Genomic DNA, 113,715 nt, shown 5'->3' on the forward strand with positions numbered 1-113,715 from the left:
AGCCGGAGACGGTGCAGGCGCTTCAAAACCAGCAACTGCAGCCGCTGGCGGCCAGCGTGCCGGGCGGTCCGCTGGGCCTTCTGGGTCAAAGCCATTGCCATTGCGACGATGTCCAGGTGGGACTGCTGCTGGCCGATGGCAGCACGGTCACCGATTCGTCCTGGTCCGCGGTGACGCCGTTGGACGACACCGACCGCGGCTACGACGCCGGGCTCACGGCAGACCAGTTGCGCTATGCGGCGGAAACTGCGGACGGCATGGTGCTGCTGGATGCGCGCGGCAAGCCTATCGACCTGCCCGCGCAGCAGCACATCGGCATGTACCACCATGGCTACGCGCAGGTGTATGGCGACGGTGTGGTGCGGATGATCGACCGCGCGGGCAAGACGTTCGAGCTGCCCGAGAATTTCGACACGCAGGTCGTCGCGCCGGGCGTGGTGCGCTTTATCAAGACGGCGGCCGACGGCGCGCCGTGGGGCTTGTACGATTTCGTGGCCGGCAAGGAGCTGGCCCCGCCGGCTTTCCGCAGCATCGGTGAATTCCAGAACGGTCAGGCAATCGCTTCGCTGGGCGCGGGCCGTGTCGGCGTCATCGACGTGCAAGGGCGGTGGATCCTGCCGGCCAGCCATCTAGGCGCGGAACGCGTGAACGACACGCTGTGGCGCGTGACGCAGCCGGGCAAGCAAGAGAACGAATACGAGCGTCCCGCCGCAGTCTTCAATACCCAGGGCAAGGCGCTGACCGCGTTCATGCGCGGGTTGCAGGTGGGCGATTTTGGAGACGGCTCCGTCAGCGCGGGCAATAGCGAGCGCCGCTGGATCATCTCGCCGGACGGCGCGGACGCGCTGGACATGAAGGACGCCGACTACGTCCGCCTGGGCGACTGGATGGAGATCCGCCGTGCCGACCGTCAGGGTTATCTGAACGCCAGCGGCGTCTGGCAGATCGCGCCCTCGTCCCGCATCGGCACCGCGTTCCAAGGCACGCCGGCGCGCGCGCTGGCGGCGGACGCCGCGGGCACGCACGTGATGGACGCCAACGGCAAGATCCTGGCGACACTGCGTCAGGGCGAATGGAGCTGGCCGCCGCGTTCCGACCTGCTGATCCGCCATTACACGGCGGACCGCGGAACCATGACGGACTACACCGACCTCTCGGGCAAGACCCGGCTGACAGTCGAAGGCATGGGGTCGGCATTCTCGGAAGGACGCGCCGTGACGCAGCTGTCCGGCGGCGGTGTGCGTTGGGTGGATGCCAAGGGCGCGCTGACGGGTCCGGCCTTCGACGCGCTGGGTCCAATGCGCGAAGGCCTGGCGCCCGCCAGCGAAGACCGCAGCTACGGCTACGTGAACGGCCAGGGCCAGTTCGCCATTCCGGCCCAGTTCCAGGCCTTGTCGGGCTTCACAAACCAGCGCGCGGTGGTGACCACGGAAGAGGACTCGCGCATCATCGACCCCGCCGGCCACATGCTGGCGCAGGTGAAGATGCAATGCGGCATCCGCACGCTGTACGGCGCCGCCGGCCAGCGGCTGTGGCCGCTGCGCATGCCGCACGGCTGCAAGCGCACGGCGGCGTCGCGCGCCTACTGAGCGTCCAGCGCCAGATAGCGGCGGGTCTGCACGATCTCTTCGCGCTCCTTGAAGCTGGTCAGGCGGTCCGCCAGCGCGCTGCTGTCGCCCGTCTGCCGGATGGCCTGGAGCGTGGCCTGCATCGCGTGGATTGCCGCGCGCTGCAGGTCAGAAGGGATGATCGCCAGGCGATAGCCCATCGCGGCAAGATCCGGCAGCGGCACCAGCGGCGTCTTGCCGCCGTAGAACATATTGATGAGCTTGAGCCCCGGCAGCCGCTTGGCAATGGCGTGAATCTGCGCGAGCGTCTCGGGCGCCTCGACGAAGATCATGTCCGCGCCGGCCTTCAGGTAAAGCTCGGCGCGCGCGATGGCGGCGTCAAAGCCTTCGACCGCGATGGCGTCCGTGCGCGCGATGACCAGCGTGTCCGCGTCTGCAAGCGTCTGGCGCGCGATGTGGACCTTGCGGGCCATCTCGGCGGCGTCCACCAGCGTCTTGTCGTCCAGGTGGCCGCAGCGCTTGGGAAAGGACTGGTCTTCGATATGGAACGCGGCCACGCCGGCGCGTTCCATGGTGCGCACCGTTCGCTCCACATTGGCCGATCCGCCAAATCCGGTGTCCGCGTCCGCCACCACGGGCAGGCCGCTGGCCTCGACGATCTTTTCCACGCGGTCCATGACTTCGGTGAAGCTGAGCAGGCCGATGTCCGGATAGCCGGCGGCGCGCGCAATGGCGCCGCCGCTGGCGTACACCGCTGAAAATCCGGCCGCGGCGACCAGGCGGGCCGACAGGCCGTCGTACGCGCCGGGCGCCACCACAATGCTGTCGGAAAGATGTTGGCGCAGTCGCGCGCCGGGGGATGGCGTGGCAGTCATGATGGGCATTCCTTCAATGCGGCGTTCTGATGCCCGCATGATCCGCGCTCGCAATTAGAATGTCCAATATATGGAAAATTGTTAATTGGTACGTTTTGGATATCAAAATGGAACTGCGTCATCTCCGCTATTTCGTCGTCACCGCCGAGGCCCAGCATTTCACGCGCGCGGCCGAATTGCTGAACATGGCGCAGCCGCCGCTCAGCCAGCAGATCCGCCAGCTTGAACAGGAAGTAGGCACGCCGCTGTTTGACCGCACCGGCCGCGGCGTGGCGCTGAACGACGCGGGACGCGCATTCCTGGCGTGCGCGCAGGACATCCTGCAACGCGCGGACGCCGCGGTGCGCACGGCCCAACGCGCCGCGCGCGGCGAGGTCGGTGAATTGACGTTGGGATTTACCGAGTCGGCGTCCTTCAATGGCGTGGTGACCGAGCTGATCCGGCAATACCGCGAGCGCTACCCGGAGGTCGAAATGACGCTGTCGCAAGGGGACAGCGAAACGCTCGTGGCGCAGTTGCGCGACGGTACGATCGACGCCGCGTTCGTGCGTCCGCCCTTCGCGCTGGATGGCGGGCTGGCGTTCACGCAATTGGTGGAAGAACCGCTGGTGGTGGCGCTGCCGCTGGGCCATGCGTTGACGCGCCGCAAGCGCCTCGCCCCCGCCGACCTGCAGCACGAGACCTTCATTCTGTATTCGCGCAAATCAGGCTATGGGCTTAGCGCGGACATCATGGCGGCGTGCCGTCAGCACGGCCTGAATCCGCGTATCGGGCAACAGGCGCCGCAGTTGTCGTCGGCCGTGAACCTGGTGGCGGCGGGCATGGGTGTGGCGATCGTGCCGGCGTCGCTGCGCCATCTGCGGCCGGACGGCGTGGTTTATCGACCGTTCGCGCTTCAATGGCCGCGCGCGGTGCTGGGTTTGGCCTTGCGCGACGCGCCGGGCGGACGAGCCGCGAATCTGCTGGCGCTGGCGCGGGCCTCCGGCAAGCGCTGACGCGTCCATATCGGGGCGTCCGTATCGAGGCGTCCTTATCGTGGCGCGCAGATTTCCATCCGCTCAATCGTCGTGCGATTCATGCACGGCGACCGCGCCGCGCTTCCAGTAGCTGGCCGCGCGAATGCGGCTCTTGTCGATGCCGTGCTGCGCCACCATGATTTCGCGGACCGCTTTTGCCGTGGCCGATTCTGCCGCCACCCACACATAACCTTCGCCAGACGGCAGCGCCAGTTCGCGCGCGGCTTGCAGCAGCAGCGTGCTGTAGCCCGGCGCGGTGCCGTTGCGATGCAACCAGCGCACCGACAACGTCGCGGCCGTTTGCAGCGGGATCTCGTTGGACGCCGCCGGCACTTCGATCAACACCAGCGCCTGTGCCGAGGCGGGCAGTTCTTCCAGCCGCCGCGCAATGGCGGGCAGCGCGGTCTCGTCGCCGATCAGCACATGCCAATCGAACGCCGTCGGCACCACGAACGAACCGCGCGGCCCGCCGATGCCCAGCTGCTGCCCGGGCGCGGCCTGTTCCGCCCACGTCGAGGCGGGGCCGTCCCCGTGCAGCACGAATTCGATTTCCAACTCCTGGCGCGCCGTATCGAAGCGGCGCGGCGTGTAGTCGCGCGCCGCGGGCCGGGGCACACCATCAGGAAACTTGATGCCGTCGGGTCCAGCCGTGGGAAGCACGGGAGGTTGCGAGGAATCGGCGGGAAAGAAGATCTTGACGTGGTCGTCGAAAGACGCGGACACGAAGTCCTGCAGGTCTTCGCCGGTGAAGGTGATGCGCGCAAGCAAGCCGGCAACGCGCTCCACGCGCGCCACAGTTAGCGTGCGCATCTTCAGGGTGTGGCGCACGCGCGCCACCGTGAGGTCGCTTTGAGTCATGGAAACTCCAGTTGGATAAGACAGGATCACGCGCCGGACTTGCCGGTGATCTCGTCGGTCGCACGCGCCAGGATGGCCGCGATGCGTCGTTGTTCGGCGGGCGAGGCGTCGGTGCGGTCCAGGAGCGCGCGCTTGAGCGCCTGGCGCGCCTCCACGAACTCGGGCAGCCAGCCGGTGCGGGCGTCTTCGCCCTCGGGTCCGGTGTTCCGGGGCTGACCGCTCCAGGCCTGGCGCATGTAGTCCATCTTGCGCGCCACATGCTTGAGCTTGTTGAACATCAGCGTCAGGCGGTCGCGATTGGCGTCCAGATGAGCCTTGCCCGGGTCCGCCAGGTGATAGCGCTTCTTGGCGCCCTCGGGTTCAACGGTGGCGTAGCCCAGCTCTTCCAGATAGGTCAGTGCGGGGTAGACCATGCCGGGGCTGGGCGTATAGAAGCCATTGCTGAGCGCGCCCAGCGCCTTGATGAGTTCGTAGCCGTGGCTGGGATTCTGTTCCAGCAAGCCGAGCAGCATCAGTTGCAGGTCGTCGCTGGATACTTTGCGGCTGCGGGTGAAACCCCGGCCGTCGCCGCCGAACCCGTCCGCATCCCCGCGTCCATCGGATGAACCGGAAAACCAATCGCCGCCCGCGCTGGCGTAGCGCGGGTGATGGTGACCGTGATGGGGATGATGCGGATGGTGGGGGTGATGGGGATGATGATGGCGATGGGCCGCGGTCATCGAATGGAATTGGCGCATGAGTAGATCTTAAGATATGTTTTACGATAGGTCGTACGATATACCTCACACGCCGGACTCGTCAACTCCGCCATCCCCCCTCGCTGCCCCGAAGACCCACGACGCGGCTATTCCGTGGAGCCGCGCGGCGCGCCCGCGTTGGCCTGCACCCATCGCGCAAAGTCCGCGGCACGGGGCTCGTCCGGCGCGGGCGCATAAATCACGAGCCGCAGGTGGCGTCTTTCATCAACGCTCAAGGTGGCGTGCTCGAACGCGATCTCGCCCAGCGATTCCACGTGCAGCGTGCGCAGGCCCATACACGTGCCGTGCACATCGTGCTCGCGCCACCACGACTGGAATTCGGGCGACACGTGCTCCAATTCGTCGACCAGCTCGGCGATGTCGGACACGCCGGCGGCGCTGGCGAAATCGCGCCGGAACGAGGACAGCATCCGCGGCGCTTGCGCCGTCCAGTCCACAAAGCGTTCGCGCATTGCAGGATCCACAAACAGCATCCAGAGCAGGTTGCGCCGGCCCGGCGCCTGTCCGGAAAAATTGAACACCTTGTCCGCCGCGGCGTTCCACACCACTACGTCCCAACGCAGATTCAGGATGTAGGCGGGGCGCGCGGGCAGGTCATCCATCAGGCGGCGGACCTGCGCGGGAACGGTGCACCACGTGCGGCCGGTCTCGGCCGGTGGGCGCTGGTGCGCAAGCAGATACAGATGGCGGCGCTCGGCGTCGTCCAGCCGCAGCACGCGGGCCAGGTTCTCCAGAAAGGCGGCCGACACGCTGATGTTGCGGCCCTGTTCAAACCACGTGTACCAGGCCAGTCCAACGCCGGCCAGCGCTGCCACTTCCTCGCGGCGCAGCCCGGGCGTGCGTCGGCGGCGTCCGGGCGGCAGCCCAAGGTCGGCGGGGCTGAGCCGTTCGCGGCGCAGCCGCAGGAAGTCGGACAGATCGGCGCGTGTGCGCTCCAGACGGCTGGCGATGGCGGGTTCAGTCATGACGCTGTTGCAGGAAGTAATAGCATAAACAGCTAAATTGTATAAGGCTAAAGGTCTGCCCAGAATAGCGCCGATCCTGACTTTTCGGACGCTTTCATGTCGACCACTACCCTTCCCGCCACACCTTCGGCCGCCCCTGCCGACCCCACTTCCCCACGACTCGGCAAGCTCGGCCTGGCGGTGCTGCTATCCGGCGGCTTCATCACCATCTTCGACCTCTTCGTCGTAAACGTGGCCATCCCCAGCATGCAGGCCACGCTGTCAGCCAGCTTCGCGCAGATCAACTTCATCATCGTCGCCTACGAACTGGCGTACGGCGTGCTGCTCATTGCGGGCAGCCGATTGGGCGACCGCCATGGCAGGCGCCGCTTGTTCATGCTGGGCATGGCGGGCTTCGCGCTGGCGTCGGCGCTGTGCGGCGTGGCGCCCACGCCGCACACGCTGATCGCCGCGCGCATCCTGCAGGGCGCGACGGCGGCCCTGCTGTTTCCACAGGTTTACACGCTGATCCGCGTCGGCTTCGAGGGGCATGCGCGGCAGCGGGCGTTCGGGCTGCTGGGCATGACGCTGGGCCTGGCGGCCATCGCCGGGCAGGTGCTGGGCGGATGGATCGTCCATGCGGATCTGTTCGGATTGGCGTGGCGCGCCATCTTTCTGATCAATCTGCCGCTGGGGCTGCTGGCATGCTGGCTCGCCCGGCACATGCCGGAGTCCGTCGAGCCCTCGGGCGCGGCAATGGACTGGCCCGGCGCCGCGCTTGTGGGTCTGGGGTTGGCGTTGCTGCTGCTGGCCCTGATCGAAGGCCCCGCACAGCAGTGGCCCGCCTGGACGCTGGCCTGCTCCGCAGCCTCGGTGATTGCGCTGGCGGCTTTCGTGCGGCTGCAGCGCCGGATTGCCGCGCGCGGCGGCGTGCCGCTGGTGGAGATGGCCTTGCTGGCGCAGCCGCGCTTTGCGGCGGGGTGCCTCGTCGTGATGCTGGTGTTCTCAACGGCCAGCGCCATGTTTCTTTGCTACGCCTTGCTGGTGCAGACGGGCTTCGGACGGGATGCGCTGACGGCAGGCTTGATCTTCGCGCCTGCCAGCGTCGGATTCGTGGCCGGGTCGATGGTGGCGCCAAGGTTGGTCGCCCGGTATGGCACGCGCGCGATCGCGCTGGCCGCGCTGCTGTACGGCGGGGCGACGGCGGCACTGATGATGCAGACCGGCATCGCCGGCGCCAGCCTGTCACCGTGGACATTGCTGCCTGCGCTGGTGTGGCTGGGCGCGGCGCAAGGCGCGGTCAACACGCCGCTGGTCAACCTGGCAATGGGGCTGGTCGAGGACCGCCAGGCCGGCATGGCGGCGGGCGTGGTGTCGACCTTGCAGCAGGTGGGCGCGGCGCTGGGCGTGTCGGCGGCCGGCATGCTGTATGGCGGCGCGTTGGAGACTTACGCGGATGCCAGCGCAGCAGAGCGCCATGCGCAGGCGTTCGCGTCGGCCATGCAGTTCAATGTCGCGGCCATCCTGGTGGCGGCCACCTTGTTATGGCGGCTGGGCCGTCATCGCTGACGGCCCGTCGTCCCGTTGCGCGGGGCCATTACCCCGCTGACAACTCACGCGCGCGTTGCTGCGCCTTGTGCACGGCCTCGGTGATGGCCTGGGCCACGCCAGCCTGCTGCATGTGCGACAGCGCGGCGTAAGTCGTGCCGCCCTTGGACGTGACACGCTCCTGCAATTCGGTCAGCGGAATGTCTTCGCTCGCGGCGAGTTCCGCCGCGCCGCGGAAGGCGGCCACGGCCAGCCGGCGCGCGTCGGCGGGCGCGAAGCCCAGTTCGACGGCGCCCTTTTCCAGCGCCGCCATGAAATGGAACACGTAGCCCGGGCCGCTGCCCGTCACGGCGGTGACGGCGTCGATCATGGCTTCGGTATCGGTCCAGATGCGTTCGCCGACGGCCGCGAACAGCGCGTCGACCTGATCGCGCTGCGCCTGTTCGCAAGCCGGCGTGGCAAAGAGGCCAGTCATGCCCAAGCCCACCTTGGCCGGCGTGTTGGGCATGGCGCGCACGATGCGCGCGTGGCCGCCCAGCCATTCCGACAACGCGGCCAGCTCGACGCCCGCCGCGATGCTGACCACGGTGGCTTCTGCCGGCAGATGCTGCCGGACCTGGCCGCAGGCTTCGCGCAGCACTTGCGGCTTTGTGGCCAGCACGCACAGGGCGGCATCGCCGATATCGGCGCTGACGCTTTCCTGGCAGGGAAGCCCGCGTGCGACCAGCGCCTCGCGCGTCGGCGCATAGGGTTCGATCACCAGAAAATCGGTCAGCGCCCGGCCCTGGCCGAGCAGTCCGTCGATGATGGCGGAGGCCATATTGCCGCCGCCGATGAAGACAATTTTTTCACGCATGTTGCTTCAGTTCCGAAGTAGGGATTGCGGACCGGACCGGCATGGGTGAGATGCCGGCGCGCGGATCATTGATGCGACAGTCTACGGGCATTGCGGAGGGTCACGACCCCGCCAGCGGCACGCCCGCCTGCGACGACGACCGCGTGCCGGGCAGCGGATAGCAGGATTCGGGGTGATACGTATGGACCACCGACAGCTTCACGCGGTCGCTGCTGTTGCCCTGCGCGGCGTGCAAGGTGCGGCAATGAAAGAACACCACGTCGCCGGCTTGCAGTTCCGGACAGACGGCGCGCGCGATCCACTCGGCGTTCTGCGGCACGTCCTCGCGGAAGAATTTCTTGTCGTCGAACTGGTCCGGCGTGTACGCCGCCGCGTGCGAGCCCGGAATGAACGACAGGCCGCCATTGGCACGCGTCTCCGGCCCCAGGGCCAGCCAACAGGACACCAGGTCCGTGTCCGAGAACGACCAATAGCGGATGTCCTGATGCCAGCCCGTCAGGCTGCCGTACGCCGGATGCTTGGTCATCACGCAGTTGTGGTGCACGGTGGACAGCACCGGCGTTTCGTTGAAATAACGCGTCAACCACTGGCCGGTGCGCGGATCGGTGGCCCATTGGGCGAACAGCGGATCGCGCGCGTAGGCGTTGAGCAGGCGACGCACGGTCAGTCCGCCTTCTGCCGCGCGGGATTGCGGCGCGCCGGGATAGCGCAGGTCAGCTTCGTATTCGATGGGTGCGACGTGATCGCGCAAATGGCGTTCGGCCAGCGCGCGCAGCGCGGCAACCTGTTCCTGGCTGGCGAACTGGCGCGCCACCACGAAGCCCTGCTCGCGCAGGACGGCTATCTGATCATCAGGCAATAACCCGGACATCTCGATCCTCACAGCCCGCGGCGTAGGCGGCGCGTCTGCGGGCGGGCAGGCGCGCACCGGGCAAGGCGCCGGTCACGCGGGATGGCTAGATTACCAAATGGCAAGGCCGCCGGGCGGCTCCCGCGTCCTCAACCCGCGGGCGTCTTCTCGGGGCGGACGGGCGGCGGCGTGAGCCGGGCGGCGTCGCGTTCCTGGACCTCGTGGTGGACCCATTCGCGCCAGACGGCCACCAGCAGCGCCATCAGCACCGGGCCGACGAACAATCCCACGATGCCCATGGTCTTCACGCCGCCCACCAGCCCGAAGAAGGTCGGCAGGAAAGGCAGCTTGACCGGGCCGCCCACCAGGCGCGGGCGCAACGTCTTGTCGACGATGAAGAGTTCGACGCTGCCCCAGACCATCAGCGCGATGCCGGCGACCACATGGCCGGAGCCGACGAGATACAGGGACACCAGCGTGAACGACAACGGCGCACCGCCCGGGATCAAGGCCATGAAGCCGGTAACCACGCCCAGCAGCACGGGCGACGGCACCCCCGCCACCCAATACGCGATGCCCAGCACCACGCCTTCGCCCAGCGCGATCAGGCCCATGCCGGTGACGGTGGAATTGATGGTGGCCGGGACAACGCGCGAAAATCGCTGCCAGCGCGCGGGCAGGATGCGTTCGCCCAGGACGTCGAGCTGCGCAACCATGCGGATGCCGTCCTTGTAGACGAAGAACAGCGTGATCAGCATGAAAAGAACGGTCAGCAGCAACTGGAACACGTTGCCGGTGGCGGCCAGCGCCATGCGGTAGATGTTGCCCAGGTGTTCGCCGCTGACGGCTTCGACCAGCGCGCCCAGCGCGTGGGGCTGGCCGATATAGGATTGCCAGTACTGTCCCAGGCGATCGCCCACCACCGGCAGAGAGGATATCCACGCGGGCACGTCAACGCCGTGACGGTTGGCCGCGATGGCCCAGGCGACAAAAGCGCTGGCTTCCTTGATGGCGTAGGACAGCGCCAGCGACAACGGGACGATCAGCACCACGACGACGACCAGCAGCGCCAGCGATGCGGCAACTGCCGTGCGGCCGCCGCAACGGACGACGAGGCGTTGGTACAGGGGCCAGCTGGCCAGGCCGATGATCAGCGCCGCCAGGGCCGGAACCAGGAATCCGCTAAGAAAGTAAACCCCCGCCAACAGCACAAGCAGCAACAGCCAACGGGCGATCAGGTAAGCGGGTAGAACAGGCTGCATAGCGGATCGACTGTAAGGGCGTTGTAGGCTTTGACTGTCGGACTATACAGACGTTTCATGCGATTCGAGGGACGCAAGGGCTGTATTTACTACGGGGTTTCCCGTGCTTAACGCAGATGGCGGACCCGAGGGTCCGCCATGTCGTCATGCAACCAGCGCGTATTTACAGCAGGTATTCGGCGGCTTCTTCGCGCGCGGTGCGGCGGCGCGGCGCCATGTCTGCCAGCGCGGGGATCGCCGGCACGGGGGGCTGCGCCGAGGCGGTCTGTCCCTGGTTGCGCTGATAGACGGCGCAGGACGCGGCGGCCGGATCGGTCTCGTCGCGCCCGCTGAGCAGCGGGCATCCGGCAAACAATTCGGCCACCCAGTCGGTGAAGGCCCGCACCTTGGGCGACAACTGCCGGCTCTGCGGATACAGCACCGAAATCGCCGTGGAGCTGGGCTTCCACTGGGGCAGGATCTCGATCAGCTCGCCCGATTGCAGGTACGGCAGCGCCATGTAGCGCGCGGTCTGGATGAGGCCAAAGCCCTTCAGCCCGCAATCCAGATAGGCGCCCGCTTCGTTCACGGCCACCGTGCCCTTCATGTCGACTTCCTGGTGCTTGCCGTCCACTTTGAAGTCCCACGCGCAATTGCGGCCGGTGCGGCTGGAGAAATAATGCACCGCGTGGTGGTCGCGGAGCGATTCGATCGTCTGCGGCATACCGTGGCGCGCCACGTAGGTGGGCGACGCGCAGGTCACCGTCTGCAGGGTGCCGATGCGGCGCGCGACCAAGCTGGAATCCTCGAGGTCGCCGGCACGGATGACGCAGTCCACGGCCTCCTGGACCATGTCGACCGGACGGTCGCCCAGGCCCAGCACCAGCTCGACGTCAGGGTATTTGTCGTGAAAATCACACAATGAGGGAATCAGGATCAGCCGGCCGATGCAGGTCGGCACGTCGATGCGCAGGCGGCCCTTGAGCCGCAGGGCCGCTTCCTGGAAGCAGGCCTCGGTCTCTTCCACGTCGGCCAGGATGCGCACGCAATGCTGGTAATAGCCCGCACCGTCGGGCGTCAAGCCGATCCGGCGCGTGGTGCGATTCAACAGGCGAACGCCCAGGAGGCGTTCCAGATTCTGAATGATGGTGGTGACGGTGGTGCGCGGAAGCGATAGGCTGTCGGCCGCCCGGGTGAAGCTATTGGCGTCCACGACGCGCACAAACACCTGCATAGCCTGAAAGCGGTCCATGGCAAGGGTGTCCTTAGGCAAATAAGTCGGGGTGGACGGAGCATAACCCGATTTCGCCCCTGATTAGTCATTTCTCACGAACAGTGTTGCCGGGATAGATAGGTTTATCCGCCCGGACAAAACACTCAGAATGCAAACCATCTTGAAGTGCCCTTGCCGCCCGGCGCAAGAAAAGGGCATGTCAATCCTCAGATTCCGCACCCGCAGCGACCGCCCTGATCAGGCGCCCGCCGCCTCTGGATAAGCGACCCCGGTCGATGCTGCGCCGCAGCATATCCATATAGCCCTGGATTCTTAGGAATGGCATCCCCGCCCCGCCGACTCCTCGTCTCCTCATCCCGGGCAAGCGCGCTTCCGCCTCTAGAAAACCACTCAAGGAAACACCATGGTTTCGCGTAAACGTATTGCTGTGCTCGTCGTATTTGCAGCCGTGCTGGCGGCGGGCGGCGGCTACGCCCTCACCCGCGGCCCCGCGGGCGGCAATGTCGCGATGGCGCAGGGCGCCCCCGCCGCGCCGCCCGTCGAGGTTGCGGAAGTCGTCAACAAGACCATCGTCGACTGGCAGCGCTACTCCGGCCGCCTCGAAGCGATCGACCGCGTCGATATCCGCCCATTGGTGTCCGGCACGCTGACCGCCGTGCATTTCCGGGACGGCAGCATCGTCAAGAAGGGCGACGTGCTCTTCACCATCGACCCGCGCCCCTACGCGGCCGAGGTGGACCGCGCCGCCGCGGCGCTGACCGCCGCCAAGGCGCGCGCCGCCTACACGGCCTCGGAACTGGCCCGCGGCCAGCGCCTGCTGACCGACAACGCAATCGCCCGCCGCGACTTCGAGGAAAAGCAGAACGCCGCACGCGAAGCCGCCGCCAACTTGCAGGGCGCTCAGGCCGCGCTGGACTACGCCAAGCTCAACCTGGGCTACACGCGCATCGAAGCCCCCGTCGACGGCCGCGTGTCGCGCGCCGAGGTCACCGTGGGCAACGTGGTCGCCGCCGGCGCCGCATCAGTGCCGCTGACCACGCTGGTGTCGGTGTCCAAGATGTACGCATCGTTCGACGTGGACGAACAAACGTTCCTGCGCTACGTGAACCCCACCCGCAACGGCCGCAATGGCGCGGTACCGGTGGAACTGGGCCTGGCCAATGAAGACGGTTACTCGCGCACCGGCACCGTGCAATCGGTGGACAACCGCCTGGACGCCACCTCCGGCACCATCCGCGTGCGTGCCGAGTTCGACAACGCCGACGGCACCCTGCTGCCGGGCCTTTACGCCCGCATCCGTCTGGGCGGCAGCGAGCCCCGCGAGGCCGTGCTGATCGACGAACGCGCCATCGGCACCGACCAGGACAAGCGCTTCGTGCTGGTGCTGGACGACAAGAACCACGCCGTCTATCGCCAGGTGAAGCTGGGCGCCAATCAGGAAGGTCTGCGCGTGGTCGATACCGGCCTCGCTGCCGGCGAGCGCATCGTCGTCAACGGCCTGCAGCGCATCCGACCCGGCGACGCCGTGACCCCGACCGTTGTCCCCATGGTTGCCGCCAAGCGCAACCCGGTCCAGACCGCCTCGGCGCAGAACTGAGCCGACGCGTCGAACGAGAACGTTTATGAATATCTCGAAATTCTTCATCGACCGGCCGATCTTCGCCGGCGTGCTGTCGATCCTGGTGCTGCTGGCGGGCCTGTTGGCCATGTTCCAGCTGCCCATCTCCGAATACCCCGAAGTCGTGCCGCCGTCCGTGGTGGTGCGCGCGCAGTATCCGGGCGCCAACCCCAAGGTCATCGCCGAAACCGTCGCCTCGCCGCTGGAAGAATCCATCAACGGCGTCGAGAACATGCTGTACATGCAGTCGCAAGCCAACAGCGACGGCAACCTGACGCTGACGGTGAACTTCAAGCTGGGCGTGGATCCTGACAAGGCGCAGCAGCTCGTGCAGAACCGCGTGTCGCAGGCGCTGCCGCGCCTGCCGCCGGACGTGCAGCGCCTGGGCGTGACCACGGTCAAGAGCTCGCCCACGCTGACGCTCGTCGTGCACCTGATCTCCCCCAACGACCGCTACGACATCACCTACCTGCGCAACTATGCGATCCTGAACGTCAAGGACCGCCTGTCGCGCATCACAGGTGTTGGCGAAGTGACGGTGTGGGGATCGGGCAACTACTCCATGCGCGTGTGGCTCGATCCGCAAAAGGTCGCGCAGCGCGGCATGACCGCCTCCGAAGTCGTCAACGCGATCCGCGAACAGAACGTGCAGGTCGCCGCCGGCGTGATCGGCGCCTCGCCCACGCAGGGCGACGTGCCGCTGCAATTGAACGTGAACGCGCGCGGGCGCCTGCAAACCGAGGAAGAATTCCGCGACATCATCCTGAAGACCTCGCCGGACGGCGCCGTGACGCACCTGTCCGACGTCGCCCGCGTGGAACTGGACGCCCAGGAATACGGCCTGCGTTCGCTCTTGAACAACAAGCAGGCGGTCGGCATGGGCATCATGCAGTCGCCAGGCGCCAACGCGCTGGACGTGTCCAGCCAGGTGCGCGCCGCCATGACCGAGCTGGCGCAGGACTTCCCGCCGGGCGTCGAATACCGCATCGAATACGACCCCACGCAGTTCGTGCGCTCCAGTATCGAAGCCGTCGTGCACACCCTGCTCGAAGCCATCGCGCTGGTCGTGCTGGTCGTGATTCTGTTCCTGCAGACCTGGCGCGCGTCCATCATCCCGCTGCTCGCGGTGCCCGTGTCCATCGTCGGCACGTTCGCACTGCTGCTGATGTTCGGCTACTCCATCAACGCGCTGTCGCTGTTCGGCATGGTGCTGGCCATCGGGATCGTGGTGGACGACGCCATCGTGGTCGTCGAAAACGTCGAGCGCAACATCGCGGCGGGCTTGAGTCCACGCGATGCGACCTATCGCGCCATGCGCGAAGTCAGCGGCCCCATCATCGCCATCGCGCTGACGCTGTGCGCCGTGTTCGTGCCGCTTGCCTTCATGACGGGCCTGACCGGCCAGTTCTACAAGCAGTTCGCCATGACCATCGCCATCTCGACGGTGATCTCGTCCTTCAACTCGCTGACCCTGTCGCCCGCCCTCTCGGCCCTGCTGCTCAAGAGCCACCACGACAAGCCCGACTGGCTGACCCGCGGCATGAACCGCGTCTTCGGCCGCTTCTTCAACTGGTTCAACAACATGTTCGGCCGCGCGTCCGAGTCCTACGGCACGGGCGTGGCCAGCGTCATCCGCCGCAAGGCCGGCGCGATGGGCGTCTATGCCGTGCTGGTCGCCGCCACCATCGGCGTGTCGTACCTCGTGCCCGGCGGCTTTGTGCCCGCGCAGGACAAGCAGTACCTGATCGGCTTCACGCAACTGCCCAACGGCGCCTCGCTGGACCGCACCGAAGACGTGATCCGCCGCATGAGCGACATCGCCCTGAAGGAACCTGGCGTGCAATCCGCCATCGCCTTCCCCGGCCTATCCATCAACGGCTTCACCAACAGCTCCAGCGCCGGCATCGTGTTCGTCACGCTCAAGCCCTTTGGCGAACGCAACAACGCCGAGCTGTCCGGCAACGCCATTGCCGCCTCGCTGAACCAGAAGTTCGCGGCCATCCAGGACTCGTTCATTGCCGTGTTCCCGCCCCCGCCCGTCATGGGCCTGGGCACGCTCGGTGGATTCAAGCTCCAGCTCGAAGACCGCTCGGCCCTTGGCTATGCAGAACTGGACAAGGCCAAGCAGGCCTTCCTGGAAAAGGCGCGCCAGACGCCGGAACTGGGCCCCGCGTTCTCCAGCTACGAGATCAACGTCCCGCAGCTCGACGTCGACCTGGACCGCGTCAAGGCCAAGCAGCTTGGCGTGCCGGTGACCGAAGTCTTCGACACCATGCAGATCTATCTGGGCTCCATGTATGTCAACGACTTCAACCGCTTCGGCCGCGTGTTCCAGGTGCGTGCTCAGGCTGACGCGCCCTTCCGCGCGCACGCCGACGACATCCTGCAACTGAAGACCCGCAACGCCGCCGGCGACATGGTGCCGCTGTCCTCGCTGGTCACCGTCAAGCAGACGTTCGGCCCCGAAATGGTCGTGCGCTACAACGGCTACACCGCCGCCGACATCAACGGCGGCCCGGCCCCCGGCTACTCGTCCGACCAGGCGCAAGCCGCTGCCGAGCGCGTTGCCGCCGAAACCCTGCCGCGTGGCGTCAAGTTCGAATGGACCGACCTCACTTACCAGCAGATCCTCGCGGGCAACGCCGGCCTGTGGGTGTTCCCCATCAGCGTCCTGCTCGTCTTCCTGGTGCTGGCCGCGCTGTACGAAAGCCTGACCCTGCCGCTCGCCGTGATCCTCATCGTGCCGATGAGCATCCTGGCCGCGCTGACCGGCGTCTACCTTACCGGCAACGACAACAACATCTTCACGCAGATTGGCCTCATGGTGCTGGTGGGACTGTCCGCGAAGAACGCGATCCTGATCGTTGAATTTGCCAGAGAGCTCGAAATGAACGGCCGCACGCCGCTCGAAGCCGCCATCGAAGCCAGCCGCCTGCGCCTGCGTCCCATCCTGATGACGTCCATCGCGTTCATCATGGGCGTGGTGCCGCTGGTGCTGTCCTCCGGCGCCGGTTCCGAGATGCGCCACGCCATGGGTGTCGCCGTGTTCTTCGGCATGCTCGGCGTGACCCTGTTCGGCCTGTTCCTCACGCCGGTGTTCTACGTCCTGCTGCGCTCGCTCGGCGGCAAGAAGCTGCACTCGGCCGCGCCGCATGAAGCGCCCGTCTGCGTGCCTCACATCGACCCGAACGCGCCGCCCGCTCCGCAACACCACGCGTAAGCCGACAGAAAAAAGAGTAGCCAGCGCGTCCCGTCCGTGATCGAACGGGACGCGCGCCAAAGAGAAACGTCATCATGATCAAAAGACTGACCCGAGGATCCGCCCTGCTCGCCATGCTGCTCGTGCTGGCCGGCTGCGCGGTGGGTCCCACCTACCAGCGTCCCACGGCCGACACGCCCGCCGCCTTCAAGGAAGCCGCACTGCCCGCCTCCGAAGCCGGCACCTGGAAGCCCGCCGAACCCTCCGAAGACGCCCTGCGCGGCGCGTGGTGGAAGGTCTTCAACGACGAAGGTCTGAACCAGCTTGAAGAAGAAGCCCAGCGCGCCAACCAGGACCTGCAGGCCGCCGCCGCCCGCTTGAACCAGGCCCGCGCCCTGCAACGCGAAGCGCGATCCGGCTTCTTCCCCAGCCTGGACGCCGGTTTCGGCCCCAACCGCCAACGCCCCTCGGCCGTGTCCCAAGGCCTGCCCGACGGCACGTCCACCTCGGCCGTCACGACTTGGCGCGCGCAAGGCGCCGTCTCATACGAAGCCGACCTCTTCGGCCGCGTCGCCTCCACCGTCGACGCCGCCACCGCCGACGCCCAGCAAAGCGAAGCGCTCTACCGCTCCGTCCTGCTCGCCCTGCAAGCCGACGTCGCCACCACCTACTTCCTGGTGCGCGAGCAGGACGCCGAATCGCGCCTCTACCACCAGACCGTCAAGCTGCGCACCGACACGCTGCAGCTCATCCAGCGCCGCTACGACGCTGGCGACATCAGCGAACTCGACCTGGCGCGCGCCAAGGCCGAACTCGCCTCCGCGCAATCCGAGGCCCTCGGCATCGACCGCCGCCGCGCCACCGCCGAACACGCACTGGCCGTGCTGCTCGGCCGCGCTCCGTCGGAATTCACCATGCCGCCGCAGCCCATCGAAAAGATCGCGCTGACCATCCCCGCCGGCCTGCCGTCCACGCTGCTCGAACGCCGCCCCGACATCGCCGCCGCCGAACGCGCCATGGCCGCCGCCAACGCCCGCGTCGGCGCCGCCAAGTCCGCGTTCTTCCCGCGCCTGGACATCACCGGCGCGTTCGGCTACGAGTCCTCGGAACTGGGCAACCTCTTCCAATGGTCCAGCCGCACGTTCCTCCTCGGCCCCCTGGTCGGCGCCGCCCTGTCCATGCCGATCTTCGACGGCGGCCGCCGCCAAGCCGGCCTGGACCGCGCCCGCTCCGTCTACGAGGAAGACGTCGCCGTCTACCGGCAGACCGTCCTGAACGCGTTCCGCGAGGTGGAAGACAACCTGGCCAACCTGCGCATTCTTGCCGACCAGACCAAGGCCCAAAACGAGGCGGTGGAAGCGGCTACGCGCGCCGCGAAGCTCTCGCACACGCAGTATCGCGAAGGCTCCATCAGCTATCTGGACGTGATCGAAGCCGACCGCAGCGTTCTCTTGCAGCAACGCGTGTCGGTGCAGCTGACTGCCGAACAAGCCCGGTCGACGGTGGGATTGATCCGCGCCATCGGCGGCGGCTGGGATAACCCGGTCCCGCCGGAGCAGGTCGCGACGAAGTAAAGGCGGAGCAGGCTGGTGTCTGACACCGGAGGGGTTCTTAACCCGGTGTCAGACACCCCGCATAGGTCGGCTTCACTCGTTACGGGTGCGCCTCAGGGGTGTCAGACACCTGGCGCCGCGCCAACCAACACAGCACCGCCAAAACCCACCCCAGCGCCAGCGCGCAGCGTCCTCACCACGACGCAAGACATCGAGTAAGCCCCACCAGGCCGCCCGCGCGGCCGACGTGGGGCGGGCCCCGCAAGACGCTTCAAACCACAACGAGCGTCCAAAAAAACTCAAGAACCCCACCCGCCCCAGCGTCATGCCGAAGTCACTCCACCGCAGCCCGGCGTGGCGGTGGCCTGGGTGCGCGGGGCGTGTAGATGCGCCCGAGGGAATCCGAAGGCAGACGCCGCAGGCGGCAACGAGGATGACGACGGGGCAGTCCGGAGCGAAGGCTCCGGACCGCAATCGTAGCCCCGCGCACCCAGGCCGCCGCCGCGCCGGGCGTCTAAAGAACCCACCCCGCACCAACGCACGCCCCCCCCCTCGCACCCTGCTCCTGTTGTCAGCCAAAAACAACGACCGGGCCAACTCTGACCCACCCGAGCCAATTCCGACCCGCCATTTTCCGCTTTGTTTTTAAAGACTTAAAAAACCCCGAGCCACAACTGACCCGAATCCCCGCAGAAAAAATCACTTTCCCGTTTGTCGAGCAATCCGTAATCAGCGAACAGCACGAAAGCCGCCAAACAAGTCATTGATAAAAAAGAGGAAACCGGCATTCAAACAAAACCTGGCACGGACTTTGCAATTAAGCAGAAGTCATCCCAGATGGCGCACCGGCCCATAAGGCCACTTCGCAAACCAAACCAGGAAACAGCAAATGCCGACTCCCGCCTATATCAGCATCCAGGGCAAGAGCCAGGGCAACATCACGCAAGGCGCATTCACTGCCGACTCCGTCGGCAACGTCTATCAGGAAGGTCATGAGGACCAGATCCTGGTCCAGGAAATCGAACACCTGATCGCCACGCCCACCGACCCGCAAAGCGGCCAGCCTTCGGGTCAGCGCGTCCACAAGCCCTTCGTCTTCACCGCGCCCCTGAACAAGGCCACCCCCCTCATGTACCAGGCCCTCGCCTCCGGCGAAATGCTGCCTGAAGTCGAAGTGAAGTGGTATCGCACCTCCACCGAAGGCAAGCAAGAGCACTTCTTCACCACCAAGCTCGAAGACGCCACCATCGTCAACATCAACACCGTGCTGCCGCACGCCCAGGATCCCAGCAAGGCCGAGTACACCCAGTTGGTCAAGGTTGCAATGGCCTACCGCAAGATCACCTGGACCCACGCCATCGCCGGCACCGAAGCTTCCGACGACTGGCGAAAGCCGCAAGAAGCCTGATCCCAGGTTTCCCAACAACAAGGCCGGCGCATCACGCGCCGGCCTTGCCGGTTCTGATCTGACTTTGTTCCAAACGGGGCCCTTCAAGAGCCCCTCACGTCAGGAAGCCAAACATGAAACCCATCGTTCTAGTAGGCCATCGCCATAGCTGCCCCATCCATGGCAACGGGACCGTCGTCACTGGCGCAAGCGAAGCCATCGTGAACGGCCGCGCCATCGCCCGCATCGGCGACCGCATCAGTTGCGGCGCGATCATTCAGACCGGCTCACCCGGCACCATCATCGAAGGACAACCCGTTGCGCGCCAAGGCGACAAAACCTCCCATGGCGGCACCCTGGTCGAAGGAGAGGCCGGTTGGCTGGTTGAATGATCCATCCAGCCATGGCAGCGCTACCGCGTTGCCACGCTTCCCCCCGCATCATTGCCCCGCACGCCATCTTCCAGAAGCGTCTGCGGCAGCGCAAACCCCTTGAACAATGGCTGCGTAAACGGATTGTTCGCCTTCTCCGTACTGATGCGGTAACGCATGCCGCCGTCCGGTGCGGCAAAGCTGATGTCAACGCTCGTGCTGGTCGCGCCATTCAGACGGGCTTGGCTAAGCAACCGGTACAGCGACCACGGGCCGCGATAGGCCAGTCCGCTGCTACTGCCCCCCGCATGCACCAGCGTCATGCGGCTTTCATTGCTCGACGCCAGCGTGTTCGGCCAGATCAGCGCCGTGCTCGTCGCCGGACCGTGGTTGTACGTCACCAACTGCCCTTCCACGCTAAGCGAGCTGCTGCGTTTGCTCGGCGCCATCCCCAGCGGCTCAACATGGAACTGCACACCCAACGTGCCGCGGCTATTGAAAAACGCGTCCCGGATCTTCTCGGCCGCCTCAAGCTGCGTCAACACATCCGCGCGTACCAGATAGCCGCCCAACCGCTCCGAATACAACGCCTCCAGGTTGTCCTCGATGAACAGATTCAGATACTTGTCGCGGAACTGCTGCAAACGTCCCTGCGGGCCGAAAAACGCCGTGAAATCGTCCAGCGCCACTTCCTCGCGGCTGGCCGGGTTGAACGGATAACGGTTTGCCAACCGCTCGCGGTAAAAGCGATACACGTCGATGTCCCAACGACGCTCGAGCTCACGCAGTGCCTCAACCAGAATCACCCGCGACGACTCGTCCGCCAGCTTGCCCACCTGACGATTCAACGGTTCGGGCAACCCGGCAGCAATGCGCTGCAGATTGCTGATCGGGTCCGGGCCCTTCAGCCCAAAGCGCTCCAGCACCACGCCAAGCGCCGTCTTGCCGCGGTCCGGGCTGTCGTGCACCGTGCGCACCTTGTCCTGCACGCTGCCGATCGCCACCAACGTCTCATCCAGGTACGACGCCCGATCGCCCTTCGCCTGCAGCAGTTGGCCCATGGGTGCAAACGCCCGCGCAATTCCGAACACCGCGCCCGTTTCGTCCTGACCGGCCGCCACCTTTTCGGCCACGCCTGAGGCCCGCGCAACCACCGCGCCCTTCCCGTCGACCGCACCCGGGACCGCCGTGGGATCCGCGCCAAGTTCACTGTTGTCCCGCACAGTCTCCACCAGCCGGCGCAACGGCGCTGCCGGGCTGGTCACCGTGCCCAGGACATTGACCGCCTCGGCGATGTCATGAAAATCACGAACTTCGAGCTGATTCAGGTTCCGCTGCCAGGTGTCGATGTAATCACGGCCGTAGATGGCCTGGATGCGCTCGGCCAGCGCACGCTTGTCGGCCTCGGAATAATCGATATTTCGCCGCTCGCCCAGCGCCCACTGATCGATCATCGCCAGTTCGGTCAGATCCTGGCTGTGCGGCGCGAAATAGCTATGAAACCCTTTGGCCGTCAACAGCGCGTCGATCCGGCCATCGGAAGCAAGTCGCTCTGCTTCCCCTTTACCTGCAGCCGAAGGCGGATAGACCACATCAAACGCCGGGCCGATCTCATTACGCAGGTCCAGCGGCGCCCTCAAGTACTCGCCCGCTTGCCGGCGCATCGTCATGTAAACGCGCTGCGGCAACGGGATCTGCCGGAGGTCGCGCTGCACGACGGACACGCGCTGCTGAAACTGAGGCAGCAGCGTATCGGCGTACTTCATCGCGTAGTCCAGGTGCCGCATCAACGCGCGCTGCACCTGGTCTTCGCCGGGGAACGCCCGCGCCCACTGCTGCCGCATCCAACGCTCCACCACGGGCGGCCGGCGATTGGGACGGTCTTCGATCATGCGGTACACGCGCAATGCCTCAAGCTGTGCGTCGCTGTCCACCGAGGTGCCGTCAAGATGCGCCATCACCCCGTTGGCCAGCGCAGGCAGAAAGCGCTGGGACAGCAGCGTCAGATACGCCTGATCGACCTTCGGACCGATCTGCCATCCCTGATACAGGCCCATGTCCGCCACAAGCGGCCACGCCTCGCGATAATCGCCATACACCGCCACCGCGCTGCTGATCTGATCCAGCGGCTGAAGCAGGTTGCGGCCGGTTGTGTCCAGCTTGCCGTCGATGGCGTGGGCGCTGTAAGCGCGGCTGCGCTCCAGCACACTCATGGCCTTGTCCCGGTTTACCGCGTAGTAGTGATACCAGCCGCCGACAATGACCGCGCTGCCCAACGACGCCACACCGAAGCGCAGGGCCAGCGCGCGCCGCTTTTCAGCCCGCACGCGCGGGTTGTCGCCCGCCAGGCCTGACTCGGGATAGATGACGCGCTGAAATAGCTGCTGGGCAAAATAGACCATCGCGCGGCCGCTGGGATGCGTGGCCGGCACGGGCTCGCGGATATCGTAATTCTGCGACGCAGAAGCCACGAAGGCGTTGGTCAACACACCCTGCTGATAGACCGACGACAAAAAGACGCCACGCGGCAACGCCGGCGTAATGTATCGATCGCTGCCCAGTACATCGGTCAGAAACTCCATCAAGAGCGGCCGCATGCCGGTCAGTTGCCGAACCAGGGAATACAGGGCTTCGCGTTGGCTCAGTTCGCGGACATCGGCCAGCGCATCGAATACCTGCTCGTTCAGGCGCGTCAGGAACTCGTCGTATCGCGCGCCCAGTTCGTCCCGCCACGCGTCATAACGCTGCACGGAGTCCAGCGTAAAGGTGAAGCCAAAGATATCCTCGCGCGCAGACTTGGGTAGCCGGGCGAACAGCGGTTCGAAGCCTTCAAGCAAGTCGAACTTGCTCAAGACGACGTACAGCGGCGGACGCGTCCCAAGCTGACGGCTCAGTTCGGCCAACCTGGCGCGCAGCAACGAGGCCAACGCCTTGCGGTCGCTGGGCTGCTGATTCAGCAACGTGACCAGGCTGACCATCAGCACGACGCCATTCAGCGGACGACGGCTGCGATTGCGCCCCAGCCATCCCACAAAGCTATCCCACAGGCGGGAATGGAACTCCTGCGGCAAGAGCGCGGGTCCCGCAGCGTCTCCCGGTTGCAGCGGTTCCGTGTTTCCTGAAGCGGCAGACTGTTCAAGTTCTGCCGTCATCCGAGGCTGGCTGATCAGCTCTCCCGGCGGGTCGATAAGCACCGCGTCATCGCCAATCCACCAGTCAATGCGATAGATCCTGTCGGGATCGTCTTGCAGGCGCTGGCTGCCGGCCTTGACTTCGCCCGTCAGCGAGAACGTCTGGCTGGACCGGTTGACGAAGCTGGTCTTGCCCGCGTTCTCCTGACCCAGCACCAGATACCAAGGCAGTTGGTAAAGCGCGTTGCGGCCCTTCAGATTGGCGTGGAGAACGCCCAGGCTCTTGTCCAGATCCCGCTCCTGCGCCTGCACGTAGCGCAGGCAGGGATCGTCCTGCTGTTTCTGCGATTTCGCGCGCTCGGCTTCCAGCGTCAGATTGCGGTTGCGCAGCCCGATGGCCCAGATCAGCAAGGGCAGCGCAATCAGCACGACCGTGGCCAGCACGCGCGCGGTGATACTTGCCAGCGGGTGATGTTCCTCCCATGTCCACATCGGCCCCAGCCACCAGATGGCGGCCAAGGCGAGCGCCAGCATCAGCAGCAACGCCACTGGCATGCCCTGCTTTGCCCATTTCAGTAGGGGCTGGCCATAGCGTTTTACTTCCGACCAAATCTTAAACATGGGGTTGCTCCTGTTTCTTGTATTCGATTGCGGCGTTCACCTGCCGCTCAAGCAGGTCGAACAGACTCGGCTCCCATTGCGCAGCGCGAGCGCCCTGCATGATGTGATGCGCCCGGGCGTACAAGCCATCCGCCAGCCACGCCAAGCCACGCGCGCCAAGCAGTTCGGCGGCGATCGTGATGACATGACAGCCATGACGCGGATCCGCCGACGCCTTCTGGATGGTTTCCAGCCGCTTGAGCATCGATTCCACCCCCGTGGCTTCCAGCGCCTCGCGCAGCTCTTCGCGCAACGCGGGGTACTCGTGTCCGGCGCCCAGCTTCGCGGTGACCGCATCCGCGCCGCTGATCCACGACTGCGTTTCGCCATCGACGAACGCGCGGCCATCGGCAAACTGCAACTTCACCAGCGCTGGCAGCTTTGCCACAAAGCGCCCGGTGGATTGGCGGATGGCCTCGGCGACGTTCTGCATTTCCAGCCGGCGCGCGATACCGGCAGCCAGGAAGCTGCCACGCAGCCAGTACGGTGACGAGGTAATGCTTCTTTCAACGCGCTGCAACAGCGCGGGATCGACCGCATTGGCTTTCAGCGCATCCCAATACGCCTCGGCGGTTTCGGCGGGAACCGCCATCAGCTCGGTGCGCATCGTGTCTTTGCGCGTCGACGGCGCAATGCTCAGATGCGCCCACAAGGCAAAGCGGCGCAGCAGGTAGCCCGTCGGGTCATAGGCGTCTTGCTGGTTGATGAGATCGGCCACGGCCAATAACGAACGGCGCGTTTCACGTTCGTTGCCGGGCGCCATGGCCACGGGCGTAAAGAAAGCCTCGGTAATCCCGGACGGCTGCGCCGCCAGCTCGAGTTGCGCATCGGCGAGCTCGGGCGCGCGTGCCGCCTCGGCCTTCAGCCGTAGCTGCGCCTCCAGGCGGGTCAGCGCCGGCACGTCCAACCTGGTTTCGTTCGCGCAGGCCTGTAGCTTGTCCAACGCATGTTGGCCGGATTTGTAGAATTCGTCGGCGTACCCCTTGCCGTCAAGTTTTGACAGCGCCTCTTCCAGGCGCTCCAGTTGCTGAGAAAGCAGACGCCGCTTGGCCATCAACCCCGCCGCGCCCGGTTTTGGGTGGCTTGTGCTCCAGTACTGGCTGGTTATGCCAGCCAACACGCCTGCCGCCTCGGCCCACCCGCGCCAGCCGCCTGAGCGCATGCGGGCCGTTGCCAATTGCGCGGCAATGCGCAGGTGCTTGCACTGCGACTGCAGATACTGGCGCGACGCCGTATCGACATAACCCCAATCTATGGTCGCCTCTTGGAGCCCGCCCAGCTTCATCATTTCGCTTTCGATGCCCTGGTAGGCGTTGTCTTCGTCGTCGAAATCGCCGGCCGGCTGTTGCGGCGATATGGGTGACAGGATGGCGTCGAGATCCAGCGCGGAAAACGTGCTCACCAATGACAAGCCTCGCGTTGTTGCACCATCAGCGCATCGAGCGCCGCCGTGTCGAACGACAGTCCGTCGAACGACGCGTGGTCGCTTTCAAGCTGAATCTGCTGGGATGCACGAGTCAAATGGCGAAGCTGTTCGATGGCGACCAGACCACGGCCTGCATCCGTTACCGTGCCGTCGTCCAGGACCTGCCAGGGCCGGCGGCCCGAAATCGGCCGTCCGTCCAGCAACACGCGGATGCTCACGCGGCTGACATCCAGCGGCTCGGCGGTAATCAGCTGCAAGCGCGAAATGTTTTGCAGGCAACTGATCGCCAGCAGCGGCCGCGGCTCGCTACCGGCCAGGGCCGGCGCGGAGATCACGACCTTGTCCTGGCCCGGTATCGCGTCGCCGACGCGCAGCAGCAGCACGCCCGCGTCATCTGCCTTGCGGCGGGACTCATTGCGTTGCACGAGCCCGACAATATCCGGCACCCGAACCAGCTCGAATGGTGCGGCGGCCGCCGCGGCACCGGCCGCCGCGGCATCGGCCGCCGCGGCATCGGCCGCAGATGCCGAAGATTCCGCGGTGGCTGTCGGCGGCGTGCCCGCCTCGGCGTCAAAACAGGCCAGCCGCTCGATTGCCGACACGATGGTCGTGCAACGACGGCCCGCCGCTACCGCATCCGTGGCTGCGTAGCCGGCCGCAAGCACGGCGGCAACGAGCAGGAGCGCCCAGAATGGCTTCATATTGCTTCCTCTCCAGTCAGATTCAGATCGAGGCACTTGCGCGCCAAGGTGCGTTTGGGGATGCCCAGACTTTGCGCGGCCACCCGGCGCGACCCCGCGGCCTGGCGCAAGCGGTCTTCCAACAGCAAGCGCTCGAACGCCGCCAGCGCTTCGGGCAGGCTTTCGGTACGCCACAAGCGCTGCAGGCTGGCTTGGCCGGTCTCATCGTTCATGGGCTTATGCGTGCCGCTTGCCAGCTCGACCAGCCGGTTGGTCTGGATGCGCTTGCCCGGCGGCGTTCGCTCTGCCGCCGCAAGCACCAGACTGCGCAGTTCCCTGACGTTGCCGGGGAACCGATGGCGTTGGAGCTGTGCAATGGCGTTGTCGGAGATGCCGGCGACGCGGCCGGGAAATGACCGGTTGTGCTCGAGCAGAATGTGCGCCACCAGGGCGGGAACGTCTTCAAGACGTTCCCGCAGCGGGGCAATGTGCAGCGTCAGTTGGCAAATGCGGAAGTACAGGTCTTCGCGGAACTGGCCGTCACGCACCAGCTCAAGCAACGGCCGATGGGTTGCGCAGACCAGCCGAAAATCGGACGGCAACTCTCGCGTCGCGCCCACCGGCCTGTATTTTTTTTCGTTGAGCAGGCGCAGCAGCGCGCCCTGCAGGCCCAACGGCATATCCCCGATTTCATCCAGGAACAACGTGCCGCCGTCGGCTTCCGCGACCAGGCCTGCCCGCGCCTGCACGGCCCCGGTATAGGCGCCGCGGGTCGCGCCGAAAAGTTCTGCTTCGATCAGGTCTTTGGGAATGGCCGCGCAGTTGACCGGCACGAACTTGCCCTTGCGCGCGGACGCCTGATGGATAAGCCAGGCGGCATGGTCCTTGCCCGAGCCCGTCTCTCCGGTCACGAGCAACGACAGGGAAGAGTCGGCGAAGCGCAGCATGTCTTCGCGCAGCCGCCGTGCGGTCGGTCCTGTGCCGACAAAACCGGTGGACAGCAAACGCCGGCGTCCACGCGTCTCGGATTGCTCGTCCAGCATCGTCTGGCGCGTCTGCGTCAGCGCCTCTGAGCCGAACCGTTCAAGCAGGCCATTCAAGACAGCGTCGTACAGCCTGCAGAGCTCCTGCCACGCGGGGTCGGCCGTCCAGGCTCTGAGCCCGGGTTCAGTCCCGGCCAGAAACAACACCGCCACGGCATTCTGGCGCTTATCAAACAGCGGCGTCACCAGCCACGCATCCGCCGCCGCCAGCCGTTCGCGAAGTTCCTCGTACCCCCCGGCGACGCCGAACAAGCTGTCCAGGCGAGCCACGTGGCGTGCCTGGCCGGTGGTCAAGCAATAAACGATGGGGTTGTCGAGATCGTGCAAGGGGCAGGCGGGAAGCAGGTCCAGCGCGACGCCATGACTGGCGATCGGCCGGATGCTGTCCCCCGCCGCCTCGCGCCAGTAGCAGACCCCGTAACGTATCCCGGGCACCGAACAAACGGCTTTGAGGAACCGGTCGGCCAGGGACGCAATGCCGGTGGCCAGGACCAAGGTCCGTGCGAGCGCTGCGGCGCCTTGGGCACTCAAAGACATTGCGCTTACTCCACCACGGCGTCGAAGGCAGCACCGTTCCATCTGATGGTGGAACGCCGGAATCGCTGCCCGCTGGCCAGACACTTCAGCACCGCAAGCGACAACGGCGGCAGCATGTCGCCGTCAATGCTGGCATCCAGCAACCGCGCGCCGTTCTGATGACGCAGGCAACGTGCGCGCAATTCATCTCGCGCAGACGCCTCGATCGTCAATGGCGCGTTGTAGCGGTCGCTAAACTGCCTTTCGATGCGCTGCAGACGGCTATCGACGATCTCGGCAAGCGTGGCCTCATCGAGATAGCAGAACGGCACGACCTGCATGCGCGCCAATAGCGCCGGCTTGAAAAATTTAGCGAGATGTTCGCGCAGCGCCTCGCTGCCGAGGTCGGTAAGCGGACCGCCGTCTTGATCGAAGCCCAGATTGGACGTCAGGAAGAACAGCACGTTCTGGCAGTCGATGCGGCGCCCTTCGCCGTCGGCAAGCTCGCCTTTGTCGAAGGCCTGATAGAAGATGTTCAGCACCTCGGGATGCGCTTTCTCGACTTCGTCCAGCAGCACCACGGAGTACGGCCTTTTACGAATGGCCTCGGTCAGTACACCGCCTTCTCCGTATCCGACATATCCGGGCGGGGCGCCCAGCAACCGCGATACGGTGTGCTTCTCTTGGTATTCCGACATATTGATGGTGGTCAGAAACTGCTCGCCGCCAAAAAGCGCGTCTGCGACGGCCAAGCCCGTCTCTGTTTTTCCCACCCCGCTCGGCCCCACCAGCAGGAACGCGCCCATGGGAGTGCCGGGCCGCCGCAGATCGGCCATGGCTGTCAGCAACCGGCGATGCACCGTGTCGATCGCGGCGTTCTGTCCCTTGACGCGGAGCCTTAGCGTCTCGGGCAGCTTGTCCAGCCGATGGAACTGATCGCTGCTGAGGGTGGCGGCGGGAATCCCGGTCCAGTCCGCAATTACCTGCGCAATCTGCTGGGCGCCCACGTCCGCGTGCAACAGGGCGCCGTTGCGTTGAAGGTCAGCCAATTGCGCGACCAGCGCTTCCAGCCGCAGCGACGTGTCTTCCTGGGCCTCGCCCGCGCGTAGCAAGATGATCTGGTCTATCAGCGCCTTCTGCTGCTGCCAGGCGGCCTGCACCTGTTCGATGGAATCCCGAATCTGCTGCCGCGTCACGTCCAGCGCGGCCAGCCTGGCGGTTTCCGGCGGTCGTCCGGCACGAGCATCCCGCCATAGCTGGTCGGCCTCGGCATCAACCTGCCGCAGTTCGTTTTCCAGCGACGCGAGGCTTCGCGGTGACTCGGCCAGCGCCGTTGCAACCCGGGCGCAGGCGGTGTCCAGAACGTCGATCGCTTTGTCCGGCAATTGCCGGCCCGACAGGTAACGTGCCGACAGCGCTGCAGCAGCCTTCAGGGCATCATCGGCGATGTAGACCTGATGAGCGTCTTCATAAACGCCGCGCAGGCCGCGCAGGATGTGCACGGCCTGCTCCACGCTGGGCGCATCCAGTTTCACCAGTTGAAAGCGCCGTGTCAGCGCGGGATCTTTCTCGAAATACTTTTTGTATTCGGACCAGGTCGTGGCGGCGATCGTGCGTAGCTCGCCGCGCGCAAGAGCAGGCTTCAAGAGGTTCGCCGCGTCGCTACCGCCTGCCGCGTTGCCGGCCCCGATCAAGGTGTGCGCCTCGTCGATGAACAGGATGATCGGCTTGGCCGCGTGCTTGACCTCGTCGATGACCGCCTTCAGGCGCTTCTCGAATTCCCCTTTGACAGAGGCGCCGGCTTGCAGGGCGCCTAGATCCAGCCCCCACAACGTCACATCGCGCAGCGGCTCGGGAACGCGTTGCTCGACGATGCGCCGTGCCAGACCCTCGACAACGGCACTTTTTCCCACGCCTGCTTCACCCACCACAATCGGGTTGTTTTTGCGGCGGCGCGAAAGAATGTCGATCATCAAGTCGATTTCGGCATCCCGGCACAGAACCGGGTCGATGGTACCCGCGCGCGCCTGGGCTGTGAAATCGTGTCCGTATTTGCTCAATGCGCTGTCGGAAGCTGCTGCCGCCGATTGGTTTGGCGATGGATCCTCTAAAACCGGGGCTTCCGAGGAACCGGCCAGCAATTCGCGAAAACGCTTGCGCAGTGTCTCGCGATTAATGGATTCGAATAACCGGATTGTGGGAAAGGGCAGGTAGCGGGCCGGGTTCGACAACGCGGCCAACAGCAGCGCTCCAGTTCGGATTTCGGTTTGCGCCAATTCCACCGAGCTCAGTAACCAGGCGTCCTGCATCAACTCAAGCAGCAATGGCGAGAAGGCGGGGTATGCGTACCCTGGCCCTGCGTCGAGTTTAGGAAACGTGCTGGCAAGCGCCTCGCGCAATGCATCCGGATCCAATTCCGTGTTTGCCAAAATGCAGCGCACGTCGCATTTCGGTTGATCCATGAACTGGTATAGCAAGTGGGCAACCGTGACCTCTGCGCCATGCTGGCGGATGCAGAGACTGCCGGCTTCCTCCAGCGCGTGCCGCGCCACCGCGTGCAACCGGTCTAGCAGTGCGGACAGATCAACGGAAATCATGCCGGATTTTCCTCGTGGCCATGGGTTTGCTCACCATTTATTGTTTAAGCGCTACAGAAAACAAGCGCATTAAGAAACCATAGCCACAGACAAGTATCAATCGGACTAATTCGAATATCGGTTATCTGCCTTTCATTTCTTATGACCGCTCATATTTTCAATATGAATCCGATCAATCCGATTAGATTTTCGAACTTTTCATATGTTCGAAGCTTTGAATCGCGCATCAGAATAGGCAGCTTTTTTTTGCTTCATCTCACCATGCGCTAGCGTCGTTTGATTTTTCGAAACCTTGCCAGAAGACCTGATATTCCGTTTTTGATCGGGGCGGCCTGTCATGCCTTGCGGGACGGACGCGTAAATGGCTCGAATATCTATAAGGAGTGACCCATGGCATCGAAAGTTGGTTCAGTTGCACCGAAAGAGCGGATCAATATCCGCTACATCCCCGCGACAGGCGACGAGCAGGAAGAAATCGAACTCCCGCTGAAAGTAATGGTGCTCGGAGATTTCAAGGGGCATGCCGACGAAACCCCGTTGGAAGATCGCCCTGCCGTCCAGATCAATAAGGACAGCCGTTGGCACGACGACACCGCATGGAGAATGCCCAACTGGGGAAAGATCACAACGAACTCCGTGCCTGAAGAACCGAGCGTAGCGGAATTTACGATTTTGCTGCCTGACTACGTCCTGGGACAAAGTGATTGGAAATACGAGCTTAGCGTATCGCTGTCCGATCAAAACAAAGTCTCTATCGCTGGCGAACCGACAATTCATATCGTCGAGAGAGAGCTGATCGCACATTTCAAGAATGACATGCGGACCTACTCGAACTTAATTTTGGATGTCATCTTTAAACCTAACGAAGGCCTCGACGAGGACGCCGAAGCCCCTGCGAAGTTTGTATTGGAGCGCTGAACGATGGCAATTACCTGGACCTATTCTCGAGAACGAAAAGCAGGCATCGTCCCGGCAATTCATGATCAGTTTGTCAGTGCTGATTGCAATGTATTGACGTTGCGAAACCCATGGATTGGCGATTCCGTTTTCATGGCAAAGATGTACACATCGCTGACTATGGTTCTCCTCTGCGTCAACACGTATATCTGGACAGGCTCAGAAATATTCGCATTTGAGCACCCACTTGATTACTACTTGGCTTTTATAGTTATCATCAGTTCTTTTGTCTTTGCCCCATTTCTCTGGTACCGAATTTTTTTGATCAAGCGCTTGACTAATTTCTACTTCAACCGAAAACTCAAGAAAGTCATTTATCTGCGCAACAAGACCCTTATCCAGTTCGACTGGACGCAGACTGAGGGCGGCGTATTCGTGCGCAATGAATTTGGCGGCGCTGGATTTTCCACCAACTTCGCCCTCGCCTTCGGCCCCAAGCCTGCCGCCGATCAAGAAAAAGACCGCATCGTCCTCTGGGTCGACAGTAACAACAGCAGTGATCCAGACCCAAGATACGTCGCGCAGGTGTGGGAGTACATCCGGCAGTTCATGGAAGAAGGCCCCGACAGGTTGCCCCCTCCAGGCGAGCCCAACTGGTGGTACGCCCCGCTTCACCGTATCTGCATGACCCCAGCCGAAGCCTGGCGCCACTACGCGCCTTGGCGCACGGGCGAACCGGGCGAGCTGCAAGGCAAGAAGAACTGGCTGTTGCCCATGTGGCTCGTGCTCTTTCCCTACAACCTGTTCTCCGCGTTGTGCTGGTACGCGGTGTGCCGAGTCTTCAACGTCCGCGGTGCGGCGCCACCGCCGGAAGCGCTTGGGCGCTAGGACATGTCGCGCGTTGCGCGGCGCATTTCAAGCGCTACACAGACGACGCGTGATCGTTATCCCCTCCGAGCCAAACACCGCAACGCCACCCGATACCCCACAAACACATAAAACCCCGAAGAATTCATCACCAGCCAGGCCCCCAGCCCGCCAAGCACCGCAACAACGGGCCCCACGGCCCTGACGTCGCCCTGTGTCCAGGCGATCCCGCCGAAGCTCCCCACAACAATCAACCCGATACAGACCCGCTTCAGCAGCACCACGCCCTGCACTCGCCCGGCCATCATCAGCACCATCCCGATCGACAGCGCGAGCGCGGTTCCCGCGCACACCGCGACCAGCGCGAACGCCGCCATTGCCGGTCCCACGAAGCGCAGCAGCAGGCTCAGCAGCTCGATGCCGACGCCCAATCCGCCCGCCATCACCAGCACGGACAGCACCAGCGGCGACCAGGTTCCGGGCGGCGCGCGGCCTTCTTCCGTTTCCATTTCCGCCACGAACCGGTGCATCGACGCCGCCCTCCCCGGATCCTTGCCTGCGTTCAGCGCCGCCTCCAGCCTCTGGCACTGTTCGATCAGGGCATTCAGGCCGGAGGCGGGCGCGGGTGTCATAGCCGGGTTACTCCCGGCGCGTGCTCGGCCACGGTGTTTCGTAGCGCCGCCATCGCCTCCTCGACCGCCACCGGCCGGAATGCATCCTCGCGCCAGTACATCGCCACCGAGCCGAACCCTGACAGCCGGACGGGGATGATGCGCATTGCGCGCATCTGCGAGAACCGCAGCGCGGCGCGGTGTGACGCGACGCCGATCATGTCGCTGTTGTTGATGAGGGTCAGGTTGACCGTCACCGAGTTCGACTCCACGTGGTCGGGTGGCGGCGCCTGTCCCGCCGCGGCGAGCGCGGCGTCTACGGCGTTGCGGATGGGCGTGCCTTTGGGCCACAGAATCCAGCGATAGGACAGCAGATCCTGCCAGCTTGGCTGCTCCACCGCGAATAGCGGATGGCGGGGCCGCGCCACGAGGTGGATGGGCTCCAGATAAAGCGCCTCGAAGCGGATCGCCGGGTCGTGATGCTCGGGCGCCGAGCGCCCCACGACGATGTCCAGATCCCCTTGCGCCAGTTGCGCCAGCAGGCGATCCGTCGTGCCCTCCACCAGCTTGACCCGCGCCTGCGGCATGCGCTCAAGCAGCTTCATGACCGCCAGCGGCACGGTGTCGGACGCCGACGCGCCGGATGCCCCGATCACCACGCGTCCGCCGCCGCCCTCGCGCAGCGCGGCCATGTCGGCGCTGGCGCGATCCAGTTGCGATTCCACGCGCTGGGCATGTGCGATCAGCACGTCGCCGTGCGGCGTGGGGCGCAGGCCGCGCGCGTGGCGCTCGAAGAGCGGTAGTCCAATATCGTCTTCCAGATCCTTCAGCCATTTCGACAGGCCCGGCTGCGTCGTGTTGAGCATGGCGGCCGAGTGGCTGATGTTGCGGGTCTGGGCCAGGCTGAGCAGCATCTTGAGATTGCGCAGCCGCAGGCGGTGGGTCCAGTCCATGCAGGCCCTCTTGGTGGGAGGTTTGTCTCGTATGTATATGGTTATTGGTATGGATAATAAGATAATTTCATTTCAAACCGCATAGCTCCTTCTCGCATAATCGTCTCCATATCAGGACCAGCCGCGAACTCACGCGGCGGCCGCCCGTAGAAGCCGGCATCAGCCGGACATACAGGAGACAACCATGCACGACGGTCAGCCCACCGGCGCGGACAGCGCTGCCACGGACCGCGGCCTCTATTACGCGCGCATCGCCAAGAAACACATGGCGCCCCTGTGGGAGTCGCTGCACAACCTGGTGCCGCGCCAACCCGCGCCGCGCTGCGTGCCGGCCCTTTGGAAATACGACGACGTGCGCGACGACGTCATGGCGTCGGGGTCGCTGATCACGGCGGAAGAAGCCGTGCGCCGGGTGCTGATTCTGGAAAACCCTGGTCTGCCGGGCCAAGCCAGCATCACGCAGAGCCTGTACGCGGGCCTGCAGCTCATCCTGCCCGGCGAGATCGCGCCGAGCCATCGCCACACGCAGTCGGCCCTGCGCTTCATCGTGGAAGGCCGCGGCGCCTACACCGCCGTCAACGGCGAGCGCACGACAATGCACCCCGGCGACTTCATCATCACGCCGTCATGGACCTGGCATGACCACGGCAATGCGGAAACCATCGAAGGCGGCGAGCCGGTGGTCTGGCTGGATGGCCTGGATATTCCGCTGCTGCGCTTTCTGGACGCGGGCTTTGCGGAGAACTACCCGTCCGCCACGCAGCCCGTCACGCGCCCCGAAGGCGACAGCATGGCGCGCTTTGGCCACAACATGGCGCCCGTGCGGCATCAGGTTTCCAGCGGCACGTCGCCGATCTTCAACTATCCCTACGAGCGCAGCCGCGAAGCGCTGGATGCGCTCTACCGGCACGGTGAACTCGACCCGTGGGATGGCGTGAAGCTGCGCTACCTGAACCCGGCCACGGGCGGCTATCCCATGCCGACGATGGCGACCTTCATGCAGTTTCTGCCGGCGGGCTTTCAGGGCAAGACCACGCGCACGACGGACTCGACGGTTTACAGCGTCGTCGAAGGCCGGGGCACCGCGCGCATTGGCGACCAGGAATTTCATTTTGGCCCGCGCGATGTGTTCGTGGCGCCGTCCTGGATGCCGGTGCAACTTGCCGCGCTGGAAGACGCCACGCTCTTCAGTTATTCGGACCGCCCGGTGCAGGACGCGCTGGGCCTGTGGCGCGAAGAGCGCGTCGGCTGACCGCCGCGCGCTACCGCCTTTCAAATTTCCCTCCGCCTTCAAAGGGTGATCCATGTCGTTTGTGTTTGCTCCCGCCGCGCCCGTAGCTGTGCCCATCGCCGGCAGCCAGGACAGTTTTCCCGTGCGACGCGTGTACTGCGTCGGCCGTAACTACGCCGCCCATGCGCGCGAGATGGGCTTTGACCCTGACCGCGAGCCGCCGTTCTTCTTCTGCAAGCCGGCCGACGCCGTGGTGCCGGTCGCCGAAGGCAGCACGCTCTCTCTGCCCTACCCGCCGGAAACGTCGAACCTGCATTACGAGATCGAGCTGGTCGCGGCCATCGGCAAGGGCGGCGCCAACATCGCCGTCGATGAGGCACTGCAACACGTGTGGGGGTATGCCGTCGGCCTGGACATGACGCGCCGCGATCTGCAGATGTCGATGCGCGAAGCGGGCCGGCCGTGGGAACTAGGCAAGGCTTTTGACCAGAGCGCGCCCATCGGCCCGCTCCATCCCGCGCAATCGGTCAAGGACATTGAAAAGGCCAACATCTGGCTGCAGGTCAACGGCGCCGACAAGCAGCGAAGCGACGTCGGCAAGCTGATCTGGTCCATCGCCGAGACCATTGCGTACCTCTCCAAATACTTCCGTCTGGAAGCCGGGGACCTGATTTACACCGGCACGCCCGAAGGCGTGGGGCCGGTGGTGCGCGGCGACAGGATGGTCGGCGGCGTGGACGGGCTGGGCACGCTGAGCGTGCAGATGGCTTAAGGCCGGGAGACTTGCATGCAACTTCACAACTTCTTCAACAGCTCCACCTCCTACCGCGTGCGCATCGCGCTTGCGCTCAAGGGCCTGTCCTACGAATACCTGCCCGTGAACCTGCGCAAGCAGGAGCAGCGGGCGCCGGACTACGTGGCGCGCAACCCGTCGGCCGGCGTGCCGTTGCTGGTCGATGGCGAGGAGGCGCTTTCGCAATCGCTCGCCATCATCGACTATCTGGACGCCACGCATCCGGAACCGCCACTGATCCCTGCCGGCACGCTGGCGCGCGCCCGCGTGCTGGAGCTGTCCCATGCGATCTCGTGCGACATCCATCCGGTCAACAACATGCGCATCCTGCGCTATCTGCAGGACGTGCTGGGCGCGACTGACGCGCAGAAGAACGCCTGGTATCACCACTGGATCCGTGAGGGCCTGACGGCGGTGGAGGCGCTGCTGGCGCGTCACGGACATGGCGCGTACTGCTTTGGCGACGCGCCCACGCTGGCGGACTGCTGCCTGGTGCCGCAGGTGGCCAATGCGCAGCGCATGGGCTGCGACCTGTCCGCCTATCCGCGCATTCTGCGCATCGTCGAACACTGCAATGCGCAACCCGCCTTCCAGCAGGCTGCGCCCGCGCAGCAACCGGACTACACCCAGTGAGCAAAGAACCCGACACCCATGGCGCGCCGCTGCGCGAGTACACCGATCCGGCCTATCGCCCGCTTTGTGCCAATCTGGCCGACGTGCGCGCCAACATCGACCGGCTGGACGACGAGATCGTGCGGCTGATCGCCGAGCGCGCGATGTACGTGAAAGACGCCGCGCGGTTCAAGCGCGACGCCTTTCAGGTCAGCGCGCCCGCGCGGCAGGCCCAGGTATTTGAAAAAGCCCGGGCGCTGGCCGAGCGCCACAACCGGGGCTTTGCCAATCTGGAGCAGGTGGTGGACGCCACGTATCGCGCGATGGTTGCCGCCTTCATCGCCAATGAACAGACCTACTTCGACACCATGAAGGACGTGGGAGACACGCATGCTTGAAGCTTCGACCTTGCAGCCGGGCCGCGCGGTTGCGCGCCGCCTGGCGGCACTAAGCGTCGCCGTGCTGGCGCCGCTGGCCGCGACGGCGACCGCGACCGCCGCCGACGTCTGGCCGGCGCAGCCGATCAAGGCAGTCGTGCCATTCGGCCCAGGCTCCAGCCCTGATCAGGTGGCCCGCATCGTCAGCGAAAAGGCCGGCGCGATTCTGGGCCAGACCATCGTTGTGGAAAACAAACCGGGCGCCAGCGGCAACATCGGCACGTTCGCCATCGCCAACGCCAAGCCCGACGGCTACACCTTCGGTGTTTCGATCACCGGGCCGCTGGTGAACAACACGCTGCTGTTCGACAAGCTGCCGTATGCACCCGCCACGGACCTGGCGCCGCTGACGCTGGCGGTGCATCAGCCCAACGTGCTGGTGGTGCCCGCCGCTGCCGGCATCGGCAACGTCGAACAGCTGCTGGACGCGCTGAAAAAGAACCCGGACAAGTTCAACTTCCCGTCGCCGGGCGCGGGCACGGTGTCGCATCTGGCGGTCGAACTGTTACTGCAGCAGATCGGTGCGCGCGCCACGCATGTTCCCTACCCGTCGTCGCCGGCGGCGCTGACGTCGCTGCTGTCGGGCGACACGCAGTTCGCCGCGCTGCCGCCCATTGCGGTGATGCCCATGGTGAAGGATGGCCGGCTGAAGGCGCTGGCGGTGACGTCGTCCAAGCGGTCCGCGCTGCTACCCGACATTCCGACGCTGGCCGAAGTGGGTGTGCAGGGGATCGAAGGCTCGGCGTGGATCGGCTTCGTGGTGTCGTCCAAGGCACCGGCGGACGTGCAGAAGAAGCTGTCGGACGCGCTGATCCAGGCGATTCGCGATCCCGAGGTCGCGAAGCGGCTACAGGCGCAGTTCATGGATCCGGTGGGCGATACGCCCGCGCAATTCCGCGCCTACATGGATGACGAGTTGAAACGCTGGGAGCCCCTGATCAAGAAGCTGGGCATCAAGGGCCAGTAAGAAGGCCAAAGAGGGCCAATAAGGACGCCGCGCGCCGGCTGCAATGAAAGCAAGGAGAGTCAGATGGTCATCACCGAACCCGCCCGTCAGGTGCCGCTGTATGGCGAGTACGAGGTCGTCGTCCTGGGCGGCGGCCCAGCCGGCGTGCTGGCGGCCGCCAGCGCCGCGCGCAATGGCGCGAGCGTGCTGCTGGTGGAGCGATACGGTTTCCTGGGCGGCATGGGCACCGCCGCCGGCGTGTCCAACTTCTGCGGCTTGCACGCCAACATACACGGCGACATCCGGCAGGTGGTGCACGGCATGACCAATGACCTGCTGGACCGCATGCGCGCGATGGACGGACTGAACGATCCGCACCTGATCCTGGGCAAGATTCACGCGCAGGCCTACGACATCTCGGCCTTCAAGTGCGCGGCCGACGGCCTGGTGCAGGACAGCGGCGCGCAGTTGCTGTTCCATGCGCTGGCCACGGGTCTGACGCGCGACGAACAGGGCCGCGTGGACGCGCTGTTCCTGGAAACCAAGTCCGGCCGCTGTGCCGTGCGGGCAAAGATCTTCATCGATTGCTCGGGCGACGCCGATATGGCGCAGTGGGGCGGCCTGCCGTTTGAAAAGGGCGACGCCCACGGCCACATGCTCTACCCCACGCTGATGTTCAAGGTGGGCAACGTCGACGGCGCGCGCGCGCAAGAGGCCTGGAAGACCATCCCCGCGCTGATGGACGAGGCCGCGGCCAGCGGCGAATTCACGTTTCCGCGCAAAGGCGCCATCGTTCGCCCGCAAAAGCACGATTACGAATGGCGCGTCAACGTCACGCAGCTGGCCAACGCGGACGGCAGCGCGGCCGACGGGACGGACGCGGATTCCTTGTCGGCAGGCGAGCTGGAAGGCCGCCGGCAGATCATGAAGTACCTGGCGTTCCTGCGCGCCAAGGTGCCTGGCTTCGAACAGGCTTATGTGCTGGACATCGCCCCGCAGCTGGGCATCCGCGAGACGCGCCGCATCCTGGGCAAGGCCGTGCTGACGCAGGAGCATGTGCTGGGCTGCGCGGACTTTCCCGACAGCATCGGCGTGAACGGCTGGCCGCTGGAGATGCACATGGCAGGCGACGTGAAGTGGGTATGGCCGCCCATTCCCGAATCGCGTGGCTACAACCAGCTGCCGTTTCGCATGATGGTGCCGCGGCGCGGTGCGGGCGTGGCCAGCAATGTGCTGGTGGCCGGCCGCTGCGCGTCGATGACGCACGAGGGCCAGTCCGCGGCGCGCGTCAGCGGTAGCTGCTTCGTCATGGGCGAGGCCGCGGGGACCGCATCCGCGATGGCGCTACGCGACGGTATCGCGCCCGGCGACGTTTCCATCCCCGCGCTGCAGGCGCAATTGAAGCAACAGGGCGCCTTCCTGGGCGGCCACGACTGATCCCGCGAGATTCCGACATGACTAAGAACCAGGCTGCAAAGCCGAAGACGCAAACCGTGATCGTCGTGGGCGGCGGCATCGGCGGGCTGGCGGCCGCGCTGGCGTTGACGCGGCAGGGAATCGCCGTGCAATTGCTGGAGCAGGCGGCGCACATCGGCGAGATCGGCGCCGGCATCCAGCTCGGCCCCAATGCCTTCGCGGCGCTGGATGCGCTGGGCGTGGGCCGTACGGCGCGCGAGCGCGCAGTCTTCACCGACCACATCATCATGATGGATGCGGTGGACGCCAAGGAGGTCGTGCGCATCGACACCGGCGAGGCGTTCCGCGCGCGGTTTGGCGGCCCGTACGCGGTGATCCATCGCGCAGACATCCATCTGTCGATCCTGGAGGCCGTGCAGCGGGACCCGCTGATCCAGTTCCGCACGTCCACGCAGATCGCCAGCATGGCGCAGGACGAACACGGTGTGGAAGTCGTGGACACGCAAGGCAACCGGTACCGGGCCGATGCGGTGGTGGGCGCCGACGGCGTCAAGTCCGTGATCCGCGAGCGCATGGTGGGCGATCCGGCGCGCGTCACGGGCCACGTCGTCTACCGCGCGGTGGTTGACGAGGAGAACATGCCTCGTGAGCTGCGCATCAACGCCCCGGTGCTATGGGCCGGGCCGCATTGCCACCTGGTGCACTACCCGCTGCGCGGCGGGCAGCAATACAACCTGGTCGTCACCTTCCATAGCCGCGTACAGGAAGAATGGGGCGTGCGGGAAGGCAGCAAGGAAGAGGTGCTGTCGTACTTCCAGGGCATCCACCCCACGCCGCACCAGATGCTGGACAGACCAACTTCATGGAAGCGCTGGGCGACCGCCGATCGCGAACCCGTGGAACGTTGGGGCGAGGGCCGCGTCACGATCCTGGGCGACGCCGCCCATCCCATGACGCAATACATGGCGCAGGGCGCCTGCATGGCGCTGGAAGACGCCGTGACGCTGGGCGAGGCCATCAGGCAGTGCGAGCACGACCTGCCCGCCGCCTTCCGGTTGTACGAATCGGTCCGCATCCCGCGCACTGCGCGCGTGGTGTGGTCCACACGCGAAATGGGCAGGCTCTATCACGCGCGCGGCGTGGAACGCACCGTGCGCAACATGCTGTGGACGGGGCGCAGCCAGGCCCAGTTCCAGGACGCACTGCAGTGGCTGTATGGGTGGAGGGTAGAAAACTGCCTGGCGGGAGGCATGCCGCAGTAATCGACGCAGCAATAGACGTCTCAGCAGACGCAACACGTAAAACGCCGATTGCCAAAGCGCATCCGGCATACAAGCATCAGTACAAGAGGAGACAACCATGCACAAAAGCACCATCCGCGGCGCGGCCGCCGTCATGCTGTCATTGGCCTCGTACTCGGCCAGCGCCCAGCAGAAACCCGTGGACATCGGATTCATCGGCACCCTGTCCACGCCCGCCGGCTACATCGGCGAAGACGAGCGCGATGCCTTCATGCTGGCCGTCAAGGAAGGCGGCGGCAAGCTGGGCGGCGTGCCGGTCAACGTGCGCGTCGAGGACGACGCGCTCAAGCCCGCCAACGCCAAGCAGATCGCCGACAAGATGGTGCAAGGCGGCGTGCGTCTGTTCACCGGCATCAATTTTTCGAACGTCATGGCCGCCGTCGGGCCTACCGTGCTCAACGCCGGCGCCTTCTACGTCAGCCTGAACGCCGGCCCGTCCAACTTCGCGGGCAAGGCCTGCAACCCCAATTATTTCTCGGTGGCGTTCCAGAACGACTCCTACGCCGACACCGCCGGCATGGCCGCCAACGAGCTGGGCGCCAAGCGCGTGGTCATCATGGCCCCGAACTACCAGGCCGGCCGCGACGCCATTGCCGGCTTCAAGCGCACGTACAAAGGCGAGATCGCCGACGAGATCTACACCAAGCTCGAGCAGGCCGACTTCTCGGTGGAGCTGGCGCGCATCCGCTCGCTCAATCCCGACGCCATCTTTCAGTTTCATCCGGGCGGTGCAGGCATCAACCTGACCAAGCAGTTCGCCAACTCGGGGCTGGCAGACAAGATCAAGATGATCACGCCCATCTACTCGATGGACGACCGCATGCTGGCGGCAACGGGCACCGCGGGCAAGGGCTTTTACCTGAGTTCGCTGTGGAGCGCCGACCTGGACAACCCGCAGAGCAAGCACTTCGTCGAGGCCTTCACCAAAGCCTACAACCGCCCGCCCACCGCCTACGCGGCCCAGGCCTACGACACGGCCAATCTGATCGGCTCCGCCTTGAAAGCCGTGAACGGCGACATCACCGGCAAACCCGACGACTTCCGCAATGCCCTGCGGCGCGCCGACTTTCCCAGCGTGCGCGGCAAGTTCAAGTTCGGATCGAACCAGCATCCGATTCAGGACTGGTATCTGCTGCACATTGAAGCGGGCCCCGACGGCAAGCTGGTCTACAAGAACCTGAAGGTGCTTGCGCGCGACCACACCGACGTGCACGCGGCGGACTGCAAGATGCCATGACGCGGCACAAGGTGCGCGGCGCCGGGCTCGCCGGCGCCGCGCGGCCTCGCCAAACAGGCTCTCCCAAGAAGGAGTCGTAATGCTGATGTTCCTGGAGCAGGTCCTGAATGGCCTGCAGTACAGCGCCTTGCTGTTTCTGTTGTCGGCGGGTTTGACGCTGGTTTTCGGCATCATGAACGTCATCAACTTGACGCACGGCTCGTTCTACATGGTGGGCGCGTTCTGCGCGGCCAGCGCGGCGGCCTCCACGGGCTCGTTCGCGGCCGCCCTGCTGGCCGCGCTCGCCGGCGCGGCGCTGTACGGACTGGTGATCGAACTGCTGGTCATCCGCCACCTTTACCGGCGCGACCACCTGGATCAGGTGCTGGCCACGCTGGGGCTAACCCTGTTCACCAATGAGCTGGTCACCGTGCTGTTCGGCCGCAGTCCGCCCTTCATGGATATCCCGCCCTTCCTGTCCGGGTCCGTCGCGCTCCTGCCCGGGTTGAACTATCCCATCATGCGGCTCGCCTTCATCGGCGCGGGCGCGCTGGTGGCGGTGGGCCTGTGGCTGCTGATCTCGCGCACACGGGTCGGCATGCTGGTGCGCGCTGGTGCAGACGATGGCGAAATGGTCGACGCGCTGGGCGTGAACATTCAGCGCCTCTTCACGCTGATCTTCACGCTGGGCGCCCTGCTCTGCGGCTTTGCTGGCGTCATGGCCGCGCCCCTGTTGGCGGTGGAGATCGGCATGGGCGAGCGCATCCTCATCACCACGTTCGTCGTCATCGTGGTCGGAGGCGTTGGCTCCGTGCGCGGCGCGCTGGTCGGGTCGCTGATGATCGGCATGACCGATGCGCTGGGGCGCGCCTACATCCCCTTCTGGATGTCGCGCCTGCTGCCGCCCGAGCTATCGGACTCCGCGAGTTCAAGCCTCGTGTCCGCCAGCATCTACATCCTGATGGCCATCGTGCTGCTGTTCAAGCCGCGCGGACTGGTGCCGGCCCAGCGATAGGAAAGATATTCATGACCAGATCAATTCCACCGTCTGCCGCAGTTGCCCCGGTGTCTGACACCCCTGACGCAAACGCCGCATGCCACGACCGTGCATCGGGGGTGTCAGACACCTACACCGCAGGCAGACCGCGCCTGACCCGCAGCGTCATCGTCAACGCCATCGGGCTGCTGCTTTTCGTGCTGGTGCCGGCCATCGCGCAGGCCACGGGCGAGAGCTTTCTCGTCAACCTCATGACGCGCTTTCTCATCTACGCCATCGCGGCTGTCAGCCTGGACCTGATCCTGGGCTACGGCGCCATGGTCAGCTTCGGCCACGCCGCGTTCTTCGGTCTGGGCGGCTACGTCATCGGCATCGCCGCCTTTCACGTCGACCAGGGCGAGACGCTGTTCGGCTGGAGCGGCAGCAACGCCGCGCTCGTCATGTGGCCGCTTGCCATCGCCGTTGCCGCGCTGGCCGGACTGGTGGTGGGCTTTCTGTCGCTGCGCACCACCGGCGTGCAATTCATCATGATCACGCTCGCCTTCGGGCAGATGCTGTACTTCATCCTTGTCGGGCTGATGGTGTACGGCGGCGACGACGGCCTGTCCATCGATGCGCGCAACACGCTGCCCGGGCTGAACCTGAACGATCCAACCACCTTCTACTACGTGTGCCTGGCGCTCATGACCGTCTGGATCATCGTGTGCCGGCGCATCGTCAATTCGCCCTTCGGCATGGCGCTGCAAAGCATCAAGCAGAATCCCCGCCGCAGCATCGGACTGGGCTTGGCGCCGCTGCGCTACCGCCTTACGGCGTTCGTACTGTCAGCCGCCGGCACCGGACTTGCCGGCGCGCTGTGGGCCAACTACGCACTCTTTGTCAGCCCCGACATGTCGGCCTGGCAGAAGTCCGGCGAACTGATGGCAATGGTCATCCTGGGCGGCATGGGCTCGATCTTCGGCCCCGTGCTCGGCGTGGCCGTATACCTGGGCCTGGAGCAGGTTGCCACCGGCTGGACCGAACACTGGATGCTGATCCTGGGCCCCGTGCTGGTGCTGGTGGTGCTCTTCGGAAAACGCGGCGTGTACGGCTGGTTGGCGGGAGGTAAACAATGACGAGCCCCAAACTGGAAATCCGCGGCCTGCAGAAATCCTTTGGCGCGGTGCACGCCACCCAGGGCGTCGACCTGGCGGTCCGCCCCGGCGAACTGCACGCCCTCATCGGCCCCAACGGCGCGGGCAAGACCACCCTGCTCTCGCAGATCAGCGGTGAAATCCTGCCCGACGCCGGCAGCATCTGGCTCGACGGCGCCGACATCACCCGCATGCCCGCCCACCGGCGTCCGGCCGCAGGCCTGGCCCGGTCATTTCAGATCAGCCAGCTCTACCCAGACTTCACCGCCGAAGACAACGTCGCCATGGCAGTGCAGGCGCACAGCCCCGGCGGCTTCAACCTGTGGCGCAACGCGCGGCGCATGGCCCGGCTGCGCGAACCGGCGCGCGACGCGCTCGAACGCGTCGGTCTGGCCGGACGCGCCAGCGTGCGCGTGTCGGCGCTGGCGCACGGTGAGAAGCGCCAGCTGGAACTGGCCATGGCGCTGTCGCTGGACGCGTCCGTGCTGCTGCTGGACGAGCCCATGGCCGGCATGGGCGCCGAGGAATCGCAACGCATGACCGCGCTGCTCCAGACCCTGAAGGGCCGTTACGCCATCCTGCTGGTCGAACACGACATGGACGCCGTGTTCGCGCTGGCCGATCGCGTCACCGTGCTGGTTTACGGCAAAACCATTTTCACCGGCACGCCCGACGAGGTGCGCCGCCATCCCGACGTGCGCGCCGCCTACCTGGGCGAGGAGGACTGATGCTGCAAGTGAACCAACTGCTGGGCGGCTATGGCGCCAGCAAAGTGCTCTTCGGCGTCGACATGGATATCGCGCCCCGGCAGGTCGTCTCGCTGATCGGCCGCAACGGCATGGGCAAGACCACTACCGTCAAGACCTTGATGGGCATGCTGCCCGCGCAGGGCGGCGCCATCCTGCTCGACGGCAAGCCCATCACCGGCATGGCCCCGCACCGCATCGCGCAGCTAGGCATCGGCCTCGTTCCAGAAGGCCGCCGCGTGTTCGGGTCGTTGTCCGTCGAGGAAAACCTGGTCGCCACCGCCCGCAACACCCGCGCCGGCTGGCACGTCGGCCGCGTCTTCGACCTGTTCCCGCGCCTGAAGGAACGCCGCACCCAATCGGCCCGCACGCTTTCCGGCGGCGAACAGCAGATGCTGGCCGTCGGCCGCGCCCTGCTCATCAACCCGCGTCTGCTCATCCTGGACGAAGCCACCGAAGGCTTGGCGCCTTTGATCCGCCAGGAAATCTGGAACTGCCTGCGCCGCTTGAAGGAAGAAGGCCAGACCATTCTTGTAATCGACAAGAACCTCAAGGAAATGGCGACCTTGGTGGACCGGCACCACGTTCTGGAAAAGGGTCGCGTTGTCTGGCAAGGCAGCCCCGCCGAACTGGGCGCGCAGCCCGACCTGGCGCACCGCTATCTGGGGGTTTAGCCGCCAGCCGCTAGTCCTGCGATTCGCAAAAGCTCAGCCGATTGCCAAACGGATCGATCACCGCCATCACGCGCCCCCACGGCATCTCCTGGACGCCGGGCCGCATGTAGGCATACTTTCTGGCGCTGACTTCCGCGTGGTATTCATCAACGCCCTGCATCCGCACAAACACCGCCGACCCCGGCGTCGCATCGCCATGATGCTCGGACAGATGCAGCACCAGATCCCCGCGATGCACCTGCGCGTACAGCGGAAACCCGGCTTCGAAGCGATGCTCCCAATCCCAGGTGAACCCAAGAAAATCCAGGTAAAAGTCGCGCGCCTTTTCCACGGAGAAAATGCGCAGGATCGGAATGGCGGCTTGAAGGTGCATGGCGCGGCCTTGGTAGTATGCGAGGGATTCAGCATAGAACAGAAGCACCTACATGCCCATCGCCACCCAAGACTCCTGGAAGCACCTGCCTGCGCCGGCGCAGCGTGAACCGCTGCATTTTCAGGGGCGTTATACCGCCGACGAGTACGCCCGCTTGCAGCAAGGCTTCGTGCCGAAGGAAATGGAAGACAAATGGTTCATCTACCTGCACGACGGCTGGCTGCGTTTGCATCGGAGTTGGACCGGCAACTGGATTTATGCACTTCGGCTGCAGCAGGACGGCGATGCATGGACGGTGACCGATTCCTGGGTGAACCGCGATCCGGAGCAATACCGGCTTACCGATGCGGAGTATGACCGGGATTCGCTGCAAAGGATGTTGCAGTGGCTGATCGAGGGGCCGGCGGTTTGATGCGCATCGGTTGAACGACGTTTCCGCGGCGCACGTTCGGCGCCTTACCAGGCGCGTGGCGATGCGCCGTATCGCGCCTTGAAGATCTTGCTGAAATGACTGAGGCTTGAATACCCCAAGTCGCCGGCCACCTGCGTCACGCTCATGCCGCTGCGCAGCAGGTCCGAAGCGCGAACCAGCCGCGCGTCGCTCAGATAGGCGTGAACCGAACGGCCGACGTTTTCGCGCATCAATTCCTGAAGCCGTCTTTCTGACAAACCCACCGCCCGCGCGACACGCCCCGGCGGCCAATGTTCCGAGCAGCGTTCCCGCAGCAGACGGCAAGCTTGCTGCACCTGCTGACGCTCCTCTGCGGCGGGCCCCTTCAGCACTTCCGGCACTGAAAGCAATTCCACAAAGGCAGCCAGCATCTCGAGCGACTTGGCGCGATACCAGATCCGGCGCGCCTCGGGAGCCGTCGGCGCGTCGCGTGAAATATCGGTAGCCAACGTCAGCAGGCTGGCGGGCGCGTCCAGCGATGCCACCAACGATCCGTGGGTCGGCACGCTGACGTCTTGGCGAAACCGCCGGGTGAGCAGGGTGATGGGTGCCGAGTCGCCTGCACGGGCCAGGGCATCGGGGGTGTATCGGATATCCAGCATCCGGACGCGCCGCTTCGCGTAAAGGTGCGTGGTCCAGCCCACTGGTTGCTCGTGGTTGAAGAGCAGCGCCACGCCCCCGGACACTTTCAGTGGCTTGCCGCCGTCCAGCGCCAGCACTGCGTCGCCCTCCAGCCATACCTGCATGCCGAACACCGGTGCGCCCGGCGCCGGAATCGTCAGCGCAGCCGATGGGCAGCCGTCCAGCACCACCACGCTGACGCCTTCCTCGACGCGCACCACGCACTGGATGACGTTTTCCCAGTCCTGCGTCGCGGGCACCGTGGGAAGTGTGCCTCGCCACCATTCGTGAGGCTTGACTGGAGCGGTATACGGGTCGAGCGAGAGCACAGCGGGCATGGGTAACAAGCGCAATTGCGTTGAGTGCAGCAAAACCGTCAATTGGCGCCGCAAAATCGTCAGACATCCGGCGGCGCTTCTGGAATCATGCCGTCGCACAGGAATGATTCTTGTTAATTATAAATTGATCAGGTGGTAACCCCCGTGTTCTTCTCCGTCAAGCCGTTGCCATTGGCATTGCTCGCAGCCTTTGCGGCGTCCGCGTCCGTCGGCGCGCAACCCGCTCCATCGGCGGCCGCCGATGTTTCCACGCTGTCCCCGGTCGTGGTGCAAGGATCGAGCGATGCGTCGCCGACCTCCGGCGCCGACTTCGTCGCCACGCGCAGCCGGTCCGGCACCAAGTCGGACGCGGCCCTGATCGACACGCCCCAGACCATCAACGTCATCACCCGCAATGAAATGGACTGGCGCGGCGTGACCTCGCTGGCGCAGGCCGTCCGCTACACGCCGGGCATCTTCGCCCAGTACGGCGACAACGACGTGCGCTATGACTGGCTGACCATCCGCGGGTTCACCCCGGCGCGCTATCTGGATGGCCTGCTTCTGCCCTTCGGCGCGCGGGGATATGCGCAGCCGCGCATCGACACCTATGGCCTGGAACGGATAGAGATCCTGAAGGGACCGTCGTCTGGCCTCTACGGCCAGAGCGCCCCGGGCGGGCTGGTGAACATGACCAGCAAGCGTCCCACTGCCGAGCCGATCAATGAGGTCGTCCTGCAGGCGGGCAGCTTCAACCGGTACCAGGGATCGTTCGACTTTTCCGGGCCCGCCGACGACGAAGGCAAATTCCTGTATCGCCTGACCGGCACCTTGCGCGATAGCGACACGCAGTACCAGCACGTCGACGATGAACGCCAGTTCATCGCGCCCAGCTTCACCTGGCGCCCGTCATCTGACACCAGCCTGAATCTGAATGTGCAGTATCAGAAGATCACCAGCCACGGTGGCGGTGGCGCGCCGGTGCTGCCGGTCATCGGGACGCTGGAAAAGAGCAGCGCCGGCTACATTCCGCGAGACCGCTTCGTGGGCGAACCCGGCTACGACATCTTCACCAACGAGCAGACCATGGTTGGCTACACGCTGGACCACCGTCTGAACGACACCTGGAGCGTACGGCAAAGCGCCCGGTACACGAACGTTGACACCAACACCCGCCGCGTGCAGATCGGCGCGATGACGTCGGAAACCCAGGCGATCCGGTACGCCTGGGCCTTCCCCGAAACATCGCATGCGTTCCAGGTCGACAACCAGTTGAACGCCAAATTCACGGCCGGCCCCACACGCCACGACCTCACCTTCGGCCTGGATTATCTGAGGGAAAAGTCGCGCTACAACGAAAGCAGCCTGGGGCTGATGCTGCCGCCGGCTTCGCCGCTGTTCGACGTGTTCAACCCTGACTACGGAACGCCCGTGACGCGTCCGCCCACGGCCACCAAGATCAACATGACGCGCAACCAGTTGGGGGTGTACGCGCAGGACCAGATCGAACTTGACCGGCTGCTGTTCACGCTGGTGGGCCGTTACGACTGGACCGAAGGCACCACCGATACCGGCGCACGCGGCAGCGCCGGGCAGTGGGCGTGGACCTCGCGCGATGCCGACGCCAACCGCTTCACCGGCCGCCTCGGCGTCACGTATCGCTTTGACAACGGCCTGGCGCCCTATCTCAGCTATTCCACGTCTTTCCAGCCCGTAACGGGCGTGCTGCGCGACGGATCCCCGCTCAAGCCAACGACCGGTGAGCAGTATGAAGCCGGCATCAAGTTCCAGCCCAACGGCTACGCCAGCTTCGTGACACTGTCGGCGTTCCAGATCAACCAGAACAACGTCAGCACGCCGGACCCGGTCAATACCAGCTTTGTCGTGCAGACCGGCCGGGTTCAGGTGCAGGGGCTGGAGCTGGAGGGCAAGGCCAGTTTCGAGAACGGCCTGGATCTGACGATGTCTTACGCGCTTAGCGACAGCGAGATCACCAAGAGCAACAATCCCGCGCAGCGCGGCAATCAGCTCAACTTCGTGCCGCGCCATCAGGCCGCCCTGTGGGCAGACTACACGCTGCGCGACGGCCCGTTGCAAGGCGTGGGCCTGGGCGCCGGCGTGACGTACCGCGGCGGATTCTATGGCGATCTGAACAACAACTACGCCATTCCGGCCGTGACGTTGGTCGATGCGGCGATCCGCTACGACCTGGGTCGCGCCAGCCCGGCTCTCGCCGGCGCGCAGGTCGCGTTGAACGTGTCCAATCTGTTCGACAAGCGTTACGTGGCCAACTGCCTGGGCACGGCCGTGAGCTGCTATTGGGGTGCGGAGCGCACGGTGATGGCGACGTTGCGGTATCGCTGGTAAAGGCCGCGAGCCATGACGATCAGCATCAATTGCGCTTGCTGATCGCCCTGGCTGCCCGGATCACCAGCGGCCCCAGTTCCTCCCGCGCGCGCGCCAGCGACCAGCGCGGTTTGGGCACGGATATGTTGACCGCACCGAGCGGATCGCCGTTGTCCCCAAAAACCACCGCCGCGACATTCAGATCCCCAGCGAAGAACTCTTCGTCAGCATAGGCGTACTGGTCCCGTCTTGCCGCTTCGATCAGCGCGCGCAGCCGGTCGATGTCGGTGGTGGTGTGCGGCGTGTACTTCGCGCACGTCACGCTGCGCAACCTGAGATCAAGTTCATCCGGCGGCAACAACGCCCATAGCGCGCGCCCAGACGCGGTTGCCACGCACGGGATCTGCGTTCCCACCGGCAGGTACTCGGGAATGTGCCTGGCCGGCGCAACGCGCATGACAAACACCATGTTGTCGCCATCGGGCACGGCCAGATTGACGATCTCGCCGCACTCCTGGTTGACCTGATGCAGCACCGCATGCGCATGCTGGAACAAGGGCTGCCGGTAGAGATAGCTGTAGCCCAGCCCCACGGCCTTGACCGTCATGCTGTAGCGCTTGCTGCGCGGGTCCTTGAACAGGTACCCGGTTTTTTCCAGCGTGTAGGCCACGCGCTGGGCCGAGCCGATGGTGATGCCGTTTTCGCGGGCCATCTCCTGAAGGCTCAAAGAGGCGTGCCCCCTGAAGGACTCGAGCACGGCGAGCCCTTTTTCCAGCGACTGGATCAACAAGGCGGAAGGTTCAGACATTCGGATTCTGGTTGGATAGCAAAGACGGAGTTTGTCCGCGGCTAGCCGCAAAGTCAGGCGGCCTAGGGAAACCCTTACGTTGTAGCCGGGCCCGGCGAGCAGTATAAAAACACTCGCCGTTATCGTTATACGTAGATTGTTATCGAATAGCGATATTTAATCAATCCCGGGTTTTCATGCAACTGCATCCGCCTCAAACGCCGGCTCCATCCGCCGCTCGCGCCTCAACTTCTGCCCCGACGGCCCCAGCGCTCCCAGCCTCGGTCGACGTCGCCATTGTTGGCGGGGGCATTATCGGCATCAGCACGGCTTATTCCCTCGCGCGCGCCGGACTGCGGGTCGCCGTGTTCGAGAAAGGCACGCTGGCCTGCGAACAGTCGTCGCGCAATTGGGGCTGGGTGCGCACGCTGGGCCGCGACCTGCCGGAAGTGCCACTGGCTCAGCGCGCCAACCGGCTATGGGCAGAGATCCAGGAAAAGGTCGATGTGGGCTTCCGCCGCAGCGGCATCTTCTACCTGCAGGAGAACGACGCGGACGCGGCCGGCCATCAGGTGTGGCTAGACGGGGCGCGCGCGCATGGCGTGGATGCGCGCCTGCTGGATCGCCGCACGGTGCAGGACATGCTGCCGTCGACCGGACGCGTCTGGACGGGCGCGATGTATAGCCCGACGGACGGGGTCGCCGAACCGCAGCTGGCAACGCGCGGCATCGCCTCGCTGGCGCGCGCCGCGGGCGCACACATTTTTGAGCAATGCGCTGTGCGCGGCGTGGAGCGCAGCGCGGGCCGCGTCAGCGCCTTGATCACGGAGCGCGGCCGCATTGCCACGCAGGCGGTGCTGGTGGCGGCCGGCGCCTGGTCGCGGCTCTTCTGCGGCAATCTGGGCGCCGACTTTCCGCAGTTGAAGGTGCGTGGGTCCGTGCTACGCACGACGCCGCTCGACGCGGGGCCGCAGGCGGCGATCAACGGCAAGGACTTCACCTGCCGCAAACGCGCCGACGGCGGCTATTCGGTGTCGCAGTTCGGCGCGTCGATGGCGGACGTGGTGCCCGACACCTTCCGCCTCATGCCGCATTTCTTCAGCGCGTGGCGGGCCAACAGCAGCTTCGTGCGCCTGCGTTTCGGCAAGCGTTTTTTTGAAGAGCTGAAGATCCCGAATCATTTCCCGGCCGACCGAGAATCGCCTTTCGAACGGCATCGCGTGCTGGATCCGTCGCCGTCCAGTCGCGGCGTGGCGCAAGCCTGGCGCAGGCTGGTTGACGCCTTTCCCGCATTCCGCGAAGCACGCATTGCGCAGTCCTGGGCCGGCTACATCGATGTCACGCCCGACGCGATGCCTGTCATGGACGCGGTGCCCGGCCTGCCCGGGCTGTACCTTGCCTCCGGTTTCTCGGGCCACGGTTTCGGCATCGGCCCGGCGGCGGGCGAGTTGATGGCGCAGTTGATCCAGGGCCACACGCCCGCGATCCATCTGCACCCGTTCCGCTACGGCCGCTACGGAACCTGACGGCCACGCATTGAAAACATTCATACAACCAAAGGGGAGTTCTTTCATGGATAGCCACAGCGCTGACCTGCATCGCCGCGCCACCGTCGTCGACGGTCTGGTTTTCTTCAGCAACGGCAGCACCCGCGACATGCTGGCCGGCGGCGTCAGCGCCATCAACGTCACGGTCAGCGACATGGGCGCGGACTTCGAGCAGGCGCTGCGCGACTGCATGACCTGGCGCCAACGCTGCGCTGCGCCGGACTCGTCCTGGCTGCTGGTGGAAACGGCCGACGACATTGCGCGCGCCAAGCAGGTCGGCAAGCTGGGGCTCATCATGGGATGGCAGAACGGCAAACCCCTCGGCGACCAGATAGACCGCGTCGCCTTGTTCCATGAATTGGGCATGCGCGTCATCCAGCTGACCTACAACGAGGCCAACCTGCTGGGCGACGGTTGCCTGGAAAAGCGCAACGCCGGCCTGAGCGATCTGGGCGTGAAGATGGTTTCGGAGATGAACCGCGTGGGTATCGCCATCGACCTCAGTCACTGCGCGCCGCAGACCTGCCTGGACGCCGCCCGGCACAGCAGCAAGCCCGTGCTGCTGACCCACGCCAACGCTAACGCCGTGATCACCCGGCCGCGCAACAAGTCGGACGACGTCATCAAAGCGGTCGCCGCGACGGGCGGCGTGGTCGGATGCAGCATCCATGCCTACCTGAGCTGGCGCGGCGATCCACGCCAGCAGCCGCTGCTGTCGGACTTCGTCGCGAACGTGAAGTACATCGGCGAACTGGTCGGTTATGAACACGTGGGCATCGGCACCGATTTTCCGTCGGTCGACACCTACGAGGCCGTGCGCCATGTGATGGTGATGTCGCGCACCAAGTACGCCAAATCGGGCGGTGACTTCTCCGACGCCTTTGGCGATGTGATGGAAGCGCGCTACCCCGTAGAAACGCCGACGCCGGCGCAATTTCCCGCGTTCACCCACGCGCTGCACGAGGCCGGACTGACGGACAGCCAGATCGTCGGCGTACTCGGCGCAAACTTCCAGCGCGCGTTCGCGCAGGCCTGGGCCACCGCCTGAATTGAATGGAGAACATCATGATCCTGCGTCTGCACCGCACCCTGACCGCCGCGCTGGCTTGCGCGGCCCGCGCGCCGCGCGCCCTGGCGCTTGCCGGCGCGGCCCTCGCGGCGCCCCTGGCCACGGCCGCGCCCTTCCCCGCGCAGCCGATTCACATCATCGTGCCCTATCAGGCGGGCGGCTCCACCGACACCGTGATCCGCAAATTCGCCGAGCTTGCCGCGCCCGAACTGGGCCAGGCCATCGTCATCGAAAACCGCGGCGGGGCCGGCGCGACCATGGGCGCGCGCGCCATCAAGACCGCGCGTCCCGATGGCTACACGCTGGCCGTCCTGCCCAGTCCGGTCTATCGCATGCCGCACATTCAGGACATGGGCTACGACCCCACACGCGACTTCACCTACGTCATGATGCTCAGCGGCTACACGCTGGGCGTGGCGGTGCCCGCCGGCTCGCCGCACAAGACGTGGGCAGATTTCATCCGCCATGCGAAACAGCATCCGAACGAAGTCACCTACGGCACGGCCAGCGTCGGCAGCGCATCCAACGTGATGATGGAAGACATCGCCGCACGCAACGGCGTGACCTGGCGCCATATTCCGTACAAGGGCGAATCCGAAGTGCTTACCGCGGTGATGGGCGGGCAGGTGACGGCATACGCCGGCTCGACGACCGTGCAGCCGCAGGTGCAATCGGGAAAGATGCGCATGCTGGTGACCTGGGGCGAACATCGCAGCGCCCAGTATCCGGACACGCCCACGCTGCACGAACTTGACGGCACGCCGCCCGCCAACGCGCCATTCGGCATCGCCGGTCCCAAGGACATGCCGCCCGCCGTCGTCGCCAAGCTGCATGCCGTCTTCAAGCAAGTGGCCGAATCCGAGGCCTTCAAGCAGATCCTGACGCAGTACGGCCAGGAACTGGTCTACATGGACGGCAAGGACTACGCCGCCTATGCCGCGCAACAGTACGCGCTGGAAGCGGAAATCGTCCGCAATCTGGGGCTGGCTGCGAACAAGTAGGGCGGCACGATCCGGCTGCGCCGCCGCAGCCGGACCGCCGCGCATCGAGGCGGCGCGGGATCCGACAACGGCCGAGATCTGCAAGGGCATCGGCCAGCAAGAAGCGTCCAGGAGTCATCCATGATCATTCGAGCAATCGCCACACGTCCCGCGCGCCGCCGCGCCCTCGCCGCCTTGTGCGGCATTGCCGGCCTACTGGCCGCCGTACTGACCGGTGCGGCATCGGCTCAGGCGTGGCCCGCCAAGCCGATACGGATGATCGTCGGCTACCCGCCGGGCGGCGGCACGGATACGGTGGCGCGCATGCTGGCGCAGCAACTCAGCCAGGAGATCAAGCAACCCGTCGTGGTCGAGAACCGCGCAGGAGCCAGCGGCACCATCGCAACCCAGCAGGTCGTGCGGGCCGAGCCCGACGGCTACACCGTGCTGTTCGCCACGGCGTCGCCCCTGACCGGGGCGCCGCTCACGGTCAAGGACCTGCAATACGATCCCATGAACGACCTGATCCCGGTCACCCTGGTCGGCGGCGGTCCCTTCATCCTGGTCGCGAATCCAACCTTTCCGCCCAACACGCTGCCTGAACTGGTGGCGTACGCGCGCAGCCGCCCCGGCGAGATCAACTACGCCTCGCCGGGCATCATGACCGCGAATTTCTTTTTCTCCGAGCAGCTGAACATGGATGCCGGGATCAAGACCATGCACGTCCCCTACCGCGGCAGCGCCGCGCTGCTCAACGACGTCATCGCCGGCCAAGTGCAATACACGCTGGACACGCCGGGCACCACGCTGACCTTCATCCGCAACGGCAAGCTGAAGGCGCTGGCGATCTTTAGCGAAAAGCGCCTGGACCGGGCTCCCGAGATTCCCACCGCCAAGGAAGGCGGCTATCCGAATCTGGTGGGCGGTTCCTGGTATGGCCTGCTGGTGCCCAAGGGCACCCCGCCGGAGATTGTCGACGGCCTGTACAAGGCCACGAAGTCCGCGTTGTCCAGCGCGGACGTGCGCAGCGCCATGGAAGCGCGCGACGTGATGGTGCAAGGCACCTCACCCGACGAATTCAGCCGTTTTCTGCACGCCGAGTTCAAGCGCTGGCAGGACGTGACGCAAAAGCTGGGCATCAACCCGCAATGACCTATTGAACCCGCGCCGGCACGCGAGCCCTCTCTTCCGACCGGAGTCTTCGATGTCCAATCCCCCCTACGCCCCGGACCTGACCGCGGGAAGCGCCCCCACCTCCATGCGCCCCGCGCTCGCCGGCGTCAATCACATGATCTCGGCAGGCCACTATCTGGCCACGCAGGCCGGCATGGACGTCCTGCAGGCCGGCGGCAACGCCGTCGACGCGGGCGTGGCAGCGGGCATCGCCCTGGGCGTGGTCCAGAGCGACATCGTCAACTTCGGCGGCGTCGCCCCCATCCTGGTCTATCAGGCCAAGGCGCAAAAGGTATGGAGCATTTCCGGGCTCGGCTACTGGCCACAGGCCGCGCGGCTGGAAACGTTTCTGGAGAAGCACGGCGGCACGATCCCGGCGGGCGTGTTGCGCACCGTCATCCCGGCAGCGCCCGACGCGTGGATCACCGCGCTGGAACGGTTCGGCACCATGCGCTTCGGCGAGGTCGCGGCCGGCGCCATCCGGCTGGCGCGCGACGGCTTCGTCATGTATCCGCTGATGGCCGAAGTGCTGGCTGAAAACCAGAAGCACTACGCGCGGTGGGCATCCAGCGCGGCCATCTATCTGCCGGGCGGCAAGCCGCCCGAGGCGGGATCGGTATTCCGCCAGGCCGACCTGGCGCGCAGCATCCAGTACATGGCCGACGAAGAGCGCGCGCATCCTGGAAACAGCCGCCTGGCGGGCCTGGCCGCCGCGCGCCGCGCATTCTACGAAGGCGACATTGCTGCGGCGATCGTCAGGTATCACCGCGAGGAAGGCGGGCTGATCACCCATGAGGACTTGCGAGGCTTTTCTGTGGAGGTTGAGCCAGCGCTGTCCACCGGCTTCAACGGCACGCAGGTGCATAGCTGCGGCTTCTGGTGCCAGGGCCCCTCGCTGCTACAGATGCTGAACATCCTGGAGCCGTGCGACCTGCGCGCGCTGGGCCACAACTCCGCGTCCTATGTGCATCTGCTGACCGAAGCCATCAAACTGGCCTTCGCGGACCGCGAGGTGCATTACGCCGATCCGCGCCATGCGCGGGTGCCGCAGGCGGCGCTGCTGTCCAAGGACTATGCGCGCGCGCGGCTGGCCATGATTGCCCTGGATCGAGCAGGCCCCGACATGCCGCCGGCGGGCCGGCTTCCCCACACGCGGGAGGTCGATCTGCGCGCGGCCGGGCCGGATGACATGGCGCGCACCGATCCGCGCCTGGATACGTCTTATGTGGCGGTCGTCGACAAGGACGGCAACGCGTTTTCGGCCACGCCCAGCGACGGCTCCTACAACGTGCCCGTCATTCCTGGCACCGGCATCTGCGCGTCGGGACGCGGCAGCCAATCCTGGGCCGAGGCCGGCCATCCCTGCGCCATCGGACCGGGCCGCAGGCCGCGGCTCACGCCCAATCCTTCGCTCGCCATCAGGCCCGGCCAGTACGTCATGCCTTTCGGTACGCCGGGCGGCGACGTGCAATGCCAGGCCATGCTGCAGACCTTCCTGAACATGGAGGTGTTCGGCATGGACGTGCAGCAGGCGGTCGAGGCGCCGCGGTTTGCCAGCTTCAGCTTCCCGTCGTCGTTCGAGCCGCACGATGCGATGCCGGGCCGGCTGATGATCGAAGACCTGATCCCGCGCAGCGCGGGCGACGCGCTTGCCGCGTTGGGCCATACCGTGAAGTGGTGGAACGGCCATAGCTGGCGCGCTGGCGCCGTCTGCATGGTCCGGCACGATCTGGATAGCGGCGTGCGCTGGGGCGGCGCGGACCCGCGCCGCCCCGCTTACGCCATGGGCTGGTAGGCATCCGTGGCGACTGGCATCAACAGAAAGCAAAACGCCCGCCAGGAAAGCATCCCGGCGGGCGGCAAAAAACTGCGTCGCACCAGGCATCCCCTTAGGAAGATGCCCGTTGCCAGCGCCATCAATTCAGGCTGGCGCCCGAGATCTTCACGATCTCCTGATACTTCGCCTTCTCGGCCTTCACGAACTCGGCAAACGCCTCAGGCGTCATCGAGCTCGCCTCGGAACCCATGGTCAGCAGACGCTGCTTCACGTCGGGTTGCGCCATCGCATCGGCATATGCCTTGTTCAGCTTGGCCACTACCGGCGCCGGCGTGCCGCCCGTCGTGAACACGCCAAACCACGTGCCCAGGTCAAAGCCCTTCACGCCCGATTCTTCAACGGTCGGCACGTCAGCCAGCAACGACGAACGCTGCGCCGTCGTCACCGCCAGCGCCTTCACTTTGCCGTCCTTGATCAGCGGCGCCGACGCCGCCAGATTGTCGAACATGAAATCCGACTGGCCCGACAGCAGCGCCAATTGCGCCGGCGCCGCGCCCTGGTAGGGGATGTGCTCGACGTTGATACCCGCGCGCGCCTTCAGCAGCTCGCCCGACAGATGGCCCGCGCTGCCGTTGCCGCCCGAACCGTAGTTCAGCTTGCCCGGGTTCTTCTTTGTGTAATCGATCAGGTCCGCCAGCTTCTCGATGTTGTTCTTCTGCGCGAACTCGACGTTCATCACCAGCACGTTCGGCACCGCCGCCACGATCGTCACCGGCGCGAAATCCTTCACCGGGTCGTACGGCAGGTTGGCGAACAGCCACGGATTGATCGCGTGCGTCGCCACCGCGCCCATCACCAGCGTGTAGCCGTCAGGCTGGGCCTTGGCCACCAGGTCGGCGCCGATGTTGCCACCCGCGCCCGAACGGTTTTCCACGATCACCGGCTGACCCAGCGAGCCACGCACCTTTTCGGCCAGCATGCGCGCCATCGTATCCAGCGGACCACCGGGCGGGTAAGGCACCACGAAGCGGATCGGCTTCGAGGGGAAATCGGCAGCCTGGGCCAACGCCGGGGCGCTGAAAGGCAGGGTCGCGGCCAGCGCCACGGCGCCTTGCAACAGGGCGCGGCGCACGGCGCTGCGGGGGGTGTTCGACATGGTGTGTTCTCCTCACTCCGGATCAATGGCGGTCAGTAGCATACCCCACCGCCGTGACGAAGGTAACAAAGGGCTACCGGCAAGAACGCCCGGAATTCCGGGGATTGGCAGCCCGCACCAATGAAAAACCGCCCGAAGGCGGTTTGGCGGATCAGTGCAGGATCTGGCTCAGGAAGAGCTTTGTCCGTTCGTTCTGCGGGTTGTCGAAGAACTCGTCCGGATTGTTCTGTTCGATGATTTCGCCGCGGTCCATGAAAATCACGCGGTTCGCGACCTTGCGTGCGAAGCCCATTTCGTGCGTCACGCAGATCATCGTCATGCCGCTTTCCTGGGCCAGGCTCACCATCACGTCCAGCACTTCCTTCACCATTTCCGGATCCAGCGCCGACGTGGGCTCATCGAACAGCATGATCTTGGGGTTCATGCACAGCGACCGCGCGATTGCCACGCGCTGCTGCTGGCCGCCCGACAACTGGCCCGGAAACTTCTTGGCCTGTTCCGGAATCCGCACCCGCTCAAGGTACTTCATTGCGGTGGCCTCGGCTTCCGCGCGCGGCTTCTTCAACACCCACATGGGTCCCAGCGTCAGGTTTTCCAGCACCGTCAGGTGCGGGAAAAGATTGAAGTGCTGGAACACCATGCCAACGTCCTTGCGGATCGTCTCGATGTGCTTCAGGTCATTGGTGAGCTCCGTGCCGTCCACGATGATGTGGCCCTTCTGGTGCTCTTCAAGGCGGTTGATGCAGCGGATCATCGTGGACTTGCCCGAACCCGAGGGTCCGCACACCACGATGCGCTCGCCTGGCGCGACGTCCAGGTTGATGTTGCGCAGCACGTGGAACTGGCCGTACCACTTGTTCACGTCCTGCAAACGAATAATGGCATCCGACATGCCTGTACTCCCGTAAGTATCGCTTTGCGCGCCCGCCTTGCGGCGGACGCGCGGCAAATTGCTAGCGTGCGTGACCCGTGGCCAGGCGTTTTTCCAGCGCCTGGCTGTATTTGGACATGGAGAAGCAGAAGACGAAGTAGATCAGCGAAATGAACAGGTACGCCTCCACCCCGAATCCGCGCCATGCCGCATCGGACAAGGCTGCCTTGGCCGCCAGCGTCAGGTCGAAGATACCGATGATCACCACCAGCGACGTGTCCTTGAACAGCGCGATGAAAATGCTGACCAACGGCGGAATCACGATCTTGAGCGCCTGCGGCAGGATGATCTTGCGCATCTGCTGCCAGTAGTTCAGGCCCAGCGAATCCGCGCCTTCGTACTGTCCCTTCGGAATGGCCTGCAGGCCGCCGCGCACCGTTTCCGCGATGTAGGCCGCCGCGAACATGATGATGGCGATCTGCGCGCGCAGGAGCTTGTCGATCGAAAAGCCTTCCGGCAGGAACAGCGGCAGCATCACCGACGACATGAACAGCAGGCTGATGAGCGGCACGCCGCGGATCAGCTCGATGTACACGACGCACAGCGCCTTGATGGCCGGCATCTTCGAGCGCCGGCCCAAAGCCAGCAGCACGCCGATCGGGAACGCGAAGGCGATGCCGAACGTGGACAGGATGAGCGTCAGCGGCAGACCGCCCCAACGCGCGTTTTCCACGTAGGTCAGGCCAAACACGCCGCCCCACATCAGGAGCGCCACGGCCGTCAGGCCCACGGTCCAGATGACGGCCAGCTTCCAGTTCCAGAAGCGGCGGATGCCGCTGCAGACGATCACCGCCACCAGGATGACCGTGGCGATCAGCGGCCGCCATTGTTCATCGTAGGGGTAGGTGCCGAACAGGATCAGCCGGTGCTTTTCAATGATGAACGCCCAGCAGGCGCCGCCGGCTGCGCGGCACTCCTGTGCATTGGCCGCGTCAAAGCTTGCCTTGATGAAGGCCCATTCGACCAGCGCCGGGATGGACATCAACAGGAACCACGCCAGCAGCACCGTGATGAGGATGTTCAGCGGCGACGAGAACAGGCGCGTTTTAAGCCACGCCCATGGCCCCGTCTGATTGCTGGGCGGCGGCAGGGCCTCGCTGGGGGTATGCGTAGTGCTGCTCATATCAACGCTCCACCAGCGCGATGCGCTTGTTGTACCAGTTCATGAAGATCGAGATCGACAGGCTGACCGTCAGGTACGCGCCCATGATGATGAGAATGCCTTCGATGGCCTGGCCCGTCTGGTTCAACGTTGTGTTCACCACCGACACGATGTCGGGGTAGCCGATGGCGACTGCCAGCGAGCTGTTCTTCGTCAGGTTCAGATACTGGCTGGTCATCGGGGGGATGATCACGCGCAGCGCTTGCGGCAGGATCACCAGGCGCAGCACCTTGGCGCGCGGCAGGCCCAGCGAACCGGCGGCTTCCCATTGGCCGTTGTTGACCGCCTGGATGCCCGAGCGCACCACCTCGGCGATGAACGCCGACGTGTAGATCACCAGACCGGCCAGCAGCGCGGCGAATTCCGGCGACAGCGTGAGACCGCCCGAGAAGTTGAAGCCCTTGAGCTCCGGCATGTTCAGCGTCAGCGATGCGCCGCTGACCAGCCAGCCGATGAACGGCAAGCCGATCAGGAGGCCAATGGCCCAGCGGCCCAGCGGGAACATATGGCCCGTGGCCTCGTGGCGCTTCTTGCCGTAGTGGCCCAGGATGATGATCGCGACGATCGCCAGCCCAAGTCCGGCCAGCATCCAGTCGAACGAGTTGCCTTCCAGCGACGGGACCTTGAGGCCGCGGTTGGAAATGAACACGCCCGGCAGCGGATTGTGCGCCTGGCGCGGACCCGGCATGTTCTCGGTGATCAGCGCATACCAGAAGAAGAGCTGCAGCAGCAGCGGCACGTTGCGCATCACCTCGACATACACAGAGGTGATCTTGGCCACGAGCCAGTTCTTGGACAGGCGGCCGATGCCGATGAGCGTGCCGAGGATGGTCGCCAGCACGATGCCGATGACGGCTACGCGCAGCGTGTTGAGCAGGCCGACCATGATGGCGCGGCCGTACGTGTCTGAGGGGGAATAGGCGATGGCGGTTTCGCCGATGGCGAAGCCGGCCTCGCGGTTCAGGAAGCCGAAGCCCGTGGCGATGTTGCGCACGGACAGGTTGTGGAGCGTGTTTGAAACCAGGAACCACACGGCCCAGGCTACCGCGGTCAGCGCAATCACCTGGTAGACCACGGAGCGTACGCCGGGATCGTTCCAGTTCAGACGCCGTGGGGGTGCCGAAATCGGGGCGTTTTTGTTGGGAGTCATCATGATGAATCTACAGAAGTCGGACACCGGGTGGCATGCCGGAAAAGCCGCGCCACCCACTTCTGCCGCCCGCCCGAAGGCGGGTTAGGGCCTGTCCAGAATACACGTCCTGTGCAGACAGGCCCTAGGCATGACGGAGAGCCGTGCTCCGCCATGCCAGGCAGCCGCGCGTTAGCGCACCGGCCAGCCGTACATCAAGCCACCTTGCTTGTACGAAGCGTTCAAACCACGCTCCAGCTTCATCGCGCTGTTCTTGCCCAGCGTGTTCTCGAAGCTTTCACCGTAGTTGCCCACGCTCTTGATGATGTTGTAGGCCCACTTGTCGTCCACGCCCAGGTTCTTGCCCATGCCCGGGGTCACGCCCAGGATGCGCTGGATGTTGGGGTTGGGGCTCTTGGTCATTTCATCGACGTTGGCCTTGGTGATGCCGTATTCCTCGGCTTCCAGCATGGCGTTCAGCGACCAGCGCACGATGTTGAACCATTGCTCGTCGCCCTGGCGGACCATCGGGCCCAGCGGCTCCTTGGAGAAGTCTTCCGGCAGGATGACGAACTTGTCCGGGTTCTCGAGGGTGGTGCGGGTCGAGGCGAGCTGCGACTTGTCGGTCGTGAAGGCGTCGCAACGGCCGGCCGAGAAGGCGCGGATGATTTCGTCGTACTTGTCGATCACGACCGGCTTGAATTCGATCTTCTGGCTGCGGAACCAGTCAGCGAGGTTCAGTTCGGTGGTGGTGCCCGGCTGCACGCAGATGGTGGCGCCGTTCAGTTCCTTTGCGCTCTTGACGTTCAGGTCCTTGGAGACCATGACGCCCTGGCTGTCGTAGTAGTTCACGCCCACGCCGATCAGGCCGAGGGTCGTGTCGCGCGTCAGCGTGACGGTGGTGTTGCGGGTCAGCACGTCGATTTCGCCGGACTGCAGCGCGGTGAAGCGTTGCTGGGTGTTCAGCGGCGTGAACTTGACCTTGGAGGCGTCGCCAAACATGGTCGCGGCGATGGCGCGGCACATGTCCACGTCGATGCCCTTGTATTCGCCCTTGCTGTCGGCGATGGAGAAACCCGGGATGCCCGTCGAAACCCCACACTGGACAAACCCTTTCTTTTTGACGTTATCGAAGGTTGCGCCCGCGTTGGCAGCCGAGGAGGCAGCAAACAAGGCAGCGCCAATGGCAGCGAGTTTCAATACTTTCATCGTGATCTCCGTGTGGGATGAAGCGGAATCCAAAGCAAGGGCCGGGTTGGGCCCACGCATGGGGCGGATGGTAGCGTCCGCAAAGCAGGCGGCGCATCCGGGAATTCCCTTGAAATATAGGGACACTGGATGAAATGAAACGCTGTTTTTGACGAAAAACAGGGACGCGTTTTCAGCTTTGCGAACATGCGTTTCAACCGGCGGAATGAATCTGATCTTCGCCCCCCTCGCCAAGAGATGTAGGCCACCTTACTGTCCCCGAGTTACTATGGCGGCTTCATCTGACAGCCGCCATGATCGAATTCCAGCACGTATTCAAATCATATGGTCGCGGCCGCAATATCCTGGCCGACATCAACTTTCGCGTGAGCGCGGGAGAATTCGTTTTCGTATCGGGGCCGTCCGGCGCCGGCAAGTCCACTCTGCTCAAGCTGATCGGCGGGCTTGAACCCGCCAGCCGCGGTTCCATCCAGGTGAACGGCCAGCGTCTGGACAAGCTGCCCGCGCGCGCCCGGCCGTACCTGCGCCGCGCGGTGGGCGTCATCCTGCAGGACACACACCTGCTGTTCGATCGAAGCGCGTTCGAAAACGTGATGCTGCCGCTGGCCGTGCAGGGCCACCCCTGGGATTCCGCCGCGTCGCGCGCCCGCGCCGCGCTGGACAAGGTTGGGCTGTCGGGCAAGGAAGACCTCAACCCCATCGAGCTGTCCGGCGGCGAACAGCAGCGACTGGCGATTGCCCGCGCCATCGTCAACCGGCCCGCGATCCTGATCGCGGACGAACCCACCGCCAACCTCGACCACGACAACGCGCAACGCATCATGAACGTGTTTCGCGACTTCAACCGCGTTGGCGTCACCACGCTGATCGCCTCGCACGACCAGGAACTCATGGCCCGCTATGCCACCCGCACCCTGCGGATCGAGCCGGGCAAGTTTGCGGACTCCCACGGCCCCGCGACGCCGGGTGACGGCACGGCCGCCCATTCGGCGTCCGCCAGTCCCGCGCCGACCCGCGCCAGCCGCACTGAGCCAGGCCTCGGCCATCCGGGAGAATCGGCATGAACGCCTGGCTGCGGCAACACCGCTACGCGCTGCTGGTCACCCTGCGCCGGCTGATCAAACAACCCTTCTCGTCGCTCGCCAACCTGCTGGTGATGGCGCTTGCCCTGGCGCTGCCGCTGTTGGGCAGCGCGATCCTGGTCTCGGTGCAACCGGTGGCGCGGGAAATGTCCGTCACCCCGGAAGTCACGGTCTACATGCGCGTGGACGCCCCGGCCGGTGCGGCCGCCGACGTCGCCAAGCGCATCAAGGACGACTATTCGCAAGACGTGCGCGCCGTGCGTGTCGTAGGCCGCGAAACTGCCCTGGCCGATCTGCGCGCCAACCCCGCCTGGCAAGAGGCGCTGGCCGTGCTGCCGGGCAACCCGCTGCCCGACGCGGTCGTCGTCACGCTGGCCGACGGCGACAACCTCGCCGGACGCGCCGACACGCTGGCCTTGGCCTGGAAGCAATGGAACCATGTGGACCTGGTCCAACTGGACAGCGCATGGGTCCAGCGGCTGGAAGCCATCCTGCGCTTTGCCCGCATCGGCCTGGGCTTCCTGGCCGCCTGCGTGGCGGTGGTGGTGCTGGCCACCGTCTTCAACACCGTGCGCATGCAGGCGCTGTCGCAACGCGAGGAAATTGGCGTGGCGCGGCTGGTAGGCGCCACCGAATCCTTCGTGCGTCGTCCCTTCCTGTACCTGGGCGCGCTGTCCGGCGCCCTGGCCTCGTTGCTGGCGATTGGTGTGGCGTCCGTCGCGCTGTCTCCGCTGAACGAGGCACTGCTGGGGCTGGCCCGCAGTTACGGCGCTGAATTCGCCCTGCATCTGCCCGGCGCCTCCGTCCTGATCGGCGCGGTGGTGGCGTCTGCCGCGCTTGGCGCGCTGTCTGCGCGCTGGTCGGTCACACGCAGCACCCGGTTCTAGGCCGGCAGATCTGCCGGTCCGGTCCGGGAGATCGGTCCGGCTCGGCGTGCTTTCCCCGCCTATCGTTCAGCTCAGCGGGTCTAAGCCTCCGTTTGAACCCCCTTCATCCCCGTGATCCGGGGAAAGACCACAAAACAGCCTGTGTAGGATGGGTGCCTGCCATCCGCACGGGCTTTTTTGCCTGCGGGCGACAGGAGAAGTTCCAATAAACGACGCTTTGGTCGTGTTTACACAGTTTTCTCCCATTGACTGCCGGGATATGCAAGAATAAAGCGACATTTTTTTACATGTTTTGTCACAATTGCCGCTTCTCCTCGCATTTCTAGTGTCTCAATCGCCGTTTTTGCCCAGATATCAGTCCAATGGCCGCTCTTGAAGCCCGCGCAACGCGTCATTACTACGACAGCGCGTTCCAATCTCAGGCAGTGAAAGTGCTCCCGAACGAGTACTACGTCACCAACGAGAACATGATGATCTCGACCGTGCTGGGATCCTGCGTGGCGGCTTGCATCCACGACCCGGTGACGGGCGTGGGCGGCATGAACCACTTCATGCTGCCCGAGGGCGACATGCAGTCGCCCGCGTCGGCCACCATGCGCTACGGCGCCTTTGCGATGGAAGTGCTGATCAACGAACTGCTCAAGGCCGGCGCCTCGCGTGACCGCCTGGAAGCCAAAGTGTTCGGCGGCGGCGCGGTGCTGGCGGCCATGCAGCAGATGAACATCGGCGAACGCAACGGCGAATTCGTCCTGAACTATCTCAAGACCGAAGGCATCCCCGTCAAGGCGCAGGATCTGGGCGACGTGCACGCGCGCCGCATCAATTACTTCCCGCGCGACGGCCGGGTGATGGTGCGCAAGATGGCGCCGCACCACCAGCGCGCCGAAGAGATCATCGCCAAGCGCGAACAAGAGGCGGCGCAAAGCGCGGCCGCCAAGACGGCCACGCCGCAACGGGTCGAGCGCTTTGCACGGCCCGGAGTCGAGCGGTTTGATCGGCCGGGCGTGGAACGGCTGGATCGCCCCGGCGTCGAGCGGCTGAACCGGCCGGGCGTCGAACGATTCGACCGACCCGCCGCGCGCCCCGGCGTGGAACGCTTCGATCGCCCTGCCCGTCCGGGCGTTGAGCGTTTTGACCGGCCGGCCACGGCCGACACGGCCTCGGCTTCGGCTGCCCGTCCCGCCACGCGTCCGGGCGTCGAACGCTTTGACACCGGCGTGACCCGGCGCACCAAGCCCTAGACGGCCGGCACCGCGCCGGCCAGGCGCGCCCTACAATCAGCGGATGTCCACCATCCGTCTCTTCTACGCACTGTGGCCGTCTCTCCCACTGGCGGCGTCGCTGGCCGGCTGGGCGGAAGCCGCGAAGCTGGTTACGGGCGGACGCGCGATGCGCACCGAGACGCTGCATCTGACGCTGGCGTTTCTGGGTCCTGTCGACAGCGCCCTTGCTGACGAGCTGGCGGCCGCCACGCCCGAACGCCGTCTGGCCCCGGGCGACGTCCCACTCGACCGCTATGGGGTCTTCACCCGCCAGCGCATCCTGTGGTCAGGCCCGGCCGAGACACCCGCGGCCCTGCAACAGGCCCACGACGATCTCTGGCGCTGGCTGTCCGGCTACGGATTGACCCCGCCGACCCAGCCGTTTCGCCCGCACGTCACGCTGCTGCGCAACATCACGCATGCGCAGCCGCCGGACGACCCGGCCGAGCCGCTCGCCTGGCGCTACGATCGCATGGTGCTGGTGGCGTCCGAATCGCTGACCGGCGGCAGCCGTTACCGCATCGTGGCGCAATCCCGGCCGCACGGCGGCTAGGGCACAATCCTACGGTTGCCAACGATTGGGACCCCCATGATCATCCTGCTGGATCAAGACGGCGTGCTGGCCGATTTCGAACACGCGTTCATCGACGCCTGGCGCGAGCGCCACCCGGACATCGCGCCCGTGGCGTTCGAGGACCGCAAGTCCTTCTACATCCGCGAGGACTACGCCCCCGAACTACGCGGGATGGCCGAGGCCATCTACACCGCGCCGGGCTTCATCCGCAATCTGCCGCCCGTCCCCGGCGCGCTGGACGCCGTCAAGGAACTGCTGGCGCTCGGGATGGATGTGCGCATCTGCTCGTCGCCGCTGTCGCAGTTTGAAAACTGCGTCGCCGAAAAATACCTGTGGGTCGAAAAACACCTGGGCCGCGATGCCACCACCCGGCTGATCCTGACCAAGGACAAGACGCTGGTGCACGGCAATCTTCTGATCGACGACAAGCCGCGCATCGAAGGCGCCGTGCGGCCGCGCTGGAAGCACATTCTGTTTGACGCGCCCTACAACCGCGAGGTCACGGACCGTGCGCGCATCAACTGGCAGAACTGGCGCAACGTGCTGGCCGGCGAGCTCTATACGGCAGATGCCTGAGTCCTGCTGAGTCCTGTTCAGGCGTCATCGTTTGGGACTATCCTGTGGAGTCGTACGCCCCACCCAGGAGGAGCCCGCGCCATGAATCTGTACCGTCTGCTCAAGCAGCGAGAAGCCGACCACAAGCCGCTGCGAGTCGCATTGTTGGGCGCCGGAAAGTTCGGCGCCATGTTCATGAGTCAGGCCCCGCGCACGCCGGGCATGCGCCTGGTCGCGGTGGCGGATCTGGTGCCCGACCGGGCGCGCGCCGCGCTGACCCGCGTCGGCTGGCCCGCCGGCGCGCTCAACGCCAGCAGCATCAATGACGCGTACAAGAACGGCAAGGTCTATTTCTGCGACGATGCGCGCACCGTCATCGCCAGTCCCGACGTGGACATCGTCATCGACGCCACCGGCCAGGCCGCGGCCGGCATCACCCATGTGCTGACCTGCTGCGAGTACGGCAAGCACATCATCATGGTCAATGTGGAAGCCGACGCGCTGGCTGGTCCGCTGCTGGCGCGCCGCGCCCGGGAAGCGGGCATCGTCTATTCGCTGGCCTACGGCGACCAGCCCGCCCTGATCTGCGAAATGGTCGACTGGGCGCGCGCCAGCGGCTTTGAAGTCATGGCCGCCGGAAAGGGCACCAAATACCTGCCCGAGTTCCACACGTCCACGCCAGACACCGTCTGGCCGTATTACGGCTTCACGGCGGAAATGGTGGCGGCGGGCGACTTCAATGCGCAGATGTTCAACAGTTTCCTGGACGGCACCAAGAGCGCCATCGAGATGGCGGCCGTCTCCAATGCCACGGGCCTGCTGCCGTCGCCGTCGGGCCTGCACTTTCCGCCGTGCGGTGTGGACGACTTGGCGCGCGTGCTGCGTCCCCGCGAGGACGGCGGCATGCTGCACCACCGCGGCCAGGTCGAGGTGATCTCGTCGCTGGAACGCGATGGCCGGCCGGTGTTCCGCGACCTGCGCTGGGGCGTGTACGTGACGCTTGCCGCCGACAGCGACTACGTGCGGCGCTGCTTCCAGGAATATGGCCTGGTCACGGATCCCAGCGGCAACTTCACCGCCATGTACAAGCCCTACCACCTGATCGGGCTGGAGCTGGGCATCAGCGTGGCCAGCGTGGGGCTGCGCCGCGAGCCGACGGGTGCGCCTGCTGGCTGGCACGGCGACGTGGTGGCCACCGCCAAACGCGATTTGCAAGCCGGCCAGATCCTGGATGGCGAAGGCGGCTACACGGTGTACGGGCGCCTGATGCCGGCCCCCGATTCGGTCGAGGAAGGCTATCTGCCGCTGGGACTGTCGAACAAGGTCAAGCTGAAGAACCCCGTACGCCAATCGCAGGCGATCCGCTGGCGCGACGTGGAATACGACGAACGCTCGACCGCCGTGCAGTTCCGCCGCGAGATGGAGCAGACCTTCGCGTAGGAGCGGCCCGCCCCGCGTTCACACGGGCGCGGGGCGCTCCGCCTGGAACAACCGCAGCCGGTCGGCCGCGTTGCGCAGGTGCTGCTCCGCCGCGCGGCCCGCAGCATCCGGGTCGCCGGCTTCAATGGCCGCAAAGATGGCCTGATGCTCGCTTTGCACCGCGGCCATGCGCTCGGCATACCGGCGGGCCGTGTTGTGACGCGCGCTGCGGATGACGCGCCGCACGTTGGCTTCCAGATAATCGTTCAGCGCCACCAGATGCGGGTTGTGCGTGGCCTGCACGATGGCCTGGTGGAATTGGTAGTCTTCCTCGTCGCCCAGCTTGTCGTTGATGAGCGCGTACTCCATGCCCACCAGCGCCTGCCGAATCTTCTTTAAGTCGGGATCGGTGCGACGCTGCGCCGCATAGCGCGCCGCCGTGACCTCGATGGACAGCATCAGCTCCAGGATGTGTTCCAGGTCCTGGTTGTCGCCCGGCGTGGGCGCGGCGATGCGAAAGGCGTTCTTCTGGAAGTTCGGGTCGACGAACACGCCGCTACCTTGCTGCGACGTGACCAGGCCTTCGGATTTCAGTCGGGCCAAGGCTTCGCGCACGACCGCGCGGCTGACGGAATGGAGCTCAGTGAGCTGCTTTTCGGTGGGCAGGCGATCGCCCGGGGCCAGCACGCCTTGGCGTATCTGGTCGGCCAGGGCATCCGCCACCGCCGCGGATAGCGAACTGCGAGGCGCGGCGCGCCTCGAATCGGGTTCTTGACTGGGCTGCATGGGGATCTTCAAACGTGAGGGCGGCGCGCGGACGCGGCGGCCATGTTTATAGGAATGTCTCGCGTGGGGGTCCTGACAGATTGCGATGCGGCAGCGTCCGGGGAATTATAGATTTGCCGGTTTTTCCCGGCGCGCCGCGTTCTTGCACTTTAAGCGATATAGATCCCGCCATTGACCTGCATGACCTCGCCCGTCACAAATGACGCCAGCGGCGAGCACAGGAACGCGATGGTCCCCGCGATCTCCTCGGCGGTACCGAAGCGGCGCAGCGGCGTGCTCTCCAGCAATTGCGCGCCCTTCTGCCCGATCAGGTCGTGCGTCATCGACGTGGCGATGATGCCGGGCGCCACCGCGTTCACGCGGATCTGCGGAGCCAGTTCCAATGCCAGGCTGCGGGTGAAGCTTTGGACCGCGCCCTTGGACGCCGAATAGGCGGCGTGCGCATAGCTGCCGCGCTGCGCGGCCAGCGACGTCAGAAGGACGATCGAACCGTCGTGGCGCAGATGGCGCTGGGCAGCGCGGCACACGTAGAACGTGCCGTCCAGGTTGACGCGCATCAGCGTGCGCCAGGACTCGTCGCTGGTGTCCTTGACGAGCTGTTCGGGATAGATGCCGGCGCAATGGACCAGATGATCCAGTCCACCGAAATGTCTGGCAGCCGCCTCGAACACCCGTTCGCAATCGTGCGACACCGACACGTCCAGCGCATGCGTGTAGACGCGCTGCCCGCTGGGATCGAGTTCTGCCGCCACCTCCTCCAGCCGTGCGTTGTCGATGTCGGTCAGCACCAGCCGCGCGCCGTGCGCGGCCATGAGGCGCGCCGTGGCCAGCCCGATGCCGTTGCCCGCGCCGGTGATGGCGGCAACCTGCCCCTCAAACGAAATCATTCTGTCTCCTGACGCTGTTTTTAGCGGTCCGCGGCGCTGTCGCGGCAACGGTGCGAATTCTGATTGAACTGCTGAATCCGTTGCTTGACACGAGAAAAACGCCTGGCCTATGATTTATCGGACAACTTGATAAAGTTGCCTGACAACTTGTACGGAAAGCGTAAATCAACTGACGCTTTCAGGCAAGTCAGTCAGAAAAACACGGCGACACGCCGCATAAACAGGCAGGGGACAACCAGGTGAACTTCACCGGCAGCATGACCGCATCCGCGCCCTCGGCACGTCCGATGGCGCACCTTCAGACGCCCCGGCGGCTTCATGCCCTGCCCGGCTGGCGTTTCGCTCCGGCGCCTCGCGCGTCCGTGGCCGCCGCCATCCCCCCGTCTTCGCTCTCCATCGCTGTTGCGCCCTTGCGGCGCGCCGGCGATGCGGCGTGCGCGCCTGCCTGACCCACGCAATCACCACACTCCCGTTCCACGGAGGAGACACGCATGAAATTGGCTTTCACCACCGGTCTGCTGTGCCTGGCCGGACTCGCCGCCACCGCCCACGCCGCACCCGTCAAGATCGGCCTGATCGAAACGCTGTCGGGCCCGCAGGCCTCTACCGGCCTGATGTTCCGCGCCGCCGTCAAATACGAGCTGGACCGCATCAACGCCGCCGGCGGCTGGAACGGCCAGCCGCTGGAACTGGTGGAGTTCGACAACCAGGGCGGCCCAGTGGGCGCCTCGGACCGCTTCCGCGCCGCTGCCGCCGAGGGCGTGCAAGTGCTGGTGCAAGGGTCGTCGTCGGCGATTTCGGGCCAACTGACGGAAGACGTGCGCAAGCACAACCTGCGCAACCCCGGCAAGGAAATCGTCTTCCTGAACGTGGGCGGCGAGGCGCTGGAGCTGACCGGCCAGAAGTGCCATTTCTATCACTTCCGCTTCACCACCAACGCCGACCTGCGCGTGAAGGCGCTGGCCTCGGTGATGTCGGCCGACGGCACGCTGGGCAAGCGCGTGTACGCCATCAATCAAAACTACTCCTGGGGCCAGGACATGGAAGGCGCGACCGAGCGCTTTGCCAAGGACTACGGCTACGAGGTGGTGGGCAAGACGCTGCACGAGGTCAACAAGATCCAGGACTTCGCGCCGTACGTGGCGCGCATCCGTTCGGCCACGCCGGACACCGTGATCACCGGCAACTGGTCCAACGACCTGCTGCTGCTCATGAAGGCCACGCAGGCCGCCGGCCTGAAGGTGCGCTTTGCCACGGTGTTCCTGGATCAGGTGGGCAACCTGGCCAACGCCGGCGAGGTCGCGATGGGCCATTACATCGCGCATCCGTACAACATCGAGGCGGCGGGCGAGGAAGGCGCGAAGTTCGCCGAGGACTACAAGTCCAAGACCGGCCACTACCCCAGCTACACCGAGCCGCAGACCGTGATCGGCGTGCGCTTCCTGGGCGAAGCCCTGAAGCAGGTCAAGCCCAAGGACGGCAAGCTGTCGGTGCCCGAACTGGCCGTGGCGCTGGAGCAGGTGACTTACAAGTCGGCGTTGGGCGATTACACGATGCGCGCCGAAGACCACCAGGTGCAACTGCCGATGGTCGTGTCCAAGGTCGGCAAGAACGCCAAGTACAAGGCCGACGGCACCGACATGGGATTTGAACCCGTGAAGGTCCTGGCCGCGGCGGACGTGTCCGCGCCGGTGCAGGCAACCTGCAAGATGCAACGTCCGAAGTGATGCCGGCACGGCGGCCTGTGCGCTGAAATGCGCGCGCGCCGCCGCCGGCACATGACAAGCGCACTCCCGGCGCGGGCCGGAAAAGAACAACGTGCGCAATCGCTCGCGGGACGCCCGGCGTCCCGCGCAAGAATCCTGGAGCGGACATGGAATACTTTACCGTCTCGCTGTTGAACGGCGTGATCTACGGCCTGCTGCTATTCATGGTGTCGGCAGGCCTGACACTGATTTTCGGAATGATGGGCGTGCTGAACTTTGCGCACGCCTCGTTCTACATGATTGGCGCCTACGCCGCCTATACGCTTACGCCCGTCACGGGCTTCTGGGCGGCCCTCGTGCTGGCCACGATCATTTCGGGCGTGCTGGGCATGGGCGTCGAACGCTTTTTCCTGCGCCGCGTGCACAAGTTCGGCCACGCGCAGGAGCTGCTGGTGACCTTCGGGCTGGCGTTCATCGTCGCGGAGTTGGTCAAGCTCTTTTACGGCGACTTTCCCGTCGACTACCGCGTGCCGCAGTTCCTGAACTTCGCGGCGTTCCGCGTGTTCGACGCGGACTATCCGTTCTACCGACTGCTGATGGGCGGGGTGTCGATCGCGATGTTCGCAGTGATCTACCTGCTGCTGTCGCGCACCCGCGTGGGCATCGTGGTGCGCTCGGCCATCTATCGCCCGCGCATGGCCGAGGCGCTGGGCCACAACGTGCCGCTCGTCTTCATGAGCGTGTTTGGCGTGGGCGCCGCGATGGCGGGCCTTGCCGGCGCGGTGGCGGGCGCGTTCTACACCACCAACCCGAACATGGCGCTGGAGCTGGGCGTGCTGGTGTTCGTGGTGGTCGTGGTCGGCGGACTGGGTTCACTGGAAGGCGCAATGATCGCGTCGCTCTTGATCGGTCTGATCAGCTCGTTCTCGGTCGGCATCGACGCCAGCCTGGCCACGCTGTTCGGCCTGTTCGGCGCGCGTGACTGGGCCGAAAGCGTGGGTGGCCTGATGACCGTGAAGATATCCAGCCTGGCCGCAACGCTGCCCTTTCTGCTGATGCTGGTGGTGCTGCTGGTCAAACCGTCGGGCCTGAAGGGAGAGCAGGCATGAGCCATACCGCGACTTCCGCCGGCCGCGCCACGGGCGCGCTGCTGTTGATTCTGTGTGTTGCCGCGCTGTGCGCGCTGCCCTGGCTGCTGCCTGCCGGCCAGCTCGTGGCGGCCGTGCAGATGCTGATCGCCGCCTTGTTTGCGTGCGCCTTCAATTTGCTGGCCGGTCAGGGCGGCATGCTGTCCTTTGGCCATGCCGCGTACTTCGGCGTCGGCACCTTTGCCACCATCCACGCGATGAATGCGCTGGGCGGCGCGGGCCTGCTGCCCACGCCCCTGATGCCACTGGTGGGCGGCGTGGCCGGGCTGCTGTTCGGCCTGGTCGCCGGCTGGTTCGCCACCATGCGATCGGGCGTGTACTTTTCGATGATCACGCTGGCGCTGGCCGAACTGCTGCACGCGCTGGCGCCGCACCTGAAGAGCGTCTTCGGCGGCGAGGCAGGCGTGTCCGCGATGCGCATGCCGGCTTGGGGCTTTACCTTCGGCTCCGACATCGAGGTGTACTACCTGGTGCTGGCGTGGGTGCTGGTGTCGCTGGCCGCGCTGTATGGCCTGACGCGCACGCCGCTGGGCCGACTGACGCTGGGCCTGCGCGAGAACGCCAACCGCCTGCGCTACCTGGGCTACCGCCCGCACGCGCTCAAGACGATGGTGTTCGCGCTGTCGGCGATGTTTGCCGGCATCGCGGGCGGCCTGCAGGCGCTGAATATCGAGGCCGGCAACTACGTGCTGTTCGAGGTCAAGCTGTCCACCGACGCGGTGCTGTTCGCCTACATCGGTGGCGTCAATGCGTTCCTCGGGCCGGTGCTGGGCGCGTCCATCCTGACGTTCCTGTCGCAGACGCTGGCCGACATCACGCGGTCGTGGCTGCTGTACCAGGGCGTGCTCTTCGTGCTGGTGATGCTGTTCGTGCCGGACGGTCTGGTCGGACTGGTGCAGCGCGCGGCCAAGTCGCTGCGCGAGCGTGGCCTGGCCAACTGGCTGCCGCGCGCCGCGGTGTCGGTGGCCGGCGGTCTGCTGCTGACCGGCGCCACCGTGTTCACCGTGGAACTCTTGCAACGCATGTTCGCGCGAGACTACCGCGCCCTGCTCGCCATGAACCCCGAGGCCGGCTGGCCCGCCATCCCGCTGTTCGGCCAGGAGTGGGCGCCGCTCGCCGTTTCCACCTGGCTGGTGCCGTTGGCGCTGTTTGCCGTTGGCCTTGCCGCCTGCCGCTGGGCGCTGGCCCTGTGGCGCGACGCCGGCGAAGCCGCCCCCCTGTTGGAGCCCGCCAAATGAGCCACGACATCCTGACCCTGACCGACGTGCGCAAATCCTTTGGTGAAGCGCAGATCATCCGCGGCGTGAACCTCGCGATCGAAGCCGGCGAACGCCACGCCGTCATCGGTCCCAACGGCGCGGGCAAGTCCACGCTGTTTCACCTGATGTCGGGCTCGTTCGCGCCCACGTCGGGCGACATCAGCCTGCGCTCGCGATCCATCGGCGGCCTGGCGCCCGAGGCCATCAACCGGCTCGGTCTGGCGCGCTCGTTCCAGATCACCAACGTGTTCCCGCGCCTGTCGGTGCGCGAGAACCTGCGGCTGGCGGTGCTGCGCATGCATGGGCTGGTCTACAACTTCTGGCGGCCCATCGCGCGCAACCGCGCCGTCAACGAAGACGTGGATCGTCTGCTGGAAAAAGTGCGGCTGACGGCCAAGCAGGACACCGCGGCCGGCGACCTGAACTACTCCGAGCAGCGCTCGCTGGAAATCGGCATGACGCTGGCCTCGCGCCCGAAGGTGATTTTGCTGGATGAACCCATGGCCGGCATGTCGCAACACGAGGTCGATTACACGGTTGAACTCATCAAGGACGTGACGCGCGACTGCACCCTGCTGATCGTCGAGCACGACATGCAGGTGGTGTTCTCGCTGGCCGATCGCATCAGCGTGCTGGTCTATGGCGAGATCCTGGCCACCGGCACGCCCGCCGCGATCCGCGGCGACGCCCGCGTGCGCGAGGCCTACCTGGGAGAGGAAACGGTATGACGACGCAATCCCCCCTCTTGTCCCTGCAGGGCGTGCATGCCCACTACGGCAAGAGCCACATCCTGCACGGCATCGACCTGTCGATCGGGCGCGGCGAAGTGGTCAGTCTGCTGGGCCGCAACGGCGCCGGCCGCTCCACCACCATGAAAAGCATCATGGGCCTGGTGGACGTGACCGGCGGCCGCATCGCCATCGAAGGCCGCGACATCACCAATAAGCGCCCCTTCGAAATTGCACGCGCCGGCCTGGCCTTCGTGCCCGAGGAGCGCGAGGTCTTCGCCAACCTGACGGTGGACGAGAATCTGCGCATGGGCGAGCAGCCCCGGCGCGACGATGCGCCATACTGGACCGTGGCGCAGATGTTCGACTACTTCCCGCGCCTGAAGGAACGCAGCAGCACGAAGGCGGGCAACCTGTCGGGCGGCGAGCAGCAGATGCTGACCATGTGCCGCTCCCTGCTGGGCAATCCCAAGGTCATCCTGATCGACGAGCCCACCGAAGGCCTGGCGCCCAAGATCGTCGAAGTGATCGCCGACGTCATCCGGGATATCCACAAGCAGGGCGTGTCGGTGGTGCTGGTGGAACAGAAGCTGACGATTGCGCTGAAGGTGTCCACGCGCGTGAGCGTGATGGGCCACGGGCGCATCGTGTTCGAAGGACCGCCCGCGCAGCTCCATGAGCGGCAGGACGTCGTCCAGGAATGGCTGGCGGTCTAGCCCGCCTACATACTCATCCATTACAGGCACACATCGTGGACAACACCACTGAAGTCATCCATCCGGAGCTGCGCGGCCAGGCGGTCGTCATCACCGGCGGTGCGAAGGGCATCGGCTACAGCACGGCGCTGGCCTTTGCCCGCCAGGGCGCTCGCGTCGCGCTGCTGGACATGGACGCCGCCGCGCTGGAGGCGGCTGTTGCAAGTCTGGCGGCCACGGGAACCGGCGCGCAGGCCATGGCCGTGCAGGCGTCCGTCACCGACGCCGACGCGGTCGAGCGCGCCTTCGCGCAGGTAGCAGAGACCTGGGGCGGCATCGACGTGCTGGTCAACAACGCCGGTATCTCGGCCAACAAGCCCACGCTGGAGGTCACCGTGGACGAATGGCGCCGCGCCGTGGATATCAACCTGACGGGCGTCTTCCTGTGCGCGCAGGCCGCGGGCCGGCGCATGGTGCCGGCAGGGTCCGGCAGCATCATCAACCTGGCCTCCATGTACGGCGTGGTGGCGGCGCCCGACCGCGCGGCCTACTGCGCAACGAAAGGAGCGGTGGTGCTGCTGACCGAGACGCTGGCCGTCGAATGGGGCCCCGCGGGCGTGCGCGTCAACGCGCTGGCCCCGGGCTACGTCGAGACCGACCTGGTGCGCGACCTGGCGGCACGCGGCCGGCTGGATCCCGAACGCCTCAAGCAACGCACGCCGCTACGCCGCATGGCGCAGCCGGCCGAAATGGCCGACCTGGCGGTCTTCCTGGCCTCGCGCCAGGCCGCTTACATCACCGGACACACCTTGGTGGCCGACGGCGGCTGGAGCCGCTACAGCTACCTCTGATTGCCCCGACGCTCAAAAACATTCTGGAGATTCATTCATGGCCACCTACCAACCGCTTGAGCCCCAGGCGCCCTGGCGGCAACTGACGGCCGACGCCTCGGACTGGCAGCAGGCTGACCCCGCGCTGCTCGGCACGATGCTGACCCAACTGCACTGGATCCGCGCTTTCGAGGAAGCCGTGCTGGAACTGGCCGCCGAAGGCCTGGTGCACGGCCCCGCGCACTCGTCCGTGGGCCAGGAAGGCGGCGCCGTCGGCTCGGTGCTGGCGCTGGGCGCCGGCGACCAGATCAACGGCTCGCATCGGGGCCACCACCAGTTTCTGGCGAAGGCGCTGCAACACGTCGCGCCCCGCGGGCTGGATCCGCGCAACCCGCTGACGCCCGCCATCGACGAAGTCCTGCACAAGACGCTGGCCGAGATCATGGGCCTGGCCAACGGCTATTGCCGCGGCCGCGGCGGCAGCATGCATTTGCGCTGGCTGGAAGCCGGCGCATTGGGCACCAACGCGATCGTCGGCGGCGGCGTGCCGCTGGCCGCCGGCGCGGGCTGGGCGCACAAACACGCGGGCACGGACCGCGTGGCCGTGACGTACTTCGGCGACGGCGCGGTCAACATCGGCTCTGTGCTGGAAACGATGAACCTGACCGCCGCATGGAAGACGCCGCTGTGCTTCTTCATCGAGAACAACCGCTACGCCGTGTCCACGACCGTGGAAGAATCCACCGCCGAGCCGCGCCTGTCCGCGCGCGGCCTGGCCTTCAACATTCCGTCCTGGAAAGTCGATGGCATGGATCCGCTGGCCGTGTACCTGGCCATGTCGGAAGCGGTGGCGCACATGCGCGCCGGTAAGGGTCCGACCATCGTCGAGGTGGACGTCTACCGCTTCTTCCACCAGAACGGCCCGTTCCCCGGCAGCGCCTTCGGCTACCGCACCAAGGACGAAGAGGCGCAGTGGCGCCAGCGCGATCCGCTGGACCGCATCGCCTCGGAAATGATTGCCCGCAAGCTCGTCACGCAGGCCGAAGTGGATGCCCTGCGCCAGCGCTGCAAGGACGTGATGAAGGACGTGTCCGGCCGCCTGACGGAAGCCGCCGACGGCGGCAAGCGCCGCGTGCGCGCCGACCTGTGGCCCAGCCCGGATTTCCGCGACGTGGGCCTGCGCAGCGACGGTTCAGAACTGACCGGCCTGCGCTACCAGGAAGCCGCGGACCACCCCGGCGCCAAGGCGACGCGCAAGTTCGTCGATGCAGTCGCCGACGTGCTGGACCGCCGCATGGAAACCGACCCGGGCGTCGTCGTGCTGGGCGAAGACGTGCATCGCCTGAAGGGCGGCACCAATGGCGCCACGCGCGGCCTGAAAGACAAGTACCCGGACCGCGTGCTGGGCACGCCGATCTCCGAGAATGCCTTTGCCGGCCTGGGCGGCGGACTGGCCATGGACGGCCGCTACAAGCCCGTCGTGGAATTCATGTACCCGGACTTCATGTGGGTCGCGGCCGACCAGATCTTCAACCAGATCGGCAAGGCGCGCCACATGTTCGGCGGCGACATCGACGTGCCCTTCGTGCTGCGCACCAAGGTCGCGATGGGCACGGGCTACGGCTCGCAGCACTCGATGGACCCGGCCGGCATCTTTGCCACGGCGCCCGGCTGGCGCATCGTTGCGCCGTCCACGCCGCACGATTACGTGGGACTGATGAACACGGCGCTGGCGTCCAAGGATCCGGTGCTGGTCATCGAGCACGTGGATCTGTATGCGTCGTCGGGCGACGTGCCCGATGGCGATCTGGACTACGCCATTCCCTTCGGCAAGGCCCGCGTGCGCCGTGAAGGCAGCAAGGTCACCATCCTGACGTACCTGTCCATGGTCAGCCGCGCGCTGGCGGCCGCCGAACAGGCAGGCGTGGACGCCGAAGTCATCGACCTGCGCACGCTGGATCGCGCCAGTCTGGACTGGGACACCATCGGCGCCAGCATCCAGAAGACCAACAACGTGCTGATCGTGGAGCAAGGCGCGCGCGGCACGTCCTACGGCGCCATGCTGGCCGACGAGATCCAGCGCCGCTACTTCGACTGGCTCGACCAGCCGGTCAAGCGCGTCACGGGCGGCGAGGCCTCGCCCAGCATCTCGAAGGTGCTGGAACGCGCGGCGTTCGCCGACACCGACGAGGTGATGTCGGGCCTGGCCGACGTGCTGGCCGATCTGGGGGAACCCTCATGAGCGCCCTGCACATGACCGTGCCGATGGAAGTCGGCATCTGCTGCGCGGACCTGGATGCGCTGGCCGCGTTCTACACCAGCGTCATGGGATTGACGCTGGTGAACCGCGTGACGGTGCCCGCCGACAAGGCGCGGGCAACGGGCCTCACGGCGCACGGCTATGACGTCGCGCGCCTGCAGACGCCATACGGCGAGCGCATCAAGCTGCTGCAACCGGCCGCGGCGCCCAAGCCTGCGGTGCGCGGCGCGGCGATTCTGGACCGCCAGGGCGCCGCTTACCTCACCTTCATCGTGCGCGACCTGCGCGGCGTGGTGCGCGATCTGCAATCGAAGGGCGTCGTCTTCGACAGCGCGCCCGCGCCCATGGAAGTGCGGCCCGGCACGTGGCTCGCCTTCTTCCGCGACCCCGAAGGCAATGTGCTCGAACTCGTCGAATACGACGACCCCGCCGCGTACCGGCCCGACCTGGCCGGCGCCGCTGAATAGGAAGAACACCGTGGCATACCTCATCAAGCTCCCTTCTGTAGCCGCCGACGCCTCGGGCGGCATCCTGCACCAGTGGCTCAAGCAGGAAGGCGACCGCGTTGCCGTGGGCGACGCGCTGGCGGAAGTCGAAACCGAAAAGGCCATCGTCGAGATCAACGCCGAACAGGCCGGCGTGCTGGGCCGCATCGTGGTCCAGGCCGGGCCGGCGTCGGTGCCGATCAATACGGTGATCGGCGTGCTGGTCGCGGACGGCGAGGACGCGGCGGCGATTGATCGTGCGCTGGCTGAGCACGGTGGTGCGAAGGTGGCTGCTGCGCCGTCTGTTGGATCCGCTGCTGGCGGGGCAACGGGTGCCTCGGCCGCGCACGCCGCATCCTCGACCGCAGCCGTCCCCGGCGGCCGGCTCTTCGCCAGCCCCGTCGCCCGGCGTCTTGCCGCGCAATGGCATGTCGACCTGCTGGGCGTCACCGGCACCGGCCCGCATGGCCGCATCGTGCGGCGCGATGTTGAAGCCGCGCGCGACCGTGCGCTGGCCGCAGCACCCGCCGCCGCGCCGCTTGCTGGCCGGCCGGCCGCACGCCGCGTGCCGCACACCGGCATGCGCCGCGCCATCGCGCGCCGCCTCACCGAAAGCAAGCAGCACGTGCCGCACTTCTACCTGACGGTCGACTGCCGCATGGACGCGCTGCTGGCCCTGCGCGCGCAGGCCAACCACGGCGGCGCGGTCAAGCTGTCGGTCAACGACTTCATCGTGCGCGCCGCCGCGCTGGCGCTGCGCGAGGTGCCCGAGGTCAACGCGTCCTGGCACGACGACGACATCGAATACCACGCCGGCGCCGATATCTCCGTGGCGGTGGCCACCGACGGCGGCCTGGTCACCCCCATCGTGCGTGACGCCGACGTGAAGTCCCTGTCCGTCATCGGGGCAGAGATCGTCGAGCTGGCCAAACGCGCCAAGGTCAACCGCCTGAAGCCCGAAGAGTTCACCGGCGGCTCGCTGACGGTCAGCAATCTGGGGATGTACGGCGTCAGCCAGTTTGCCGCCATCATCAACCCGCCGCAGGCCGCGATCCTGGCCGTTGGCGCAGCCGAACGCCGGCCGGTGGTCGACGCCGACGGGCAGCTGGTTGCCGCCACCGTCATGACGGTGACACTGTCGGCCGACCATCGCGTGGTGGACGGTGCGGTCGGCGCACGCTGGCTGGCCGCGTTCCGCGCGCTGATCGAAAACCCCGTGCGCATCCTGCTGTGAGCCCCGCCATGACGAAGACGAGTTTTGATCTGGTGGTGGTGGGCGGCGGCCCGGGCGGCTACGTGGCCGCGATCCGCGCCGCGCAGTTGGGCATGTCGGTCGCGCTGGTCGAGCGCGCCGAACTGGGCGGCATCTGCCTGAACTGGGGCTGCATTCCCACGAAGGCCCTGCTGCACAGCGCCACCGTGCTGCGCGCCTGCCGCGAGGCCGCGCACTATGGCGTGACGGGTGCGGGCGAGGCGCGTCCCGATCTGGCCGCCATGGTCGCCCGGTCGCGTAAAGTCGCCGGCCGGTTGGGCCAGGGCGTGACGCATCTGATGAAAAAGGATGGCGTGACGGTGTTCGCCGCCAGCGCCAGGCTTGCCGGGTCCGGCAAACTGGCGCTGGACAACGGCGCCACGCTGTCGGCCAAGCACATCATCCTGGCCACCGGCGCGCGCGCCCGCGACCTGCCGGCGCTGCCTGCGGGCGAACGGATCTGGGCGTACCGGCAGGCGCTGGTCCCGACCGAGATCCCGAAGTCGCTGCTGGTCGTGGGCGCGGGCGCCATCGGCGCCGAGTTCGCCAGCTTCTATCGCGCGGTCGGGGCCGAGGTCACGCTGATCGACATGACGCCGGAGATCCTGCCGCAGGAAGACGCCGAGATCTCCCACCTGGCGCGCAAGGCCTTTGAGAAGCAAGGCATCCGCGTGCTGACCCGTTGCGCGGTGACGGCCTCGTCGACCACGGCCGACGGCGTCAAGGTCACGCTGGAGCACGAAGGCAGGAAGCTCGACCAGACCTTCGACCGCGTCATCGTCGCCGCGGGCATCGTCGGCAACGTCGAGAACCTGGGACTGGAGCAGACGCGCGTCAAGGTCGAAAAGACGCACATCGTCACCGACGACCTGTGCCGCACCGGCGAGCCCGGCGTCTACGCGATCGGCGACGTGGCCGGCGCCCCATGGCTTGCCCACAAGGCCAGCCACGAAGCCGTGCTGTGCGTCGAGGCCATCGCCGGTCTGCCCGTGCACGCCATCGATCCGCTGCGCATTCCCGCCTGCACGTATTCCTACCCGCAGGTCGCCAGCATCGGCATGACCGAAGCCCGCGCGCGCGAACACGCCAGCAAGACAGGCGGCGAAATCCGAGTTGGAAAATTCACCTTCGCCGGCAACGGCAAGGCGATCGCCATGGGCGAGGACCAGGGCCTGGTCAAGACGGTGTTCGACGACAAGTCAGGCGAACTGCTGGGCGCGCACATCATCCACCCCGAGGCGTCCGAGCTGATCACCGGCTATGGCGTGGCGGCATCGTTGGAAGCGACCGAAGAAGACCTGATGCACACCGTGTTCGCCCACCCGACGCTGTCGGAAACGCTGCACGAATCGGTGCTGGCGGCGTTCGGACGAGCGCTGCACGCGTAGCGGTTGTCCACAGGTGTCAGACACCCTAGCGCCACCGCGCCATCCTGACGAGCATCTCCCCAGGGTGTCAGACACCTGAGCCGAATCGGTGCTCAATGACGGTGTCTGACACCTGCGCGCATCAAATCCGACCCGCGTAAAAATCCAGGAAGCACGCGATGCGCCGCGACAGCTGCGTATTGCGGTGATACACCGCGTGCATCGGCTGCAGGTGATCGGTGTATTCGCTTTCCAGCACCTTCACCAGCCGCCCGGCCTCGATATCCTCGCGCACGACGAAGTCCGACAGGCACGCGATGCCGACGCCACGCAGCGCCAGTTGCCGCTGCGTTTCGCCGCTGGACGTTGCAAGCGTCGGCGTCGCCTGAAAGCTGGAACCGCCGGCATGGCGCAGCGGCCACAGGTTCAGGCTTTCCGGTTGCGTGAAACCCAGCAATTCGTGATCCGCCAGATCCTCCACGGTGCGCGGCGCGCCACGCCGCGCGATGTAATCGGGGCTGGCCATCATCCAGCGCGGCGACGGCCGCAGCGCGCGCGCGTGCAGCGTGGAATCGGTCAGCGGCCCCATGCGCAGCGCAACGTCGGTGCGATGCTCCATCAGGTCCACGATGCGGTCGTTGCTGGTGAGTTCCAGCGAGATCTCCGGATACGCGCGCCGAAACTCGGCGACGTGAGGCACCACGCAATGCAGCATCACCGGCACCGACGCGTCAACGCGCAGACGCCCCGCAGGCCGCTGATGCACCATGCGCATGCACTCCTCGGCCTCTTCAAGCGCCGCCACGATCTGCCGCGCCTTCGGCAGAAAATGCCGCCCCTCTTCGGTCAGCTCCATGCGGCGCGTGGTCCGGTTCAGCAGCGTGACGCCCAGGTCTTCCTCCAGCCGCTGCAAGCCCCGGCTGACGCCGGATGCAGTCTGGCCGAGCATTTCGGCGGCGGCGCTGAGGGAGCCGGCGTCGACCACGCCGAGGAAGAGGCGCAAGGCTTCGGAGTTCAGGGACATTTATTGCGCTCCGGTTGGGGGTCGCTGAATTTTATCGGCACGATCACCGAAACCCACGCGCTTAACAAGTGCAGTTCGCGACTGCCAGCCGCTCAGCACAAAAGAAAAAAACGGCGCCCAAAGCGCCGCTTTTTTCATCAATCCGCCATCAACCGATCAGCGCTTGCCCTTCAGCTTGAGCTGCGACAGGTCGCGCACCGCGCCGCGGTCGGCCGACGTGGCCAGCGCCGCATACGCCTGCAGCGCCTGCGACACCACGCGTTCGCGGCCCACCGGCTCCCAGCCGTCGGCGCGCGCGTCCATGGCGGCGCGGCGGCGGGCCAGTTCGTCGTCGGAAACCGCCAGGTGCATCTTGCGGTTGGGGATGTCGATCTCGATCGTGTCGCCTTCTTCGACCAGACCGATCGCGCCGCCTTCGGCCGCTTCCGGCGAGGCGTGACCGATCACCAGGCCCGACGAGCCGCCCGAAAAGCGGCCATCGGTGAAGAGCGCGCAGGTCTTGCCCAGGCCCTTGGACTTCAGGTAGGACGTGGGATACAGCATCTCTTGCATGCCGGGGCCGCCCTTGGGGCCTTCGTAGCGGATCACCACCACGTCGCCCGCCACAACCTTGTCGCCCAGGATGCCTTCCACGGCGTCGTCCTGGCTTTCGAAAACGCGCGCGCGGCCGGTGAAGACCCACTGGGACTCGTCCACGCCGGCCGTCTTGACGATGCAACCCTTTTCAGCGAGGTTGCCGTACAGCACGGCCAGGCCGCCGTCCTTGGAATAGGCACTTTCCTTGCTGCGGATGCAGCCCGTCTTGCGGTCGGTGTCCAGCGTCAGGAACGTGGCGTCCTGGCTGAAGGCGACCGTGGTCGGGATGCCACCGGGGGCTGCGCGATAAAACTTTTTGGCTTCTTCGCTTGCGCTGCCGGCCACGTCCCATTGCTGGATGGCGTTGCCCAGCGTGCCGCTATGCACGTTGCCGCAGGACAGGTCCAGCAGGTCGGCGCGCGCCAGTTCACCCAGGATGCCCAGGATGCCGCCGGCGCGGTGCACGTCTTCGATGTGGTACTTGTCGGTAGCGGGCGCCGCCTTGCACAGGCACGGCACCTTGCGCGAGATGCGGTCGATGTCGGCCATGGTGAAATCCACACCGGCTTCCTGCGCCGCAGCCAGCAAGTGCAGCACGGTGTTGGTCGACCCGCCCATCGCCACGTCCAGCGCCATCGCGTTCTGGAACGCGCTCTTGGTGGCGATGCTGCGCGGCAGGACGGATTCGTCGTCTTCGACGTAGTAGCGGCGGCACAGGTCCACGACCAGGCGGCCCGCTTGTTCAAACAGGCCCTTGCGCCAGGCGTGCGTGGCGACAATGGTGCCGTTGCCGGGCAAAGCCAGACCGATGGCTTCGGTCAGGCAGTTCATCGAGTTGGCCGTGAACATGCCGGAACAGGAGCCGCAGGTCGGGCAGGCGCTACGTTCGATTTCGGCAACCTCGGCATCCGACACCTTGGGGTCGGCGGCCTTGATCATGGCGTCGACCAGGTCGATCTTGGCGATGACAGTGCCGTCGGTGGGCGACTTGACCTTGCCCGCTTCCATCGGACCGCCCGACACGAACACGACCGGGATGTTCAGGCGCATGGCGGCCATCAGCATCCCCGGGGTGATCTTGTCGCAGTTGGAGATGCAGACCATGGCGTCGGCGCAGTGCGCGTTGACCATGTATTCCACCGAGTCCGCGATGAGTTCGCGCGACGGCAGCGAATACAGCATGCCGCCGTGACCCATGGCGATGCCGTCGTCCACGGCGATGGTGTTGAATTCCTTGGCGACGCCGCCGGCGGCTTCGATTTCCTTGGCCACCAGCGCGCCCAGGTCGCGCAGGTGCACGTGGCCCGGAACGAACTGCGTGAACGAGTTCACCACGGCGATGATCGGCTTGCCGAAGTCGCCATCCTTCATGCCGGTGGCGCGCCACAAGGCGCGGGCGCCGGCCATGTTGCGGCCGTGGGTCGAGGTGCGGGAACGGTAGTGCGGCATGATCTGTCTCAGGCTGTAGCTGTTAGCGTGGGCGGCAAAACGGTAAATAATACGCTGGTTCCGCGCCCGGCCGCCCCGCGACCGTGCTGGAACGGACACGCGTCCGTCAGGCGAACGTCAGGCGGCCCCCACGCCCCGCGCCGCGAATGCGCTGGGTGACTCGCCCAGCGCCTTGCGGAACATGGCCGCAAATGCGCTCGGGCTTTCGTACCCCAGGTCCAGCGCCACATCCAGCACGCGATCGCCCCGCGCCAGCCGCTCCATCGCCGCCAAGAGCCGTGCCTGCTGGCGCCAGCGCCCGAACGTCATGCCCGTATGGCGCACAAAAAGCCGGTGCACCGTCTTGGGATCCACGCTCAACGCCCGCGCCCAGTCCGCAGCCCCGTCCTGACGCTCCGGATTCCGCACGATGGCGCGGCAGATGCGCGCAAGACGCGGTTCCGACGGCTGCGGCAGATGCAGCGGCAGCGCGGGTTCCTGGCGCAGCTCGTCCAGCAGCAGCATCATCAGCCGCCCATCGCGCGTATCCGGCGCCCAGTCCAGTGGCACCTCGGCCGCGGCCGCCATCAGCTCGCGCAGCAAGGGCGACACGGACAAAACGCAGCATTGCGCCGGCAAGTGCGTCGCAGCGCCCGGCTCGACAAAAACGGTGCGCATGCGCGGTTCGCCGCTCATGCGGATGCCGTGCGACACCCACGCCGGCACCCAGACGCCGCGCGTCGGCGGCACCACCCAGATGCCCGCGTCCGTATCCACCACCATCACGCCCGACATCGCATACACCAGTTGCCCGCGCCGATGGCGGTGGCGTTTGACGCGGTGACCGTCCGGATAGTCCACGGCCAGCCCCGCCACCGGACGGCGCGAGGATTCGTAGGGATAGAGGTCGGGTTCGGCCACCATGGGAGCCTTGCGGGACGCCGTCATGGCGTTCGCCCCCCCAACGCCAGCAGCGCGTCCTGCAGATGCCGCAGTCCGCGGCTGAGCGGTTTGTCGCGCCGCAGGACGATCGCCAGATCGCGCGACAGGCGCGGCGTCAGCGAGCGCACTTCGAGCGCCTCGCGCCTTCCCGCGCCCGATACCGCGAGCCGGGGCAATACCGCGCAGCCGAGTCCCGCGCCCACGATTTCCTTCATCGCCTCCGTGCTGCCCAATTCCATGATCGGCTTGGCCGCCACGCCCGCCGCCTCGAACCAGTCGTCCACCAACCGCCGCGTGCGTGCGCCCGGCTCGAACAGCACCAGCGGCAGCCGCGCCAGCGACTGAGGCGTCACCACCTCGGGAATGGCGGCCGCATCGCGCGACGGAAAGATCGCCACGAACTCGTCCTCCATCACCGGCGTCGCCTGGAACATGCGACCCGGCGCCGGCAGCGTGATCAGCACGATATCCAACGTATTGGCCTCCAGCCCGCGCAGCATGTCCGCCGTATTGCCCGTGCTGGCCACGATATCCAGCGCCGGAAACCGCTGCCGCAGATCCGCCAGCACCGGCGGTAGCAGATAGGTGCACGCCGTGGCGCCCGTGCCAAGCCGGATCCGCCCCGAGACCTGCGATGCGTGCGACGACATCGCCTGCTCGGCCTGCGCCACCGCGCCGTCGATCACGCGGATGTGGGCCAGCAATTCCCGCCCCGCTGCCGTCGGTCCCGCGCGCCGCCCGACGCGCTCCACCAGCTTCAATCCAAAACGCCGCTCCAGTTGGCGGATCTGCAGGCTGACCGCGGGCTGCGTCACGCCCCCGCGCTCGGCGGCGGCGGAAAAACTGCCTAGTTCGATGACCTGCGCGAATGTGCGCAAGTGGTCCAGATTCAAGCCGCGCATGGCCATACCAAAGTTTTGCTTATAAAAATCATAATAGACCAAAGCTTTATTAATGGTTTGCGTTGGCTCACACTGGCGTTTTCGATTAGCCACCCCGGCCATTCCATGTCGCCTCATTCGCCCACCGTCCTCATCCGCGACAGCGCGGAAGCCGATCTGCCCGCCATCAAGACCATCTACGCACATCACGTGGAGCACGGCACCGCGTCCTTCGAGCTCGAGCCGCCGTCCATCGCCGAAATGCGCCAACGCCGCGCCGGCGTCCTCGAAAAAGAGATGCCCCACCTCGTCGCCGAGATCAACGGCGAAGTCGTCGGCTATGCCTACGTCACCGCCTACCGCCCGCGCCCCGCCTACCGGCACACCGTCGAAGACTCCGTCTACGTCAAGGCCGGCCGCGCCGGACTGGGCATCGGCGGCAAGCTGCTCGCCGCACTGGTCGAGCGCTGCACCGCCGCCGGCTGGCGCCAGATGGTGGCCGTGGTCGGCGACAGCCGCAACGCCGCCTCGCTTGCCCTGCACGCCAGCCAAGGCTTTCACCCTGTCGGCACGTTACGGTCCGTGGGACACAAGCACGGCGAATGGCGCGACACCGTCCTCATGCAGCGCAGCCTCGGCGAAGGCGACACCACGCCCCCGCAACGCCCATGATCCGCCCCCGCGCCGTCATCTGCCTGGGTCTCACCCAGCTCGTCGGCTGGGGCGTCACCTTCTACCTCATCGGCGCCCTCGGCCCGGCCATGACAGCCGACCTGGGCTGGAGCACCGCCACGGTCTACGGCGGCTTCTCCGCCGCCATCGTCGTCATGGCCCTCGTCTCGCCCGCCGCCGGCGCCGCGGTGGACCGCTGGGGCGGACACCGCGTCATGCCCGCTGGCGCCGTCCTGTCCGCCCTGGGCTGCGCCCTGCTCGCCATCACCCATTCGCACGCGCTCTACTTCGCCGCCTGGGCCGCGCTCGGCGTCGGCATGCGCCTGTGCCTGTACGACGCCGCCTTCGCGGCGTTGGCCCGCGCAGCCGGCCCCGCCGCGCGCCGCCCCATGTCCCAGATCACCCTCTTCGGCGGCCTGGCGTCCACGGTCATGTGGCCCATCGGCCACTTCCTCGCCGAATGGCTGGGCTGGCGCGGCGCCGCCCTGGTCTACGCCGCGCTCGCGCTAGCCACCGTCCCCCTCTACCTGGCCCTGCCCCGCCGCCGCTACACCGCGTCCGCCACCGACGGCGGCAAGGCCTCCACGGGCCTCACCCGCACCGCCGCCGAACGCCGCCTTGCTGGCATCCTGTACGCCGCCATCGCGATGCTGACCAACTTCCTGGCCGCCGGCAACGCCGCCCACCTCTTCTCGCTGCTGACCGGCCTTGGCCTGACCACCGCCGCCGCCGTCACCGTCGCCGCCTTATGGGGCATCGGCCAATTCGCTGCCCGACTGGGCGACGTCCTCGTCGGCGCCCGCCTGCATCCCCTGACGCTCAACCTGGCGGTAGGCCTGGCTCTCCCCCTGTGCTTTCTGCTCGCCCTCGTCCCCGGCGGCAACCTCTACGCCACCGCCGCCTACACCCTGCTCTATGGCGCCTGCAACGGACTCATGACCATCACCCGCGGCACGCTGCCGCTGGCGCTCTTCGACTTTCGCAGCTATGGCGCGCTGGTTGGATCGCTGCTGATCCCCAGCTTTCTACTCACCGCCGCCGCGCCGGTTGCGTATGCGTTTGTCATCGAGTGGCAGGGCGCGAAAGCGGCAATGATGGCGTCCGCAGCGCTAGCCGCGGCCATTGCGGTTGCGGCGGGGATGCTGAGATGGCGGTTTATCGGGCGGGTGAACGACGCAGCGAAGACCGTCGCGTCTGGCGTTGTGCCAGCGGCGCGGGATGGTGTTTGAGCGCTGGCGTTCTTGGGACGGTGTCAGACACCCAGGAGGCGGTGGCGCAAGATGGACGGGCGTTTCTGTAGGGTGTCAGACACCTCGAGTGGTTCTGGGCGGTGACAGACACCCAAACACACCGCAGCCACGCGCGAAGCGTCATCACCAAACGCAAGACACCGCGTAAGCCCCGCCAGGCCGCCCGCGCGGCCGTCGTGGGGCGGACCCCGCAAGATGCTTCAAACAGCCCGGACGCAGGCAAGAACCTCAAGAACCCGATTCGCCCCAGCGCCCGCCAAGCTGAAACCACCAGAGCCCGGCGTGTCGTCGGCCTGGGGCGCGCGGGGCGTGTAGATGCGCCCGAGGGAATCTGAAGGGAAGGCCGAAGGCCTGGACGAAGATGACGAAGGGGCAGTCCGGAGCGAAGGCTCCGGACCGCAATCGTAGCCCCGCGCCGAAACAACGAGCGCCTCAAGAACCAACCCCATGGCACCAAAGCGGCCAAAACTTCAAACCACAAACCAATGCAAAACCATCAGCGCTTCCACCTTCCAAGCACCAGAAAATGATCAGCAGCTCACCCCTCAGCCGCCGAAGCCACCACCCACTTCTCCCACCCGATCTTCCTCAGCTTGCAAGCCGGACACTCCCCGCACCCATACCCCCAATCATGCCGAGCCCCCCGCTCCCCGAGATAACACGTATGGCTTTCCTCGACGATCGTCTCCACCAACGCATCCCCCCCGAGCGCATACGCCAACGCCCAGGTCTCAGACTTATCGATCCACATCAACGGCGTCTCAATCGTCACCCGTGACCCGAGCCCCAGCCCCAACGCCACCTGCTGCGCTTTGATCGTGTCATCCCGGCAATCCGGATAGCCGGAGAAATCCGTCTCGCACATCCCCCCCACCAACACATCCAGCTGACGCCGATACCCCAGCGCCGCCGCCAGCGTCAGAAACAGCAGATTGCGCCCCGGCACAAACGTATTCGGCAAGCCATTCGCCTGCATTTCGATTGCCCGGTCGCTAGTCATGGCCGTATCGCCCACCTGCCCCAACACCTTCAGGTCCAGCAAATGGTCCTCGCCGAGACGCGCCGCCCAGTCCGGAAAATTGGCCCGGATCTCGCGCAGCACATTCAGCCGTGCCGACAGTTCGATGTGATGGCGCTGTCCGTAATCGAAAGCGACCGTCTCCACATGCGCGTAGCGATCCAGCGCCCAGGCGAGACAAGTGGTGGAATCCTGCCCGCCCGAAAACAGCACGAGCGCGCGACGTTGATGATTTTGCATAAAGGGGGCTTATGGAATGACGAAGGGATACCCCGCACTTTAACCGAGCAAACCGCCTCCCCCGTAAGGAACGCTGCGTAAAATCGACCGATCATTTTCAAGGTTTTCCCGCAACGCCCGCTTCGATTTAGTCCTCTTCCAACAGCCGTCAGACGGATCCCCGCACGATGAATGCCAAGCGCACGCAGTCCGATTCCGCAGAACCCTTGCGTCACGATATCCGGCTGTTAGGCCGGCTGTTAGGAGAAGTCATCGAAGAATGCGAAGGCAAGCGCGTCTTCGACACCATCGAGACCCTGCGCCGCACCGCCGTCAAATTCCGCCGCGAAGGCGACGACGCCGACAGCAAGCTGCTCGAACAGCGCGTCAAGCGCCTGCAAGGCAGCGACCCCAACTCCGTCGCCCGCGCCTTCAGCTACTTCCTGCATCTGGCCAACATCGCCGAAGACCGCGACCAGAACCGCCGCCAACGCGCCCGCGCCCTCACCGACGGCACGCCCGCGCGCGGCAGCCTGCGCGAAGCCATTCAGATTCTCGGCGGACAAGGCGTCGGCGTCGCGCGCATCCGCCGCCTGCTGGCCGAGGCCTGCGTCATGCCCGTCCTCACCGCGCACCCCACCGAAGTCCAGCGCAAGAGCACCCTCGACGTTCACCGCGAAATCTCCACCGCCCTCGCGCAACGCGAAGCCCAGCTCACGCCCGATGAGCTGGCCGAACTCGACACCGCCCTGCTCGGCCGCGTCGCCACCCTGTGGCAGACCCGCATGCTGCGCTACACCCGCCTGACCGTCGCCGACGAAATCGAAAACGCGCTCTCGTACTACCGCAGCACCTTCCTGCAGGTCATTCCACGCCTCTACGGCGACCTCTCCAAGCTGCTCAACCGCGAATCCGCCAAGCCCTTCGCCGCCCCGCCTCCTCCGCTCGAACCCTTCCTGCGCATGGGAAGCTGGATCGGCGGCGACCGCGACGGCAATCCCAACGTCGACGCCGCCACCCTGGAACGCGCCCTGCTGCGCCAGGCCACTGTCCTCTTCGAGCACTACCTGCAGGAAGTCCACGCCCTCGGCGCCGAACTGTCCATCACCACCCTGCTCATCGCCGTCAACCCCGAACTGCTCGCGCTCGCCGAGCGCAGCGGCGACGACTCCCCGCACCGCCGCGACGAACCCTACCGGCGCGCCCTCGTCGGCATCTACGCCCGACTGGCCGCCACCGCGCTGCGCCTGACCGGCCAGAACCTCGCCCGCCGCAGCACCGTCGCCGCGCCCGCCTACGACGCGCCCCAAGAGCTGGCCGCCGACCTCGCCGTCATCGCCGCGTCGCTCGGCGCGCACCACGGCGCCCCGCTCGCCAAACTGCGCCTGTCCGGCCTGCAGCAGGCTGTCGAAGTCTTCGGCTTTCACCTCGCCACCGTCGACCTGCGCCAAAGCTCCGACGTCCACGAAGCCGCGCTCGCCGAACTCTTCTCGCGCGCCGGCGTCACGCACGATGGCAAGCCCCTCGACTACCTCGCGCTATCCGAAGAACAACGCGTCGACCTGCTGCGCGCTGAACTCGCGCAGGCGCGCCCGCTGGCATCGCCCTGGATCGCCTACTCCGAAGACACCACCCGCGAACTCGCCGTCCTGCGCGCCGCCGCCGCCGGCCGCGCCCGCTACGGCAAACAGGCCGTGCGCCAGACCATCGTCTCGCACACCGAAACGCTCAGCGACCTGCTCGAAGTCATGGTCCTGCAGAAAGAAGCCGGCCTCATCGCGCCCGCCGGCCAGGACATTCCCGCCGAAGACGGCCTCATGGTCGTGCCCCTCTTTGAAACCATCCCCGACTTGCAGCGCGGCGCCGACATCATGGCCGCCTGGCTCGACCTGCCCGAAGTCCGCCAGCGCGTGAAGCTTGCGCAGAATGGCGCGCAGGAAGTCATGCTGGGTTACTCCGACAGCAACAAGGACGGCGGCTTTCTGACGTCCAACTGGTCGCTCTACCAGGCCGAGCGCGCGCTCGTCGACGTCTTCTCCACCCGCAACGTCCGCCTGCGCCTCTTTCACGGCCGCGGCGGTTCCGTCGGACGCGGCGGCGGCTCCAGCTTCGATGCCATCCTCGCCCAGCCCCCCGGCACCGTTGCCGGCCAGATCCGGCTGACCGAACAGGGCGAAGTCATCCAGAGCAAATACAAGGACGCAGAAGTCGGCCGCTGGCACCTTGAACTGCTCATCGCCGCCACCCTCGAATCCAGCCTCGCCCCGCGCGCCGAAGCCACCAGCGCCGAAGACGCCCACATGGCTCACCACGGCCCCGCCATGTCCTTCATGTCCGACACCGCGCAACGCACCTACCGCGGCCTCGTCTACGACACCCCCGGCTTCGCCGAATACTTCTTCGCCGCCACCCCCATCAGCGAAATCGCCGGCCTGAACATCGGCTCACGCCCCGCCTCCCGCAAAAAAGGCCAGCGCATCGAAGACCTGCGCGCCATCCCGTGGGGCTTCTCGTGGGCCCAATGCCGCCTCATGCTCACCGGTTGGTACGGCATGGGCTCCGCCATCGAGGCCTACCTCGAAACCGGCGCCCCCGACGCCCCCCGCTCACGCCGCGGCCGCCTTGCACAACTGCGCGAAATGGCGCACGACTGGCCCGCCTTCCGCACGTTGCTTTCCAACATGGAAATGGTGCTGGCCAAATCCGATCTGGCGATCGCGGCCCGCTACGCCCAGCTCGTCCCCCAACGCGCTTTGCGCGAGCGCATCTTCGGCGCCATCAGCGCCGAACACGGCCGCACCGTCGCGATGCTCAAGCTGCTGACGCAACGCGAACTGCTCGCCGATAACCCCACGTTGCAGATCGCGCTGCGCGAGCGCTTCGCCTATATCGACCCGCTCAACTATTTGCAGATCGACCTCATCCGCCGGCATCGCGCGGCGCAGAAGAACCCGAGTGCGGAGATCGACAAGCGGGTGCAGCGCGCGATCCATCTGACGATCAACGGGATCGCGGCGGGGCTGCGGAATTCGGGGTAAGGCCTCTGCCGTGAACACGAACCGTTGGGTGTCGCTGGCGCCGCCAGCATCGCAGCTTGCGGCCGGTGTCAGACACCCAGCCACGTCGCGGCAARCTCAGACGRCRGTRCGTAAGGGTGTCAGACACCTGAGAGCATCTGCATCTAGGCCGCCGCCAGACACCAGGAAGACTGCGCCAGCGCGAAGCGTCACGCCACCGACGCAAGACACAGCGTAAGCCCCGCCAGGCCGCCCGCGCGGCCGACGCGGGGCGGGCWCCGCAAGACGCTTCAAACCCGCGCAAGCGCAGGCAAGAACCTCAAGAACCCCGCCAGCCCCWGCGCCCGACAAGCTCAAGCCGCCGGAGCCCGGCGTGGCGGCGGCCTGGGTGCGCGGGGCGTGTAGATTGCGCCCGAGGGAATCTGAAGGGAAGGCCGAAGGCCTGGACGAAGATGACGAAGGGGCAGTCCGGAGCGAAGGCTCCGGACCGCAATCGTAGCCCCGCGCCACGCCGGGCGTCAAAAGAACATGCAGCCCGGCAGCAAAGCACGGCCAACAACAAGACAGGCACCCTTCACGGCACAACAAGCATCAACTACGCCGGATACCTATTCAGCCACGCCCCGCGCGCAGACCCGGCCACCAGCCGAAGTCAGCCGATAAATCCGCCAGCGCCAATCACGCCCACCGTCCACCCACCGAACATCCCCAATCCTCCATTTGTCCACCCCCAGCAACTTTTAGTACTATCCCCCACAGAAATTCTATACACGCACAAATGTTCGTATATAGAACACAAAGATTTTTCTGGCCAAGCGCGCACAGAAAGGCACCCTGGACGAGACAGCATCACCCCTGGTCCCCGCGTGCCCGCCTGCGAGCAGCAGCCGCAAGCACCAAGCGAGCCATCATGGACACTCCCCTCAAGAATCTCGCCGTCATCGGCGCAGGCGCCATGGGCAGCGGCATTGCCGCGCTGTTCGCCTCGAAGGGACTCGACGTCGTTCTGATTGATCCGGTCGAAGGCGCCCTGGAACGCGCGTTGAAGACCATCGAACGTCAGCTCAACGTCTACGCCCCCGGCCAAGTCCAGGAAGCCATCCAGCGCATCCGCCTGGAACCCGGCTTGGAAGCCGCCACCAGCGACCTCGTCATCGAAGCCGTCCCGGAAAATCTCGACCTCAAGCGCGGCATCTTCGCCAAGCTCGACACCCTGTGCCCCGCGCACACCGTCTTCGCCACCAACACCTCCGGCCTGTCCATCAACGCCATCGCCAGCGCCGTCCAGCGCCGCGACCGTTTTGTCGGCACTCACTTCTTCACCCCCGCCGACGTCATCCCCCTCGTCGAAGTCGTCCGCAACGATGACACCTCGGAGGACACCGTCGCCAAGGTCATGGCCACCCTGCGCTTCGGCGGCAAGCGGCCCGTTCTCGTTCGGCAGGACATCCCCGGCTTCATCGCCAACCGCATCCAGCACGCCCTCGCCCGCGAAGCCATCTCCCTGCTGGAAAAAGGCGTCGCCAGCGCAGAGGACATAGACGAAGTCGTCAAATGGAGCCTGGGCATCCGCCTCGCCCTGTCCGGCCCGCTAGAACAGCGCGACATGAACGGCATTGACGTCCACTACGCCATCGCCAGCTATCTCTATAAAGATCTCGAAAACCGCACCGAACCCTCCGACCTGCTCAAAAGCAAAGTCGACAGCGGCCACATCGGCGCCAAAAGCGGCCAGGGCTTCTACACCTGGAGCCCCGAACGCCGCGAGCGCGTCCTGCGCGAAAAAAGCGCCGCCCTCGGCGAACTCGCTGCGTGGCTCACAGGCAAAGCCAGCGGCTCCTGAGTCCGTTCTCAAACATCCACAAAAAGCGCGGCGGCCAAGACCGACCGCGCCATCGGGCCACGAGCCCACCCACACAAAGAAAAGCAATCGTCCGGCACGCCCGCATCGTCACCCGATCACGCGCGCCGCCGGACATCAGAGAACCGCCTTACGGAGTTGTTGGAGGCACCATGAATAAACTGGCTTCATTCTTTACCGAGCTGATGCGCAAGTATCTGCCCGATCCCTTCGTCTTTGCGATCGCGCTGACCCTGCTCACCGTGCTGCTCGCCATGGGCATCGAAGGACAAGGCATCGGCGACGTCACCCGCGCCTGGGGCAAAGGCTTCTGGAGCCTGCTGGCCTTCACCACCCAGATGGCCGTCATCCTCGCCATGGGCTACGTGCTGGCCACCGCGCCGCTGACCGACCGCCTGCTCAACCGCATCGTCAGCCACGTCCACAAGCCGCACACCGCCATCATCGTCGCCACGCTGGTCGGCGGCGTCGGCAGCTACCTGAACTGGGGCTTTGGCCTTGTCATTGGCGGCATCGTCGCCAAGAAGCTGGCCCTGAAGGTCAAGGGCGTTCACTACCCCCTGATCATCGCCGCCGCCTACAGCGGCTTCACCATGTACGGTCTGGGCCTGTCCGCCAGCATCCCCGTCCTGGTCGCCACGCCCGGCCACCCCACCGCCGCGCAGATGGGCACCATCCCCCTGTCGGAAACCATCTTCTCCGTGCCCATGCTGCTCACCAGCCTGGTCATCATCATCACCCTGCCGCTGCTCAACGCCTGGCTGCACCCCAAGAAGGGTGAGGCCATCGTCGAAGTCGATCCCAACATCGACCGCGATGCCAACGCGTCCAACGCCGCCGAAGACATGCTCGAAAAGGGCACCATCGCCTCCAAGCTCAACAACAGCCGCCTGCTCAGCATGCTGATTGGCGCCCTGGGCGTGGCCTACGTTGTCTTCCACTTCATGGACGGCGGTTCGCTGGACCTGAACCTCATCAACTTCATCATCCTGTTCCTGGGCATCATCCTGCTCGGCACGCCCGCCGCCTACGTCGCCAAGCTGACCGAAGGCATCAAGACCATTTCCGGGATCATCCTGCAGTACCCGTTCTACGCCGGCATCATGGCCATCATGGCCGCCTCGGGTCTGGTCACCACGATCTCCGCGGTCTTCGTCGACGTCGCCACGCCTGAAACCCTGCCGTTCTGGGGTCTGATCAGCTCGTTCGTCATCAACTTCTTCGCGCCGTCCGCGGGCGGCCACTGGGTCATCCAGGGTCCGTTCATGATCGACGCCGCCAAGGAAATCGGCAGCGCGCTCAACCAGACCACCATGGCCGTCATGCTGGGCAACGCCTGGAATGATCTGGTGCAACCCTTCTGGATCCTGCCGGCGCTGGCCCTGTCCAAGCTCAAGCTGCGCGACGTGATGGGCTATACCGTCATCATGATGCTGTGGGTCGGCGTGATCCACATCACCGCAGTATTGGCATGGGGCTATTTGACCCATTGATCGGTCCCCCCCTACGCGCTCACGCGCGCCCCCAGGGGCGACACCTGCAGACCGGCGGAGCCGGATCTAGCGGTGTCCCTGATCGGGGGGAGCCGGGAAGTTGTCAGAGCAGTGTTTTTTGAACCGAACGGGAATTGATATGACCAAACCCACCGCATATCTCGTCACCGGCGGCAGCGCCGGGATCGGCGCCGCCATCATCCGCATGCTGCTCGATGCCGGCCACAAGGTCGTCAACATCGACTACAAGCTGCCCGAGAATCCGCCGGCGGGTCTGGTCTCGTATCAGGCCGATCTGACCGACGAGGCGCGCACGCAGGAAGTCGCGCGCGAAGTCACCAGCGCGTTCAACATCGTCGGCCTCGTCAACAACGCCGGCGCCACGCGGCCCGGCACGGCCGACACCGCCACGCTGGCGGACTTGGATTACGTCGTCAATCTGCACCTGCGCACCGCGCTCATCCTGGTGCAGGCCGCGCTGCCCGCCATGCGCGAAGCCGGCTTTGGCCGCATCGTCAACATGTCGTCGCGCGCCGCGCTGGGCAAGCCGGATCGCGTGGTCTATTCGGCCACCAAGGCCGGGCTGGTGGGCCTGACGCGCACGCTGGCCATGGAACTGGGCGGCGACGGCATCACCGTCAACGCCATCGGCCCCGGCCCCATCGCCACGGATCTCTTCACGAAGAGCAATCCGGCCGGCGCGCCGCAGACCGAGCGCATCATCAACAGCATCGTCGTCAAGCGCCTGGGCACGCCCGAAGATGTCGCGCGCGCCGCGATGTTCTTTCTGTCGCCTGACAACGGCTTTGTCACCGGCCAGATGCTGTATGTCTGCGGCGGCACGACGCTCGGCGTCGCGCCCATCTGAGCGCGGCCGCCATGTCCGCCCTGATCGACCTTTCTGCCGCCCGCAGGCTTTGCCTAGCGGCGCAGCAGCGCGTGGTTGATCTGGTCGGCGGCGCGGCGCAGCGGCGGCAAAAAGGCTTCCAGCATCGCCTCGCGCGAGAAACGATTGGCATGACCGCTGACGTTCATCGCGGCGATCACGCGGCCGCTGCGGTCGATGATGGGCACGGCCACGGATTGCAGGCCGGGCTCCAGCTCCTGCGCCACGCAGGCATAGCCGTCGGCACGCACGCCGGCCAGCACGCGCTTCAATTCGGCAATGTCGGTGACGGTTTCCGCCGTGTAGGTCTGGATCTGGCTCATCGCCAAGACCCGGTCCAGCTCGGCTTCCGGCAGGCCCGCCAGCAGCACGCGGCCCATCGACGTCACCCACGCCGGCAAGCGGCTGCCCACGGCCAGATTGATCGTCATCACCTTATGCGTCGACAGGCGCAGGATGTACACAATGTCGGCGCCTTCCAGCACCGACACGGAGCAGGACTCGCGCGTCAGCTCGGCGACTTCTTCCATGTAGGGCAGCGCCAGGTTCCACAGCGGCGTGCCCGACAGATAGGCGTAGCCCAGTTCCAGGATGCGCGGGGTCAGCGAGAACTTGCGGTCGTCAGCCGTGACGTAGCCCAGGTGTTCCAGCGTCAGCAGGATGCGGCGCGCGCCGGCGCGGGTCAGCCCCGTTACCGCGGCCACCTCGGACAGCGTCATCTGCGAACGGTCGGGGCCGAAGGCCCGGATCACCGACAGGCCGCGCGCGAAGGACTGCACGTAACTGTCGCTGGGTTGCTGGGGATCTTGCTCGGCCATCCGTCTGGTTCCACGAGTAAAAGGCCCGCCGCGGCGAGCCTGCGTTGCCCCTTGCGGGCGACTCCGAACGATGGAGAGTGCGGCGTGCGGGCATGCCTTGACGCCTTCGCATTCCCCATGAAACGATGTTCTTCAGAAGAACGAAAGTTCGAAAGAAGAACAAATTATGACACGCCACCTATGAGCGAACATCATGATCTCTAAGACTGTTGCAAGCGCTGCCGCCGCCCTGGCGGACGTCCCCGATGGCGCCACCGTCATGATCGGCGGCTTCGGCACCGCCGGCCAGCCCATGGAACTGATCGACGCCCTGCTTGAACAGGGCGCCAAGGACCTGGTCATCATCAACAACAACGCCGGCAACGGCACTACGGGCCTCGCCGCCCTCTTGGGCGCCAACCGCGTGCGCAAGATCATCTGCTCGTTTCCGCGCCAGGCGGACTCGCAGATCTTTGACGGCCTGTACCGCAGCGGCAAGCTGGAACTGGAACTCGTGCCCCAAGGCAATCTGGCCGAGCGCATCCGCGCCGCCGGCGCCGGCATCGGCGCGTTCTTCACGCCCACCGGCTACGGCACCCCGCTGGCCGATGGCAAGGAAACCCGCGAGATCAACGGCCGCCAGTACGTGCTGGAGTACCCGCTGCACGCCGACTACGCGCTGATCAAGGCCGAACGCGGCGACCGCTGGGGCAACCTGGTCTACCGCAAGACCGCCCGCAACTTCGGCCCCATCATGGCCAGCGCCGCGCGCGTGGCCGTGGCGCAGGTCCGCGAGATCGTCGAACTGGGCGAGCTCGACCCCGAAACCGTCGTCACCCCCGGCATCTTCGTCAAGCGCGTCGTGCAGATCGCAGGCCAGCAGGCCGCCAAGGAGCAGCAATGAGCACCAAACTGACCCGCGACCAGATCGCCGCCCGCGTCGCGCAGGACATTCCTGAAGGCGCCTACGTCAACCTGGGCATCGGCCTGCCCACGCTCGTCGCCAACCACCTGCCGGCCGGCCGCGAAGTCATCCTGCACACCGAAAACGGCATGCTGGGCATGGGCCCCGCGCCTGCCAAGGGCGAAGAAGACTACGACCTCATCAACGCCGGCAAGCAGCCCGTCACTGAACAGCCCGGCTGCTCCTTCTTCCATCACGCCGATTCGTTCGCGATGATGCGCGGCGGCCATCTGGACATCTGCGTGCTCGGCGCATTCCAGGTCTCGCAGCATGGCGACCTGGCCAACTGGCACACGGGCGCGCCCGACGCCATCCCCGCCGTCGGCGGCGCGATGGACCTGGCCATCGGCGCCAAGGACGTCTTCGTGATGATGGAACTGCAAACCCGCGAAGGCCAAAGCAAGCTGGTCGACGCCTGCACCTATCCGCTGACCGGCGTGCGCTGCGTATCGCGTGTGTACACGGACGTTGCGGTGTTCGACATCAACAAGGATGGGGTGACGGTCACCGACATCTTTGGCGATATGACCGCCGATGAGCTGCTGCGCCTGACCGGCCTGCCGCTGAAGTTCGCGAACTGAATCCCCTTAATTGCCGCTACACCGCCCCGCGCGCCGGGGCGGCATCATGGAGAGTCCATCATGTTGTTCATGGTTCAAATGCAGGTCAATCTGCCCGTCGACATGCCCGCCGAACGCGCGGACAAGCTCAAGGCTGACGAAAAGGCCCTGGCGCAGCAGCTGCAGCGCGACGGCAAATGGAAGAGCCTGTGGCGCGTCGTCGGCCGTTACGCCAACGTCAGCATCTTCGACGTCGAAAACAACGACGAGCTGCACACGCTGCTGTCGTCGCTGCCGCTTTTCCCGTACATGGATATCGAAGTCACCGCGCTCGCGCGCCATCCCTCGGCGATCTGACAGGAGCCTCGCATGCCCTACATCATCGAAACCTTCGACAAGCCCAACCACCAGGAAGTGCGCCAGCAGCACCGCGCCAAGCACCTGGAATACCTGGATGCCAACAAGCAGCTGCTGCTGGCGTGCGGCGCCAAGCTGCAGGATGACGGCAAGGATGCGGGCGGCGGGCTGTACATCGTCGACGTCGACACGCGCGAAGCCGCGCAGCAATTCATCGACGCCGATCCGTTCGCGCGGGCCGACCTGTTCGACCGCGTGACCATCACCCGCTGGCGCAAAGCCTACGTCGACGGCGTCTGCCACCTGTAATACCCGCGCGGCCGCCTTCTTGCGCGGCCGCCGCCTTCCCCAAAGGAATTCCACATGGCTTACGCCGATCTCAGCCAGGCACGGCTGTTCTACGTCATCGATGGCCCCGCCGACGCGCCGGTGCTGGTGCTCTCCAACTCGCTGGGCACCTGCGCCGACATGTGGGCCCGCCAGATCCCTGAACTCACCAAGCATTTCCGCGTGCTGCGCTACGACACCCGCGGCCACGGCAAGTCGTCGGTCCCCGAAGGCGAATACAGCTTCGAGCAGCTGGGCAACGACGTCGCCGAACTGCTGGCCCACCTGGACATCAAACGCGCGCACTTCTGCGGCCTGTCCATGGGCGGCCCGACCGGCCTGTGGCTCGCGCTGGCGCGCCCCGAACTCGTCGGCAAGCTGGTCCTGTGCAACACCGCTGCGCGCATCGGCTCGGCCGAAGGCTGGAGCACCCGCATCGCCGCCGTGGCCGAGCAGACGCTCGAAAAGATGGCGCCCACGCTGGTCGAACGCTGGCTCACCGACGGCTACCGCGCCGCCGAGCCGGGCCTGACACAGGTGCTGATCGACATGTTGCGCCGCACGCCGGACGCCGGTTACGCGGGCAACTGCGCTGCACTGCGCGACGCCGACTTCCGCGAGCAGGTGTCGTCCATCGCCGCCCCCACGCTGGTCATCAGCAGCACGCACGACCTGGCCGCCACACCCGCGCAAGGCCAGGAACTCGCGGCCGCCATTCCCGGCGCGCGCTACGTTGAATTGAACACCTCCCACATCTCGAACTGGGAGCAACCGGAAGCCTTCACCCGCGCGGTCGTCGACTTCCTGACGGAGTAAGCCGCATGCAACGCTGGAAGCATCGGCCCGAAGGCTCCAACTGGGGCGACTTCGGGCCCGACGACCAACTCGGCCGCCTGAATCTCATTACCGAAGAACAGGTCCTGAAGGGCGCGCGCGAGATCCGCGCGGGCAAGACCTTCTGCCTGTCGCTGCCGCTGGACCTGCCCGGCGGCAACGTGCTCAACCCGCGCCGCCATCCGCCGCAACTGAGCCCAACGAAGCTCAAGGACACGCCGTACCTGAACTTCCCGTTGAAAAACGTCAACCCTGACGCGCTTGACGTGCTGAGCGACGACCAGGTGCTGCTGTCGATGCAGTACTCGACGCAATGGGACGCGCTGGCGCACGTCGGCGCGTTGTTTGATGCCGATGGCGACGGCACGCCCGAGCTGCGCTACTACAACGGCTTTCAGGCGGGCGTGGACGTTGTGGGACCCAAGGATGGCGACCACACCGGCTGCGGCTGCAACAGCGGCGGCCCGTCCGCCGCGCTGAAGCTGGGTGTAGAAAACCTGGCGCAGAAAGGCATGCAGGGCCGCGGCGTGCTGGTCGACCTGTTCCGCCATTACGGCCCCGGCCGCACGCTGATCGGCCATGCCGAATTGATGCACGTGCTGGAAGCGGACGGGATCACGGTCGAGCGCGGCGACATGCTGGTGCTGCGCACCGGCTACGCCGAAGCCGTGGTCGCCATGAACGGCACGCCGGACCCCGAGGTGCTGCACACATACGGCGCCGCGCTGGACGGCACCGACGACGCGCTGCTGCAGTGGATCACCGACAGCGGCATCGCCGCCATCTGCGCCGACAACTACGCGGTCGAGGCCTACCCTGCCCGCGAAAAATCCGGCGCGCGTCCGATGCTGCCGCTGCATCACCACTGCCTGTTCAAGCTGGGCCTGCCGCTGGCGGAGCTTTGGTATCTGAAGGACCTGTCGGAATTTCTGTTCGCCAACGGCCGCCACCACTTCATGCTGACTGCGCCCCCGCTGCGCCTGCCGCACGCGATCGGCTCGCCCGTCACGCCGATTGCAACGGCGTGAGGTGTGTAGCGCCGGGGTCAGACATCAGCACAGGAGGTGTCTGACACCAGCACAGGTCAGGTGTCTGACACCCGTACGAGACAGCCGTAAAGGTGCACCGGTGCATCATGGGTGTCTGACACCCGCAGGAGAGCATCTTCCACTTAACCGGTGTGCCAGGAGTGTCAGACACCTGACCGTAGCTGACCGAATCCTTTGCCGGCCCCCAAAAAAACGCCAGACATTCGTCTGGCGTTTTCTCTTGCCGGTCGCTCAACCCTTCAAGCAGGTGCTCATGAACGTCTTGCGCGCGTCGCCGGCCAGTTTCTGTTCCGCGGCCTTCGCGTTGCAGTCCTTCATCTTCTGCTGCTGCGGCGTCAATTGCTTGGCCGGCTCTTCGCCTTTGAGGCAACTGCTCATGAACGCCTTGCGGTCGTCGCCCTTCTTGCCCTCGGCGGACTTGTTGCAGTCCGACATGCGCTGCTGCTGTGGCGTGGGCGTCTTGGCAGTTGAGGGAGCGGCGGGGGTCTGCGCCTGCGCGCCGGCAAAACATGCGGACAACAGGATGGCCGAAGCCAGCTGGCTGGTACGGGAAAGCATGAGTTCCTCCCTTGAGCGCCCCCAAGCGCAATGGCACGCGCAACGCGGGCGGCACGGTCCGCCGGCCAAGGCGCCGGCCCGGTCATCATCGGACAAACCCCCAGCATTCGCAATATCCGCCGCAACCTGTTACCCATTCATCCATCTGGCCCGTTGTATCCCCGCCCGGAAAGGAGTGAGATACGCATACCCCGCGCCGCGAGCCGCGCTGCAACCGTCACGCCGCGGGCATCAGGAGACCACCATGAAGAAACTCGCCCTTGCCGCGCTCGCAGTGCTGGCCGGCCTGTCCGGCGCCGCCGCCGCGCAAAGCCTTGCCTACGGCATCACCTTGGGCAACGTACAGGCCGTGCGCGACAGCACCCGCAACGTCTCCACCATCACCGGCTTTCTGGCCAACCAGTCCGAGCGCCCCGTCAGCAGCGTCCTCCTCACCTATGTCCTGTACGACGCGCAGAACCGCGAGATCGGCCGAGTCAGCGAAGACGTCGTCGGCCCCTTTGCTCCCGGCCAGATCAAGGTGGTCAAGGCCATCACGCCGCTAGAATTCACCCGCGTGACCGCGCTGGACGTGGCTGCCCGCTAGGGCGGCCCGGCGACCGCCAAGCCGCGAAAAACCCTTTTGCGATCAGGGTCTAGACAGGCGGCTATCAGGCCGATTATGGGAAAATCCTGGCTGCCGGCTCGATAAAAGGGGCTTCCACACGAAGCCCCTTCTTGCGTATGCCGGCGCGCCAGCAAGCCTGGCCTCGATACTAGGAAGTGAAGATCATGTTTCCCAAAAGACTCTCCGAAGGCTATCAATCGTTCCTGGACGGCCGCTTCCAGACGGAAAGCAGCCGCTATCAAAAGCTGGCCGAAATCGGCCAAAGCCCGGAAATCCTGATCATTGGATGCTGCGACTCGCGCGTGTCGCCCGAAGCGATCTTCGATGCCGGCCCCGGCGAGATGTTCGTCGTGCGCAACGTGGCCAACCTTGTGCCGCCCTGTGACCCGGACTCGGAATCGTCGTACCACGGCACCAGCGCCGCGATCGAATTCGCGGTCAACGGCCTGAACGTCAAGCACATCGTCGTGCTGGGCCACGCATCCTGCGGCGGCATCCGCTTCTTCTTCGACGACGCCACGCCGCTGAGCAAGAGCGATTTCATCGGCAAGTGGATGTCGCAGATCGAACCCGTGGCCAAGGGCATGTCGCCGGATACCGGCGACCGCCAGGCCAACCTGAAGCGCCTGGAGCTGGCCACCGTCGCGCACAGCCTGAACAACCTGATGACGTTCCCGTCCATCCGCCGGCGCGTTGAAAGGGGCGAACTGGAACTGCACGGCGCCTACTTCGGCGTGGCCACCGGCGTGCTGTTCCTGCGCGATCCGGAATCCGGCGAATTCAAGCCCTGCCTGGAAACGGGTATTACGCAATAAGCGTCGCGCGCCGGACCGCATCGGCTCCGGCGCCGTTCCCCCTTCATGCCTTCCCCGCCGGTCATCCGCCAGCAGGCTGGACAGCGTTCGCCCCCTGCGCAACACTGACGCCTCTCACCGACAGGGAATCCCATGAAAATCTTCTTCTCGCCTGCTTCGCCGTTCGTACGCAAGTGCATGGTCATCGCCCATGAACTCGGCTTGGTCGACCGCCTTGAAAAGCTGCCCAGCGCTGCTGGTCCCGTCGCCCGCGACCAGACCATCATCCCGAGCAACCCGCTGGGCCAGGTGCCCACGTTGATCACGGATGAAGGCCAGGCGCTGTTCGACAGCCGCGTCGTCTGCGAGTACCTGAACGACCTGGGCGGCGGTACGTTCTTTCCTGCCGGCAAGGCCCGCTGGCCGGTGCTGGCCGAGCAGGCGATGGCCGACGGCATGCTGGGTGCGGCGCTGCTGGCGCGCTACGAGACCGTGCTGCGCCCCGAGGCGTTGCGCTGGGATGGTTGGGTCGAGGGCCAGCTTGGCAAGGTGCGCGACGGCCTCGCGCTCATCGAAAAGAACGCCGCAGGCCTGGAAGGCCGGCTCGACATCGGCACCATCACCATCGGCTGCGCGCTGGGGTATCTGGACTTCCGCTTTCCGGATCTGGACTGGCGCGCCTCGCATCCCGCCACGGCCAAGTGGTTCGAAAGCTTCAGCCAGCGTCCGTCGATGCAGGCCACCAAGCCTTGAATTCAGTGTGACGACACGTAGGTGGCGTCCGCAAACGCCGGCAGGGCGAAGCCTTCGCGCATGCGTCGCGCCTCCGCCGCCGGCGTCTGGCCAAACAGGCGCTTGAACTCGCGGCTGAACTGAGACGGGCTCGTGTAGCCCACCGCCTGGCTCGCCGTCTCGGCCGTCAGGTCCTGCCGCACCATCAAGAGACGCGCCTGGTGCAGGCGCGTCGATTTCACGTACTGCATGGGAGAGACCTGCGTCACCGCCTTGAAATGGCTGTGAAAACTCGGGACGCTCATGCCCGCCTCTTCCGCCAGCCGCGTCACGTCGAGCGGCCCGGCGTATTCCGCGTGAATGAGGCGCAGGGATTTGCCGATCCGGCCAAACTGCCCGCGCAGGGACAACGCTTCCCGCATCGAACTGCCCTGCGGCCCGGTCAGCACGCGGAAGTAAAGTTCGCGCAACAGGCCCGGTCCCAACACGGCGGCTTCCAGCGGCCGGGACATGGCCTCGATGAATCGCAGCACCGACGTGCGCATCGCGTCGTCCATCGGCGTCGACAACATGCTCTGCGGCGCCTGGGCAGCTGCCGCGACGCCGGCGCCGTCGATCTGCGAAGCCAGTTCCGCGGCCAGCGCGAAATCCAGGTGCAGGTACAGCGCCAGCAACGGGCGCTCGGGGGTTGCGTCGGTCTCCATGCTGAAGGGCACCGGGACGGAGACGGCCAGGTAATGCTGCTCGTCGTACAGGTACAGCCGATCCCCGAAGTAGCCGCGCTTGCGGCCCTGGCAGACGATCACGATGCCGGGGTCATATAGCACCGGCGTGCGCGCCAGCGCCCGGTTGGCGCGCAGCACGCGCACGCTGGGCAACGCGGTCAGGTTGTAGCCCTCGTCAGGCGCCAGACCGCGCAGCAGCGCGGCCATGCGGCTTTCAGCAAGATCGGCGCCTAACGCGTCGTCGGGGGTCGTGGATATGGCGCTCATAGTTTTGTGCAAGATAAGCAGCGTAATACGGCTTATCCACAGGTTTTCGCAAGACTACCATGCATTCTCCAGTGACTTTGGAGTCTGCTCCATGACCTCCCCCAAAACCCTGCTCATCACGGGCGTCAGCAGCGGCTTCGGCCGCGCCCTGGCCGAGGAAGCCCTTGCCGCAGGCCACCGCGTCGTCGGCACCGTGCGCGGCGAGCCGGCCCGCCTCGCCTTTGAAAGCCTGTCTCCCGGCGCTGCCATCGGGCGCATATTGGACGTCACCGACTTCGACGCCATCGACGGCGTCGTAGCCGATATCGAAGCCAGCGCCGGCGCCATCGACGTGCTGGTCAACAACGCGGGCTACGGCCATGAAGGCGTGATGGAAGAGTCGCCCCTGTCGGAAATGCGCCGCCAGTTCGACGTGAACGTGTTTGGCGCGGTCGCGATGATAAAGGCGGTCCTGCCCTTCATGCGCCAGCGTCGGCGCGGCCACATCCTGAACATCACGTCCATGGGCGGGCACATCACCATGCCCGGCATCGCGTACTACTGCGGCAGCAAGTTCGCGCTGGAAGGGATTTCCGAAGCCCTGGGCAAGGAGGTGCAGCCCCTGGGCATCGCCGTGACGGCGGTGGCGCCGGGGTCGTTTCGCACCGACTGGGCAGGCCGATCCATGACGCGCCCCCCCCGCGCCATTGCGGACTACGACGCCATTTTCGACCCCATCCGGAAGGCCCGCGAAGAGAAAAGCGGCCATCAACTGGGGGATCCGCGCAAGGCGGCGCGCGCGATGCTGGCGGCCATCAACGCCGATCATCCACCCGCACACCTGCTGCTCGGCAGCGATGCGCTCGGATTGGTGCGGGGCAAGCTGGCCGCCTTGCGGGAAGAATTGACGGCGTGGGAGACGGTTACGAAATCCACAGATGGACAAAGCCTTTCGCAGGGGCCTTTGCTACAGTGAACTTGCCTCTCCCCGGACAGACCAACCCAAAGGTCAATCACGACAAGGAGCCCCCGCATGGCCATTTCTGCGATCTCCGCCATCCCCCACGTCGCCGCGCCTTATCCGGCGCGCGTTTCGATGCTGGATGAAAACCGCCCCGCCTGGGAAGCCGAACGCGCCGCGCAGAACTACGCAGCCCGGCAGGCGCAGCGCACCGCGCAGGCCCAGGCCGCCCGCGACGCCCAGCGCGTCGAACGCGCCCAGGCCGACAAATTGGCGCGGGCCGATCAAGACGCCCTGCCTGTCAGAGCGAAAGCTGACCCTGCGGTCGCGCCCCTCGCCTTCACCGCCCCCGCCATCAACATCGATGAATTGCGCGACCTGTACGCGGACGCCCGGATGCGGCGCGCGGTCGAGGACTTTGCCGCGCGGCCCGACCCGGTGGCCCAACGCGCCGACACCGCGAACGACTGGGGCACCATCGAAGGCCTTGCGCCGCTGCAACCCTACCGCGTCGCCATGGGTAATCCGCAGGTGGAACTGCAGGCCGCGGCTGTCATGAAGGCGGCGGGCGTCGGCATCCCTGCGGTGGCCAACATCGGCCCCACTGAAAACGTGACCGACAACGCGCGTTACCGGCCCGGCGCCGCCCCGCGCACTGCTCCCTAGGTGTCAGACACCCGTTAGCTGATCCCCAGGTGTCTGACACCGTCCCAAGCAAACCCACAAAAAAAAGCCGCCTGTGCAACAGGCGGCTTTTTCATGACGCGAATGCCGATCAGTGGAAGAATTCCGCGATCATCGTGGCGCCCATGAACGTACCGGCATTGGCAGCCAGCGACACCACCACGATCTTCCAGCCCAGCTTGCGGAACGCAGGCAGGTCCTTCAGGATCGACAGGCCCGCCATCGCCAGAATCACCGTCGTGAACGGCAGGAAATTGACCTTGCCGACCATCGCAATGATCTGATCCGAGTACGGCAGCACGCCGGGGCAGCCGGCGGTCATGGCGATCACCGACAGCACGAACACGGCCGGCAGCTTGGGCACGACGCGCAGCACCAGGTCGGTGATGACGACCAGCAGCACGATGATGCCCATGCCGGGCAGCGCGTCCGCGAAGGGCACGTTGTAGCCCAGGCGGTTGCCCACCAGCGCGAACAGGCCACAGATGACGTAGGCGGTCAGGCGGTCGCCAAAGCCCATCTTCGTGCCGTGCGCCGGCACGTCTTCCGAGACGCTGTCGTCGACCACGGCCTCGTTCTTGCCGCGCGAGAAGCGGCCCAGCACGGGTTCCAGCTTGCCGTACAGGAAGATCGTCGTGGGCAGCGAGATGAACAGCGTGAAGTACACGCCGACCACGGTGGTCAGCAGGTTGGCCGCGGCGGCCAGCGCAGCGACCTGATGCGCCATTTCGGGCGTCTGCTGCGAAGCGATCGCGCCCACGCCAGCGGCCATCATGCTGCCCGAGCCCACACCTGCGCCCATCGCGAGCGAGCGCGGGTCGAAGATGTTCAGGCTGGTGATGAAGCCCGCCATCAGCGCCACGAACAGCGCGCCGATCACGGTACCGGTGATGTATTCGGCCATGACGCCGCGGCCTTCGGGCGAGTTCATGCCGTAGCGCTCGCCGATGATCGCCAGGCTGGGCTCGCGGCCCACCGAGAACGTCGCGCCAATGGCTTCACGCTTGATGCCCAGGAGCAGCGCCAGCGGCAGGCCGATGGCCATGGTGCCGAAGAAGTGGCCGAACTCCTGGAACACCAGCGCCCAGCCGGCTTCGCGCACCTGCGGCAAGGCGCCGCCCACCATCAGACCCAGCTTGGCCAGGAAGGGCAGCAGCGCGTATTGCAGGTAGCCGCTGATGCGGGTCTGCATGGCCTTGTCGATGCCCGCGCCCGCCGGCAGCCGCTGGCCGAACGCCGCAACCACTGCGCCGATGAAAATGGCCCACAGCATGGGCTGCAGGATGATCTTGCCCGGACCGACCGAGAAGGTGACGCTGCCGATCGCTTCGGCAATGACCACCACGAGCAGGATGGCGGCGAGCATGCGCACGCGCCCCGATAGCGGCATGGACGGCGAGGCCAGGCTTGCGCTGGCATGAGACATTGGTTTTCCCCTGATGACGTGAATAGTGATCGCGGCAGCGATCCGGCCGATTCAAGCGGCCAATACGGCGCGATCGGCACGCGCAACGGGCGGCCGGCTCGGACCGCGCAATTTTCGCCCGCCCCTCTGGCGGGCAACCATGACACCGGCCGCCGATAAACGTTGCGTAAAATGCAACGGATAGTCCCTTCCTGGGAAAATTTTGCACGGAATTAACCGAAATAAGGGTAAACCCTTAATTGTTGCCGTGGAAAATCAGCCGCATTCCGCCTGGAGCTAGCCGCCATGGACGAACAACTCGACGCGCGCCGCACCCACTATTTCATGCAGGTCATGAGCCGGGGCTCGGTACGCGGCGCGGCCGAGGCCCTGGAAATGGACCCGTCCGCCGTCAGCCGCGCCATCGCTGCGCTGGAGCGCGATTGCGGCATGGCGCTGTTCGAACGCCGGGGACGCGGCCTCGTGCCCACCGATGCCGGCCACATCCTGGCCCGCTATGTGAAGCGGCAGCAGGACATCCAGGAAAGCTTCTTTTCCGAGATCGACAGCCTGCGCAAAGCCGAACGCGGCCATATCGACCTGGTGCTGGGCGAAGGCTTTGTGGAGCTGATGTTCGACCGCGTGCTGCCGGGCTATTGGCGCAGCCATCCCGAGGTCACACTGGATATCGACGTGGCCCGCACGTCAGAGATCGTCCAACGCATCGTCGACGACCGCGCCTACATCGGGCTGGTGTTCCAACCGCCCAACGACGCCCGGCTGCGCACACATTACTCGCGGCCCGAACCCATTCGCGCCATCGTGCGCCAGGACCATCCGCTGACGCGCATGCGCCGTCCCTTGCTGCTGACCGATCTGGCCGACTACCCCGGCGCGTCCATGCAGGAAGGGTTTGGCGTGCGCCAGCACATCCAGGCCGCAGAAATCAGCGAGCAGGTCCGGCTGCACAACGTGCTGACCACCTCGTCGTTCAAGGCGCTGTGGCAGTTCGCGGCCGCCGGCATCGGCTACGCGCTCACGCCGCCCATCGCCGTCACCGCCGACATGCAAGCGCAGCGGCTGGCCAGCCTGCCGCTGGCCAATCCCATCCTGAACCAGGGCAGCCTGCACGTCCTGAGCCGCGCCGGCCGCCACATCTCGCCCGCCGCGCGCGAACTGCTGGAGCACATCGTGCGCGGCATCGGCGCACACACCGCCGCGCCAACTGATACGGTCGGCTGACGCGGATCTGCATCTGTCTGCCAGACAAGACAGCGTCTACAGTGGACCGTCAAGAATCCGCCCGGAGGCGCATATGCTCGGTTTCCTGCGCACGGTCCGGTCCGTGCTGTGGGCCTTCTTCGGCGTACGCCGCGGCCGCGGCTACGACGCCGACATCGCCCACAACAAACCCGGCCCCCTCATCGCCACCGGCCTGCTGCTCGCAGCCTGCCTGGTGATCATTCTGGTGTTCGTGGCGCGGTGGGCGGTGAATGCGGCGTTGTAGCTGCGTCGAAAGCTTGTTCAAGGACAACGCGAATATCCTTATAAGTTCCTAAGCTCGCGAGTCATACAGCCATCTCCGCAAAAATAGCCGCCCGGCCGCCCGAAGGCGGGGCAGCCCCCCCGGGGGGCAGCTAGCGCGCACCGCGCGCGCGGCGTGGAGGCCTATGCCAGGGCGTAGCGCCCGACCTCCGCAAAAATAGCCGCCCCGCCGCCCGGCCGCCCGAAGGCGGGGCAGCCCCCCCGGGGGGCAGCTAGCGCGCGCAGCGCGCGCGGCGTGGGGGCTCTTATTTCTTTATTACCAGAATGACTTAGACGGCATTTATGGGTGGCTGTTACGGTTATGAATCCCGTTTTTGCCGGCGCCGTGCGCCCGTCCCCATCCCCGGGGTTCAGACCGAGAAGACTTCCAAGGGCAGTAGACATGTACGTGTATGACCCCGTCGATCAACAGCTTGTCGAGCAGCGTGTCGCGCAGTTTGCCGATCAGACGCGCCGCTTCCTCGACGGCCAGCTTACCGAGGACGATTTCCGCGTCCTGCGCCTGCAGAACGGCCTGTACATCCAGCGCCACGCACCCATGCTGCGCGTCGCCATTCCGTATGGCCTGCTGGCGTCGCGCCAATTGCGCACCCTGGCGCACATCGCGCGCAAGTGGGACCGCGGCTACGGACACTTCAGCACGCGCCAGAACATCCAGTTCAACTGGCCCAAGCTGGAAGACGTGCCGGACATCCTGGCCGAACTCGCCACGGTCCAGATGCACGCCATCCAGACCAGCGGCAACTGCATCCGCAACACCACCACCGACCACTTTGCCGGCGTCGCGCCGGACGAGCTGGTCGATCCGCTGATCTGGTGCGAAATCATCCGCCAGTGGTCCACGCTGCATCCCGAATTCGCCTTCCTGCCGCGCAAGTTCAAGATCGCGGTCAGCGGCGCCGTGGAAGACCGCGCGGCCGTGGGCGTGCACGACATCGGCCTGCAGGCCGTCGAGCGCGACGGCAAGCTGGGCTTTCGCGTGTGGATCGGCGGCGGCCTGGGCCGTACGCCCATCGTCGGCAAGCTCATCAATCCGTTCGTCGAATGGCAGCACCTGCTGACCTATCTGCAGGCCGCGTTGCGGGTCTACAACCTGCATGGCCGCCGCGACAACAAGTACAAGGCGCGCATCAAGATCCTGGTCAAGGACCTGACGCCCGAGGTCTACGCGCAGCAGGTCGATGAAGAGTGGCAGCGCATCAAGGACGGCCCGGACACCATCACCCAGGAATTCGTGGACCGCATCAAGGCGCGCTTCGTCTGGCCGCAGCACGACGCCGCCGCCGCGTCTGATGTCGACAACACCGCCGCGCTGGCTGCGGGCGACAAGCGCTTTGCGCGCTGGCTCCGCACGAACGTGCACGCGCACAAGGTTGCCGGCTACGCCGCCGTGACCGTGTCGCTGAAACCTACCGGCGTGCCGCCGGGCGACATCACCGCGGACCAGATGGATGCGGTGGCCGACCTGGCCGACGACTTCGGCTATGGCGAACTGCGCGTGTCGCACGAACAGAACCTGATCCTGGCCGACGTGCGCCACGCCCGGCTGCACGAGCTGTGGCAAAAGCTCGAGGCCCTGAACCTCGCCACGCCCAACGTCGGCCTGCTCACCAACATCATCGCCTGTCCGGGCGGAGACTTTTGCGCGCTGGCCAATGCCGTCTCCATCCCCGTGGCCGAAGCCATCCAGCGCCAGTTCGACGACCTGGACTACCTGTTCGAAATCGGCGAGCTGGACCTGAACATCTCGGGCTGCATCAACTCCTGCGGCCACCATCACGTCGGTCACATCGGCATTCTTGGCGTCGATAAGGCAGGCGAGGAGTGGTATCAGGTCACGGTGGGCGGCCGCCAGAACGGCGCCGCCAAGCCGCTGCCCGACCTGGAATCCACGCACGGCGGCGGCGCGGCCATCGGCCGCATCATCGGCCCGTCGTTCGCGCGCCATCAGGTGCCGGGCGTGGTGGACCGCCTGATCCGCACGTATCTGGGCCTGCGCGACAGCGACGCCGAACGCTTCATCGACGTGGTCGATCGCGTCGGCATCGATCCCTTCAAGCAGGACGTGTACGCGGACCCTGCCTTCGCCAAACCCACGCAAGTCGCGGAGCCCGCCCATGTCTGAGATTTACGCCCACGACGCCCCCGGCCCGCATCTCATCCGCAACGGCAAGCTGGAGGCCGACACGTCGCGCCCCTTCGTGCCCGAACCCGAAGTGCCCGCCGAAGGCCAGGTGCCGTCGGACGAGCCCGGCTGGATCGTGCCGCTGTCCGTCTGGAAGACCTCGCGCGCCACGCTGCGCCGCCACAAGCATCCCGTGGCCGTGCTGCTGAACCCCGACGCCGACCTGACGGATCTGGCGGATACCGACGGCGTGCTGCATCCCGAAGGCATCGCGTTCATCGCCGTGGACTTTCCGGTCTACACCGACGGCCGCGGCTATTCGCTGGCGCAGTTGCTACGCACGCGCCACAACTGGCAAGGCGAGCTGCGCGCGGTCGGCGATGTGATGATCGACACCATCCACTACCAGGCGCGCGTGGGGTTTGACAGCTTCCTCGTCAAACCGGGACACGATCCCCACAAGGCGCTGGACGCCTTCAAGACGTTCACGGTGCACTACCAGAAGACGTACCGCGTGCCGACGCCGGCCGCGGCCTGAACAGAGCAGCCCCCGCCCGCCGCCGGAGCGACATCGCGGCGGGCTTCAGTCCCCCTCGCCTGCCGCCGCCCCGTGCGGCATGCCGAATCCACTCTGCGCCACCTGCGCGCGGATCAGTTCGGCAATGCTGCGCTGGCGCGGCGCCTGCATCCGGCTGATCAGGCTGGACACGCTGACCGCCAGCCGGGGATACCCGCCGGGATCGCACAGCGCCACCCCCACCCCCAACACGCCTGGCACCGCCGCGTTGCCCACCACGGCCCAGCCGCGCCCGCGCGTGTTTTCCACCAGGCGCCGCATCTGCGCCACCGTCATGCCGCCGTACGCGCGTAGCGCCTGCTCGTTCTGCGCCACCACCTCGTCGGCTTCGGCGGCGGGCAAGGCGCCCAGCAGCGCCAGCCCGGCCGCACCCACGCCCAACGGCTGACGATGCCCGACCGTCACGGCCAGCACCTGCACCGGGTAATTTCCGACCTCACGATGCAGGCAGAGTGAATCGTTTGCCGCCCGGCAGATGAGAAACGCCGAATCGCCGCTGACGTCGCTGATCTGGCGCAGCAACGGCCGCAGGCTGCGCACGGCCTGCGCATGCGGGTCGCCGGCCATCATCACGCCCAGTTCGGCGACGCGCCAGCGTGGCGCGCCCGATTCCCGCAGCGCGTAGCCTTCTTCAACCAGCACATCCAGGTAGCGATACACCGTGGACCGCTGCATGCCCGCGGCCCGCGCAATGTCCACCACGTGCATGCCGGCCGCGCCGGCCTGGCGCAACACCCCCAGCACCTTCAGCCCGCGCCTCAGGATGCGCGGACCGGAACCCTCGGAATCCGGTTTGTTCAATTTATGGACACCTTGCGTTGATAGGGCCTCCATCAAAGCCGAATATGAAGGCGGACAGACGGAGATCTGTCCAATTATTAGACAAACAGGACGGAGACAACAATGAAGACATTCGGCAAGCGCTGGACCGCTGCGGCGGTAGCCTTGAGCGGGGCCCTTGTGGCCGCCGCTCCCGCCTGGGCCGCCAAGCCCTACCCCGATCGCCCCATCACGTTGGTCGTCGGCTACGCCGCCGGCGGCGCGACCGACATCGTGGCGCGCCTGATGGCGAAGTCCCTCGCGGAAGAATTGGGCCAGACGGTCGTGGTCGAGAACAAGACCGGGGCCAACAGCAACATCGGCGCGGAAATCGTCTCGCGCGCAGCACCCGACGGCTACACGCTGTACGTCGGATCGATTGCCAACACCATCAACCGCACGCTGTACAGCCAGCTCAACTACGACTTCGTCAAAGGCTTCGAGCCGGTCGGCATGCTAGCGACCATCCCGAACATCCTGGTGGTCAATCCCAAGCTGCCGATCACGACGGTGCAGGAATACATCGCCTATGCCAAGCAGCACCCCGGCAAGCTGACGTGCGCCTCATCCGGCAGCGGATCGTCCATTCACCTGTCGTGCGAGCTCTTCAAGATGAAGACCGGCACCGACATCCTGCATGTGCCGTATCGCGGCAGCGGCCCCGCGGTGGCGGACTTGCTGGGCGGGCAGGTGGACTCCATGTTCGACAACCTGCCGTCGTCCCTGCCCCACGTGCAGGCGGGCAAACTGCGCGCCATCGGCGTGACGTCGCCCGCGCGCCTGCCCACCACGCCCGACGTGCCCACGCTGGCG

The 113,715-nt window shown here is 65.8% G+C and carries 102 protein-coding genes (2 of these 102 running past the window's edge); 67 read left to right on the forward strand and 35 right to left on the reverse strand.

Going from position 1 to position 113,715, the window contains the following annotated elements:
• A protein-coding gene (locus ASD71_RS02755; protein ID WP_056566342.1) for a WG repeat-containing protein crosses the window boundary here: on the forward strand, positions 1–1,589 show its 3' portion. 1,315 nt of this gene lie to the left of the window's left edge; 1,589 of the gene's 2,904 nt are visible here — the last part of the coding sequence; its start codon lies off the left edge, out of view; its stop codon occupies positions 1,587–1,589.
• On the opposite strand, the gene ASD71_RS02760 is transcribed toward ASD71_RS02755, so the two are convergent.
• Positions 1,583–2,443, reverse strand: a complete 861-nt coding sequence (locus tag ASD71_RS02760) for an oxaloacetate decarboxylase (RefSeq protein ID WP_056559608.1) — start codon at positions 2,441–2,443, stop codon at positions 1,583–1,585. The two genes, ASD71_RS02755 and ASD71_RS02760, sit on opposite strands and share 7 nt — an antisense overlap.
• Positions 2,444–2,550: 107 nt before the next feature.
• Here ASD71_RS02760 and ASD71_RS02765 point away from each other — a divergent pair, with 107 nt between their 5' ends.
• On the forward strand, positions 2,551–3,438 hold the full coding sequence (locus ASD71_RS02765; protein WP_056559611.1) for a LysR family transcriptional regulator: 888 nt from the start codon (positions 2,551–2,553) through the stop codon (positions 3,436–3,438).
• A 63-nt stretch (positions 3,439–3,501) separates the two neighbouring features.
• Here ASD71_RS02765 and ASD71_RS02770 read toward each other — a convergent pair whose 3' ends face one another.
• From ASD71_RS02770 to ASD71_RS02780, 3 genes are all read right to left on the reverse strand, one after another.
• Positions 3,502–4,317, reverse strand: a complete 816-nt coding sequence (locus ASD71_RS02770) for a siderophore-interacting protein (protein ID WP_056559614.1) — start codon at positions 4,315–4,317, stop codon at positions 3,502–3,504.
• Between the two features lie 26 nt (positions 4,318–4,343).
• The gene (locus tag ASD71_RS02775) at positions 4,344–5,036 is read right to left on the reverse strand and encodes a PadR family transcriptional regulator (protein ID WP_369818957.1); all 693 of its coding nucleotides are present in this window, start codon (positions 5,034–5,036) and stop codon (positions 4,344–4,346) included.
• A 125-nt stretch (positions 5,037–5,161) separates the two neighbouring features.
• Positions 5,162–6,040 (reverse strand): helix-turn-helix transcriptional regulator, encoded by an 879-nt coding sequence (locus tag ASD71_RS02780; protein WP_056559620.1) that lies wholly within the window; start codon positions 6,038–6,040, stop codon positions 5,162–5,164.
• Positions 6,041–6,136: 96 nt separating this feature from the next.
• Here ASD71_RS02780 and ASD71_RS02785 point away from each other — a divergent pair, with 96 nt between their 5' ends.
• Positions 6,137–7,588, forward strand: coding sequence for an MFS transporter (locus ASD71_RS02785; RefSeq protein ID WP_056559623.1), 1,452 nt, complete (start codon positions 6,137–6,139; stop codon positions 7,586–7,588).
• A 28-nt stretch (positions 7,589–7,616) separates the two neighbouring features.
• On the opposite strand, the gene proC is transcribed toward ASD71_RS02785, so the two are convergent.
• The 4 genes from proC to ASD71_RS02805 form a co-directional block, all read right to left on the reverse strand.
• Positions 7,617–8,423, reverse strand: a complete 807-nt coding sequence (proC, locus tag ASD71_RS02790; protein ID WP_056559626.1) for a pyrroline-5-carboxylate reductase — start codon at positions 8,421–8,423, stop codon at positions 7,617–7,619.
• Between the two features lie 100 nt (positions 8,424–8,523).
• On the reverse strand, positions 8,524–9,294 hold the full coding sequence (locus ASD71_RS02795; RefSeq protein ID WP_056559629.1) for a phytanoyl-CoA dioxygenase family protein: 771 nt from the start codon (positions 9,292–9,294) through the stop codon (positions 8,524–8,526).
• Between the two features lie 128 nt (positions 9,295–9,422).
• A complete protein-coding gene (locus tag ASD71_RS02800) occupies positions 9,423–10,535 on the reverse strand; it encodes an AI-2E family transporter (protein ID WP_056559631.1) in 1,113 nt (370 codons plus the stop codon).
• A 163-nt stretch (positions 10,536–10,698) separates the two neighbouring features.
• Positions 10,699–11,766 (reverse strand): LysR family transcriptional regulator, encoded by a 1,068-nt coding sequence (locus ASD71_RS02805; protein WP_056559636.1) that lies wholly within the window; start codon positions 11,764–11,766, stop codon positions 10,699–10,701.
• 385 nt (positions 11,767–12,151) lie between these two features.
• Here ASD71_RS02805 and ASD71_RS02810 point away from each other — a divergent pair, with 385 nt between their 5' ends.
• From ASD71_RS02810 to ASD71_RS02830, 5 genes are all read left to right on the forward strand, one after another.
• The gene (locus ASD71_RS02810) at positions 12,152–13,345 is read left to right on the forward strand and encodes an efflux RND transporter periplasmic adaptor subunit (protein WP_056559639.1); all 1,194 of its coding nucleotides are present in this window, start codon (positions 12,152–12,154) and stop codon (positions 13,343–13,345) included.
• Between the two features lie 25 nt (positions 13,346–13,370).
• Positions 13,371–16,586: an efflux RND transporter permease subunit gene (locus tag ASD71_RS02815; protein WP_056559644.1), complete on the forward strand. Its 3,216-nt coding sequence runs from the start codon at positions 13,371–13,373 to the stop codon at positions 16,584–16,586.
• 74 nt (positions 16,587–16,660) lie between these two features.
• Positions 16,661–18,139, forward strand: a complete 1,479-nt coding sequence (locus tag ASD71_RS02820) for an efflux transporter outer membrane subunit (protein WP_056559646.1) — start codon at positions 16,661–16,663, stop codon at positions 18,137–18,139.
• A gap of 868 nt (positions 18,140–19,007) precedes the next feature.
• Positions 19,008–19,526, forward strand: a complete 519-nt coding sequence (locus ASD71_RS02825) for an Hcp family type VI secretion system effector (RefSeq protein ID WP_056559649.1) — start codon at positions 19,008–19,010, stop codon at positions 19,524–19,526.
• A 113-nt stretch (positions 19,527–19,639) separates the two neighbouring features.
• Positions 19,640–19,897 carry a PAAR domain-containing protein gene (locus ASD71_RS02830; protein ID WP_056559652.1) on the forward strand — a complete coding sequence of 86 codons (258 nt, stop codon included), beginning with the start codon at positions 19,640–19,642 and terminating at the stop codon, positions 19,895–19,897.
• 20 nt (positions 19,898–19,917) lie between these two features.
• On the opposite strand, the gene tssM is transcribed toward ASD71_RS02830, so the two are convergent.
• The 5 genes from tssM to tssH are packed head-to-tail and all read right to left on the reverse strand — an operon-like array spanning position 19,918 to position 29,929.
• Complete coding sequence (gene tssM, locus ASD71_RS02835; protein ID WP_056559655.1) at positions 19,918–23,628, reverse strand: type VI secretion system membrane subunit TssM; 3,711 nt, start codon at positions 23,626–23,628, stop codon at positions 19,918–19,920.
• Entirely contained in the window at positions 23,621–25,069 is a 1,449-nt protein-coding gene (tssA, locus tag ASD71_RS02840; RefSeq protein ID WP_082578934.1) for a type VI secretion system protein TssA, read from the reverse strand. Before tssA ends, tssM begins: the two co-directional genes overlap by 8 nt.
• Entirely contained in the window at positions 25,066–25,794 is a 729-nt protein-coding gene (gene vasI, locus ASD71_RS02845) for a type VI secretion system-associated protein VasI (RefSeq protein WP_082578765.1), read from the reverse strand. Before vasI ends, tssA begins: the two co-directional genes overlap by 4 nt.
• On the reverse strand, positions 25,791–27,395 hold the full coding sequence (locus ASD71_RS02850) for a sigma 54-interacting transcriptional regulator (RefSeq protein WP_200949350.1): 1,605 nt from the start codon (positions 27,393–27,395) through the stop codon (positions 25,791–25,793). Before ASD71_RS02850 ends, vasI begins: the two co-directional genes overlap by 4 nt.
• Complete coding sequence (gene tssH / locus ASD71_RS02855; protein WP_056559664.1) at positions 27,359–29,929, reverse strand: type VI secretion system ATPase TssH; 2,571 nt, start codon at positions 29,927–29,929, stop codon at positions 27,359–27,361. The genes ASD71_RS02850 and tssH overlap by 37 nt, the downstream gene beginning before the upstream one ends.
• Before the next feature lie 390 nt (positions 29,930–30,319).
• Here tssH and ASD71_RS28160 point away from each other — a divergent pair, with 390 nt between their 5' ends.
• Both ASD71_RS28160 and ASD71_RS02865 read left to right on the forward strand, forming a co-directional pair.
• Positions 30,320–30,847, forward strand: a complete 528-nt coding sequence (locus tag ASD71_RS28160; RefSeq protein WP_200949351.1) for a type VI secretion system contractile sheath small subunit — start codon at positions 30,320–30,322, stop codon at positions 30,845–30,847.
• Between the two features lie 3 nt (positions 30,848–30,850).
• Positions 30,851–31,714, forward strand: coding sequence for a DUF6708 domain-containing protein (locus tag ASD71_RS02865; RefSeq protein ID WP_056559667.1), 864 nt, complete (start codon positions 30,851–30,853; stop codon positions 31,712–31,714).
• 56 nt (positions 31,715–31,770) lie between these two features.
• Here ASD71_RS02865 and ASD71_RS02870 read toward each other — a convergent pair whose 3' ends face one another.
• Positions 31,771–32,325: a hypothetical protein gene (locus ASD71_RS02870; protein WP_056559670.1), complete on the reverse strand. Its 555-nt coding sequence runs from the start codon at positions 32,323–32,325 to the stop codon at positions 31,771–31,773.
• Positions 32,322–33,257, reverse strand: coding sequence for a LysR family transcriptional regulator (locus ASD71_RS02875; protein WP_056559673.1), 936 nt, complete (start codon positions 33,255–33,257; stop codon positions 32,322–32,324). The genes ASD71_RS02870 and ASD71_RS02875 overlap by 4 nt, the downstream gene beginning before the upstream one ends.
• A gap of 184 nt (positions 33,258–33,441) precedes the next feature.
• Between ASD71_RS02875 and gtdA the strand changes: the two genes are divergently transcribed.
• The 12 genes from gtdA (at position 33,442) to ASD71_RS02935 (ending at position 44,759) form a co-directional block, all read left to right on the forward strand.
• Complete coding sequence (gene gtdA, locus ASD71_RS02880) at positions 33,442–34,509, forward strand: gentisate 1,2-dioxygenase (RefSeq protein ID WP_056559677.1); 1,068 nt, start codon at positions 33,442–33,444, stop codon at positions 34,507–34,509.
• A 52-nt stretch (positions 34,510–34,561) separates the two neighbouring features.
• Complete coding sequence (locus ASD71_RS02885; protein WP_056559681.1) at positions 34,562–35,260, forward strand: fumarylacetoacetate hydrolase family protein; 699 nt, start codon at positions 34,562–34,564, stop codon at positions 35,258–35,260.
• A gap of 15 nt (positions 35,261–35,275) precedes the next feature.
• A complete protein-coding gene (gene maiA / locus ASD71_RS02890; protein WP_056559684.1) occupies positions 35,276–35,914 on the forward strand; it encodes a maleylacetoacetate isomerase in 639 nt (212 codons plus the stop codon).
• Positions 35,911–36,291 (forward strand): chorismate mutase, encoded by a 381-nt coding sequence (locus ASD71_RS02895; protein WP_056559687.1) that lies wholly within the window; start codon positions 35,911–35,913, stop codon positions 36,289–36,291. The genes maiA and ASD71_RS02895 overlap by 4 nt, the downstream gene beginning before the upstream one ends.
• A complete protein-coding gene (locus ASD71_RS02900) occupies positions 36,284–37,297 on the forward strand; it encodes a tripartite tricarboxylate transporter substrate binding protein (protein ID WP_056559690.1) in 1,014 nt (337 codons plus the stop codon). The genes ASD71_RS02895 and ASD71_RS02900 overlap by 8 nt, the downstream gene beginning before the upstream one ends.
• A gap of 63 nt (positions 37,298–37,360) precedes the next feature.
• On the forward strand, positions 37,361–38,713 hold the full coding sequence (locus ASD71_RS02905; RefSeq protein ID WP_056559694.1) for an FAD-dependent oxidoreductase: 1,353 nt from the start codon (positions 37,361–37,363) through the stop codon (positions 38,711–38,713).
• A gap of 17 nt (positions 38,714–38,730) precedes the next feature.
• Positions 38,731–39,954: a 3-hydroxybenzoate 6-monooxygenase gene (locus ASD71_RS02910; RefSeq protein ID WP_056559697.1), complete on the forward strand. Its 1,224-nt coding sequence runs from the start codon at positions 38,731–38,733 to the stop codon at positions 39,952–39,954.
• 97 nt (positions 39,955–40,051) lie between these two features.
• Complete coding sequence (locus ASD71_RS02915) at positions 40,052–41,230, forward strand: ABC transporter substrate-binding protein (protein WP_056559701.1); 1,179 nt, start codon at positions 40,052–40,054, stop codon at positions 41,228–41,230.
• Positions 41,231–41,309: 79 nt separating this feature from the next.
• Positions 41,310–42,224: a branched-chain amino acid ABC transporter permease gene (locus ASD71_RS02920; RefSeq protein WP_082578766.1), complete on the forward strand. Its 915-nt coding sequence runs from the start codon at positions 41,310–41,312 to the stop codon at positions 42,222–42,224.
• Positions 42,225–42,358: 134 nt separating this feature from the next.
• On the forward strand, positions 42,359–43,321 hold the full coding sequence (locus tag ASD71_RS02925; RefSeq protein WP_056566351.1) for a branched-chain amino acid ABC transporter permease: 963 nt from the start codon (positions 42,359–42,361) through the stop codon (positions 43,319–43,321).
• Positions 43,318–44,067, forward strand: a complete 750-nt coding sequence (locus ASD71_RS02930) for an ABC transporter ATP-binding protein (RefSeq protein WP_056559703.1) — start codon at positions 43,318–43,320, stop codon at positions 44,065–44,067. The genes ASD71_RS02925 and ASD71_RS02930 overlap by 4 nt, the downstream gene beginning before the upstream one ends.
• On the forward strand, positions 44,067–44,759 hold the full coding sequence (locus ASD71_RS02935) for an ABC transporter ATP-binding protein (RefSeq protein WP_056559706.1): 693 nt from the start codon (positions 44,067–44,069) through the stop codon (positions 44,757–44,759). The genes ASD71_RS02930 and ASD71_RS02935 overlap by 1 nt, the downstream gene beginning before the upstream one ends.
• A 10-nt stretch (positions 44,760–44,769) precedes the next feature.
• On the opposite strand, the gene ASD71_RS02940 is transcribed toward ASD71_RS02935, so the two are convergent.
• Entirely contained in the window at positions 44,770–45,132 is a 363-nt protein-coding gene (locus tag ASD71_RS02940; protein WP_056566353.1) for a glyoxalase superfamily protein, read from the reverse strand.
• Between the two features lie 52 nt (positions 45,133–45,184).
• On the opposite strand from ASD71_RS02940, the gene ASD71_RS02945 reads away from it, so the two are divergent.
• Positions 45,185–45,544: a hypothetical protein gene (locus ASD71_RS02945; RefSeq protein WP_056559709.1), complete on the forward strand. Its 360-nt coding sequence runs from the start codon at positions 45,185–45,187 to the stop codon at positions 45,542–45,544.
• Positions 45,545–45,588: 44 nt separating this feature from the next.
• Here the strand turns inward: ASD71_RS02945 and ASD71_RS02950 are convergent, their stop codons facing one another.
• Entirely contained in the window at positions 45,589–46,584 is a 996-nt protein-coding gene (locus ASD71_RS02950; RefSeq protein WP_235512012.1) for an AraC family transcriptional regulator, read from the reverse strand.
• 102 nt (positions 46,585–46,686) lie between these two features.
• On the opposite strand from ASD71_RS02950, the gene ASD71_RS02955 reads away from it, so the two are divergent.
• Complete coding sequence (locus tag ASD71_RS02955) at positions 46,687–48,888, forward strand: TonB-dependent siderophore receptor (RefSeq protein ID WP_056566357.1); 2,202 nt, start codon at positions 46,687–46,689, stop codon at positions 48,886–48,888.
• 25 nt (positions 48,889–48,913) lie between these two features.
• On the opposite strand, the gene ASD71_RS02960 is transcribed toward ASD71_RS02955, so the two are convergent.
• Complete coding sequence (locus ASD71_RS02960) at positions 48,914–49,657, reverse strand: IclR family transcriptional regulator (RefSeq protein ID WP_235512013.1); 744 nt, start codon at positions 49,655–49,657, stop codon at positions 48,914–48,916.
• A 194-nt stretch (positions 49,658–49,851) separates the two neighbouring features.
• Between ASD71_RS02960 and ASD71_RS02965 the strand changes: the two genes are divergently transcribed.
• The 5 genes from ASD71_RS02965 to ASD71_RS02985 all read left to right on the forward strand — a co-directional run bounded on the left by ASD71_RS02965 (position 49,852) and on the right by ASD71_RS02985 (position 56,218).
• Positions 49,852–51,180 (forward strand): FAD-binding oxidoreductase, encoded by a 1,329-nt coding sequence (locus ASD71_RS02965; protein ID WP_082578767.1) that lies wholly within the window; start codon positions 49,852–49,854, stop codon positions 51,178–51,180.
• Between the two features lie 46 nt (positions 51,181–51,226).
• Entirely contained in the window at positions 51,227–52,249 is a 1,023-nt protein-coding gene (locus ASD71_RS02970) for a membrane dipeptidase (protein WP_056559715.1), read from the forward strand.
• Between the two features lie 17 nt (positions 52,250–52,266).
• Positions 52,267–53,271 carry a tripartite tricarboxylate transporter substrate binding protein gene (locus tag ASD71_RS02975; RefSeq protein WP_082578937.1) on the forward strand — a complete coding sequence of 335 codons (1,005 nt, stop codon included), beginning with the start codon at positions 52,267–52,269 and terminating at the stop codon, positions 53,269–53,271.
• Between the two features lie 120 nt (positions 53,272–53,391).
• Positions 53,392–54,402 carry a tripartite tricarboxylate transporter substrate binding protein gene (locus ASD71_RS02980; protein WP_056559717.1) on the forward strand — a complete coding sequence of 337 codons (1,011 nt, stop codon included), beginning with the start codon at positions 53,392–53,394 and terminating at the stop codon, positions 54,400–54,402.
• A gap of 52 nt (positions 54,403–54,454) precedes the next feature.
• Positions 54,455–56,218, forward strand: coding sequence for a gamma-glutamyltransferase family protein (locus tag ASD71_RS02985; protein ID WP_056559719.1), 1,764 nt, complete (start codon positions 54,455–54,457; stop codon positions 56,216–56,218).
• Between the two features lie 121 nt (positions 56,219–56,339).
• Here the strand turns inward: ASD71_RS02985 and ASD71_RS02990 are convergent, their stop codons facing one another.
• The 5 genes from ASD71_RS02990 to ASD71_RS03010 all read right to left on the reverse strand — a co-directional run bounded on the left by ASD71_RS02990 (position 56,340) and on the right by ASD71_RS03010 (position 61,787).
• Positions 56,340–57,356, reverse strand: a complete 1,017-nt coding sequence (locus ASD71_RS02990) for a tripartite tricarboxylate transporter substrate binding protein (RefSeq protein ID WP_056559721.1) — start codon at positions 57,354–57,356, stop codon at positions 56,340–56,342.
• A gap of 151 nt (positions 57,357–57,507) precedes the next feature.
• Positions 57,508–58,248 (reverse strand): amino acid ABC transporter ATP-binding protein, encoded by a 741-nt coding sequence (locus ASD71_RS02995; RefSeq protein ID WP_056559723.1) that lies wholly within the window; start codon positions 58,246–58,248, stop codon positions 57,508–57,510.
• A gap of 61 nt (positions 58,249–58,309) precedes the next feature.
• Positions 58,310–59,410, reverse strand: coding sequence for an amino acid ABC transporter permease (locus ASD71_RS03000; protein ID WP_056559725.1), 1,101 nt, complete (start codon positions 59,408–59,410; stop codon positions 58,310–58,312).
• Position 59,411: 1 nt separating this feature from the next.
• Entirely contained in the window at positions 59,412–60,602 is a 1,191-nt protein-coding gene (locus ASD71_RS03005) for an amino acid ABC transporter permease (RefSeq protein WP_056559727.1), read from the reverse strand.
• Positions 60,603–60,770: 168 nt separating this feature from the next.
• Positions 60,771–61,787: an amino acid ABC transporter substrate-binding protein gene (locus ASD71_RS03010; protein ID WP_056559729.1), complete on the reverse strand. Its 1,017-nt coding sequence runs from the start codon at positions 61,785–61,787 to the stop codon at positions 60,771–60,773.
• Between the two features lie 293 nt (positions 61,788–62,080).
• Between ASD71_RS03010 and ASD71_RS03015 the strand changes: the two genes are divergently transcribed.
• The 6 genes from ASD71_RS03015 to ASD71_RS03040 all read left to right on the forward strand — a co-directional run bounded on the left by ASD71_RS03015 (position 62,081) and on the right by ASD71_RS03040 (position 67,587).
• Positions 62,081–62,851, forward strand: a complete 771-nt coding sequence (locus tag ASD71_RS03015; protein WP_056559731.1) for a cell division ATP-binding protein FtsE — start codon at positions 62,081–62,083, stop codon at positions 62,849–62,851.
• Positions 62,848–63,756: an ABC transporter permease gene (locus tag ASD71_RS03020; RefSeq protein ID WP_056559733.1), complete on the forward strand. Its 909-nt coding sequence runs from the start codon at positions 62,848–62,850 to the stop codon at positions 63,754–63,756. Before ASD71_RS03015 ends, ASD71_RS03020 begins: the two co-directional genes overlap by 4 nt.
• Positions 63,757–64,118: 362 nt before the next feature.
• Positions 64,119–64,997 carry a chemoreceptor glutamine deamidase CheD gene (cheD, locus tag ASD71_RS03025; RefSeq protein WP_056559735.1) on the forward strand — a complete coding sequence of 293 codons (879 nt, stop codon included), beginning with the start codon at positions 64,119–64,121 and terminating at the stop codon, positions 64,995–64,997.
• Between the two features lie 43 nt (positions 64,998–65,040).
• Positions 65,041–65,571: an RNA 2',3'-cyclic phosphodiesterase gene (gene thpR / locus ASD71_RS03030; RefSeq protein ID WP_056559737.1), complete on the forward strand. Its 531-nt coding sequence runs from the start codon at positions 65,041–65,043 to the stop codon at positions 65,569–65,571.
• A 36-nt stretch (positions 65,572–65,607) separates the two neighbouring features.
• Positions 65,608–66,168 (forward strand): 5'-3'-deoxyribonucleotidase, encoded by a 561-nt coding sequence (locus tag ASD71_RS03035; RefSeq protein ID WP_056559739.1) that lies wholly within the window; start codon positions 65,608–65,610, stop codon positions 66,166–66,168.
• Between the two features lie 81 nt (positions 66,169–66,249).
• On the forward strand, positions 66,250–67,587 hold the full coding sequence (locus tag ASD71_RS03040; protein WP_056559741.1) for an NAD(P)H-dependent oxidoreductase: 1,338 nt from the start codon (positions 66,250–66,252) through the stop codon (positions 67,585–67,587).
• A gap of 18 nt (positions 67,588–67,605) precedes the next feature.
• Here ASD71_RS03040 and ASD71_RS03045 read toward each other — a convergent pair whose 3' ends face one another.
• The gene (locus ASD71_RS03045; protein ID WP_056559743.1) at positions 67,606–68,352 is read right to left on the reverse strand and encodes a FadR/GntR family transcriptional regulator; all 747 of its coding nucleotides are present in this window, start codon (positions 68,350–68,352) and stop codon (positions 67,606–67,608) included.
• A 149-nt stretch (positions 68,353–68,501) separates the two neighbouring features.
• A complete protein-coding gene (locus tag ASD71_RS03050) occupies positions 68,502–69,239 on the reverse strand; it encodes an SDR family NAD(P)-dependent oxidoreductase (RefSeq protein WP_056559744.1) in 738 nt (245 codons plus the stop codon).
• A 491-nt stretch (positions 69,240–69,730) separates the two neighbouring features.
• On the opposite strand from ASD71_RS03050, the gene ASD71_RS03055 reads away from it, so the two are divergent.
• The 10 genes from ASD71_RS03055 to lpdA all read left to right on the forward strand — a co-directional run bounded on the left by ASD71_RS03055 (position 69,731) and on the right by lpdA (position 80,990).
• Positions 69,731–70,966, forward strand: coding sequence for a branched-chain amino acid ABC transporter substrate-binding protein (locus ASD71_RS03055; RefSeq protein WP_056559746.1), 1,236 nt, complete (start codon positions 69,731–69,733; stop codon positions 70,964–70,966).
• A gap of 146 nt (positions 70,967–71,112) precedes the next feature.
• Entirely contained in the window at positions 71,113–72,054 is a 942-nt protein-coding gene (locus tag ASD71_RS03060; RefSeq protein ID WP_056559748.1) for a branched-chain amino acid ABC transporter permease, read from the forward strand.
• Positions 72,051–73,331 (forward strand): branched-chain amino acid ABC transporter permease, encoded by a 1,281-nt coding sequence (locus tag ASD71_RS03065; protein ID WP_056559750.1) that lies wholly within the window; start codon positions 72,051–72,053, stop codon positions 73,329–73,331. The genes ASD71_RS03060 and ASD71_RS03065 overlap by 4 nt, the downstream gene beginning before the upstream one ends.
• Complete coding sequence (locus tag ASD71_RS03070; protein ID WP_056559752.1) at positions 73,328–74,080, forward strand: ABC transporter ATP-binding protein; 753 nt, start codon at positions 73,328–73,330, stop codon at positions 74,078–74,080. The genes ASD71_RS03065 and ASD71_RS03070 overlap by 4 nt, the downstream gene beginning before the upstream one ends.
• On the forward strand, positions 74,077–74,796 hold the full coding sequence (locus ASD71_RS03075) for an ABC transporter ATP-binding protein (RefSeq protein ID WP_056559753.1): 720 nt from the start codon (positions 74,077–74,079) through the stop codon (positions 74,794–74,796). The genes ASD71_RS03070 and ASD71_RS03075 overlap by 4 nt, the downstream gene beginning before the upstream one ends.
• A gap of 35 nt (positions 74,797–74,831) precedes the next feature.
• A complete protein-coding gene (locus ASD71_RS03080) occupies positions 74,832–75,626 on the forward strand; it encodes an SDR family NAD(P)-dependent oxidoreductase (RefSeq protein ID WP_056559755.1) in 795 nt (264 codons plus the stop codon).
• Positions 75,627–75,663: 37 nt separating this feature from the next.
• Positions 75,664–77,847 (forward strand): thiamine pyrophosphate-dependent enzyme, encoded by a 2,184-nt coding sequence (locus ASD71_RS03085; protein ID WP_056559757.1) that lies wholly within the window; start codon positions 75,664–75,666, stop codon positions 77,845–77,847.
• Positions 77,844–78,332, forward strand: coding sequence for a VOC family protein (locus tag ASD71_RS03090; RefSeq protein WP_056559760.1), 489 nt, complete (start codon positions 77,844–77,846; stop codon positions 78,330–78,332). The genes ASD71_RS03085 and ASD71_RS03090 overlap by 4 nt, the downstream gene beginning before the upstream one ends.
• Positions 78,333–78,342: 10 nt before the next feature.
• Positions 78,343–79,584 (forward strand): pyruvate dehydrogenase complex dihydrolipoamide acetyltransferase, encoded by a 1,242-nt coding sequence (locus tag ASD71_RS03095; protein ID WP_056559762.1) that lies wholly within the window; start codon positions 78,343–78,345, stop codon positions 79,582–79,584.
• Between the two features lie 8 nt (positions 79,585–79,592).
• Positions 79,593–80,990: a dihydrolipoyl dehydrogenase gene (gene lpdA, locus ASD71_RS03100; RefSeq protein ID WP_056559764.1), complete on the forward strand. Its 1,398-nt coding sequence runs from the start codon at positions 79,593–79,595 to the stop codon at positions 80,988–80,990.
• Positions 80,991–81,111: 121 nt separating this feature from the next.
• Here the strand turns inward: lpdA and ASD71_RS03105 are convergent, their stop codons facing one another.
• From ASD71_RS03105 to ASD71_RS03120, 4 genes are all read right to left on the reverse strand, one after another.
• Positions 81,112–81,993: a LysR family transcriptional regulator gene (locus ASD71_RS03105; protein ID WP_056559766.1), complete on the reverse strand. Its 882-nt coding sequence runs from the start codon at positions 81,991–81,993 to the stop codon at positions 81,112–81,114.
• Positions 81,994–82,149: 156 nt separating this feature from the next.
• Complete coding sequence (gene ilvD / locus ASD71_RS03110) at positions 82,150–84,018, reverse strand: dihydroxy-acid dehydratase (RefSeq protein WP_056559768.1); 1,869 nt, start codon at positions 84,016–84,018, stop codon at positions 82,150–82,152.
• 117 nt (positions 84,019–84,135) lie between these two features.
• The gene (locus ASD71_RS03115) at positions 84,136–84,945 is read right to left on the reverse strand and encodes a helix-turn-helix domain-containing protein (protein WP_056559770.1); all 810 of its coding nucleotides are present in this window, start codon (positions 84,943–84,945) and stop codon (positions 84,136–84,138) included.
• Positions 84,942–85,841 (reverse strand): LysR family transcriptional regulator, encoded by a 900-nt coding sequence (locus ASD71_RS03120; RefSeq protein ID WP_200949352.1) that lies wholly within the window; start codon positions 85,839–85,841, stop codon positions 84,942–84,944. Before ASD71_RS03120 ends, ASD71_RS03115 begins: the two co-directional genes overlap by 4 nt.
• 105 nt (positions 85,842–85,946) lie before the next feature.
• Here ASD71_RS03120 and ASD71_RS03125 point away from each other — a divergent pair, with 105 nt between their 5' ends.
• Both ASD71_RS03125 and ASD71_RS03130 read left to right on the forward strand, forming a co-directional pair.
• Positions 85,947–86,492, forward strand: a complete 546-nt coding sequence (locus tag ASD71_RS03125; protein ID WP_056559774.1) for a GNAT family N-acetyltransferase — start codon at positions 85,947–85,949, stop codon at positions 86,490–86,492.
• Positions 86,489–87,721 carry an MFS transporter gene (locus ASD71_RS03130; protein WP_056559776.1) on the forward strand — a complete coding sequence of 411 codons (1,233 nt, stop codon included), beginning with the start codon at positions 86,489–86,491 and terminating at the stop codon, positions 87,719–87,721. Before ASD71_RS03125 ends, ASD71_RS03130 begins: the two co-directional genes overlap by 4 nt.
• Positions 87,722–88,280: 559 nt before the next feature.
• Here ASD71_RS03130 and queC read toward each other — a convergent pair.
• Positions 88,281–89,000, reverse strand: a complete 720-nt coding sequence (gene queC, locus ASD71_RS03135) for a 7-cyano-7-deazaguanine synthase QueC (RefSeq protein WP_056319804.1) — start codon at positions 88,998–89,000, stop codon at positions 88,281–88,283.
• Positions 89,001–89,167: 167 nt separating this feature from the next.
• Here queC and ppc point away from each other — a divergent pair, with 167 nt between their 5' ends.
• The 4 genes from ppc (at position 89,168) to ASD71_RS03155 (ending at position 96,218) form a co-directional block, all read left to right on the forward strand.
• Positions 89,168–92,017: a phosphoenolpyruvate carboxylase gene (gene ppc, locus ASD71_RS03140; RefSeq protein WP_056559777.1), complete on the forward strand. Its 2,850-nt coding sequence runs from the start codon at positions 89,168–89,170 to the stop codon at positions 92,015–92,017.
• A gap of 889 nt (positions 92,018–92,906) precedes the next feature.
• Complete coding sequence (locus tag ASD71_RS03145) at positions 92,907–93,839, forward strand: 3-hydroxyacyl-CoA dehydrogenase family protein (protein WP_056559779.1); 933 nt, start codon at positions 92,907–92,909, stop codon at positions 93,837–93,839.
• A 170-nt stretch (positions 93,840–94,009) separates the two neighbouring features.
• Positions 94,010–95,350 (forward strand): short-chain fatty acid transporter, encoded by a 1,341-nt coding sequence (locus ASD71_RS03150; protein ID WP_056559781.1) that lies wholly within the window; start codon positions 94,010–94,012, stop codon positions 95,348–95,350.
• Positions 95,351–95,489: 139 nt separating this feature from the next.
• On the forward strand, positions 95,490–96,218 hold the full coding sequence (locus ASD71_RS03155) for an SDR family NAD(P)-dependent oxidoreductase (RefSeq protein WP_056559783.1): 729 nt from the start codon (positions 95,490–95,492) through the stop codon (positions 96,216–96,218).
• A 53-nt stretch (positions 96,219–96,271) separates the two neighbouring features.
• Here the strand turns inward: ASD71_RS03155 and ASD71_RS03160 are convergent, their stop codons facing one another.
• Positions 96,272–97,054: an IclR family transcriptional regulator gene (locus ASD71_RS03160; RefSeq protein WP_056559785.1), complete on the reverse strand. Its 783-nt coding sequence runs from the start codon at positions 97,052–97,054 to the stop codon at positions 96,272–96,274.
• A 193-nt stretch (positions 97,055–97,247) separates the two neighbouring features.
• Here ASD71_RS03160 and ASD71_RS03165 point away from each other — a divergent pair, with 193 nt between their 5' ends.
• Genes ASD71_RS03165 through ASD71_RS03190 form a run of 6 tightly spaced genes read left to right on the forward strand, consistent with a single transcriptional unit; the run spans position 97,248 to position 101,103 of the window.
• The gene (locus ASD71_RS03165) at positions 97,248–97,937 is read left to right on the forward strand and encodes a 3-oxoacid CoA-transferase subunit A (protein ID WP_056559787.1); all 690 of its coding nucleotides are present in this window, start codon (positions 97,248–97,250) and stop codon (positions 97,935–97,937) included.
• On the forward strand, positions 97,934–98,578 hold the full coding sequence (locus tag ASD71_RS03170; RefSeq protein WP_056559788.1) for a 3-oxoacid CoA-transferase subunit B: 645 nt from the start codon (positions 97,934–97,936) through the stop codon (positions 98,576–98,578). Before ASD71_RS03165 ends, ASD71_RS03170 begins: the two co-directional genes overlap by 4 nt.
• 60 nt (positions 98,579–98,638) lie before the next feature.
• The gene (gene catC, locus ASD71_RS03175; protein WP_056559790.1) at positions 98,639–98,914 is read left to right on the forward strand and encodes a muconolactone Delta-isomerase; all 276 of its coding nucleotides are present in this window, start codon (positions 98,639–98,641) and stop codon (positions 98,912–98,914) included.
• Positions 98,915–98,926: 12 nt separating this feature from the next.
• The gene (locus ASD71_RS03180; protein ID WP_056559792.1) at positions 98,927–99,223 is read left to right on the forward strand and encodes a YciI family protein; all 297 of its coding nucleotides are present in this window, start codon (positions 98,927–98,929) and stop codon (positions 99,221–99,223) included.
• A 54-nt stretch (positions 99,224–99,277) separates the two neighbouring features.
• Positions 99,278–100,057 (forward strand): 3-oxoadipate enol-lactonase, encoded by a 780-nt coding sequence (pcaD, locus tag ASD71_RS03185; RefSeq protein WP_056559794.1) that lies wholly within the window; start codon positions 99,278–99,280, stop codon positions 100,055–100,057.
• 5 nt (positions 100,058–100,062) lie between these two features.
• The gene (locus tag ASD71_RS03190; RefSeq protein WP_056559796.1) at positions 100,063–101,103 is read left to right on the forward strand and encodes a cyclase family protein; all 1,041 of its coding nucleotides are present in this window, start codon (positions 100,063–100,065) and stop codon (positions 101,101–101,103) included.
• A 252-nt stretch (positions 101,104–101,355) separates the two neighbouring features.
• Here the strand turns inward: ASD71_RS03190 and ASD71_RS03195 are convergent, their stop codons facing one another.
• Positions 101,356–101,682, reverse strand: a complete 327-nt coding sequence (locus ASD71_RS03195; protein ID WP_056559798.1) for a PsiF family protein — start codon at positions 101,680–101,682, stop codon at positions 101,356–101,358.
• Positions 101,683–101,926: 244 nt separating this feature from the next.
• Between ASD71_RS03195 and ASD71_RS03200 the strand changes: the two genes are divergently transcribed.
• The 3 genes from ASD71_RS03200 (at position 101,927) to ASD71_RS03210 (ending at position 103,836) form a co-directional block, all read left to right on the forward strand.
• Positions 101,927–102,268, forward strand: a complete 342-nt coding sequence (locus ASD71_RS03200) for an FxLYD domain-containing protein (protein ID WP_056559799.1) — start codon at positions 101,927–101,929, stop codon at positions 102,266–102,268.
• Between the two features lie 185 nt (positions 102,269–102,453).
• A complete protein-coding gene (locus ASD71_RS03205) occupies positions 102,454–103,104 on the forward strand; it encodes a carbonic anhydrase (protein ID WP_056559801.1) in 651 nt (216 codons plus the stop codon).
• Between the two features lie 132 nt (positions 103,105–103,236).
• Positions 103,237–103,836: a glutathione S-transferase gene (locus ASD71_RS03210; protein WP_056559803.1), complete on the forward strand. Its 600-nt coding sequence runs from the start codon at positions 103,237–103,239 to the stop codon at positions 103,834–103,836.
• Positions 103,837–103,838: 2 nt separating this feature from the next.
• Here ASD71_RS03210 and ASD71_RS03215 read toward each other — a convergent pair whose 3' ends face one another.
• Positions 103,839–104,747 carry an AraC family transcriptional regulator gene (locus ASD71_RS03215; RefSeq protein WP_235512162.1) on the reverse strand — a complete coding sequence of 303 codons (909 nt, stop codon included), beginning with the start codon at positions 104,745–104,747 and terminating at the stop codon, positions 103,839–103,841.
• Positions 104,748–104,898: 151 nt separating this feature from the next.
• Between ASD71_RS03215 and ASD71_RS03220 the strand changes: the two genes are divergently transcribed.
• Complete coding sequence (locus ASD71_RS03220) at positions 104,899–105,762, forward strand: oxidoreductase (protein WP_056559804.1); 864 nt, start codon at positions 104,899–104,901, stop codon at positions 105,760–105,762.
• A gap of 57 nt (positions 105,763–105,819) precedes the next feature.
• Positions 105,820–106,413: a hypothetical protein gene (locus tag ASD71_RS03225; RefSeq protein ID WP_056559806.1), complete on the forward strand. Its 594-nt coding sequence runs from the start codon at positions 105,820–105,822 to the stop codon at positions 106,411–106,413.
• A gap of 109 nt (positions 106,414–106,522) precedes the next feature.
• Here the strand turns inward: ASD71_RS03225 and ASD71_RS03230 are convergent, their stop codons facing one another.
• Complete coding sequence (locus ASD71_RS03230) at positions 106,523–107,857, reverse strand: DUF3100 domain-containing protein (protein ID WP_056559809.1); 1,335 nt, start codon at positions 107,855–107,857, stop codon at positions 106,523–106,525.
• A 285-nt stretch (positions 107,858–108,142) separates the two neighbouring features.
• On the opposite strand from ASD71_RS03230, the gene ASD71_RS03235 reads away from it, so the two are divergent.
• The 4 genes from ASD71_RS03235 (at position 108,143) to ASD71_RS03250 (ending at position 112,044) form a co-directional block, all read left to right on the forward strand.
• Entirely contained in the window at positions 108,143–109,078 is a 936-nt protein-coding gene (locus ASD71_RS03235) for a LysR family transcriptional regulator (RefSeq protein ID WP_056559811.1), read from the forward strand.
• A 73-nt stretch (positions 109,079–109,151) separates the two neighbouring features.
• Positions 109,152–109,343 (forward strand): DUF2970 domain-containing protein, encoded by a 192-nt coding sequence (locus tag ASD71_RS03240; protein ID WP_056559812.1) that lies wholly within the window; start codon positions 109,152–109,154, stop codon positions 109,341–109,343.
• 420 nt (positions 109,344–109,763) lie between these two features.
• A complete protein-coding gene (locus ASD71_RS03245; protein ID WP_056559814.1) occupies positions 109,764–111,506 on the forward strand; it encodes a nitrite/sulfite reductase in 1,743 nt (580 codons plus the stop codon).
• Positions 111,499–112,044 carry a DUF934 domain-containing protein gene (locus tag ASD71_RS03250; RefSeq protein WP_056559816.1) on the forward strand — a complete coding sequence of 182 codons (546 nt, stop codon included), beginning with the start codon at positions 111,499–111,501 and terminating at the stop codon, positions 112,042–112,044. Before ASD71_RS03245 ends, ASD71_RS03250 begins: the two co-directional genes overlap by 8 nt.
• A gap of 45 nt (positions 112,045–112,089) precedes the next feature.
• On the opposite strand, the gene ASD71_RS03255 is transcribed toward ASD71_RS03250, so the two are convergent.
• A complete protein-coding gene (locus ASD71_RS03255; protein WP_056559818.1) occupies positions 112,090–112,884 on the reverse strand; it encodes an IclR family transcriptional regulator in 795 nt (264 codons plus the stop codon).
• A 102-nt stretch (positions 112,885–112,986) separates the two neighbouring features.
• Here ASD71_RS03255 and ASD71_RS03260 point away from each other — a divergent pair, with 102 nt between their 5' ends.
• Positions 112,987–113,715, forward strand: partial view of a tripartite tricarboxylate transporter substrate binding protein gene (locus tag ASD71_RS03260; protein WP_056559820.1) — the 5' portion only. The gene runs 261 nt beyond the window's last position; only the first 729 of its 990 coding nucleotides appear in the window; its start codon is at positions 112,987–112,989; its stop codon lies off the right edge, out of view.

Source organism: Achromobacter sp. Root565 (assembly GCF_001427425.1).
GTDB classification, from domain to species: Bacteria; Pseudomonadota; Gammaproteobacteria; order Burkholderiales; family Burkholderiaceae_B; genus Achromobacter; species Achromobacter spanius_D.

What these genes read in the sequence shown, in the direction of transcription:
- ilvD (WP_056559768.1), bottom strand. Translation starts at nt 84,018, where the DNA reads ATGCCGCACTACCGTTCCCGCACCTCGACCCACGGCCGCAACATGGCC.
- proC (WP_056559626.1), bottom strand. Translation starts at nt 8,423, where the DNA reads ATGCGTGAAAAAATTGTCTTCATCGGCGGCGGCAATATGGCCTCCGCC.
- ASD71_RS02905 (WP_056559694.1), top strand. Translation starts at nt 37,361, where the DNA reads ATGGTCATCACCGAACCCGCCCGTCAGGTGCCGCTGTATGGCGAGTAC.
- ASD71_RS02875 (WP_056559673.1), bottom strand. Translation starts at nt 33,257, where the DNA reads ATGGACTGGACCCACCGCCTGCGGCTGCGCAATCTCAAGATGCTGCTC.
- ASD71_RS02990 (WP_056559721.1), bottom strand. Translation starts at nt 57,356, where the DNA reads ATGTCGAACACCCCCCGCAGCGCCGTGCGCCGCGCCCTGTTGCAAGGC.
- ASD71_RS02995 (WP_056559723.1), bottom strand. Translation starts at nt 58,248, where the DNA reads ATGTCGGATGCCATTATTCGTTTGCAGGACGTGAACAAGTGGTACGGC.
- ASD71_RS03230 (WP_056559809.1), bottom strand. Translation starts at nt 107,857, where the DNA reads ATGTCTCATGCCAGCGCAAGCCTGGCCTCGCCGTCCATGCCGCTATCG.
- ASD71_RS02915 (WP_056559701.1), top strand. Translation starts at nt 40,052, where the DNA reads ATGCACAAAAGCACCATCCGCGGCGCGGCCGCCGTCATGCTGTCATTG.
- ASD71_RS03165 (WP_056559787.1), top strand. Translation starts at nt 97,248, where the DNA reads ATGATCTCTAAGACTGTTGCAAGCGCTGCCGCCGCCCTGGCGGACGTC.
- tssH (WP_056559664.1), bottom strand. Translation starts at nt 29,929, where the DNA reads ATGATTTCCGTTGATCTGTCCGCACTGCTAGACCGGTTGCACGCGGTG.
- ASD71_RS03015 (WP_056559731.1), top strand. Translation starts at nt 62,081, where the DNA reads ATGATCGAATTCCAGCACGTATTCAAATCATATGGTCGCGGCCGCAAT.
- ASD71_RS03170 (WP_056559788.1), top strand. Translation starts at nt 97,934, where the DNA reads ATGAGCACCAAACTGACCCGCGACCAGATCGCCGCCCGCGTCGCGCAG.
- ASD71_RS03035 (WP_056559739.1), top strand. Translation starts at nt 65,608, where the DNA reads ATGATCATCCTGCTGGATCAAGACGGCGTGCTGGCCGATTTCGAACAC.
- ASD71_RS02985 (WP_056559719.1), top strand. Translation starts at nt 54,455, where the DNA reads ATGTCCAATCCCCCCTACGCCCCGGACCTGACCGCGGGAAGCGCCCCC.
- ASD71_RS02975 (WP_082578937.1), top strand. Translation starts at nt 52,267, where the DNA reads ATGATCCTGCGTCTGCACCGCACCCTGACCGCCGCGCTGGCTTGCGCG.
- ASD71_RS03240 (WP_056559812.1), top strand. Translation starts at nt 109,152, where the DNA reads ATGCTCGGTTTCCTGCGCACGGTCCGGTCCGTGCTGTGGGCCTTCTTC.
- ASD71_RS03195 (WP_056559798.1), bottom strand. Translation starts at nt 101,682, where the DNA reads ATGCTTTCCCGTACCAGCCAGCTGGCTTCGGCCATCCTGTTGTCCGCA.
- ASD71_RS03145 (WP_056559779.1), top strand. Translation starts at nt 92,907, where the DNA reads ATGGACACTCCCCTCAAGAATCTCGCCGTCATCGGCGCAGGCGCCATG.
- ASD71_RS03245 (WP_056559814.1), top strand. Translation starts at nt 109,764, where the DNA reads ATGTACGTGTATGACCCCGTCGATCAACAGCTTGTCGAGCAGCGTGTC.
- ASD71_RS02780 (WP_056559620.1), bottom strand. Translation starts at nt 6,040, where the DNA reads ATGACTGAACCCGCCATCGCCAGCCGTCTGGAGCGCACACGCGCCGAT.
- ASD71_RS03130 (WP_056559776.1), top strand. Translation starts at nt 86,489, where the DNA reads ATGATCCGCCCCCGCGCCGTCATCTGCCTGGGTCTCACCCAGCTCGTC.
- ASD71_RS02805 (WP_056559636.1), bottom strand. Translation starts at nt 11,766, where the DNA reads ATGGACCGCTTTCAGGCTATGCAGGTGTTTGTGCGCGTCGTGGACGCC.
- ASD71_RS02810 (WP_056559639.1), top strand. Translation starts at nt 12,152, where the DNA reads ATGGTTTCGCGTAAACGTATTGCTGTGCTCGTCGTATTTGCAGCCGTG.
- ASD71_RS03235 (WP_056559811.1), top strand. Translation starts at nt 108,143, where the DNA reads ATGGACGAACAACTCGACGCGCGCCGCACCCACTATTTCATGCAGGTC.
- ASD71_RS02770 (WP_056559614.1), bottom strand. Translation starts at nt 4,317, where the DNA reads ATGACTCAAAGCGACCTCACGGTGGCGCGCGTGCGCCACACCCTGAAG.
- ASD71_RS03125 (WP_056559774.1), top strand. Translation starts at nt 85,947, where the DNA reads ATGTCGCCTCATTCGCCCACCGTCCTCATCCGCGACAGCGCGGAAGCC.
- ASD71_RS03150 (WP_056559781.1), top strand. Translation starts at nt 94,010, where the DNA reads ATGAATAAACTGGCTTCATTCTTTACCGAGCTGATGCGCAAGTATCTG.
- ASD71_RS02820 (WP_056559646.1), top strand. Translation starts at nt 16,661, where the DNA reads ATGATCAAAAGACTGACCCGAGGATCCGCCCTGCTCGCCATGCTGCTC.
- ASD71_RS03085 (WP_056559757.1), top strand. Translation starts at nt 75,664, where the DNA reads ATGGCCACCTACCAACCGCTTGAGCCCCAGGCGCCCTGGCGGCAACTG.
- ASD71_RS02940 (WP_056566353.1), bottom strand. Translation starts at nt 45,132, where the DNA reads ATGCACCTTCAAGCCGCCATTCCGATCCTGCGCATTTTCTCCGTGGAA.
- ASD71_RS03190 (WP_056559796.1), top strand. Translation starts at nt 100,063, where the DNA reads ATGCAACGCTGGAAGCATCGGCCCGAAGGCTCCAACTGGGGCGACTTC.
- ASD71_RS02775 (WP_369818957.1), bottom strand. Translation starts at nt 5,036, where the DNA reads ATGACCGCGGCCCATCGCCATCATCATCCCCATCACCCCCACCATCCG.
- catC (WP_056559790.1), top strand. Translation starts at nt 98,639, where the DNA reads ATGTTGTTCATGGTTCAAATGCAGGTCAATCTGCCCGTCGACATGCCC.
- ASD71_RS03010 (WP_056559729.1), bottom strand. Translation starts at nt 61,787, where the DNA reads ATGAAAGTATTGAAACTCGCTGCCATTGGCGCTGCCTTGTTTGCTGCC.
- ASD71_RS02850 (WP_200949350.1), bottom strand. Translation starts at nt 27,395, where the DNA reads ATGGAACGGTGCTGCCTTCGACGCCGTGGTGGAGTAAGCGCAATGTCT.
- ASD71_RS03160 (WP_056559785.1), bottom strand. Translation starts at nt 97,054, where the DNA reads ATGGCCGAGCAAGATCCCCAGCAACCCAGCGACAGTTACGTGCAGTCC.
- ASD71_RS02870 (WP_056559670.1), bottom strand. Translation starts at nt 32,325, where the DNA reads ATGACACCCGCGCCCGCCTCCGGCCTGAATGCCCTGATCGAACAGTGC.
- ASD71_RS02965 (WP_082578767.1), top strand. Translation starts at nt 49,852, where the DNA reads ATGCAACTGCATCCGCCTCAAACGCCGGCTCCATCCGCCGCTCGCGCC.
- ASD71_RS03045 (WP_056559743.1), bottom strand. Translation starts at nt 68,352, where the DNA reads ATGCAGCCCAGTCAAGAACCCGATTCGAGGCGCGCCGCGCCTCGCAGT.
- ASD71_RS03105 (WP_056559766.1), bottom strand. Translation starts at nt 81,993, where the DNA reads ATGTCCCTGAACTCCGAAGCCTTGCGCCTCTTCCTCGGCGTGGTCGAC.
- ASD71_RS03075 (WP_056559753.1), top strand. Translation starts at nt 74,077, where the DNA reads ATGACGACGCAATCCCCCCTCTTGTCCCTGCAGGGCGTGCATGCCCAC.
- ASD71_RS03055 (WP_056559746.1), top strand. Translation starts at nt 69,731, where the DNA reads ATGAAATTGGCTTTCACCACCGGTCTGCTGTGCCTGGCCGGACTCGCC.
- ASD71_RS02825 (WP_056559649.1), top strand. Translation starts at nt 19,008, where the DNA reads ATGCCGACTCCCGCCTATATCAGCATCCAGGGCAAGAGCCAGGGCAAC.
- queC (WP_056319804.1), bottom strand. Translation starts at nt 89,000, where the DNA reads ATGCAAAATCATCAACGTCGCGCGCTCGTGCTGTTTTCGGGCGGGCAG.
- ASD71_RS03070 (WP_056559752.1), top strand. Translation starts at nt 73,328, where the DNA reads ATGAGCCACGACATCCTGACCCTGACCGACGTGCGCAAATCCTTTGGT.
- ASD71_RS03225 (WP_056559806.1), top strand. Translation starts at nt 105,820, where the DNA reads ATGGCCATTTCTGCGATCTCCGCCATCCCCCACGTCGCCGCGCCTTAT.
- cheD (WP_056559735.1), top strand. Translation starts at nt 64,119, where the DNA reads ATGGCCGCTCTTGAAGCCCGCGCAACGCGTCATTACTACGACAGCGCG.
- ASD71_RS02760 (WP_056559608.1), bottom strand. Translation starts at nt 2,443, where the DNA reads ATGACTGCCACGCCATCCCCCGGCGCGCGACTGCGCCAACATCTTTCC.
- ASD71_RS02765 (WP_056559611.1), top strand. Translation starts at nt 2,551, where the DNA reads ATGGAACTGCGTCATCTCCGCTATTTCGTCGTCACCGCCGAGGCCCAG.
- ASD71_RS02910 (WP_056559697.1), top strand. Translation starts at nt 38,731, where the DNA reads ATGACTAAGAACCAGGCTGCAAAGCCGAAGACGCAAACCGTGATCGTC.
- ASD71_RS02785 (WP_056559623.1), top strand. Translation starts at nt 6,137, where the DNA reads ATGTCGACCACTACCCTTCCCGCCACACCTTCGGCCGCCCCTGCCGAC.
- ASD71_RS03220 (WP_056559804.1), top strand. Translation starts at nt 104,899, where the DNA reads ATGACCTCCCCCAAAACCCTGCTCATCACGGGCGTCAGCAGCGGCTTC.
- ASD71_RS02930 (WP_056559703.1), top strand. Translation starts at nt 43,318, where the DNA reads ATGACGAGCCCCAAACTGGAAATCCGCGGCCTGCAGAAATCCTTTGGC.
- ASD71_RS03250 (WP_056559816.1), top strand. Translation starts at nt 111,499, where the DNA reads ATGTCTGAGATTTACGCCCACGACGCCCCCGGCCCGCATCTCATCCGC.
- ASD71_RS03090 (WP_056559760.1), top strand. Translation starts at nt 77,844, where the DNA reads ATGAGCGCCCTGCACATGACCGTGCCGATGGAAGTCGGCATCTGCTGC.
- ASD71_RS02795 (WP_056559629.1), bottom strand. Translation starts at nt 9,294, where the DNA reads ATGTCCGGGTTATTGCCTGATGATCAGATAGCCGTCCTGCGCGAGCAG.
- ASD71_RS28160 (WP_200949351.1), top strand. Translation starts at nt 30,320, where the DNA reads ATGGCATCGAAAGTTGGTTCAGTTGCACCGAAAGAGCGGATCAATATC.
- ASD71_RS03180 (WP_056559792.1), top strand. Translation starts at nt 98,927, where the DNA reads ATGCCCTACATCATCGAAACCTTCGACAAGCCCAACCACCAGGAAGTG.
- ASD71_RS02885 (WP_056559681.1), top strand. Translation starts at nt 34,562, where the DNA reads ATGTCGTTTGTGTTTGCTCCCGCCGCGCCCGTAGCTGTGCCCATCGCC.
- ppc (WP_056559777.1), top strand. Translation starts at nt 89,168, where the DNA reads ATGAATGCCAAGCGCACGCAGTCCGATTCCGCAGAACCCTTGCGTCAC.
- ASD71_RS02935 (WP_056559706.1), top strand. Translation starts at nt 44,067, where the DNA reads ATGCTGCAAGTGAACCAACTGCTGGGCGGCTATGGCGCCAGCAAAGTG.
- ASD71_RS03205 (WP_056559801.1), top strand. Translation starts at nt 102,454, where the DNA reads ATGTTTCCCAAAAGACTCTCCGAAGGCTATCAATCGTTCCTGGACGGC.
- ASD71_RS02900 (WP_056559690.1), top strand. Translation starts at nt 36,284, where the DNA reads ATGCTTGAAGCTTCGACCTTGCAGCCGGGCCGCGCGGTTGCGCGCCGC.
- ASD71_RS02830 (WP_056559652.1), top strand. Translation starts at nt 19,640, where the DNA reads ATGAAACCCATCGTTCTAGTAGGCCATCGCCATAGCTGCCCCATCCAT.
- ASD71_RS03040 (WP_056559741.1), top strand. Translation starts at nt 66,250, where the DNA reads ATGAATCTGTACCGTCTGCTCAAGCAGCGAGAAGCCGACCACAAGCCG.
- ASD71_RS03060 (WP_056559748.1), top strand. Translation starts at nt 71,113, where the DNA reads ATGGAATACTTTACCGTCTCGCTGTTGAACGGCGTGATCTACGGCCTG.
- ASD71_RS03115 (WP_056559770.1), bottom strand. Translation starts at nt 84,945, where the DNA reads ATGACGGCGTCCCGCAAGGCTCCCATGGTGGCCGAACCCGACCTCTAT.
- lpdA (WP_056559764.1), top strand. Translation starts at nt 79,593, where the DNA reads ATGACGAAGACGAGTTTTGATCTGGTGGTGGTGGGCGGCGGCCCGGGC.
- ASD71_RS03210 (WP_056559803.1), top strand. Translation starts at nt 103,237, where the DNA reads ATGAAAATCTTCTTCTCGCCTGCTTCGCCGTTCGTACGCAAGTGCATG.
- ASD71_RS03005 (WP_056559727.1), bottom strand. Translation starts at nt 60,602, where the DNA reads ATGATGACTCCCAACAAAAACGCCCCGATTTCGGCACCCCCACGGCGT.
- vasI (WP_082578765.1), bottom strand. Translation starts at nt 25,794, where the DNA reads ATGAAGCCATTCTGGGCGCTCCTGCTCGTTGCCGCCGTGCTTGCGGCC.
- ASD71_RS02800 (WP_056559631.1), bottom strand. Translation starts at nt 10,535, where the DNA reads ATGCAGCCTGTTCTACCCGCTTACCTGATCGCCCGTTGGCTGTTGCTG.
- maiA (WP_056559684.1), top strand. Translation starts at nt 35,276, where the DNA reads ATGCAACTTCACAACTTCTTCAACAGCTCCACCTCCTACCGCGTGCGC.
- ASD71_RS02970 (WP_056559715.1), top strand. Translation starts at nt 51,227, where the DNA reads ATGGATAGCCACAGCGCTGACCTGCATCGCCGCGCCACCGTCGTCGAC.
- ASD71_RS03155 (WP_056559783.1), top strand. Translation starts at nt 95,490, where the DNA reads ATGACCAAACCCACCGCATATCTCGTCACCGGCGGCAGCGCCGGGATC.
- ASD71_RS03200 (WP_056559799.1), top strand. Translation starts at nt 101,927, where the DNA reads ATGAAGAAACTCGCCCTTGCCGCGCTCGCAGTGCTGGCCGGCCTGTCC.
- pcaD (WP_056559794.1), top strand. Translation starts at nt 99,278, where the DNA reads ATGGCTTACGCCGATCTCAGCCAGGCACGGCTGTTCTACGTCATCGAT.
- gtdA (WP_056559677.1), top strand. Translation starts at nt 33,442, where the DNA reads ATGCACGACGGTCAGCCCACCGGCGCGGACAGCGCTGCCACGGACCGC.
- ASD71_RS03120 (WP_200949352.1), bottom strand. Translation starts at nt 85,841, where the DNA reads ATGCGCGGCTTGAATCTGGACCACTTGCGCACATTCGCGCAGGTCATC.
- tssM (WP_056559655.1), bottom strand. Translation starts at nt 23,628, where the DNA reads ATGTTTAAGATTTGGTCGGAAGTAAAACGCTATGGCCAGCCCCTACTG.
- ASD71_RS02815 (WP_056559644.1), top strand. Translation starts at nt 13,371, where the DNA reads ATGAATATCTCGAAATTCTTCATCGACCGGCCGATCTTCGCCGGCGTG.
- thpR (WP_056559737.1), top strand. Translation starts at nt 65,041, where the DNA reads ATGTCCACCATCCGTCTCTTCTACGCACTGTGGCCGTCTCTCCCACTG.
- ASD71_RS03000 (WP_056559725.1), bottom strand. Translation starts at nt 59,410, where the DNA reads ATGAGCAGCACTACGCATACCCCCAGCGAGGCCCTGCCGCCGCCCAGC.
- ASD71_RS03050 (WP_056559744.1), bottom strand. Translation starts at nt 69,239, where the DNA reads ATGATTTCGTTTGAGGGGCAGGTTGCCGCCATCACCGGCGCGGGCAAC.
- ASD71_RS03065 (WP_056559750.1), top strand. Translation starts at nt 72,051, where the DNA reads ATGAGCCATACCGCGACTTCCGCCGGCCGCGCCACGGGCGCGCTGCTG.
- ASD71_RS02920 (WP_082578766.1), top strand. Translation starts at nt 41,310, where the DNA reads ATGCTGATGTTCCTGGAGCAGGTCCTGAATGGCCTGCAGTACAGCGCC.
- ASD71_RS03020 (WP_056559733.1), top strand. Translation starts at nt 62,848, where the DNA reads ATGAACGCCTGGCTGCGGCAACACCGCTACGCGCTGCTGGTCACCCTG.
- ASD71_RS03215 (WP_235512162.1), bottom strand. Translation starts at nt 104,747, where the DNA reads ATGGCCGCGCTGCTGCGCGGTCTGGCGCCTGACGAGGGCTACAACCTG.
- ASD71_RS02980 (WP_056559717.1), top strand. Translation starts at nt 53,392, where the DNA reads ATGATCATTCGAGCAATCGCCACACGTCCCGCGCGCCGCCGCGCCCTC.
- ASD71_RS02945 (WP_056559709.1), top strand. Translation starts at nt 45,185, where the DNA reads ATGCCCATCGCCACCCAAGACTCCTGGAAGCACCTGCCTGCGCCGGCG.
- ASD71_RS02865 (WP_056559667.1), top strand. Translation starts at nt 30,851, where the DNA reads ATGGCAATTACCTGGACCTATTCTCGAGAACGAAAAGCAGGCATCGTC.